This window comes from Vibrio sp. Vb1018, from assembly GCF_033338775.1.
Lineage (GTDB): Bacteria > Pseudomonadota > Gammaproteobacteria > Enterobacterales > Vibrionaceae > Vibrio > Vibrio alginolyticus.
Map to the genome: position 1 here is coordinate 422,834 of NZ_JAWOTI010000002.1, position 112,225 is coordinate 535,058.

Here is a 112,225-nt window from a genome sequence, read left to right on the forward strand (position 1 = left end):
TTAGTCAGCGTTGGCAGAGACTGCGCCAGTGTAAAGCTCTGGCTTTCACTCACTTCAATGCCCGCAGAGTTCGTCCCTGTCACAATCACGGTATAAGTGCCGTTGGTTTGGTGACTCATATCAATCGCGTCACTGGTCCAATTGCCACCGGCTTGTACCGTCGCACTGCTGCTTTTCAATACCGTCGCGCTGCCTTGGGCTTTTACTTCAAGACGCAGGGACTGACCGTCAAAACGTGTCGACGTGCCTTCGAATTGTAGCGTGGCGGCATGCGCTTCATCCACACTGCCCACTGGCGCAATAGCTAAGGTTGGCGTGATCGGTAATTCGTGAGCGGTGTTATCCTCACCTATGTTGCCAGTCAAATCTTTAAATTGACTAACAACCAAGTCGACACTTAACAGCGCGGTGCTCGGAACTTGTACATCACCAACCCAGACCTTTTTATCTGCCGTTGCTGACAGAGAACTAATGCGATTTCCGCCAAGCGTAGCGGTCGCCTCTTGGAGCTCTTTATCAAACTGAAGCGAGACACTCACGCTTTGCCCCACGCTCTGATGCTCAGGGTTAAATGTCACATTGGTCAGTTTTGGTAAGGTTCCTTCAACCGCGATATTTAAACTGCTTCCTTTTCCAGGAATGGTGTTGGTACTTTGGTAGCTATCATCCTCTACCTGTATTGTTATGTTTTTATCTTGCTTTTCTGGACTGATGTAATTAACCGTCCACGTAACGTTGTCTGACGTGGACCACGTATCTTGCTTTAACGTTCCTGTTGCGCCGTTATCACTAGCGACAAGGTGGACATCTGAGATATCAAAGTTAGTAACTTCTTCTGTAAAGTTAAACGTAAGTGTAATCTCTTCACCTCCAAAAAGAGGGGCGCTTGAAGCAGTAGATATACTTAGCCCGGGAACGGTTGCCGCTTCCACATGCGCGTCAATAGAACTTTCACTCTTGTTATCCACCTTGTCTGTTGCTGCCACCGTGATCGTATGATCGCCTTTAGGTAACAAATAGCTTATGACATAAGGTCCCGCTTCGGTTGTCGGCTCAGTAATCGCTTGAGGAGCCACAGTGCTGCCACCACTCACCGCTTTTGACGTGACGAGATTTAAATTTTTATCTGTAATGTATGCGCTAATTTCTAGCTGATACTTATCGTTTGTCGGTACCTTAGAAATTTGATTAGCACTTAAGCCCGAAATACTTGGAGCGTCATAATCAACAATAGATTCGATAACCTTTCCATCATAACTTTTGCCCAGTAATTCAAAGCTTGTATTCTCTCTTCCAACTGAGTCCGTCACCGTCACCTTAAGGGTGTATGACCCTTGGTTATCGACGGCAAAGTTCATCATTCCATTACCACTAGATGAGATAACATCACCTGAGTAACGCAAGGAATCACCGAGGCTTGGAATAAGCTCCACAGAATATTGTGAAGCTTTCACTCTTTCTCCTTCCACAGTAGATACCGTAAACGGCTGGCTCGCCTTGGTAAAAAACAGTTTGCCCCCCTGCAAACTCGTAATTCCATCGAAATCAACCGTGACTTTAGGAACACTAATATCAATGACTTTTCTGATGTCTGAATATAGCCCAACACTATCTGTCGCTTTGATATCAACCGTGATTGAACCACGCCCCTCTAACTGAGATTTCGGTAGTTCAAAGTACGTAGATGAACCGTTCCCATCCTCTACTCTTTCTTCTTGATAGCTTGGGTTTAAAATTGAATAGTTTACTTTTGCCAGGCTGCTACCAGTGTCTGTTATGTCGAAACGAAAACGAACATTATCTGGATTTGTTGGCGATTCAGTTACGATAATCTCATCGCCAACACTTGGAGATGTATTGTCAACTTTAATATCAACGGTCGCTTCACCGACTCTCGACCAAACATCCGTTGCTGTAATCGTCGTCCTGATCGTTTTTCCATCCGCATCGCTAGGAAGTTCACTTGTAAATGTTGAACACTTGTAGGTTGGATCATCTGCACACACCTCTAATTGTGCAAACTTCTCCGGATTATCTTTATAGTTGTAGGATTCCGTTCCAAACCTGGCCATCACATTGTCTAGCCTAGAGTTTTCATACAGCTTAATTCTGAACTTGGCGACAAGCTGCTGACCATTAATGGTTGTGTTTCCAACCGGATCAGTAATTTCAACGACTACCGAACCTTTAGGTAATTCAAGCAATAGATCGTGCTCTGGCGTCAAGTTTCCTGCTAAATCAGATAAGTTCTTGATTTTGTATTCTTGAGTTGTACTCAGGCCATCAATAATATCGGCATAGGATTCAGAATACGTACACTTGATATTTCCAACACCTTTGGCACAAGTCGTTGGTGTATAAGCTTTGTTGCCAAGATTACGAACCAACTTTGGATATTCATCTGAACTTTCGGTATTCACGCCTGATAAAGCATCATTAAAAGAGAGCTCAAATGTGAGCATCTTCTTCTTCAAAGCTTCATCAAACCAAACATCACTTCCTTTAAAACTGTATGAGTTACCATCTACGACTGTCGGTGCATCAATATCCACCATCGAGAAATTGAACTTGTTGATCGTTTCACGCCCATTTGTACCCAAGGTTTTAGTGATCAAAGTAACAGGTGCTTTGGTCATGTTTTGCCCAACATTGACACTACAACTGTAAGGTTCTTGCGATACGTTGATAACACCAGAAGTTGGTTGCTCATTAGTTGGTGGCGCATCTAGAGAGTTGTATTCTTCACGAACCCAACACTCTAACGTTTTGGCTTTGACCGCACTCAATGTAGTAAAGGTGACATCAAGAACACCATCAGATAAGTAATTTTGGAAGTCCAGCGGGCTTTCAACCGTTAGAACCACGCCTTCACGCTGTACGCTAAAGGTTTGGTTTACTTTTCCAACCTTTCGGTCTTTTTCATCAAGGTAACGAACTTTGTTATAAACTTTGATATCAAGTTCATAATTACCATCTTTGGCAATTTGTGTAGAAAGCAACGTTGCAGTCCAAGTGCCATCTGCGGTTTCTGAGAACGTAAAGTTAGTCCCGTTTTGCTCTCCAGAGAATCTATACGTTGAGTCAATTCGATCAACGCCACTATCATCAACAATATCAAGCGTAAGTACGATATTCCCATCTTGATAGATGGTGTTGTTTGTAATTGGCGTTCCATCCGTGTAACTCATCGCCAGCGTCACCTGCGGGATTGAGTTGTACACTTTGACGGTAAAATCTTGCTCATCACTGGTTAAGGTTGTGTTGCCACGAACATCAGACCCTTTTAAACGAATCTTGTGTGTACCCGTACCTAAATCACCAAGGCTCACTTTGAGATCCTCATTGATTTTTGTACCAGGAGAGCCAGGTAATGGTTCCAGATCGCTAAACGTCCAATACTCTAGGCTTTCTCTATTTACGCCATTAATTGAAACATCACCGTTAGCATTTAGGTCTAGCGCCGTTAGGTCAAAGACATAGTTACCTAAGTAGTAGTCATTCGCATTGAAACCACTTAATCCTAATGTTGGCCCATCACGATCAAGAATAACCTTGTGCGTGTTAGAACTAGACTCAAAACCATATATATCGGTTGCTTTTACATACAATGACGTTGTTTTTTCATCTTCAGAAATGTCTATTTTATCTGTGTCACTCTTGATAAGAGACATGACAAACTCTTTAGATGAATCCGTTGGCACAATTGTCTTAATTGGCGAATCTTTACCACTTTGATACAGCGAGACTTGCTCAAGGTCTGAATCGTCTATTACGGATTTAAATCGCACATTGAACTCACGCCCTATGACATAGTTCTCTTTAGACAATGTGTCTTCAACCCAAGGCGTATTTAGGATGATTTCAGGGCCTTTGTTATCGACTTGGAAGGTAAATTTCCCTGTTGTACTAACATTGGCAGGGTAAGCGTTGTCCGTCGCAGTGACGTAAAATTCATTCCATTCATCGTAATCAAATGCTTTTGAAACCAGTTGGACTTTGACGTCAGGCTGTTCACCAACTAGGTATGGTACGTCACACGCCTCTGTTAGAGGGTCACAGCTTTCTAATGTCAGAGCCTGACCAGATCCGCGGCGCAAATCTATTTTTACGTTATTGCCAGAGCTTAACGTCCCCCAATCAATGACAGGTGTCCATTGGTTATTACCACCTAAACGGCTTTGAACCTGCTCACTTTTTACAATAGGGGCTTCAGAGTCGATACGAATATTGAATCTCGGAGCGGTGCTAGTTAACTCTGAAACGGAGTTACCTAAGTTGTCCTCTGCTGCTGCAACAACTAACCAATCTCCATCACCAGGATAAATCGTAGAGCCTTGATTTGAACAAATCTCGCCCGTACATAGTTTGACTTTAAACGCGTCTTTCGAGTTACTTGCAAAGTTTTCTGGTGTATATGTTACTTTTTCACCGGTTTGCTGGTAGAAAACAAGGCCCCTCGAGGCAAGCTTATCACCAACAATATCCTCAACCTTGAAGGTTAATTCATGAGTATTGTTCGCATTTAAATAAATACCGTTTTCTACAGGTTTACCATCGACATCATTCGGTGGAAGGTAACTGGCCTTAGGGAAGTCGTTATCAATAAACACCGATTCTATAAACGGAGATTTACCATTGTAACCATACGCATTGCCATGTGGGTCCATAGCACTGGTCTCCACGGCAAACTCTATAATATCTTTTAGTTCACTAGACTGGGAGTTAAGGGTGAAGAAGTACTCTTTTCGATAAGCATTGCTGCTGTCTGAGTTTTCTACGATGTTGATGTCCAGTGGTATTTCGATATTTGGCTCATTAGCTTGATACCACATCGTGCTAAACTTCGGACCGTAAGCGTCGGTTCCTACAATACCAGAAGGATCGTCTAGGACAATTTTAGAAACAACCTCGCCAGCGATATAAAGCCTATTACCAACCATCGTCTCTCTACCGCTTTCAATGGTTAATTTTGGCTGCGGCGGCAAGGTATCGATACTGCTACCCTCTGTATCAAAAATGTTCTTACCATTTAAGTCAGGATTAGCCATCGAAATATCATCAGCATAGAGCTGCGCGATATTGGTCTCAATACCGTATTTGCTCGCCATGATTTCATAATAGGATTGCGCCAGATCTTTTCGGTAAGTTTCAGCGCCAAACGTGTAAGAATCGAGCGTAATTTGACTTCCTCCGGCCCCTATACCATTTGCTTTTCCATCGTAGCTAAAATCATCGTAAATAGCAGATGCAAAATCTAATGAGTTATTTCTTGGCATTCTCTCGGCAATACTATCAATTGCTTCAACAAGGAATCGGTGTAGATAGTCATTTGATGGCTTGTCTGGAATCGCTTTAGTCGTAAGCATTTCATTGGTTGCATAAGACACAACCGTTGGATCAAACCCAAAGAATGAGTTGTTATTCGTACCTGATAACGCGTAGCGCACCTCATCAAGAATTTGAATCGCACGTTCTGAAGTTTTCTCTCCCGCTGTCACTTGATCCCACTGGAAATCAAACAAACCAGTCTGATATGTCGATAGTTCAGTAATATAGTAAGTTTGAGAACCTTTGAGCTTAAAATACACACCAATATTGGCCTTGTTTAAGTCAACCGTTACTTTCTTGGTCCCTGGATCTCTTTTCCATTGGTAATAGTATGGCTCACTACCTTCGATACCAATTAAACGAACACGCATGAAATCATAATTCACTACGTCAGTTGTGGTTTCACAGCTCGCTACGTCAAGAGCCATAGACTGGTCACTTTCCAGTTGCTGGATAGTGGTACAACTTGCAAGTGAAGTGAATTCACCACTTGGGCTCAACCCTTCAAGTTGAGCTCGCGCACCAATAAATGGTGTCACCACTTTTATGGTTGGTAGGTCAAAGCTACTTCTAAAATATACTTCTCTTGGAGTGCTTTCGTTATCAGACTCATCGACGGTTTGAATGACTAACTTTTGACTACTGTTTTCTGATACCGATTTAAAGCTGTCACCCAAAATATCTCTTACAAAAGGAATGTAATAGATGACATCCTCTACTCGCCCATTGCTATCTAATAGCGTTTCGTGCGGAATTTTTGCGATGTAATCGTCATCGGATGCGGTTGTGTCAATAACTTGCTGAAGTGAGTAGTTGTTATCGTTGTTTTGGCTTACGAAGTACTTGACGACGAGCTTAAGCTTATTAGCGTTGGAGCCTAAAACCGTATCGGTGTTTACGTCTGAAACTTTCACACGAACATAAGGGATTTTATTCTCTTTCAATAAATTAGCGTTGAAGTTACTAAAATCTATCCCTTTTAATGAGTTCTGAATCCCTAAACTTGCGTACGCATAATCAATCTTCAGGAAATCGCGGCTTGCTTGAACATTGTCTGGGGTGTACGTATCTTGAGAGTAGATACCATCGTAAGTGGTTCGTTCACCATCTAAACCCACATTTACGTACGTCATTGACGTACCTTCAGGATAGGTTATCGTCTGTGCTGGCGCTTGATCGTCACGACTTACTGCATGCTGCGCAGAGCCCGTATTGCCTTTGCTATCCTTCGCTCGAACCTCAAAGACCGTCGTAGATAGGAATTCATCAGTTGGGTAAGCCTTACTAAACTCACAAGCATTTCCAGACTCTACAGTGACAGGAGAACATGTGACGCCCTCATGTAAGCCATCTTTAAATGAAATACTGACCGAACTAATCTCTTGCGAGCTTTCTTTTACAACCCCTTTCAGAACGTATTCTTTAAGTTGGTTATTAATTGCACTCGCCGATGTAATATCGATAACAGGCGCATCGTTATCCCATTCAAAGTTGATATGAAGACCCGAATGGCTGCCTGGAATTAACTCATTACCCAGTACATCCGCTGTATACAAGACTAACCGTGCTGCTGTTACGTTTGAGAGCCCTGTGGCAGGGTCCATATCTACACTATCGATCTCTTTGGTATTAATGTTAACTTTAACGTTGGTCTCTCGAAGGCCAACTTCAAAATCATCAAATTCAACCGAACAGAATGTGCTTCCAAAATCTTGTATGTCGTTACATTGAAATTCACCAGACCAAGAGCCATTAATCTGATATTGAATAAAAGCGGATACGTCTTCTACACCGATATCATCAACAATTTTTAGATCAACTTTATCGGTGCCAGCAAGTACATCACGGTCAATGCGTGTCACGATAGGCGCTGTGGTATCAATCTCCGTCCCATCTCGCGGTGGAATGACGCCATCTGTACTGCCATATGTACCTAAATCATTAAGCTTCTTACTAAAGTCGACATAGTCGGAAGCATCAGTACCTGAAATATTGATACTTGGGTCGTTTACCACGATCAAAACGTGCTGAGATAAGTCACGTGTGTAAACGTCGCTGTTTATCTTTTTCTGTCCAAAGCTGAGGGGAGTCACTGCTCCTGAAGTCTTGCTCACTTCAAGACCATCAAGAACACCATCTGCAATAACATCCCGATATTGGATGTCAGCGAAGTGCATCGAAGTGTAGACGTTATCGCTGTTGCCGTATTTTTTTATAAGATCGTAAGAGTAAGACGAGTATGCTGTTAATAAAGCGCCGTATTGATGCCCAGTACTAGCAAAACTGCTTTGCCCACCTTTGGTTATATCAATAGGTTTGGTCTCATTTACGTCAAACCCATACATGCTATTGATACTATCCAAAGCGGTTGAAAAGGCACTCTTATCTGTGGCCCCCTGAGAAATTTTGTACTTTGCCAAGCCTGCTGCCAAGTTCGACAGCGGAGTAAGCATTAACTTTTGCTCACTCCCCTCTTTAAAGTTCACAACACCTTCAAATTTAAGTGTCTTCGCATTACTCACAGATACCGTTTCATTTGTAAACGGATCGGTATAACTCCCCTCTTTTGCAACAACAAAAAGAGGCATTGACGAAGATTCAAACTCTAGCAGATAGTTTCCGAAGGCATCAGACGTTGTGTTAGCCAACTTCCGACCTAAGTTTCCATTTTTGAACTCGAAAACCTCAATCTTGGCGCCATTGACTGGGGCGTCAAACACCATACCGGAAATGCTTCCTTTGCTTCTAGCTGGCGGTGTGTTGTCTCCTCCATCACCACCACCACATGCACTCAATAAAAGAGATGTAAGCGTAAGACCTAATGTTAATTTCAGCGTATTTTTAGCGAACATAGTAATTTGGCAAAATATATTTTCCCGAGATTATATTATTGAAAAATATTTTCTCAACGTGACATTAACACCAACAAAATAGGCATAAACACCAAGCCAACCGTCACTTTGACTGAATTATTAAAATTATTTTTACACCCTATAATTATTAACTTAGTTAAAACAGAGGAGTTACTCATGCTTTAATGCTAGTTTTTATTTAAAATATTATACTCTACGCACAACTGTCAGTATTGATAAACCAACAAAACTAATGACTATTTTAATAATAAAAAGGAGTGTGCAAGCTCCTACCGTAGCCCTTATCACTACTGCGTTAATCATATTGATTAGCGTATCGCTTTCTCACTACTTCCTCACTCCTGTAGATAGGCTACCTACCATCAAGCCTTTAGAATTCGAAAGTGAGAATGTGCAGCCACCAATTAATAAGAATACTCGTAGGCAAAAAATCACTATCGGTGTTGTTGAATACTCTTTTGTCGCTTCATTATTAAAATCAGGAGTGAGTCAAAAAGAGATCAACTTGCTATTAGCACTTATCAAAAGCAAGTTTAATATTATTGACTCTATTAAAAGAGGTGATAACTTTATCTTAAGAACTAAATTAAATAGTAAAAATGAAACTTACATTAGTTCTTTTTACTATTTAGGCAGTAAAACTGATTTATTTATTATCAATGATGGTCACGGTAACGTATTTGATGAGCATGGTGTGTCGATAAATAATCAGTTCATGTTTTCTTCACCCTTTGATAAAAACTACAGAGTGAGCTCTGACTATGACTTAAAGCGAACACATCCAGTGACCAATATAACGACTCCGCACTTAGGCACTGATTATGCCACACCTGTAGGTACACCGATTCGTAGTATTGCTGATGGCATCGTTTTAAAGTCCCGCTACAACCGTTTTGCCGGCAACTACATTAATATCCGCCACACAAATGGCGCTGTATCACGCTACCTACACTTATCTCAGCGCAACGTCCATGTTGGTGAGAAGATTAGCCGAGGACAAGTGATAGGGAAAACGGGTAACACAGGAAGAACAACAGGGCCGCATTTACATCTTGAACTGCACATCAATGGTGTTCCGGTTGATTACGAGCGATACATTCAAAGGCACCCAAACACTGACGTAAATATAGAAATGCTGATTGCAGCGAGAAAAGAAAAAGCAGAGTTAACAGCGGAATGGCAACGGTATAAGTAGTCAAACAGGTAACAACAGCCACTTCGATTCGTGTATTCTTCCTACTGCCATTTATCCGCAACTACAGTAGGCCATAACTTTGCTCTAAATCACATAAAACCTTTTCAAATAAGCGACTTTTACTGAAATTACATGTGGTCAATAAAAAATGATAATTTATCGATTTTACTGAAATAACCCAAGCATGTTCATACGCATGATGTTTTCTTGGATTTCTGAATCGTGCAAGTTACAGGTTGAGCACTTCTCTTTGCCTTCAATTTTGTATTTCAGACAGCACGTTTCTCGTCTCACGTAGAGCTTTTGAAAACCATTAAAGGTCACCTTTTTTACCGTGTTTAACTCACCGCCTTTTGGTGTTACCGCGTTAAATAGGTTTTGCTGCCACTTTGATGCCGCTTGCACGTCTAGATCTAACCTGTCATTGGCTAATGGTTGATGCGCAAGTTTAGAAAACGCCAAATCACACGCGTACAAGGCATTCCCCCAAAACACTTTCGGGCTAACTTTCTGCTTTTTGTACAGCGGCACCAATGGCTCAGAGAGCGTCGTAATGACTTGCGCAAGTTTCTCATCTAAAGCCAGTTCTGACTCCACTTGCATCGCGTTTTCGTTACCAGCCTCAAGAGCAAAGAAAGGCGTTGCACTCAACACTTCAATGCTTGCGATACGATGGTCTTCACCAATGGTCAGATACAGATCATCGAGTGTTAACTGCAACACGCGATCAAACACCACACGGTGACCGACCAGCGACGTCAGCAAAATCGCGTTGAACACTTTCTGCCAGATAGGCACGGCAAAAGGCAGCTTTACCTCAATAGAGTTTGCGTAATCTTGCACAACAGCAGGAAACTCACGCTCAAACCATTCACTGGCTTTAATGCCTTTCGGCTGTTCAGCAAAACGTAAGCGGAAGAAAGGTTCGTGTCGATTCAAGATGGCTTGCTGCTCGCTGACACTCAGCGCTTTAACATTCTCAGGCAAAGACACTAAAGTACGAAACTGATTAAACAGGCTTTCCATTAACGCACTTCCTCACGAACATAAGCTTTTGGTAAACAGTAAACGTAGCCATCAATGACTTCCATTTTTCCTTCCACTTTAAACACCGATTCAAGGGTCGATTCAGTGAGCACATCCAAAGGCGCTCCCTGTTTTAAGATCTGACCTTTTTTCATTAGTACCAGTTCATCGGAGAACTGCGCAGCTTGGCTCAGTTCATGCAGAACATAAACGATGGTTAAGTTGCGTTCCTTGTTCAACTTATCGAGCACTTCGAGTAGCTCGAGTTGGTGACCTAAATCGAGATAACTGGTTGGTTCATCCAGCAATAACCACTGAGCTTCTTGCGCCAAACACATCGCCAGCCAAACGCGCTGACGCTCACCACCCGACAACGTACTCACTACACGCTTTTCGTAACCAGCCAACCCGACAGAAGCAAGCGATTCAGTAATCACTTCTTGGTCACGCTCACTGTTGCCCTGATACCACTTGCGATGAGCAACACGACCAAGCGCAACAAGCTGCTCAACCAAGACACCTTCTGGTGCCGTAGGATGTTGAGGCAGAATCGCAATGTGTTTAGCGAGATCTTTAAGCTTCCATTGGTTAAGCGCTTTACCTTTAAAAGTCACGTCGCCTTTTTTCGCTTTTATTGCACCGGTTAAGGTCTTCATCAGCGTACTTTTACCGCACCCATTTGGGCCAATGAACGCCGTCACCTTACCTTCTTGAAGACGGATGTTCACATCGTTCAAGATCATCGTATCGTTGTAGCCTGAGGTGAGCGATTGCCCTTCAAGCCCTTTTGAAGATAGGGTCATTATGAGTGTTTCCTTAACAAGAAGAGGAAAAATGGCACACCAAGCAGTGCGGTAATCACGCCCGCTGGGATTTCGGTTGGGAACAGTAAGTGTTTGGCTAAAACATCTGAAAGAGCGAGGAAGCCAGCGCCGAAAATCAAAGTCGTGAACATGGTTCGCAAAGGATCATTCGCACTGAGCAAACGTGCAATGTGCGGAATCACCAATCCCACAAAACCAATCGGCCCAACGGCTGAGACAGCAGGCGCAGTAATAAATACCGTGCCTAATAAAATCCCCAAACGCAGCAAAGCACCGTTAATACCAATACCACGCAAAATCGCATCATCGTAGCGTACCCATTTCAATGGCAAATACACCAAAACAATGAACGCTAAACAGGCCAAGAACCAAGGCAGAAGATAACTTACTTGCTCCCAACCTCGGCCATACATACCACCCGCCATCCATTGCAATGCGATGTCGGTTTTACCCTGACCAATAGTGAAGATCAGCGCCGAACTCAATGCGCCAAGAATCGCCGTGATCGCCACACCTGTGAGTAGAGTGAGACTTGTATTTCCGATTCGGCTAACGATCAAAACAGGAATCGCGCTGAGCAAACCACCCGCCATTGAAAACAGCAGCAACGCGCTTTCTGTGGTGATATTCCAATTAAACCAAGCGGGCAACAAAATCGCACAAACAGCACCAAGAGAAGCACCAGCGTTCACCCCTAAAATACCGCTGTCTGCCAACGGGTTTTTGAGGGTGGTTTGCAGCAATAAGCCTGATACTGCCAGCATCATACCCGCCATAATCGCCAGCAAAAATCTTGGTAACGTTAGCGACCAAAATGGGTGGTAAGTACCGCGAGTAATAAACAGTTCACCTGCTTGTCTAAGCTCTGGGTTAGAAGCGATAAACAGTGCAGGAGCGAACACCAACAAAGCCAAGCAAGGGAATAAGAAACGCGTTTTCATTATTTCCCTCTCAGCTTACGAACAATCAACATAAGAAACCAAGGCGCACCTAAAGTCGCGGTAATGACGCCAATCGGAATTTCCAACGGCATAAGCAGGGTTCGAGAAAGGAGATCTGCTGCGGTAACGAGTGCCGCGCCAATCAAAGCTGCGCCGCCAAGTCCCAACCCCATCATGCGAGCGAGATGAGGGGCAACAAGGCCAACAAAACCGACAGGACCAAATGCACCAACCGCAACCGCAGTAAGCACGACAGAGACAAAACCAAACGCCAATCTATAACGGTTGATCGCGATACCTAAACCACGAGCAACCGTGTCATCCAGCAGTAAGTAACCACGCTGTCGATGCGTCACCGCAAGCAATATAAACGCAGGAATGACGGTATAAACAAGCGGCGTAAACACCGACCAATTCGCGCCTGCGTTACTGCCCGTTAACCAGAAAAACAGTGACTCACTGTCTACGCGATCCGACAGAAGAATGTAGGTCACCGCTGCTTGGCAAAACGCACTCACGGAAATGCCAGCTAACGCCAAACGCGCTGGTGTGACGCCCTGTTTCCAACTAATGGATAAGGTAATGGCACCGCCAAGCAAACCACCTACAATCCCCCAAAACAAAGTTGGCAATGGCAGCAAGAACATGGTCGCCGTCAACACGCTAAGCGCTGCGCCAGACATCACACCGGTCAGATTTGGAGATGCCAATGGGTTGCGAACGATGTCTTGCATGAGTGAGCCGGATACCGCCAACGCCGCCCCACCAAAGAGTGCGATTAAGGTGCGAGGTAAACGTAGTTCCCAAAACACTAAAGATGCTTGGCTGCTTGAATCAGAAATCAAAAACGCCATGATCTGCTGGGCATCAAAATGGTAAATGCCACTCGACAAAGACACATAAACCACCGCTAGTAACAAAACCGTCGCCAAACTGCGAACCATCACCGCACTTGGTTTGGTTATCCTAAGAGCATGAGCCATTGATCACCTCATAAACTCGCTCAACAGAAGGCGCAGGGAAAAGATCGGGATACACTTTGTGGGCGATATCCATCGCGACCCAAATTCGTGAAAGTGGCCCTTCTGGCTCTCGCCATGTCATATCAACCAAGTAAACTCGATTGTTCTTCACCGCTTTTAAGCTCTGCCAAATTTTCGATTCGGTAAATTGTGGCTCGGCGTTCTGGTACATAAAAATCACATCGGGATCGAGTTTTACCAACCACTCAAGACCCACTTGCCCAGAAAAAGGCGTTTTCGTCGCGTACGGCGAGTCACCATTCGCACTTCGGATATTCAATTTTTCCATAAGAGCAACGGACATAAAATGTGAGTAGTATGCTCGAGGAGTGACGCCTGCGCTTGTCAGAAATAGACCAGAAAGCTGTCTTTTACCAAGCTTTGATTGCATTTCATCAAGAAAAGTCTGAAAACACATATTTAGTGCATTGCCCTGCTCTTCTCGCCCCATTGCCATGCTTGCACGCTCTACCGCAGAAAAACTGTCTTCTAAAGTAATCAAATCAAAACCGAGAGGCGGTGCGATTTCGACGAAGCGCTGATAGTAAGGCTCTAACATTCGCCCCAAACCAACAACCAAATCTGGCTTCGCATCGTACAAAGCTTCAAAGCTGGTTCTTGAACGATTACCAAGACTTGGCACGTCATTTAAAGCAGAAAGATAAGGAGGAAATCCACCAGGATAATCGGATACACCAACAGGCTTCTCACCCATTGCTATTACTAGCTCTGCACCAAAAGTAGACACGCTTGCAACACGCGGGAAATGGGTCACATTCGACGTCGAAATAGTATGGTCTAGATCATCGACAACTGATGCGTTTAATCCACTTGCATAAGCAAGCTGAATAGACAGCATTTGGCTAATTATTGAAATGATAACGACTGCTGTAAAATTGCCCATTAAATTACAAATGATAATTATTGATATTTACATTACTTCTTTGCGTGCTAGACTACCACGTAATTACAAAGTGCTCAATAATCGCTAGCTAAATCAATTTATTAACAAGTTTATAAAAGACAACTTTTAGTTGCAGGAAGTTATGAAACTCAAACTATCTAAGCTAAATATTGCAGTGGTAAGTGCAATTACTCTTTCACCTTTCGGCGTTTCAGCGGAAAGTAACGACCAAGTCCAAGCAATGGAAACAATGGTTGTTACCGCAAGCCGTTCTCAACAGCTGCTTAACGACGTTCCTCGCTCTGTGACCGTTATCGATCAAAAACAACTTCAATCTCAGTTAAACCAAAGCCGTAGCATCAACGATGTGCTTTCAACGTTGGTTCCGGGTATGGGCACTTCTGTTCACGGTAACCTGAGCAGCAAAGGTCAAAACCAAATCCGTGGCCGTCGTGTTCTGCTACTGATTGACGGCGTTGCACAAAACAACAGCTTCCTAGATTTTGGCCAAGAGTTGTCGGCCATTGATCCGCAAAACGTAGAGCGTATCGAAGTTATCCGTGGTGGTTCTGCGGTATACGGCCTTGGCGCACAGGGCGGTATCATCAACGTGATCACCAAAATGCCAGAAGAAGGCGCGGTAGAATACCGCACTAAAGTTGGCACAAGCTTCCAAGAGTTTGGTAGCGATGCGTTCACTTGGAACGTATACCAAGAAGCGACAGGCGGGGATGAGAAAGATCAATGGCGTTTAGGTTTGGGTTACGAGCAACGTGGCGGCAGCTACGATGCTAACGGTGACCGCCTACCTTCGGTAAACAACGAAGATGACATGGACAACCTAAACGTAAACGGCGTTTGGAACCGTAACATCGACGAGGATCGCTCACTGACTTTGACTGTTGGCGTTCGTAACATCACTGACAACGACGGCTGGTGTGCAGCGAATGGCGATGCAGCTAACGGCAAACCTGCAGAAGCGGTTCACTGTGGCCCAGGTTACAACAACGGCGTTGCAGGCAAAGATGGCGCGAAACCAAATGACGTGACACGTACGTTCGCTAACTACCAAGCACGTTACCAAGATCTGGGCTTTAGCCTAGGTATGCTCGACGTAACGGGTTACTGGATGGCTCAAGATACTGAGACGTTCACGCTTGCGATGAAAGATAAGAACCCAAATTCTCCAACCTTTGGTCAAACGCTATATGGCCACAACGAGACAGATTTTGATCGTTTCGGCGTGAAAGCCAACATCTCTAGCCAAATTGATTGGGCATTCGTTACTTGGGGTATGGACGTTGAACAACAGTCGTTCAAACAGCCAAACAGCGTCGGTTTCTACAATAACACACCGGATGTAGAGCAGTTTGCTATCGCACCATTCGCACAGTTCATCACTGACGTAAGCGACAACACGGTTCTTTCTTACGGTATCCGTTACGAGTACGTTCGTCTAAGCGTGGATGATTTCACGGTAGGTAACACGCACAACAATGCAGGTGATCAAGTTCAAGGCGGTGATCCGTACTTTGACGAGTTCCTATTCAACATTGGTGTGACACACGATCTGACCGACAACCACCAGCTGTTTGCATCTTTCGCGCAAGGTATGTCAACGAACGAAGCACTACGTGACATTCGTTCTGGTAATAGCTCAACCGTTGAAGGTGCTATCAAGCCAATTACCACTGACAACTACGAAGTTGGTGTGCGCGGTTTCCTTGGTGAAGCGGACTACTCTCTTGCAGCGTTCTACAGCGAATCTGACCTAGGTTCGACACTGAACGTAAACGAAGCAGGCGATGCGCTAGAAAGTACTCGTGCACCAGAAAAAGTTTGGGGTGCGGAAGCAACGCTTGGTTACAGCATTCTTGCTAACCTTCGTACAGACAGCACGATCTCTTGGCAAGAAGGTGAGCGTAAACTTAACGAAGACAGCGGCTGGGAACCACTAGACGGCACGCGTATCGCACCATTGAAAGTAACGTCTGTTATCAGTTACGACGCTTACGAATTCGGTCGCTACAACATGACGCTGGTTTACTCAGGCAACCGTGATAAAGAAGATGAAATCACTTCTGGCGCGAAATACGCAGTAGACAGCTACTTCGTTGCAAACGCTGGTTTGGGCTACGATCTTCCGTTCGGTACGTTAAGCTTCGCTGTTGAAAACCTATTCAACGAAGACTACATGACGGCGTACGCGCAATCAGAGCGTAACAACTCACGTTACTACAACGCACCGGGTCGTCGCTTCCACTTGAACTACGAAGTGAAATACTAAACTTAAAACACAGAAAATGCGCTTAATCAGATTAAGCGCATGTCTTTCACTTCTACTGTTATATTCGTGATTTATTACCTTAAAATTCAAATTAGTGCCGGGTACTAGCTTTGTTTCCTAAATCAGGCAACTAAATCTTCAACCCATGAGCTGAGCAGCTAAGTTCACTCATATACTTAGGCTAATAGCCAGCCTCGCTACAGAACAACCAATTGGAAACACAACAACCAAGCTTTAATCACCCGCTGTTAACGGACATTTTTAATTAAGAGACTGTTCAGCTATGGAAGCAAATCAAGCAAGGGAACCAACCTGGAAGACCTCACCTATTTAATGACTTAGCGATTACGATGGCTCCTATGGTTAAGCATGTATTTTCATTGCCGCTTAGTTAAGTTTGAGAAATTACAATGCTCAAGTTGGAAAAACCTACGCCATGATAGAAGTGTTAAGCAAACTCACTTAGCTAGGTATTTCATCCTAAAGCAGATATAAAATAGCCCCTTCAAAAATGTCATAAACTTAAAAAGCAATAGATTTATGAAGAGGCAATATCAAATTATGGTTGCACCAAATATCAATATATGGTTGCTTTTACACTTGTTACATTCAGTCGATTTACTCTTTACCGAACACGTTGTTCTCTTGTTCTTGAACGAGGATGAATGTAGTACGCTTGGTTAGCTCTTTAAGCTTTGCTGCACCTACGTATGTACAAGTTGAGCGAACGCCTCCAAGGATGTCTTGAATAGTACCGTGAACGCTACCACGGTATGGCAATAATACGGTTTTACCTTCGGCCGCACGGTAGCCAGCGACACCACCTGAGTGCTTATCCATCGCGCTCTTCGACGACATGCCATAGAATTTCATGAACTTCTCGCCGTCTTTCTCGATCACTTCGCCGCCTGACTCTTCGTGACCCGCTAGCATCCCGCCTAGCATTACGAAATCCGCGCCACCACCGAATGCTTTCGCTACGTCACCCGCACAAGAACAGCCACCGTCACCGACGATCATGCCACCAAGGCCGTGCGCTGCATCGCCACACTCGATGATTGCAGAAAGCTGCGGGTAACCAACACCCGTTTTTACACGAGTTGTACAAACTGAGCCTGGGCCGATACCCACTTTAACGATGTCTGCACCAGCTAGGATTAGCTCTTCACACATATCACCAGTAACCACGTTGCCTGCAGAAATGACCTTGTCTGGGAACTCTGCTCGCACGCGTTCAACATACTCGACCAAATGCTCTGAGTAACCATTTGCAATGTCGATACAAATGAAAATAAATTCATCTGAAAGTGCCATGATGTCTTTGGTTTTTTGGAAGTCTGCGTCAGATGTTCCCGTAGACACCATAACGTTATTCATGGTTACTTTATCTGCTGATTTAGCAAACTCAGCCCAATCTTCTACCGTGTAATGTTTGTGAACAGCGGTCATTACACCATGCTCAGCCAGCGCTTTAGCCATTGCAAAGCTACCAACCGAATCCATGTTTGCTGCGATTACTGGCACACCAGACCATTGACGACCACTATGCTTGAATGTAAAATCGCGGGTTAAATTTACTTGAGAACGGCTCTTAAGGGTAGAACGTTTCGGGCGAAACAGTACATCTTTAAAACCTAACTTAAGTTCTTGTTCGATACGCATTGTGTAATTCCTTGATTCATATGTATATGTGTCATTTCAGAGTGCGTAGTGATTTCGTTGGCAGACGAGTTCACTGTTCTTCGGACACAAAAAAACCGGAGCGTTGGCAGACGCTCCGGTTTTCAGCATTATAGGCTGTGATTTATTTCCTACAAGTCTGATATTTGAATTTTTTTTGTGATACCATCTTGATAATCGCATATCAAAAACACTCCTCAAGTCGTTATTTTTTCTCATTATTTATAATTATCAACAACTTAAGAAAACGTTTAAGTTAACCTCTTGCGCAAACCTTTGCGTCATCCCTTTAAAATGAAAACGCATCACCTCTCAAATCTGCCTAAAACTCAATAACCTAATACTAAGATGCCCTGCTAATTCGAAAAAAGTACTCAAAAAAATCGACGAATTTTCTCAGCAATGCATGAAATCTAATTAAACTCGATAGAGCTCTTGGGTGATAGCGGTACGAAGAGTGCTAACGACATCACTTGCCAAAAGACCAATTTGACCATTCTGACTCACGTTTATATCAGCAGCATGACTGTGAAGTACCACACCTAAACGTGCGGCAACAGAAATTGGTAAACCTTTGGCTAGTAATGCACCAATGACTCCAGATAACACATCTCCCATTCCCCCCGTCGCCATTCCGGCGTTACCCGCTAGACAGACGTACATTCTCGTTCCATCGTAAATAAGCGTCCCCGCGCCTTTTAAAACCACTACACCGCCATAACGCTCTTGCAGTTGTCTTGCAGCAGAATATCGGTCACTTTCTATTTGTTGAGTGGTCACATTTAATAGTCGAGCTGCCTCTCCAGGATGCGGCGTGATCACTCGCTGGTTGTCGCACACCAAAGTGCCATCACATCGTTGGCTTAGCATCGCTAGAATATTGAGCCCATCAGCATCAACAACTTTAGGTTTCTGTTCTTGAGCCAGATATTGATAGGCTTGATAAGCCCACTCATCATCACCAAAACCTGGACCAAACACCAATACTTCAGCCCAGCGAATGCGTTTGGTTAAGTCGTTCTCAGTATCCCTGAGTAAGTCAGCGGTGATGCTTTGGCTCATTACTTCTGGGCAGCCAATCTGTAGTGGAATAAGGCTACTCGGGTGAGTAATTGCGGCAGTTAAACCCGCTCCGGCTCTAACCGCAGCGGAGGAACATAAACGAATCGCTCCTGACATACCTTGGTTACCACCGACGCAAAGTAGTTTGCCATTGTCACCTTTGTGTGCTGTCGGGTTTGGCTTGAGCATTAACCTTGAAACAACCTGATGATCAATACCTAATGCACTTTCTACTTCGATAGTATCAAACTTAGTATTGACGCCTAAACCACAAAAGTAGAGCTCGCCAACGCGATCTCTCGCTTGTCCAGTGCATAAGCCTTGCTTAACCCCAATGAAGGTTACAGTATGCTCGGCACGAATAGCATCACCTAAAACTGCACCTGTATTAGCACACAGACCAGAAGGAACGTCGACTGCAATAACAGGGGTATGAATTTGATTAATTTGGTCAATATAGCGACGATACTCCGAACGAACCTCACCGCTTAAACCAGTACCTAACATGGCATCAATGATCACATCTGCTTCTAGCAATGCGGTATTCCATTCATCCCAATCATTGTTAACACCGTCGATTGACTGCCAATCTTGGTATGCGCGCAAAGCATCACCTTTTAGCGCAGATACATCACCAATTTGGAAAACATGTACATTGAGTTGAGCTTGTTTCGCAAGAGATGCAAATACGTAACCATCGCCACCGTTATTCCCTTTACCGCAAATCACTAGGATATTTTTTGATTTAGGATACAAATGTAAAAAGCGCTCATACACGGCCATACCAGCGCGTTGCATTAAGCTATACATAGAAACACCAGCCATTTGCGCAGCCAGCGTTTCACCGTTTTTTACTTGCTCTGCGGTGTAGAGTTTTAGGGCGAGATTAAAGTCCATATTCACGTTCTACGCATTGGGAAACACAATTATAAGTATACAAAAAAGCCAAGGCGGACCTTGGCTTTTGAGAAAGTTTTTTATCGCTATTGATTCTGAGACATCAGAGCTTCAGCCGTCGCGTCTTGTATAGACAAAAACAACGAGTTGATTTTTCCAGTCGGTGTGCGCATTGGGTTCAACGTAACATTCTGGTACATAAACTCCGCTTGCTGCGTGACTGGTCGAACATTGCGACAGCAAAATAAGTAAGGTCGTTGTCGCCATGTGATGAAGCTGCGGCAGCCTAGGTCATACACTGGTTTTGTTTTTAATTTAAACCACTCCTGTGGGATTTCAGGGAAGATATCAAATATAGAACGACCTATCGCATCATGAGACTGCAAACCACTGTGATGAGTCATAAAACCATTCCAGACCTGTACATTGTAATCTCGATCAATGACCACTAAGCCCATGTCGACGTTTTGTACCATATCCACCATCCAATGGAATTGTTCAAACTCTGCTGGCATATTCAACATTAGAACTCCTCCATTAGATAAGACAGTTTGTTATCAAGCAGCGGCAAGGATTCATCCACAAACATAAACAACAAGTCACAACGAATCGACGTCCCTTCAATGTTGTAGCTCACTTCGAATGTCATCGTGCGGCTGAATGCTCCAGTTGTAGATTCAATGATCGAGTCAATTGAGATATGCTGACCAAGGAGTACTGGTGGACTTTGGAAGAATCGGACTTCAGACTGCTCGCCTAAACCATTTAAGAACGACCCCACCAAAATATTAGAAATATCCATTAGCAGCTCAAGCTCTTCTAGCTCTTCGCTGTCTGCTGGTACTTTCATCAACTTTTTGAGATCAGATACGCTTGAATCACTCAAAATCACTAGCGCTTCGCCAGCAATACCTTCGCCACAAAATCCCTGACAAACGCCCGATACGTTGTCATGCGACGCCAAGTCGCGTAGCGCCATGTGAAGTTCGCTCACTTCAAAGATATTGACGTTCGGCAGAGGTAGTTGCACAAACACGTCAAAGTGACGCGCCAACGCATCGGCTGCTCGACCAATTGAAACGTTAGCCACTTCCATGTAAATATCGCGACGACGTAAAATCGGTAACTCAATAGAGACAGGCGTGATAATTTGAGGACGAGGTTCTGGCTCGACCAACTCTTTAAGCGCCTTCTTGAGTTCATCTTTGGCGATCGGTTTTTGAATAAACGCTTTTGCACCCAGTGCGAACACGCGCTCTTTCGCTTTAGGTTGGATATCCCCCGACACCACAACCACCGGAGTTTTATCCCCCAACCGTTGCATGTGCTCTAGTGTTTCAAAGCCATCCATTTCTGGCATGGTCAAATCAAGAAACATCAATTTAAACTCGTTTTTTTCGAGTTCTTCTAGCGCGTTTTTTCCGTGGATAGCAAACGTAATATCGGCATTCAATGTGGCTGGTAGTGATCTCGCCATCTGTTTGCGTGCTAACGCTGAATCATCACAGATGAGTACGGGAAAAGACATTCAATCACCTTTTTATATTCCACAATCTGCGCCGGAGTCTAACAGATTGTTACAGCATGTAATACGAGAAAACTGACGAGTTTTTTATTTCTTTATTATTCAATAAGCATACGCAATATGAATGAATGAGTGAACAAAATGACTAAAAAGCAAGCATCACATTCGCTGTTTAGTGACATAAAACAAACATGGGTAAAACTCCTCCACCAAAAGTAAGCAAAAAGTTGCAGCTAACATCCAAAGCCCATTTTTGCTCGAATTTCATTCTTTCCATTTCCATAATGGGTAAACAGTAACGCGCTAAAACTAAAAAGGCACCCTGCTAGAGGATGCCTTTAATAATAATTTCATCGATAAGATATCAATTCTATGGCACACCATGGCCTTTAGAAGCCACCCATACGCGATACCATTGCTCTCGAGTAAGTTCGATGTTCAATGCATTAACTGCAGTTTGCACACGCTCGATTTTACCAGAGCCAATGATTGGAATAGGGTTAGATGGCAAACGACGTACCCAGGCATAAATTACTTGATCAATACTCGCTGCGCCCACTTCTTCACGAATTGCTTCTAATTCGTTACGGACACGAACAGCTTGCTCACTGTCACCACTAAAAATTGAACCACCACCGAGGCAAGACCAAGCCATTGGTCGCGTGCGCAACATTTGCATTTGATCAAGCGTTCCATCGTGTGCAACCTCAAAGTTAAGTGGGTTGATTTCCACTTGGTTAGTAACCAACGGCTTACCTAAGCGAGATTGCAGCAGTTCAAACTGGCGTGGAGTGAAGTTAGACACGCCAAAGTGCTTCACTTTGCCGACTTTATGAAGCTCAGAAAATGCTTCTGCAACCTCGTCTGCATCCATTAACACGTCAGGACGATGAATTAAAAGTACATCGATTTCATCCACATTCAAACGTTCAAGCGAGTTATTCACCGATTGGTAGATGTGAGCGGAACTTGTATCGTAGTGATTGATCTTACGCTCTGGTGTTTTATCTCCGCACAGATTGATATCACACTTTGTGACGATCTGAATCTGCTCTCGCACACTCTTATCGAGAGCAAGTGCTTCACCAAACAACTTCTCACACTCGTAATTACCGTATATGTCTGCGTGATCGACCGTGGTAATGCCTAACTCAATATGTTGCTTGAGGAATGACAAACGCTCTTGAGCAGTCATGCCCCAATCAACTGCACGCCAATATCCTTGGACCAGCTCTGAGAACTCAGGGCCTTTTGGTGCAGTCACAACTTTTGCAACCATGGTTTTTCTCCTTCAATTGATCTGCATTCATCGTAGTCTTGTTTTCACATCGGCTCAACGGGTAAACTTTGGCAATTCGAACTGGAGTACGAAATATGTCTTTTGCCCAACGCTTAGCCACCTTGATCGGAGAAGAAAGCATCAGCGGATTTGCACGACGCGTTGATGTGTCTGAAGCTTTAATACGCAAATATTTAAAAGGCAGTGAACCGAGCCTAACGAAAGCAAATCAAATTGCGATGCGAGCCAACTGCTCTCTTGAATGGTTAGCGACCGGATGTGGTTATTTATATCGCCGCGCTGAAGTCGTAGATATGGATGCGTACAAACTTGCATTTCAACACGTTATGAATCAGCCGTTGCCAGATGAGGCAGAAGAACAGCACCGTAAGCTCATCGCTGGCTATCAATACCTGCGTGCGCACAAAAAATCGGATGGATTTTTAGACGAGTCTGCGATGGCGACCTTCCTATCTCTCCATAAAGAATCTAAAAACGAGTCACTTTAACATCGATAATTTCGCCATCGCTGTGCAATTCCACATTTAAAGACGGTGATGGCGACGAAAACTCGTCCGGTTTTACCCAAAATAAGCTTCGAATCGTTTCTTGCGGATAGCGGTTTATCAACAAGATAACTTCTTTATCGACAAGCTCAGAAGATTTGTTTTCCAGCGCTTCAACGACGTCATAGTGTTCTTGTCCGATAGTTATGTTGCGTAAAACTAATCCGTCTTTTCTTAAATTGAGGATTAAGTCATTGAGACTTTGCCATTGATATTCGGTCAAAAAAGAGAACTGAGCACTGTCCTTTCCCAAAACAACTTCACCATACAGATGCTGCTGATAGTACGAAAAATCGTCCAAACAAAATGTGCTGATATACGTTGAAACATCTTGCTGCTGCACGTCACAGCGATACCAGCTTCCCCTTGTCTCTATACGCTCTTTTAAATTGGAGTACGGCATTGCTGACAACGTGTCTTGCCACCAGCTCGGCGTTGAAAGTGCCGGAAACGTTACCGAACAACAACATAAAGAAAGTAAGAGTCGAAGATAAAAGCGCATGCACTGCTCTAGTTGGTTGACATCGAACCAAGACATTACTGACTGCAAAAAAATGTTCAAGAGAAAAATAGTGGCAGGTGGCGATGAAAGTTATGGTGATGAAAGTTATAACGCAGAAATTAAGAAGGCGCACATGTGCGTGCGCCTCTACCTCGTTACTCAATCGTGAGTGTGCGAATCGGCGATGTCTATTGATGCATCCCGAACATAAAACGAGGACTTACCGTAGGGTTTGAATCCATCCAAATTGTGTGTAAAACCTCACATCCCTCCTTCTGAAGCAGTCATGTTGCTTTACAATTAAAGCATGGTTCATTTTTCTCAAAAAACAAGTTTTTTATCCTAAATTATGAGAGCAATAGCACAATCTGAGTGAATGAATAATATCGCGACACTTCGAACACTCAATAGTGAAAAGCTAAATTGCATCTTTATTGATTAGGTCTAGACTCTGCGAAGCGTATACTTTCTTTCGTCCCTTCCCCCCAGCAACAGGAGAGCTTGTTAATGACCAAACGCGAGAGAATTGTGAAATCTGTGTTGGCGCACGTACCGAAAGATGCGATTAACCAGTTTGTCTCTCGAGGGTCAACACCATTTTCTGTTCTCATTATGGCCGCCATTGTGGGTACGTTGGCTGGTTTTGTCGGTACGTATTTCGAGCTTGCCGTTCATTTCGTTTCTGAAACACGAACAGAATGGTTAAGAAGCGAAATTGGTAATGTTCTACCGTTGTGGCTGGCAGCGGTTCTCATTAGCGCACTTTTAGCTTTTATTGGCTATTTTCTTGTGCACCGCTTTGCGCCAGAAGCGGCAGGTTCTGGTATTCCTGAAATCGAAGGGGCAATGGATAATATTCGTCCAGTGCGCTGGTGGCGAGTTCTACCAGTAAAATTCTTCGGCGGCATGGGCGCACTTGGCTCAGGTATGGTGCTGGGTCGTGAAGGCCCAACCGTTCAAATGGGGGGCGCTGTTGGTCGAATGGTGACCGATATATTCCGCGTAAAGGATGACGATACCCGCCACTCCCTGCTCGCTTCTGGTGCTGCTGGCGGTTTGGCTGCGGCTTTTAATGCCCCACTCGCAGGCATTATGTTCGTTGTGGAGGAAATGCGACCTCAGTTTCGCTACTCTTTGATCTCAATTCGCGCAGTGATCATTTCTGCCATTATGGCGAACATAGTGTTTCGCGCCATCAACGGGCAAGACGCCGTTATCACTATGCCGCAATACCAGTCGCCAGAGCTTCAAACCCTATGGCTGTTTTTATTGCTTGGCGCATTGTTTGGCGTGTTTGGCGTGATCTTCAATAAACTGATTACCGTGGCACAAGACAGTTTTGTCGCAATTCACAAAAACGATCGTAAGCGCTACTTGATTGTGGGTTCGCTACTGGGAGGCGTGTTTGGTTTGCTTCTTTTGTACGTACCCCAACTAACTGGTGGTGGTATCGGCCTTATTCCTGACATTACTAACGGTAACTACTCGGTATCTATTTTAGTTTTGCTTTTCTTTGGTCGCGTAATTACAACCCTGCTCTGTTTTGGTTCTGGTGCGCCGGGAGGCATCTTTGCACCTATGCTTGCTCTGGGAACCTTATTTGGCTATGCGTTCGGAGCAAGTGCTGATGTCTTGCTCCCTGCGCTTGATATCGAGCCTGGTGTTTTTGCGATTGCGGGCATGGGTGCCCTGTTTGCTGCAACGGTACGTGCACCGATTACTGGTATTCTGTTAGTGATTGAAATGACGAATAACTACTACTTAATCCTGCCATTGATCATTACTTGTTTGGGCGCTGTGATTATTGCTCAATTGTTGGGTGGACAACCTATTTACAGCCAGCTGCTGCATCGTACAATCAAAAACGAAAAGTTACGCCAGCAGGATCTACCGGAGAATCAATCAACATAACATTCTCTTTGTTATCACTTCGCTCCAGACTATCGAAGGGTTTGGAGCGATAAACTCTGCATTTTTACATCTTTTCCCAAATATTCGATACCAAACTCACAAAATTATCATTCTCTGATATTTGCTCACCACCTTTCATGAGAAACCCCTCTCCATACTTGTTAGTATTCGCTACTTAAATAGAGCATTTCATCCAAATCGTCATGTTTCGTTTCATTCAGGCAAAAATCAAATGGAGTAGATTTGAACTGGAGAAGACTTGTGCAGTTTTATAGTGTCCCGCCGTCTCAAGCCGCGTTGGCACTAGGTATGATAGGTTTAGGGCAAGCTTGGGCACTCTATGTTCCTGAGATTGGTGAACCGATACGCCCATTTTTGGCGTCACTCGGCGCACTTTTACTCGCCCCTGCACTCATAAAATATGCCGCGAATCCACGATTATTCATGGTCGACATTCGTCACCCACTGAGTGGTAGTTTAATGGCACCAATGAGTATGGCGTTACTGATCCTTGCAGATTATCTTGCCGCTGTAGCGCCTATCATCGCTTATCCACTTTGGTTTATGGCGCTTTTGCTGCATTTTACTATGATGGTGCTGTTTTTTAGCTTTCAGCTAATGAACTTCAAAATGTCCAATATCGTACCGAGTTGGTTTCTTTATCCGGTGGGGCTAATCAGTAGTTCACTAGCCGGTTCTCAACTAGGTCACAACTTATTCTCCGAAACATTAGCGATGATGTGCATCGGCATTTATTTCTTCATGCTGCCACTCGTGTTGTATCGCTTAGTGTTTTTCGGCTCTCTACCAAGGCGAGCAAGACCGACCCTCGCGATTATGGCCGCGCCGGTAAACTTGTCATTAGCAGCATACTTGGTGAACTTTCCCTTACCTGATCCGATACTAACAGGCGCATTGGCAGGGATCGCCATCACTATGACTTTATTGATCTACTTATGTTACTTCCGCTTACTTCGCTTGAAGTTTCAACCTTCTATCGCGGCAGTAACCTTTCCTTCCGTGATCAGCGCTATCGCAATGCATCGCTTAACCTCTTTTTTTGCCGAATCGCACCCTCACTGGCACTGGCTGCACGACTTTGGTTTTCTAGAGCTCAGTATCGCGACTGTATTGGTTGTTTGGGTATCGGCAGGTTACGTCAAAATGTATTGGCCAGAAATCATGAAGTCATTTTCTAAACAAGCATAAAAAAAGGATGGCGTTTGCCATCCTCTTAGAATAGTGCTTGGTTACCTAACGTAAACCGTGCAGAAACTCGGCACGCGTTGCTGGGTTGCTTTTGAAGATACCGCCCAATGCTGTTGTCGTGGTTTCGCTGGTTGCATCCATCACACCGCGAGATTTCACGCAGTAGTGTGTTGCGTCAATCGTCACTGCCACATCATCGGACTCAAGCAACGTTTGAAGTGCAACAAGAATTTGCTGAGTCATACGCTCTTGAACTTGTGGACGCTGGGCAAAGAAGCGAACGATACGGTTGATCTTTGACAGGCCAATGATCTTGCCACGTGGAATGTAAGCCACAGCAGCCTTGCCATCGATGGTCACAAGGTGGTGTTCACAAGTACTGGTCACTGTGATGTCCTTCACGCGAACCATCTCGCTCACGTTCATCTTGTTCTCAATCACCGTGATTTTAGGAAAGTTGGAGTAATCCAGACCAGAGAAGATTTCGTCAACGTACATCTTAGCAATGCGGTGAGGGGTTTCTTCTAGGCTATCGTCAGTGAGGTCAAGTTGAAGCAGACCTAAGATCTCACGCATGTGGTGTTCGATCTTCTCTTTCTTCTCTTCACGACTTACGTTGTTTGGACGCATTGGCGTTTCCAAACCGCGTTGCTCTAGCGCTTCTTTTACTAACTTCGCTGACTCGCTAAGACCTGACATTCCACTTCCTCTTTTGTTTTACTTCAGCCTTCGTACAAACCCAATCAAAATTGCATTCATACTTTTCGCTTTGAGTTGCTCAGTTCGTGTCTTTACACCAAGTCACATCAGATGAAGGTACTGAGCTGATTTTCTTGAGCTCCGCGGGCTTTTTACCCCTTTCGGATGGCTGACAAGGATACTCGGATTTTTGAATAATTACACCCATATTTTATAGGTGGACATTCTTACTCGGTCCCCTTTTTATGGTAAAGTTGCCACAAAACAAAAGAACACAGGATTTTCTCAATGGGCTGCTGCGACGCACCTGGCTTGATGCCAATTGAAGAAGCGATGGACAAAATGCTATCGCGAATCAAACCTATCCAAACAACGCTTTCTCTTCCACTTGCTGAAGCACTCGGTTTTGTACTGGCAGAAGATATCTTGTCTCCTATTCACGTACCGCCATTCGATAACTCAGCAATGGATGGCTACGCTATTCGCATTCAAGATCTTGAGTCATCTTCTGTATTGCCTCTGGCAGGTAAATCATTTGCAGGACAACCTTTTGAAGGTGAATGGCCTCAAGGTACCTGTGTTCGCATCATGACTGGCGCAAAAATCCCACAGGGTTGTGATGCCGTTATCATGCAAGAAAACACTGAAGTGACAGATGATGGCATTCAGTTCAACCAAACCGACGTGAAGCCACAAAACAACATCCGCCCAACAGGTGACGACATCAAGCAAGGCGACATCGTACTGGCAAAAGGTGCACGTTTGACACCTCGCGATATTCCGATGATTGCGTCTCTTGGTATAAGCCATGTGACAGTAGTGCGTAAACCCAAAGTTGCTTTCTTCTCTACTGGTGATGAACTTAAACCACTGGGCGAACCGCTAGACGAAGGTCAGATCTACGACAGCAACCGTTACGGTATTAAACCACTTATCGAGAACTTCGGTTGTGAAGCCGTTGATCTTGGCATCATTCCAGATTGCCCAGAGACTCTGAAAGCAACCTTTGAACAAGCGCAAACATTGGCAGATGTGGTTGTGACCTCCGGCGGTGTCAGTGTAGGCGAAGCGGATTACACCAAAGACATTCTTGAAGAGCTTGGTGAAATCGGTTTCTGGAAGCTAGCAATCAAGCCGGGTAAACCTTTCGCGTTTGGTAAGCTAAGCACTGCTTGGTTCTGTGGTCTGCCGGGTAACCCGGTTTCTGCCGTGCTCACTATGTACGTGCTTGTTCAACCAATGCTGGCAAAACTTGCAGGCCATACCGAATGGAAAGCACCCGAGTCTATTCCAGCAACAACCAAAACCGCCTTTAAGAAAGCACCAGGTCGTACCGATTACCAACGTGGTATCTACACATTGGAAGATGGCAAGTTTGTGGTTGAAACAACCGGTAACCAAAGCTCTGGCGCATTCCGCTCAATGAGCCTAGCGAACTGTTTTGTTGTCTTGGAACGTGAGCGCGGCCGAGTTGAAGTGGGCGAAACGGTTCAGGTTCAACTATTCAACTCAACCCTTTACTAGGAAGACGTTGTGGATATTCTTTCCGATCAGGAAATGCTGCGTTACAACCGCCAAATCATTCTTCGTCAGTTTGACTTTGAAGGACAAGAAGCACTCAAACAAGCATCGGTATTGATGCTTGGTGCTGGCGGTTTAGGCTGCGCATCAAGCCAATATTTGGCGACTGCTGGTGTCGGTAAAATCACGCTGATTGATGATGATATCGTCGAGTTGTCTAACCTTCAGCGCCAAGTACTGCATCACGATGCGGATATTGGTCGTAAGAAGGTAGAATCAGCGGCCGATGCACTACGCGAGCTTAACCCGCACATCATTGTAGATACCATCGCAAAGCGTCTTGATGATACAGAGCTAAAAAGCTTGATCGAACAGCACACAATTGTTGTTGATGCATCAGATAACGTCGATACGCGCAATCAACTTAACCGCCTATGTTTTGCGACTAAAACACCGCTAATTTCAGGCGCGGCTATTCGTATGGAAGGCCAAGTGAGCGTGTTTACTTATGATGACCCAGCGCAACCATGTTACCAGTGCTTAAGTGCCCTCTTCGGCAGCGGTGCGTTAAGTTGTGTCGAAGCCGGAGTCATGGCTCCTGTTGTGGGTATTGTTGGCGCAGTACAGGCGATGGAGGCGATTAAAGTGATTGCTGATTACGGCCAACCAAAGAAAGGCAAAATTCTGATTTTGGATGCGCTCAGCATGTCTTGGCGAGAAATGAATCTGATGAAAATGCCCACCTGTCCGGTTTGTAGTTAGCTCTAAACCTCTAATCATTCCCAAAAAGCCCAACTCGATGTTGGGCTTTTTTCTCATTTTGACAATCAGATTTAAAACCCTTCTCCTTACAAATATTAAATCCATAAAATTCAACCACTTAAAAGTTGGCACATTCCTTTCATTGCATATATCACGAACCAATGAGAGGGCGAATTATGAAAAGGACATCACTACTACTTGGGTCTCTAATAGCGAGCGCTTATGCACAAGCGGCGCCATTTGACACATGCCCAAGCAAAGCATACCTATTCCAATCAACCCCGGTTCAAATCTATGGCGTCAATTTGGTTACAGGTTCTACGACTCTTTTAGAGGACGACACAGGTTTGGCTTCGGGCATCAACGGTGTAGGCTTTAACTTCACTGACCGTTATATCTACGGCTACGACACCACAAACAAAAAGATTGTTCGTCTTGGTCAAGACTTCCAAGCAGAGACGCTTAATGTTTCGGGTCTTCCAACCGACCACACCTTTTACGTAGGTGACGTTTACAACCACGTCTACTACTTGTACCGCAAAGGCAAAGGACTTTTCTCCATTGACCTTTCTCCGCTCGATTCTGATCCAAATGCGACATTGAGCATCGTGAAAATTAGTTCAACAGCGACTGTGAACCTAACCGACTTTGCATTCCATCCAGGCGACGGTTCCCTTTACGGCATCGACAATAACTCTGGAGTGCTGTACCAGTTCAACCCATCGAATGGTAATACGACTGCGATAGGCGACACTGGCGAGTTAGGCACATTTGGTGCTGGCTACTTCGATGTAAACGGAAACTACTACGTGTCACGTAACCAAGATGGCAAAATCTATCGCGTTGACCTTTCGGAAGGTAACGCAGCCAATATCGCAGCAGGTATCGTTCCTGCGGTTGAGTTTGTGTCTAACGGTCCAAGCTCAAGCCAAAATGATGGCGCACGTTGTGCAAATGCTCCAGTGATTGACGAAGACGAGCCAATCGATTTTGGTGATGCTCCAGACAGCTACCACACAACACTTGCGTCAAATGGTCCTCGCCACGAGGTGGACGGTGTAACTTGGCTTGGTTCTGTCGCGCCAGATGGTGATGCCGACGGTCAAGCAAACGACAACTCTGTTGGCACCGCTGATGAAGATGGTGTTGGTTTTGTATCCGCACTTGACCCAGGCTTAAGTTCAATTGTGAATGTGACGGCTTCCACTTCTGGCTACCTATCAGCATGGTTTGACTGGAACCGCGATGGTGACTTTAATGATGAAGGCGAACAAGTCTTTACTGACCAACTACTGTCTGCGGGTAATAATCCCCTACCGTTTGTCGTTTCAACCGCTGCAACGGAAGGGTCTAGCTGGAGCCGATTCCGCTTTAGCCAACAAACCGGATTAAACTACGATGGTGGTTCGACATCTGGTGAGGTGGAAGATTACCCAATTACCATCACTGGTAATGGCTACTCAGTGGAATATTTCCCGAGTGCAGAAGATTACGCCACCGTCGCTTACGAAGATAACTGGCCATACACCGCAGACTACGATATGAACGATGTGGTCGTGAAATTCCGCATCACTGAAACCAGTCTTGCTGGTCATGTTGAGAATATTCAAATTACTGGTGACCTAGCGGCTTACGGCGCAAGTTACAAAAATGGCTTCGCAATCCGACTACCGGGTGTTTTAAGAAGCTCGATTGAAAACGGACTAACAACGCTCTCCTTCAATGGTGTAGAACAAGCATCTAATGGCTTGGAAAGTATTTCTGATGAAGCCATTTTCATCATCAGTGAAGACTTAAGCACACACGCGGCGAGCAGCTGTAGCTACTTCCGTACCGAGTCTGGCTGTGATGATAACGTTTCACTCACCTTTACCTTGAATGTGTACTTCACTGAAGGCTCTGACCGTTCAGCAATTCAAGCCATGCCATACGACCCGTTCATCTTTGCAACACCGGGCACTTACCATGGCGATGGTATTACTTTCCAACCAGGGCGTAAGTGGGAAGTTCACTTAGCAGACCAAGCACCAACAGAACAGTTTGATGACCAAAACCTCTTCGGTGTCGGCGTCGATGCAAGTGACCCTGCGCAAGGTGTGTACTTCAAAACAGCAAACAACTTACCTTGGGCACTGTTGATAGTAGAAGATTGGGATTGGCCGCTAGAGCGTGTAGACATGGTCGATGCATACCCTCAATTCCAAACTTGGGCTGAGTCTGGTGGCGAACGAAGCACAGATTGGCACACCGCTCCAACACCTAACAAATGCTACATTCCATAGGGAGATAACATTATGAAAGCACTTATCACAATCATCATGGGATTAGCACTAACGGCTTGTGGCGGTGGCGGCGGAGGTGGTAACAGTACACCACCTTCACCAACCCAAACCACCGTTGCAGAGGAAGACACAACCCAACAGGAAGAAACAACCGTAGAAGAGACTACCGTAACTGTAGAAAATGCAACCATGCAGGACCTAGTAGTACCGGATGGCTTTAGCTACAACCCAGTGACGGAGGGTACGCTCAATGTAAACATCAGTGGTTTCTCTTCACAACGTGCACACCTAAGCGTGTACAAAGAGTTTGTCGAGAACAGTTCAGGTAACTACGATGCAAAATATCCAAGCAAAGTCGCATCGGTTCCACTCAACAACGGTACAGCAAACGTCGACTTTAATGTTTCTGATAGCCAAGGTAGCCTACTTGTTGAAATTTGGTTCTATGACGGCAGTGACCCAATTCAGAAAGTGATTACTTCTGGAGACAACACTTGGACCATGTAACTAGATAGATTGAAGGCATGGCGAAAGCGACCTTTCATCATAAATCTTCAATCTCAAGCTTAAAAATCGCATCGTTCTTTTGAACATGCGATTTTTTTGTTGTAAAACAGTAAGATTATCCACCTAGCAAACTAAAGACAATGCAAGCACTGATTAGTACTGATGAACTCAATAGCTTTCTCGGCCAACCTAACGTCAAGCTCCTCGACGCTAGTATTGCGTTTCAAATCCCTTCTGAAGGCAAAAAGATTCAAGATAAGTGGATTCCAAATACTTTACGCTTCGATTACGACAATGACTTTTGTTTACCCGGTTCTTCCCTGCCGCATATGATGCCAACAGAAGAAGGCTTCAACCAAAGTGCGCAACAACTCGGTTTGAACAACGAAGATTTGATTGTGGTTTACGACAACTCTGGCACTTTAGCCGCGCCAAGAGCTTGGTGGATGTTCAAAGCTATGGGACATGATAATGTTCGAGTCTTAAACGGCGGCCTTCCCGCTTGGGTTGAAGCCGGATTCCCTGTTGAAAGTACCCTATCGCAACCAAGCGAAGAAGGTAACTTTGCAGGTAAGCTCAACCAAAATGCCTTTTTGAGTGCACAAGATGTTCTTGCTCATTCAACCAATAAAAGTGCCAACATCATCGATGCCAGAGCCAAAGCACGATTCCTTGGTGAAGTGCCTGAGCCACGAGAAGGTCTACGTAGTGGGCACATCCCAAATTCGGTTTGCTTACCGTTTCAAGAACTCTTGACCAACGGTCACATTAAACCAAACTCAGAGTTGCAACAGATATTTAGCGCACTAACGATAGATAGTGACAATTCGATTATTTTTAGTTGCGGTTCCGGTGTAACCGCATGCATTTTATTACTCGCGGCGTATCAAATTGGTCTAGACAACCTGTCGGTGTACGACGGTTCTTGGACCGAATGGGGTGCAGACCACTCTCTACCTATCGAGTGTTAAGACAAGTGTCTGTTTAACAAAGTATCTTACGTTTATCTAAAGATGATGTGTTCCAATAAACTAAACGCAGCTTCTAAACCAAACTTGTCATTTCGAAATAGAAACTGGCTATGAGTGATTTGTCACCCCTCATAGCCTGACTACATCAAAAGCCGACTATTTCCGTTAGCGTTCAGATGTCGCGTTGCCGTGCATTTGCTCATCTAAGTTGAGCACGGTTAATGCGTTGCTAACGCTCGTGGCGATCACGTCTATCGCTCCAGTTCTTAATGCTCCGAGTAGAGCGAGTGGCTTGCTGTTCTCAGCTGCGATCGCAATGACTTCCGAGATCGGCCGAAACTCTTCAATACCAAGTCCAATTACTCGGTCACTCATTACCGTGTTCGCTACATTACCGTGAATATCAAAGAAGTCATAACCTGCAAAATCCCCTACCACACCTTGTTGAAGTCTCGACTGAACCACTTCATCAGGCGTAAACCAACCTAAGTCGACCATGTAACTGTTTTCGCTCATGTCACCAATACCAACCAAAGCGACATCGGCTTTACGTGCTAGGTCGAGCGTTTGTTTCACGGTTGCATTTTGCATGAAGGCCAACTTCTGTTCTCTATTTTCTGCGTATGCCGGCGCATAAAGGGTTTCAGAGGTTCCCCCATATTTCTTCGCCAACTGACGACAAATATGGTCGGCGTTATACATACCGCCACGCGGATGAATACCACCAATGCCACACACAAATTTACAATCACGCGGCGTAATAACACCAATATGGTGAGCGACAGACGACACGTTGCGCCCTTGTCCGACCGTCACCACCATGCCGTTTTTGAGCGTGCTAGTGAGATAATTGGACACCAATCCCGATACCTGTAGTCGTTGCGCTTCTTCATTCGGTTGATCAAGAGCAACAAGCGCGCGCTTAACGCCGAATCGCTCGATCAAACGTTGTTCGATCTTGGCGCTGAACACCGGATGGTATTTAACGGTAATTTCAACAATGCCTTCATCACGCGCCTGCTTGAGCATTCGCCCGACCTTTGCGCGTGATATGGCAAATTTTCTCGATATCTCTTCCTGAGTCGCACCGTCTTGATAATACGCGACGGAAATCTCTGTCAACAAATCCGTGTTTTCAATGGAAATATCTTGATTAGAACTGCTCATGGTTTCTCTCGCCCTTTAAGAGGATCGATATTGTATGCAATAAGTGAACATATGCTCATTGACTTAGCATATGTTCTTTATCAATTTAAACGCTACATTTGCTCATCGCAATAACATTTTCTCACTACAATTTTTTACCCTCTTGGACAACGCTCAAGCTTTGAACAATAAGGGCAAACGTTTATTTGGGTTAACCACTAAACACACAGTAAAAAAACGTTGATGAAGTTCACTATAAGTCCATTTCAGCGATTGACTTTCAGCATAGATAGGATAAATATGGACACATCATTTACTCAGCTATCGATCAAATGTTCATAGCATTTGATCGGTAACGAAATTTTCCGTAGTTGGCTGAGCAGATGTCTCATTAAATGCGATGAGACGGTTAGCTAACTCGCTTGCAAATGCACAAGCCGTGATAACAAAAATCACGCTTAAGCCCATTTAAATAGGATGATCGATTATGAGCAACAAGTTAGAGCAACTTCGTAAACTAACGACTGTAGTAGCAGACACTGGCGAAATTGATGCAATTAAAAAGTATCAGCCAGAAGACGCAACAACTAACCCTTCTCTTATCCTTAAAGCCGCTCAAATCGCAGAGTACGCACCTCTAATCGATGCTTCAATCGAATACGCTAAAGCACAGAGCAACGACAAAGCTCAACAAGTTCAAGACACTTGTGACATGCTTGCAGTAAACATCGGTAAAGAAATCCTAAAAACTATCCCAGGTCGTATCTCTACAGAAGTAGACGCTCGTCTATCTTACGATATGGAAGGCAGCGTAGCGAAAGCTCGTCAACTAGTGAAAATGTACAACGATGCTGGCATCACTAACGACCGTATCCTTATCAAACTGGCTTCAACTTGGGAAGGCATTCGCGCAGCTGAGATCCTAGAAAAAGAAGGCATCAACTGTAACCTAACGCTTCTATTCTCGTTCGCTCAAGCACGTGCTTGTGCAGAAGCGGGAGTGTTCCTAATCTCGCCATTCGTTGGTCGTATCATGGACTGGTACAAAGCGAAAGAAGGCCGTGACTTCGAAGCTCAAGAAGATCCAGGCGTACTATCTGTAACTAAGATCTACAACTACTACAAAGAATACGGCTACAAAACTGTAGTTATGGGCGCAAGCTTCCGTAATATCGGTGAGATCTTAGAACTAGCTGGTTGTGACCGTCTAACTATCGCTCCTGCTCTACTTGCAGAACTAGAAGCAGCTGAAGGTGAAGTAGTTGAGAAACTAGTTGATTCTAAAGGCGCAGCTGAGCGTCCAGCACCAATGACTCATGCAGAGTTCCTATGGGAACATAACCAAGACCCAATGGCTGTTGAGAAGCTGGCTGAAGGTATCCGCAACTTCGCCGTTGACCAAGGCAAACTAGAAGCGATGATCGAAGCTAAGCTTTAATTGCTTACCAAAAGCGAGTAGCCCGTCTACTCGCTTTTACCATCAGCACTATTTTCAAAAAATTCTATTTGAACTTGTTTCGGCGAGTTCCCTCTATTTAAATCAAATATCGAGAAGTAATCACTATGGATCGTAAACATCTAGCAAATGCAATCCGTGCGCTAAGCATGGATGGTGTTCAACAAGCTAACTCTGGTCACCCAGGTGCACCTATGGGTATGGCTGACATCGCTGAAGTTCTTTGGCGCTCTCATCTAAACCACAACCCATCAAACCCTGAGTGGGCAGACCGCGACCGTTTCGTACTGTCTAACGGCCACGGCTCAATGCTGATTTACTCTCTACTGCACCTTGCAGGTTACGAGTTGTCTATCGACGATCTGAAAAACTTCCGTCAGCTTCACTCTAAAACTCCTGGTCACCCAGAGTACGGTTACGCGCCAGGAATCGAGACCACAACGGGCCCACTAGGTCAAGGCATCACTAACGCGGTTGGTATGGCTCTAGCTGAAAAAGCGCTAGCAGCGCAATTCAACAAAGAAGGCCACGACATCGTTGACCACTTCACTTACGTGTTCATGGGCGACGGCTGTCTGATGGAAGGTATTTCGCACGAGGCATGCTCTCTTGCAGGTACTCTAGGTCTAGGCAAGCTGATCGCGTTCTGGGATGACAACGGCATCTCTATCGACGGTCACGTTGAAGGTTGGTTCTCTGACGACACACCTAAGCGTTTCGAAGCTTACGGTTGGCACGTAATCCCTGCAGTCGATGGTCACGATGCTGACGCAATCAACGCAGCAATTGAAGCGGCGAAAGCGGATCCACGTCCTACACTTATCTGTACTAAGACTATCATCGGTTTTGGTTCACCAAACAAATCTGGTTCACACGATTGTCACGGTGCGCCACTAGGTGCAGAAGAAATCGCAGCAACACGCAAAGAACTAGGTTGGGAGCACGGTCCTTTTGAAATTCCGCAAGAAGTCTACGCAGAATGGTCAGCGAAAGAAACAGGCGCAGCTAAGGAAGCAGCGTGGAACGAGAAATTTGCAGCTTATGAAGCAGCGTACCCTGAGCTGGCAGCTGAATTTAAACGCCGCGTAAACGGTGAGCTTCCTGCACAGTGGGAAGAGAAAGCAAGCCAAATCATTGCTGATCTTCAAGCTAACCCAGCAAACATTGCATCACGTAAAGCGTCTCAAAATGCTCTAGAAGCATTTGGTGCTCTACTACCAGAGTTCATGGGTGGCTCTGCTGACCTAGCACCTTCTAACCTAACCATGTGGTCTGGTTCTAAGTCTCTAGAAGCAAGCGACTTCTCTGGTAACTACATCCACTACGGCGTACGTGAATTCGGTATGACAGCGATCATGAACGGTATCGCGCTACACGGTGGTTTCGTTCCTTACGGCGCAACATTCCTAATGTTCATGGAGTACGCACGTAACGCAATGCGTATGGCTGCGCTGATGAAAATTCAGAACATCCAAGTGTACACGCATGACTCTATCGGTCTTGGCGAAGATGGTCCAACTCACCAACCAGTTGAGCAAATGGCATCGCTACGCCTAACACCAAACATGAGCACATGGCGTCCATGTGACCAAGTTGAGTCCGCTGTAGCTTGGAAACTAGCGATTGAACGTAAAGATGCACCGACAGCACTTATCTTCTCTCGTCAAAACCTTGCGCAACAAGAGCGCACAGCAGAACAAGTAGCAGACATCGCGAAAGGTGCTTACATTCTGAAAGATTGCGAAGGCAAGCCTGAGCTAATCCTTATCGCAACAGGTTCTGAAGTTGAACTAGCAGTAGAAGCAGCAGCACAGCTAACTGCTGAAGGTAAGAAAGTACGCGTTGTTTCAATGCCATCAACAGATGCATTTGACAAACAAGACGCCGCTTACCGTGAAGCTGTACTGCCATCAGACGTAACAGCACGTATCGCAATTGAAGCAGGTATTGCTGACTTCTGGTACAAGTACGTAGGCTTCGACGGTCGCATCATCGGTATGACTTCATTCGGTGAATCTGCACCAGCTGGCGAACTATTCAAAATGTTTGGTTTCACGACTGAAAACGTAGTGAACACAGCAAAAGAGCTGCTCGCGTAATTGCAGTAAAAAGATAGTCAGTTTTCTCTATTGCGAATGTGAAAACTGAAAAGCCCCACCAGCAATGGCGGGGCTTTCTTTTATCTGGCTCCTATTCGTATAAACGCAGCCAGGACATAAACATCACAACTTACGTTACGACTATTTGTCTTCAAATCGAAGTGCGAGCTGATAGAAATCTTGTACTTGGTCTTTCAACTGTCGGCTGTTTTGTTCAACTGAATGTGTTGCTGCCAAGTTTTGTTCTGCGGTCGAAGCGATAGAATGAATGTGCTGGTTTACATCACTAGATAGCTTTAACTGGTTATTCGCCGCTTCTGCTACATCAACCATCAGCCCACTCATGGTTTGCATCATCTGTTCAACTTCAGACAAACGCAACGCACTTTGTTCTGCTACTTGAGAACAGGCATCGGTTTGCTCTTTGTTTGCCAGAATATCTTTCTGCCAACTTTGAATCGTTGCCAACATAGTGGAGATAGAGGCTTGGATTTGTTCAGTTGCATTGGATGTTCGCCCAGAAAGCGCGCGGACCTCATCAGCTACAACAGCAAAACCACGACCTTGCTCCCCTGCTCTTGCCGCTTCAATCGCCGCGTTGAGTGCCAGTAAATTGGTTTGCTCTGCGATCCCACCAATCTCTTCCATCAAATGGTTCACCTTCTGTGCCTGATCACTCAGTTGATACGTCGTTTCCGTCGCTTTTTCAGCTTGAAGGCTTAATTGCGCTAGATTGGTGTGCGTTTGATCGATGGTCTCCTTCGCCATCAAGCATGACTTCAATGTATCATCAATCAACATATGGGCATCATTGGTACTCGAAGAAACCGAATTTGCCGACAACTCCACCTCTTGGGTAGCATCTCGCACACGATGAATATCGGTATTTTGCTGATTTAATGCAGCCGAGACTTCTGCCGTTGTTTGACTAAGCTCTTCGGCACAATGCTGCAAAGGCAATGCGGAATCAGTCATTCTTCCTAACACGGTTCGAATTCTTGCGGATAGCATTTTGATATGGAAATCGGCAATCGAAAATGCCGTGTTACCGGAATAGATCAAGCGACTTACGCTGTCATATTGCTTTTGTAACTTTTTAAGTTGCTGAGGTGTATCAATTAACTCTTGGCGGAATAACAGAGCCAGAACACTTGCAGGTAACGCACTTGCAAGCCAAGCCAACGGCCCTTCAACAGACAACGCATATGCGGTTGCAGGTGCGGTTAGTGCACCAAGTAGAATCGCATAGCGAATGGTTTCATTGATTTTCAACGACCAAGTTCGACCAGACTTCTCTGCAGCACGCATGCTTTTGTAGGCTTTTGTCGCAATATCAACCCACTCTCGCTTTGGTTTCACGCGCACTGATTGATACCCAACAACATGGTTGTCTTCGTAGATAGGGGTGACATAAGCATCAACCCAATAGTAACCGCCAGACTTAGTGGCATTCTTAACCATTCCACGCCAGGCTTTACCTTGTTTAAGGCGTGCCCACATGTCACCGAAAGCGGCTTTAGGCATATCATTATGACGAACTATATTGTGGTTCTGACCGACAAGTTCTTCGTGAGTGTATTCAGCAACGCGGCAAAAGGCTTCATTACAATATGTAATAACACCTTGTAAGTTCGTTGTTGAGACGAGTTCCTCAGACTCCCTCACGAGAGTTTCTTGAGCTTTATGAGAAATATTGGCTGACATAGACGAAACTTCTTTAGTTTTTATTGATTTTCGGCAAGATATATACAGGATTTTTATTTTTATTACAAAAAGTTAGATAAAAAAGTCTTATCAAATCGACATTTTTATTGTGGGAATTCACATTATCGATAAAAACATAAAGAAGAGATTGTTGATTTGAGCTAATAAACAAACCCGACACGATCGGCCGGGTTATATATTAAGCCTTAATTAAGCGGTTTGTGATTCTGGCTTTTTATTCGTTTTTAACGCAAACATCGCGATAACGAGTAACACAAATGGAAGAACATACAAATTAAGATTCTGCCAACCTACGGTAGACTCAAGCCAACCAGATAGTAATGCGGTGATGGTGACACAACTGAACACGAAGAATTCATTAAACGCTTGAGCCTTGCTTCTGTTTTTCGCTTCATAACTTTGACTAAACAGCCCGGTTGCTGCGATAAACATAAAGTTCCAACCTATTCCTAACAGGATTAAAGCAAGACTAAAATGCCAGATAGACACTCCATGTATATTAATTCCAATACAAGCAACAAATAGCAATCCACCCGCCAAAATCATATTCTTAGCGCCAAACCGCTCTATCAGACGGCCCGTGACAAACGCAGGTGCAAACATACCCAACACGTGCCATTCGATCACTCCCGCCGCTTTATCAAAATCAAAGCCACAACCAATCATCGCTAAAGGAGTTGCTGTCATTAAAATGTTCATCACCGCGTACGCAACCATTGCCGCGATAACGGCCAGCATGAAATTAGGTCGACGAATAATCAGTCTCAGCTTATCCGCCTTAGCGCGTAGCGCCTGCGTGTGTGCAGGTGGAAAACGAATGGTTTGTAGCACAACCAACGCGGTTATATAAAGCACGACAAGCACAGCAAATGCACTAATGTATAAGCCATCATCTGACCACTGCTGCGAGTACACGGCCAGATTAGGCCCAAGGATCGCCGCTAACACCCCACCCGCCATAGATATCGAAATCGCCCTATGCCTTGCCGACTCTTCACACACTTCAATGGCAGCAAACCTGTATAGAGTACCGAAACCTATACCAACACCAAGCAAAAACGTAGACATGCAGAACAGATAGAAGTTTTGTTGACTTAATGCATACGTCGCTAGACTAGCACCCAAAATGCCAATGACATTACCAAGGCTAAAACCAAGGCGACGCCCTAACTTGCCCATAATTAGCGACGCAGGAATTGTCGCGGCCATCAGTCCCAAAAACTGCAGTGCAACTGGTAATGTGATAAAACTTGATGACGGCGCAAGTGTTTTGCCAATAAGGGCAATAACAGATATGAGTAAAATATTCCCTGTCATTAATAAGGCTTGGCAGAGGGATAGAAGCCATACATTACGATTCAATTCCAAATTCCTTTTGGTTACAACGTATACAGATAACATATAGGAAAGCAGAAACAATAGAAAGATATGAGAGTAATTCTCAACAAAAAGAGCCAGAGGCATAGTACCTCTGGCTCTTCACTATTCACTTTTCGCTTTTAAAAAGTTTTTCTGTTGAGCTTACTTGTTGCGGCGCGCTTTTACTGCATCAGAAAGCTGACGAAGTACCGTTTTCGTATCTTCCCAACCAATACATGCATCAGTAATCGACTGACCATAAGTGGCTGCTTTGCCATCCACTAAGTCTTGGCGACCTTCAACTAAATGAGACTCGATCATCACACCAAAAATGGCTTCTTCGCCAGCAGAGATTTGTTCGGATACATCATCAGACACCAGCATTTGACGCTTGAACTGCTTCGAGCTGTTAGCATGGCTAAAATCAATCATCACTTTTTTCGGCAGACCTGCGGTGTCCAGCTCATCTTTAATTTGAGCTACATGTGCTGCACTGTAGTTTGGTTCTTTACCGCCACGTAGAATAATATGGCAGTCTGGATTACCAGCGGTTTCTACGATCGCGGAATGACCGTATTTTGTTACTGAAAGGAAGTGATGGGAAGCGCTTGCAGAACGAATCGCGTCGCTCGCTATTTTAATATTCCCGTCTGTACCGTTTTTGAAACCTACAGGACAAGAAAGACCAGAAGCTAGCTCGCGGTGAACCTGAGATTCTGTCGTACGAGCACCGATAGCGCCCCAACTGATCAAATCCGCCACGTACTGAGGTGTGATCATATCTAAGAATTCACTTGCCGTTGGCAAGCCCATATCGGTTAGATCAAGAAGAAGTTTACGTCCGATACGTAGACCATCATTTAGCTTATAGGTGTCATTTAAGTAAGGGTCATTGATAAGGCCTTTCCAACCAACGGTCGTACGCGGCTTTTCAAAATAAACTCGCATAACAACCTCAAGCTGCTCGCCCAGTTCATCACGTAATACTTTTAGCTTTTTACCGTACTCAACCGCGGCAGCCGGATCGTGAATAGAACACGGGCCAACGATCACGAGTAATCGATCGTCTTTTCCTTCAAGAATATTGTGAATGGCGTTACGGCAATCAAAAGTGGTCGAAGAAGCGGTTTCAGTCGCTGGGAACTTCTCTAATACTGCAACAGGTGGCAATAACTCTTTTACTCTATTTATTCTTACATCATCAGTTTGAAACATTACTTCTACTTCCTGGTTTTATTTCCGACCCCATTTTTACCAACTGAACTCATTGCAACATTGTTCACAAAGCGAGCAGCATCAAGGGCTGTGGTCATTTTCTGTCTAGCGTTTAAGTAACTTATCGGCTTAGACGTAGACTTGCAATCAGTTTTTGCAAATAAATGCAAATAAAAACCACCTGTTAACCACCGCGCACAATGTAAAGTAAAGTTTACGAAAAAAAGTTCAAAATAATCATCAATTTTCTTATGCACCAAAAAATCTTTACTACAATGTAAGAAATATCAGAAGTTTGTGAGGTATTTTTGGGTAGTAAATGTTGATCAAGTTCAAATATATTGTTGCTTGATATGAAATGATTAGAATATTAAACTAATTTCTTATAAACGCTGGTTTTTTCTAATTTTTTGATAAAACGAAGTAGAAGTTAATATGCAATCAATACAAGGAAACATTATGAACAAAGTAGCAATTGCAGTAGCAGCAGTGGTAGCTGGTAGTAGCGCGCTTTTAAACTCTGCTCAAGCTGAAATGTACATCGGGGGCAAAGTGGGCATGACTACACTTGACGACGCTTGCTATCTAAATAGCCCTTGTGATGATGAAGCGTTCGGTGCAGGACTACATATCGGTTATGACTTTACCGATATCATTGGGCTAGAGTACGGCGTAGACTTCTTAGGCGACTACAAAGCTAACTCGATGTCAGGGGCTAACACGGTTAATACGATTGACGGCAATCTAACGGCTTTAACACTTGCACCTAAATTCAACTGGCACTTAAACGACTCTTGGAATCTGTTTGCTAAGATCGGTGGTGCTTACATGATGTCTGATGACGAAACAGACTTTGTCCCAACAGGTTCTTTGGGGGCTGAATACTCGATCGATAGAAACTGGAGTGTTCGCGCTGAATACCAACGCTACCAAGACATGTCTGACGACGTGTGGGACGACATGGATGCTAACTTCTTTGGTATCGGTGTTAACTACAAATTCGCAGCAGCTCCAGTTGTTGCAGCAGTTGTAACGGAAGAAGTGATCGAGCCAGATCCAGAGCCAGTGATGATGAGCAAGGTGCACAAAGAAGAGTACGGTACAGGTACGTTTGAATTCGATAGTGCTAAGTTAACAGATTCCGTTTCTGAACGTCTGGACAACTTTGTTTCATTCTTGAACGAATATCCTCAAGCTCAAGTAGAGATTACTGGTTACACGGATAGCTCAGGCCCTGCGGCATACAACCAAAAACTGTCTGAGCGTCGTGCTCAATCTGTTGCTGATTACCTAACCGCAGCTGGCATTGGTTCAGATCGTTTGACAGTTAAAGGTATGGGTGAAGAAAACCCAGTTGCTGACAACAGCACTCGCGAAGGTCGTGAGAAAAACCGTCGCGTAGAAGTTGTGGTACCTTCATTTGAATACCAAGAGCTAGTTCAGCCTGAATAAGCATCTATGATTCATGATCGATGATGTGGTAAAAATTAATGGGGTGCATTTGCACCCCGTTTTGATCTCATATTAAGGGATATTGCCACTATGGTTTTGGGAAAAAGATCAACTCATTATCTTGCACCATAACGCAATCCATACCAGCTGCATGCGCCGCTCGCTTCCCCAGCTCAGTATCCTCGAACACAAGACACTGTGACGCCTCCAAGTCGAGTTGTTCCGCGGCCACCAAAAAGGTATCTGGAAAGGGTTTATGGTTCTCTACATCACTCGCGGTTACTACAACATCCAACTTGTCTAATAAACCTGCATGACTTAATAAGCGCATGGCACTTTCTCGTTGGCTGCCAGTCCCGACTGCAATTTTCTTATGGCCTAAATATTCCTCTAACACGATGTTCGTGCAAGGAATAACGTCACCATGAAGCTCCATAGCAGCGAATGTTTCCATTTTAAATGTCGCGACAGTTTTAGGATCTAACGAAAGCTCATGCACACGATTTAGTTCCTCAACAATTTTAAAGCTCGGCATCCCTCCCAAACTGTGAAACCATTCCTGGCAAAACGGAAAATCAAAACGCTCAGCAGTTGCTTGCCAAGCTGCCAAGTGGGCTGGCATGGTATCGATTAGAGTACCATCCATATCAAATATGAATCCCTCATAGGGTCTAAAATCAATCGTGCTCATGTCTTTTCTTCTATTTGTGCATCTGTAATGTTAATTTATCAGCTCTTTCAATCGTCCTTACCGGCATTTACTTATCATGCTCAAAATTTCGAACTCCGTCACAATTCAAGAGTGGGAAATTCAATTATCCCCAATTAGAGCTCAAGGAAATGGTGGCCAGAACGTTAACAAGGTAGCGTCCGCTATACACCTGCGCTTTGATATCCGGCATTCAAGCTTACCTGACTTTTACAAAGAGCGATTACTTGCACTTTCTGATAGTCGTATAAGTAAAGATGGCGTGATCATCATCAAAGCGCAACAATTTCGGACACAAGAACAAAATAAGGAAGACGCCCTAAATCGGCTTCAAGCATTGATAAAAGCTGCCGCTTTACAGGAGAAGAAGCGTATTAAAACGAAACCAACCCGCGCTTCTCAACGCCGACGACTTGATACAAAAAACAAGCACGGAGCGAAAAAACAGCAACGTAAAAAAGTGCTGTATTAGTGCATGTCGTGTTCTCGACATGTTAGTTGAACAACGTTTGCTAGCCCTTGGAAATCTCATTGGATTTCTCTTTTTAGTTACTTATTCAGGAAACAACAATATGACTATTAGGCAAAAACTCTACTTCCTCGGAGTTATCGCCATTTTAGGCATCGTGGCCCTTTTGGGTACGTCATCCCATTTTGAAAATAAGAGCAATGACCTTAATCACGCCATCAAACTCGTTGGTGATCTAGAAATACGCTTACTAAACTTACGCAGAAATGAAAAAGATTTCCTACTACGTAGTAATGACAAATATCTAAATAAGTTTGACGCCAATGTTGACAAGTTTATAGACACAGAAAAAGAGCTTGCGAACATACTCAAGAGTAATGAATTACCTTCCAGTCAACAATTTAAGCAAGACTTGCTCGCATACCAAAGGGGCTTTCAGAATCTGGTCAGCGCTTACCAACGATACGGGCTTGATTCAAAGAGTGGGCTTCTCGCTGGTTACGAACAAGCACTATTAGAAGCAAAACAACGTTCAGACCACCAGCAGTTATTGGCATTAGTCCGTTTTGACTCTGCGGTAAAAGCAGGACTATTCAATAGTGACTTGCTTGAGGGGCAATATGCTCCGGAGCTTATCAAAACAGGTAAGCAATTGGCGGCCCAAAAGCAAGTTGTTGGGGTTGCTTATGACAAAGGCCTACTCGGTGAAACTCGCGCATTATCTCATGCCGTAGAAGAGCAATTTGAAACCTTTTCCACAGCCCTTAGCTCTGCTGCCGCACAACGTGATGAACAAATGTCGACCATCAAGCAGGTCATTACAGCTCTGATCTTAGTCGTTATTTTCGCATTGATTTGGCAAATTTCACGTTCAATCAATACGCGAGTGAATAGCTTACTTGGCACCATTCGAAGTATCAGCGAAACGAACAACATGGGACTTCGATCTGATTTGAAAGGTCAAGACGAGCTATTTGATATCAGTCATCACCTCAATGACCTATTGGATAAGCTTGAGCATCTAATTAGCAGTACCCAAGAAAAATCGGCGCAACTCACTGCAAGTACCGATAATATGCATCGTGAGTTAGAAGGCGTTATGGAGCAATTCCACACTCAAACTGACCACACTGCATCAATGGCGACGGCAGTTCAGCAAATGGTTGCCACAATAGGTGAAATCTCTGAAAGCACATCAGTTGCGGTAGAAGGCGTACATCAGGCAGCGAATAATGCCGAACAAGGTCGAGGAGTTGTTGAGGCGACGGTAACCAACATCGGTCAACTAACCACGATTTTATCAAACAGCCAGCAGTCGATTGGCTCGCTGAATCAGCATGTAGATAAAATTGGTGGTGCCGTGAACATCATCCAAGAAATAGCAGAGCAAACCAACCTACTAGCTCTCAACGCAGCAATTGAAGCCGCGCGAGCAGGCGAACAAGGCCGCGGGTTTGCAGTTGTCGCCGATGAAGTACGCGCCCTAGCTAGCCGAACTCATCAATCCACAGAGGAAATCACGCGGGTCGTTGCAGACATTCAAACTCAAATGTCTACAGTTGTTGCTGATATTGATCAATGTAACGATCAAGGGCAACAAACACTTAATGCTTCTGAAAAACTGGATTCTAGCCTGCAACAGATCATTACTGACATGCATTCAATTCAAGGTAATTCGGAGCGCATAGCTTCAGCAATTGAAGAACAAGGTATCGTGATGAACCAAGTTAGCGGTTCAATCACCGAGCTAAACGCAATATCTGAGAATAACATGCAATCCGCTCAGGAATGCTTGCATGAAGTGAACTCTGTCTCTGCTCAAGCTCATGATATGGATGAAGCCGTCGCACAATTCAAAACTGCGCTAAAATAACCCTTTTCAAAATAGAAAGCCCGAAGCAATCATTGCTTCGGGCTTTTTTTCAATTGTCACTTCGTGCTTACTGCGCACTTCGGATGTGATTATTCATCATCAAGAGGAACCAGCTTGGTGTTGCCGCCATGAACTTTCTCACGCTGTCTTTGCACCAGAGCGTAGAAGCCTGGGATCAAGAATGTACCTGCTAGAAGCACACACAATAGACCACCAATCAGCGACACGCCGAGTGAGTTTTGACTCACGTGCCCCGCGCCAGCGGCAAAGATAAGCGGGAAGATACCCAGGATAAATGACCAAGATGTCATATTCACAGCGCGGAAACGTAACGTGCCTCCTTTAACCGCTGCACTATCGATATCAGCATCTTTTTCTTCACGCTCTTGCTTGGCGAACTCCACAATCAAAATTGCGTTTTTCGCCGCCAAGGCTATGAGCAAGACAAGACCAATTTGGGCATACAAGTTAAGCGGCGTGCCAGTTAGATTTAACGCAAGGAAGGAACCTAACGTGGCTACTGGGACCACCAAAATAATAGCCAGTGGAATACTCCAACTTTCATACTGAGCCACCATAAACAAGTAAATGAAGATCAAAGCCAGCGCAAACGCATAAATGGCTTGGTTACCCGCGAGCACTTCCTGATAAGCCATACCTGTCCATTCATACGTGTACCCTTGCGGAAGAACTTCAGCAGCAACGCGTTCCATTGCGGCAATCGCATCACCACTAGAGTAACCCGGAGCTGGTTGGCCTTGAATGATAGCACTGCGGTACATGTTGTAACGCCACGCCACATCAGGCTCAAACACTTGCTCGTAGCTCACTAGCGTACTTAACGGAACCATATCACCGTTCGAAGAACGAACATGGAAACGCTCTAGATCTTCCATGCTGCTACGGTGCTGGCTATCAGCTTGCATGGTTACGCGGAAGTTCTTACCAAACATGGTGAAGTCATTCACATAAAGCGAACCTAAGTTGCCTTGCAAGGTTTGGAAAATAGACGACAGCGAAATACCTAATTGCTGCGCTTTCTCACGATCGATATCAACGTAGTAGTGCGGAACATTCGCGCGGAACGTGCTAAACGTGTAGGCAATTTCAGGCGCTTGGTTAGCCGCTTGGATCATTTCTCCCATGACCATCGACAAATCGGTACGACTTCGCCCTAGCGTGTCTTCAAGCACAAACTCAAAACCAGACGCAGCGCCCATACCAGGAACCGCCGGTGGTCCCATCGCAAAAACAACCGCTTGAGGTAGCTCTGTCGCCGCTCGACCGTTAATACGTGCCGCGATAGCATTAGCAGAGTGCTCTCCTTGCAGCGAGTTACGAGTATCCCAGTCATGCAATTTGATAAATACAGAAGCACCGTTTGATGCTGCTGCGCCTGTCATAAACGAGTAACCGTTCGCAACCGTCACACCATCCACACCAGGTTCTTCACCGATCATTTTCATTAAATCATTGGTGACTTCTTCAGTACGTGATAAAGAGGCTGAATCTGGTAGCTGTACGTTAACCAGCAAAATGCCTTTATCTTCTTGAGGAACAAACGCTGTAGAGGTGGTTTTCGCAAAGAAAGTGACCGCTGCGATAGCAACTATAAAGAACGTCACGAGCAGTAAAGACTTCTTCACCAAGAAACCAGCGATCTGGCCATAACGCGTAGTGATGCGCTCTAAGCCTCGGTTGAAAGCCTGGAACCAGTTAGCGGTATTGCCCCCACCCTGCTTCAATACCAGAGAACAAAGTGCTGGAGACAGCGTCAATGCATTGATGGATGAAATCACAACCGAAATACAGATGGTCAAAGCGAACTGGCGATACATGATACCGGTGATACCTGGCAGCATGGCGACGGGTATGAATACCGCAAGTAGAACCAAGGTCGACGTGATGATTGGTCCCGTTACTTCTTTCATCGCTAGCAACGTCGCTTTACGCGGTGAAATGCTTGGGTCTTTCGCCATGGTAGTATCGACGTTTTCGATAACCAGAATCGCATCGTCCACCACGATACCAATCGCAAGGATCAAGCCAAACAAAGTAACCGTATTAATGGTGAAGCCCGTTGCCTGCATGATGGCAAACGTACCAATCAGAGAAACGGGGATCGCGACAACAGGAATCAACGTTGCACGCGCACTACCCAAGAACAAGTAAGTTACAGCAATCACCAATAGAATCGCTTCAATCAGTGTTTTTACTACCCCTTTGATCGATTCAGATACGAACACGGTTGTATCGTAGCTGGTCTCGTATTCCATTCCCTCTGGGAAGTTTTTGCTCAAGCCTTCAAGGAGCTCCATGACGGCCTGACCACTTTCTAACGCATTCGCATCCGATTGAAGAGACAACGCAACGATTGACGCGTCCTGGCCACGGAACTTACCGTTACCATCGTAGAACTTTTTGCCTAGTTCAACGCGAGCAACATCTTTCAGATAAACCGTAGAGCCATTGGGATTAGCTCGAAGGACTACGTTCTCAAACTCACTCACGCTTTCCAAGCGACCTTTGGTCACAAGGTTAAACTGAACTTCTTGCGGATTGTTGTATGGTGCTGCACCTACACGCCCTGCCGCAACTTGAACGTTCTGTTCAGCCAAAGCGGCGTATACGTCTGACGTGGTTAGCTTAAGGTTGGCCATTTTTTCAGGATCTAACCAAACACGCATTGCGTATTCGCCACCACCAATCACGTTAACTTCACTGATACCTTTCGCACGAGCCAACTGATCTTTTACATTCAAGTTAATGTAGTTAATCAAGAACTGATCATCGTATTTGCCATCAGGTGAATAGAAGTTAAGTACCATCAGCAAGTCAGGTGAACGCTTTTTCACCGTCACACCAACCATGCGAACTTCTTGAGGCAGTTTTGACTCAATCTGTGACACGCGGTTTTGCACGTTAACTTGCGCCATATCTGGATCGGTGCCAACATCGAACGTGACGTTTAGGCTGTAAGAGCCATCGTTCGCGCTCTTTGAAGACATGTATATCATATCCTCAACGCCGTTGACTGAGGTCTCTATGGGGTCCGCAATGGCCTGCTCGACAACTTCCGCACTCGCGCCAGTGTAGTAAGCCGAAACGCTTACTGATGGCGGGCTTATCTGTGGGTACTCAGCCACTGGCAAAATCGCCAGTGAGATCGCGCCGGCTAGCGTTAATATGATCGAAATAACCAGCGCGAATTTAGGTCTCTGAATAAAGAAACGACTTAACATAGTGCCCCCTACTGCTTATCTTCAGCAGGTGCTTGAAGGCGCACTTCTACACCATTACGCACACGTTGTAGGCCTTGTGTAATAACCGTATCTTCCTGATCGAGCCCTTCTCGAATGATAATGCCTTGTTCAACCTGAGGGCCAAGCTCGACGTTACGACGCTCTGCCACACTTCCCTCAGCCATCACCATCACAAAGTCACCTTCTAAGTCAGTCTGTACGGCACGTCGTGGGATAACAATAACGTCTTTCGTGTTCTTATCTCTCAAGTTCACTTTGATGTGTTGACCCGGAAGTAACTTCTGCTCTGGGTTTGGCACTAGCGCGCGCATAGCAATCGTACCCGTTTTGGTGTCAATACGATTACCTAAGAAATCAAGCTTACCAAGATGCTCAAAAAACTGTCCATTTTCCAGTTCAAGCTGAACTTCAACGCGGTTTGATTCAGCCGAGCCATCACCTTTTACTTGATCCATACCCATAGCTAAACGCTCACGCTCACTCACACTAAATGAGGTATGAACTGGATCTAAACTCACCAGAGTTGTCAGCACGCCAGATGACGGAGAAACCAGATCACCCGTACTCACTTTGGTATCACTAATACGTCCGCTAAAAGGTGCTCGGATTTGAGTATAGGAAAGGTTAACTTCAGCAAGTTTAAGTTGAGCATTTGCCGCTTCTAGCTCTGCTCTCGCACCAAGAAGTGCCGCAGTTAAAGCATCAAACTCAGATTGAGAGATACTACCGCGAGGCAACAAGTTTTTACCTCGAGTATGATCTAATTCGGCTTTTTTTAGCGCCGCTTTAGCTTGTGCAAGTGCGGCTTTAGCACTCGCGACTTGGGCTTCAAAAGAAGATGGCTCGATAGAGTAAAGGAGCTGCCCTTTTTCTACCATTTGCCCCTCTTCAAAGTGACGAGCTTTTAAGTAGCCAGAAATCTGCGCGGTAATATTGGTATCTTCTACTGCTTCAATGCGACCGATATAAGACTTGCTCGGTTGGTAGTCGATAACCGTGACATCCTGAGTCACTACGAGAGGCGCTTGACCTTTCGTTTGGGCATTATTAGCTTCCCCGCATCCAGCGAGGATTGCTGTAGCCGCCATTAGTGCGACAAGTGGTTTCTTTTGCATGTATTTACCGTCTTTATAGAACAGGATATTGTTGAATTCCTATCAACCTTACTCCTTGCTGCCACTGAAAACTTCACTGAAAAGCGCCCAAGGTGTTTCTAAATGTAAACATGAGAAACAAAAGGAAAATAAAGTAATTTAGTTAACAGTGGTATTCAATGAGCAATATACATACAACTCAATCATAACTATTTAATATACGCCTTAGGAGATCGCGAATTTTAGCGTGTGCTTGGAAACACTAACGGGAGTATTGTATTCGGGCGTAAAGTGAGATTCAGTGCTCAAGATAAGAACGTTTTGTGGCTAAAAAGGTAAAAAGTGACGCCTTCATACTCAAGACCCCGATTTTGACTATTTTTTTAATATAAATGGGTTATCATTCAATTAATTCAACGCCTTCGACAGAGAGGATGACTATGATTTCTAAATGGGCGAAACGCTTTTACCAGATGGCAGAACTAGTGGCGTCTTGGAGTAAGGACCCATCAACACAAGTCGGTGCCGTTATTACTAAACAGAATCGCATTGTATCTGTTGGATTTAATGGCTATCCGCATGGTGTTTCTGACAGTGTCGACACCGATGAGCGCGAGTTGAAATACCTTAAAACACTGCACGCGGAAGAGAACGCAATTTTGTTCTCAAAACGTGACTTAGACGGATGTGATATTTGGGTAACGCATTTTCCTTGCCCTAACTGCGCGGCAAAGATCATTCAAACAGGGATCTCACACGTACACTGCCCTGAGCAGTCTGAAGACTTTTTATCTCGCTGGGGAGATAAAATCCAAGTCAGTCAAGATATGTTCGATCAAGCGGGTGTGAAAGTCGACTGGTTACCGCTAGAAGACATTGAAATTGAAGACAAAGACGTGCGCTAGTATCCCATCTTAATAGTTAAATAGCCCAGAGAGATCTGGGCTATTTTGTTATTAAATCTGCAAGAGGTCTCGACGTAGTCTTTTAACTGTGTTTTTTTGCTGTGAGCTCAGCAATTTTGACAATAACGAGTACTGATTTTTCCATCATTTCAACAGAAATAAACTCATGAATTCCGTGGAAGTTAAAACCACCGGTGAAGATATTCGGGCACGGCAAACCCATAAAAGATAAACGAGCACCATCTGTACCACCACGAATAGGTTTTATAATCGGTTCCACATCACACGCTTCCATCGCTTGCTTTGCCAGCTCAATGATATGAGGGTAAGGCTCAACCATTTCTCTCATATTGTAATAGCTGTCTTTTATTTTTAGCTCTACAGAACCATGGCGTAAACCCGTGTTCATTTCATCGACGAGTTTCTGCATAAAGGCTTTTCGATCCTCAAGTCTTTGACGGTCAAAGTCTCTAATAATGTAACCTAGCTCGCTTCGTGCAACGCCCATTTCTGCCGATTTTAGATGGAAGAACCCTTCGTAACCTTCGGTTGTTTCCGGAGTTTGATCTTGGGGCATTTGAACTTGAAATTTCGCAGCCAAGTTCATCGCATTGACCATTTTGCCTTTTGCAGTACCTGGATGAACGCTAACACCATGAAAAATTACATCAGCGTTTGCTGCATTAAAGTTTTCGTATTCCAATTCACCTTGCGGGCCACCATCTATAGTGTATGCCCATTTCGCGCCAAATTTTTTAACATCAAACAAATCTGCACCACGACCGATTTCTTCATCCGGAGTAAAGCCGATACAAATGTCGCCGTGTGGAATGTCTGGGTTTTCCAGTAGCAGAGCTACCGCGGAAAGAATCTCTGCGATACCAGCTTTGTTATCCGCGCCAAGTAATGTAGTGCCATCGGTAGTAATAAGATTGTGGCCATGTAGGTGATGTAAATCTGGGTATTGCACGGGAGATAACACTTCATCCCCCAACCCTAATGCAATATCGCCACCCTGGTAATCTTCGATGAATTGCGGCTTTACGTTTTTGCCAGATGCATCCGGCGCGGTATCCATATGGGCAATGAAGCCGATAGGAGGAACCTCATAATCAACATTGGCTGGCAGTTTAGCCATCAAGTAGCCATTTTTATCCAAAGTCACATCACTTAAGCCAAGTTCGATCATCTCTTTTTTAAGTAACTCAGCAAACACAAGCTGACCAGGTGAACTTGGGCAAAGCGTCACATGTGGATTGGATTGGGTATCAAACGTGACGTATCGAAGAAATCTTTCAACTAAATGTTTCATATTTATTCTCATTGTTTTGTACGATGAGGCTTTATCATGCATTGATAAGCTGACGTTGCCTCATCAAACCTCACGCTATGTTACGCTCTTAGTTCAATAAGAATTTGCTTTGAATCATTTTTTGATAAGAAAGGCTTTTGCGCTTTGCTTCCGCTCATTGAAGCATGAATTTAATCTAAAAGTTCCTCAGCCAGTACTCGCCACTCTTTAACCTTTTCACGAAAATGACGCCATTGCTTATCGGTCATCGAACGAGAAACATCTAATGTCAGTTGATCAACCAATGCAAAGTTAGAGTCTATATTCTGAGAAAGCTGCTCACTATAATAACTCTCTGGCTCGAACAAGAGTCGCATAAATATATCTTGATAAGTCACAACATTAGATTTGTTGTCGAACAAGTATTCGAGCTCTTGATATACCGTGGCTCGATAATCTCTCCATAAAGGGCTGTTTAAAATAACTTGCTGAGAAAATGTTTGAGCTAATTGACGCTGATTTCCTGATAGATTCCCCAGCCATTCTTCCATCCACTCTTCAGTGTTATCCAGAATAATTTCACGCACTTCGTCTTCTGTCTTATCGGCATATTTTGCGTTTCGCTCTTGATAATGTTCTTGTACATTACTCAAAAACTCGCGTTCTTGCTCTTTCGTTAATTGCAAACTTAACGCAAAAAGATCTGGTGCTGCTTTGCTGACCACTCTATCATAATGCGCTCGCATTCTATCTCGATTTTGTTGTAAGTAATTTAAGGTGATATCGCTCGCTTTTAATCTCTCAAGGTCTTTTAAATGTTCGATATATAATGGTAACTCCTCTTTCTTGTGCCAGTCTGCCAACAGTAATAAGCGCTCTTCCACTAGGACTTCTTGTTCCCCTTGCAACGAGACATAGTCCTCTAAGTAATCGAGCACGAACCAATCGATATTGCTGTATAAAAACTTTTTCGCACAACCGGCAAGCAGAAATACGAAACAAAATAGAAGGCCATAACGAAGCGCCTTATTAGATACACCCTTTAATTTAGTCACTTATTCGTATTCCCTTTTCTGTTGATTAAGTTCTATACTCAACCTGTATCACTTAGTATTGCGGCAAACTTACACCAGTGTGACAAATATTGATTGCCACCTTAATAATATATAGAGTTTGAAATTAACTTTTTGATCACAGCTATCCGCAAAAAAGTGAGTTAGAGCGCAATTATCGGCTAAAAAACGTACCGAACGACGCTCCCTATAACGGCATATAACTTGCATGGATGTTTTTTGGATGGTTTATGGAGGCGAAGTATGGCAGCCGCTGAGCAACTTGATACCAGTGTAGAATATGAGATTCGATATTTTGAACAGGGGAAAATGCACTGCATGAGAGTCATTGCTGAAAGCAAAAAAGTGGCTTATCAGTACTATTTGGAGTGTGGTAAGCACAACAGTGACTTGTACTCTATTCGCCCAGACAAGTAAAAAAACCGCCTAACAGGCGGTTTTTTTATTCGTCAGAATCAATATAACTGTTTGATTTTATTTATTATTACAGATTCAAATCCAACAATGTTATTTGATGTCGCCAAAGCGCTCAAGATAAAGGACGGTTGCTGCAGTACGAGAAGGAACTTGAAGCTTTTTAAGTAAACTCTTCATATGTACTTTAACCGTAGACTCAGAGATAAAAAGACGATCGGCAATTTGCTTGTTGCGGAAACCTCTTGCCACCTCTCTTAAGATCTGAGATTCACGATCGGTCAGTGTATCAAACACGTCCTCTTGCTCTGAGCGTTCACTCAAATACTTAGAAACTTCTTGGCTGTATGCCTTGTCCCCTTGATGCGCTTGTTTTAGCAACTCAACCAACTCATCAGGCTCAGTGTCTTTCAATAAATAGCCATCGGCACCACTTCGAACTATTGCTTCTATATCTGCTGGGCTATCTGAAACGGTTAGAATGACAATTCTGGCTTCACAGCCATCTGCACGCAGTGCTTGCAAAGTATCAAGGCCAGACATGCCTTTCATATTAAGATCAAGAAGTACAAGATCCAGTTCTAGCTCATGCGCTTTCGCTACTGCATCCGCGCCATTACTTGCTTCTGCAATGACCTCAAACTCAGGCTCAAAGCTTAAAAGCTGGTGGATACCTCTTCGCATGAGTGGATGATCATCCACCAGCATTACTTTACACACTGTCACTGTTTACTTCCTTACTATGTTGGAATTCTAATTTTACGGTACAACCTTTGTTTATCGATGCTTCGATGTGCAGATCGGCATGCAGTCTAGCGGCCCGCTCTTGCATGATACTCATACCGTAATGATTTAATTTTTCGTCTTGATGTTCAAAGCCTATTCCATCGTCGCTAACGGTTACTGTGACTTTTCCATCATTATCGAGACATTGAATGTGAATATTATCTGCTTGCGCATGTTTGATTGCATTAATTGCCGCTTCTCTTATCAACTGTAGTAAATGAACCTGCTGATGTGCATCCAGTTCAGTTGATGAAAGTCTATTTTTTAGCGTAATGTCCGCAGCAGTTTGTTCACTGAGCGTTTCAACCATGTCTTGCAATGCTTGGCCAAAACTGCCCTCTTTAATCGTAAGACGAAACGTCGTCAGTAACTCGCGTAACTGCGTATACGCGGCAGATAAGCCCGTATCTAGCTCAGCAATAACTTGATTAGCCTGCGCGATCGCCTTTTCGTCAGGCAAGTTCTTTACGCTTCTCTTTAACAAAGCGACCTGAATTTTTAAGTAAGAGAGTGCTTGAGCCAATGAATCATGCAACTCCCGAGCAATAGTGGCTCGCTCTTCCATCAGCAGAATTTGTTCTGCTTGGCGCTGCGCCCGATTGTAATACACGGCGCGTGATAAAATCTGCACGAAGTTGTCAATAAGAGCCTCGTTCGGACAAGGTAACCCTGCTTTCCAATATAAATAGCCCAAGTGCTCACCATCTAGCATCAGGGCTTTACCGTGGCAATCTTCATCACAATCTTGGCAGCATTCTTCTCCTTCCATCAATATCCAGCTCGGTTCTCCTAGCTGCTCGATTTCAAGTTTGACCGCTTTAATGCCCTCAAGACTGACGATATGCTGCAAAATCGCCTGGAAATTGTCTTGATTAATACGCGACGCCGTGAGTTCTTTTGACGAGTCGTAAAGCACTTCTAAAGACTGGTTGGCATGCTGCAATTTACGTGTTTTCTCATCAACCGCTTGTTCTAATCCTCGGTACAACTTACCAAGGTCTGTCGCCATCCGGTTAAAGGTTCGAGTCAGTATTCCCATTTCATTATCGCTGGATACATTGAGCGATATATTAAATGAGCGATTTTTAATTTGCTCGCTAGCAAAAACTAAGGCACGCAGAGGCCGAACAACTTCGAGGCGCACAAAATGAACGACAAACATACTGACACAAAGGATGCCACCCAACCCTAACCCGCCGATCCAGGCTAAGTTAATCAGTTTTTGCTCCGAAAAGCTTTGCAGCTTAAATACAAACTCATCGATTTGTTCAACAAAACCGGCCACTAGGAGTTGATATTCTGCCGGGTTGTCTCCTCTAAGCACCGCCTTGAGTTCATGCCATCTGATAATAAGGCGGTAGTAATCGTGAGTGATGTCTTCAGGCACAGACCAATGCTGAAGCGCTTTCATTGAAGGTGAATATATCGAATTTTCAAATGCGTCAATATGTGAAGAATAGTCAACAGATTTAACCTGAATATCATTCGCTAGACGGTAGCTTTGCATTCGCATCGAGCCAGCAACATTGACGGCTTCAGCATCGTTCAAACTGGACGCTAACGTAAAAATCGCAAAACCAGTCGTAGCAACTGAGAGCAGCAAAATAAGAAGCATTGCGGACGCAATCGTGCGCGTCACCGACTTTTTCACATTTTTAAACAATCTGAGTTCCTCGCCCATTAACAATCCTATTTGTACGTGCAATGAACCCATTACCTTTCAACTTTATCAATATGTGATCACCTGCGACGGAATTTATTGATCCAAAACAATATTGCATACCATTTACCCCCTAAGAGGTATTTATACAAATATGTCAAAAACTACAATTTCGTTAGTTTAAATGACAGTTTATTAATGAAAATTGTGGACTATGCTTAGTTTGGGTTCCAAGTTTCGAGGTGACTAAGTGGTAGACCTTTCCAGAAGAAGACTCTTTGCAAGAAAAGCGCACCCCGACAACGTCGTACGTTTGCCTTGGTTAACTAAACCGCAACAGTTTACGGACGATTGCACTCGCTGCGGTAAATGCATTGAGGCCTGTGAAACAAAGATTATAACCAAAAGTGATGGCGGATTCCCCTCGGTCGATTTTTCCATCGATGAATGCACATTTTGCTATCAATGTGCAAACGCCTGTCCTGAGCCCCTTTTCTTGCCAGAAACAGAACAACCTTGGCAAGCAAAAGCAAGTATCAACGATAACTGCTTAGCAAAACAAAATGTCGAATGCCGAAGCTGTGGGGATATGTGCGACCCGATGGCGATTCAGTTCAAATTAGAACTGGGGAAAGTAGCACAACCCAATTTAGACCTTGATGAGTGTAACGGCTGCGGCGCCTGTGTTTCAGTGTGCCCGACTTCATCCATCAATGTGAGCAATACAACAGCCTAAGCCGAATGTCGTCGGCCAAAGGCAATAAAAATAAATGAGAGAGCTATATGTCACTAAATGAAGTGCATATTTCAAGTTTGGTAGTACATGTGCTGCCGGAACATTTGGACGAAATCAAACAAAAGATAGAAGCACACGAAAATGCGGAAATCTATGGTGACAGTCCTGAAGGCAAGATTATCGTCGTACTTGAAACTGAGAACCAAGGTTTCATCACAGACACTATCGATGCCATTAACAATTTACCGAACGTCTTAAGCACGGTATTGGTTTATCACCAAATCGAAACTGGGCTTGAAGAAACGGATGAAGAAGACACTGGAACACAACATTCCCAAATCGAGGGTGAAGTATGAAAATGACAAGACGTGCGTTTGTGAAAGCAAACGCGGCTGCATCAGCTGCTGCTGTCGCAGGTGTGACACTACCAGCATCTGCAGCCAACCTGATTGCAAGCTCTGATCAAACCAAAATCACATGGGACAAAGCACCTTGTCGTTTCTGTGGTACAGGCTGTTCTGTTCTTGTTGGCACTCAAAACGGCAAAGTGGTAGCAACACAGGGTGACCCAGAAGCACCAGTAAACAAAGGTCTGAACTGCATCAAAGGTTACTTCCTTTCTAAGATCATGTACGGTCAAGACCGTCTAACTCAACCGATGCTACGAATGAAAGATGGCAAATTCCACAAAGATGGTGAATTTACACCTATCTCGTGGGATGACGCTTTCGACATCATGGCTGAGAAATGGAAAGCTTCCCTCGAGAAAAAAGGCCCAACAAGCGTAGGTATGTTTGGCTCAGGCCAATGGACAGTAATGGAAGGCTACGCTGCATCAAAGTTAATGAAAGCAGGCTTCCGATCAAACAACATTGATCCAAACGCTCGCCACTGTATGGCTTCTGCCGTTGTAGGTTTCATGCGCGCATTCGGTATCGATGAGCCAATGGGTTGTTACGATGACTTTGAGAACGCAGACGCTTTCGTTCTTTGGGGCTCAAACATGGCAGAGATGCACCCGGTTCTATGGACTCGCATTACTGACCGCCGCCTAAGCCACCCTCACGTTAAAGTGAACGTGCTTTCTACTTACTACCATCGTTCATTTGAGTTGGCAGACCACGGCTACATTTTCAATCCTCAGTCTGACCTTGCAATTGCTAACTTCATCGCAAACTACATCATCGAAAACGATGCAGTAAACTGGGACTTCGTGAACAAACACACGAACTTCACTCAAGCAGACACTGACATCGGCTACGGTCTACGTGACGATGATCCGCTACAAAAAGCAGCGAAGAACCCGAACTCTGGCAAACTCACTTCTATCTCATTCGAAGAGTACAAGAAATCAGTAGCGCCATACACAGTAGAAAAAGCATCTGAAATCTCTGGTGTTGAGAAAGAGAAGCTTATCGAGCTTGCGAAGCAATACGCGGATCCAAACACGAAAGTGATGTCTCTATGGACGATGGGTATGAACCAGCATACTCGTGGTGTATGGATGAATAACTTGGTTTACAACATCCACCTACTAACCGGTAAGATCTCGACTCCGGGGAACAGCCCATTCTCACTAACTGGCCAACCATCAGCATGTGGTACCGCTCGTGAGGTTGGTACGTTTGCTCACCGCCTACCAGCGGACATGGTGGTTGCTAACCCTAAACACCGTAAGATTGCAGAAGACATCTGGAAACTGCCAGAAGGTACGATTCCACCAAAACCTGGCTTCCACGCCGTATTGCAAGACCGTATGCTGAATGACGGCGTTCTGAACTGTTACTGGGTTCAATGTAACAACAACATGCAAGCCGGTCCAAACATCAACACAGAACGTCTTCCAGGTTACCGCAACCCAGAAAACTTCATCGTTGTGTCTGACCCATACCCGACAGCAACAGCACAAGCAGCAGACCTTATTCTTCCTACCGCAATGTGGATTGAAAAAGAAGGTGCTTACGGTAACGCAGAGCGTCGTACCCAAGCTTGGTACCAACAAGTGGGCACAGTCGGTCAAGCAAAATCGGACCTTTGGCAACTAATGGAGTTCTCGAAACGCTTCAAAATGGAAGAAGTATGGCCTGAAGAGCTTCTAGCGAAAGCGCCTCAATACCGTGGTAAAACAATGTACGACGTACTTTACCGCAATGGTAACGTCGACAAATTCCCTATCGAAGAAGCTCGTGAACTGAATGACGATGCTCACCACTTCGGTTTCTATGTTCAAAAAGGTCTGTTTGAGGAATACGCAACATTTGGCCGTGGTCACGGGCATGATTTGGCTCCATACGACCGCTACCACCAAGTACGTGGTCTACGTTGGCCTGTTGTTGATGGTAAGGAAACACAGTGGCGCTTTAAAGAAGGTTCAGACCCATACGCGAAAGAAGGCTCTGGTTGGGACTTCTACGGCAATGCTGATGGCAAAGCGAAGATCATTTCCGCGCCATACGAAGCGCCACCAGAAGTACCGAACGATGAATTTGATATGTGGTTATGTACTGGTCGTGTTCTTGAACATTGGCACACAGGCACCATGACTCGTCGTGTACCTGAATTATACAAAGCAGTACCAGACGCAGTGTGTTACATGCACCCAGAAGACGCAAAAGCACGCAATGTTCGTCGTGGTGAAGAAGTACTCATGGCAAACAAACGCGGTGAAGTACGCGTTCGTGTTGAAACTCGCGGTCGTAACCGTCCGCCAAAAGGTTTGGTATTCGTACCGTTCTTTGATGCACGTATTTTGATTAACAAGCTTATCCTAGATGCGACTGATCCACTGTCTAAACAGACAGACTTTAAGAAGTGCCCAGTCAAAATCACTAAGATTGCTTAACCTTCAGATACTGAATGCTACGGCCGTCATTATGGCGGCCTAATAAAGAATTTAAGCCATAAAGGCGGAGATGAAATGATGAAAAAATTACTTGTCGCAGTTTTATCTGTAGGTGCGTTAGTGACAGGCATTGCGCAAGCTGAGTTGGATAATCCAGGTGGTATTGGAGGTCTAGAATCTTTACGTGGAATGTCTCAATTGGAAGATACGCGTCCAGCAGACGAGTTCAAAGACTTCCCTAAAGATCAAATTGTTGAAGACAGCTATGTTTATCAACCACCGTTGATCCCACACAGCATTCGTCACTACGAAATTTCGTTAAATGCTAACAAGTGTCTTGCATGCCATAGCTGGAAAAATGCAAAAGAGTCAGGTGCGACTAAAATTAGCGTAACGCACTATGTAAACAGAGAAGATGCGGTACTGGCAGATATGTCTCCTCGTCGTTACTTCTGTTTGCAATGTCACGTTCCACAAACGGATGCAAAACCACTAGTGGAAAACGAGTTTAAGGCAGTCGATTCGCTTCAGTAATTGAAACGCGAGTACTAAGAGGTTACTTATGAAAATACTTAAAGCGTTTTGGAAGAGACTGTCGAGCCCGAGTAAAGCTGCCGCTGGTGTGGTTTTATTTCTAGGCTTCGCTGGTGGCCTTCTATTTTGGGGCGCATTCAACACAGGTATGGAAGCAACCAACACAGAAGAATTCTGTTCTGGCTGTCACGCGCCGATCGTTGCTGAAATTCAAGAAACAATTCACTACTCCAACCGTTCTGGTGTTCGTGCGATTTGTTCAGACTGTCACGTTCCTCATGAATGGACGGATAAGATCGTTCGTAAAGTACAGGCATCTAAAGAGCTATTTGCACACTTCGTAACGAAGACGATCGATACGCCAGAGAAGTTCCAAGAGCGTCGTGGACACCTCGCAGAACGAGAGTGGGCACGTATGAAAAAGAATGACTCTCTTGAATGTCGTAACTGTCATGAGTTTGATTTCATGGATTACTCTCAGCAAGGATCACGTGCGGCAGAACAACACTCCACCGCTCTAGCTTCAGGCGAGAAAACATGTGTAGACTGTCACAAAGGTATTGCGCACAAACTACCAGACATGAGCGGCGTTGAAGGCTGGCACTAAGGAGACTTACCATGAGTACATTAGAATCTGTAATTTGGCATATCCTTGGCTACAGTGCTATGCCAGTGATTATTCTTTCCGGCTTTGTGGCGGTAGCAGCAATCTCTCTCTGGCTGCTGTCATTTGGTAAGGATAAAGAGGTGTAACGTAACGCATCTCTACTCGTCAACTAGCCTATTTGTTGACACTGAGCGCCGAGCAAATGCTCGGCGCTTTTTATTTATTAATCAATGGTACTTGCCAACAATAAACAAGCAATCATACATAAAAAAAGCGACCATAAAGGCCGCTAAGATTTACTGCTATAGGGAGTCGTTTAAGATTCTTTTACTGGCAGAACCTGTTTGACGTATTGTCCTGGCGCCTCATCAATAACCGGATGGTTTTCTGAGCCAATAGGGAAAGGCTCAACTTGCTCTTTAGGGTTGAATTGGAGTAACCACTCGTTCCAGTGTGTCCACCACGATCCCTCTTTGTGTTCCGCGTTATTCAACCACTCATCAGCAGAGTCATCCAAATTATCGTTCAACCAATAACCATACTTATTTTTAGCTGGAGGGTTCACGATGCCCGCAATATGACCAGACTCACCGAGGACAAACGTTTTGTTACCACCCGTGTTCAGCGCACCACGGTAAGTTCCCTGCCATAACGCAATGTGGTCTTCTTTCGTTGACACAAAATAGCTAGGAATTTTGATCTTATTTAGATCAATCCATACTCCACCAATTTTGACGCCTTTATCTTGCACCAGCTTGTTCTCTAAATAGAGCTCGCGAAGCAAGAAATTGTGAGATGCAGCGCTGACGTTGGTGCTATCGCTATTCCAGTACAACAAGTCGAAATCAACCGGACTGTTACCCTTCAAGTAATTGTCGACGTAGTAGTTCCAGTACAAGCTGTTTTCACGCAGTAAACTAAACGTCACGCTTAAGGAACGGCCGTCCATATACCCTTTTGCGTTATTTTGCGCTTCAATTGCACTAACAATGGTGTCATTGATATACGCGCCGACTTCACCTGGTTGAGAGAAGTCGAGCAACGTGGTGAAGAAAGTGGCAGACTTAATGCGCTTCTTCATACGTTTTGCAGCGTAGTAGGCAACCGTGCTTGCTAAAACAGTACCACCGATACAATAACCAGCAGCATTGATTTGCTCTTGTCCTGTTATATCTTCAATTGCAGCGACGGCTTTCACTACGCCTTCTGTCACGTAGTCACCAAACTCTATGTGCGCTTGTGCCTTGCCTGGATTGCGCCAAGACATCATAAATACACTATGCCCCTGCTCTAACAACCATCGAACCATTGAGTTCTTTGCTGTTAAATCAAGGATGTAGTATTTATTGATGAAAGGTGGGACGATGAGCAGCGGCGTCGCATTCACTTTCTCTGTTAGAGGTCGATATTGAATCAACTCAAACAATTCGTTTTGAAAAACCACATTGCCCTGTGTCGTCGCAACGTCATCGCCCACGCGGAATGCATTGTTATTCGTCATACGAATTTTTAAAATGTCTGCGCTCGACTCAACGTCTTCTTTCAACTGCTCTAAGCCTGCCAGTAAGTTTTGACCGTTTTGCTCAAGTGTCAGCTTCAAAAGCTCTGGGTTAGTGGCGATGAAGTTGGAAGGAGAAAGGGCGTTAATGGCTTGGCGAGAGAAAAAAATAATACGTTCTTTCGTCTTTTCATCTAAGCCTTCCAAAGACTCGATGGTGTCCAGATAGGTCTTACTAAATAAAAGGTAGGATTGTTTGATGAAGCTATACATGGCTTCATTTTGCCACGCTGCGTTTGAGAAACGCTTATCCCCTTTTTCAGCTTCGACGATTTGTGCTTGGTTCCCTGCCAATGAAACATTCTGCCAAATTTGCAGCTGCTGTTCCCACCACTGTGCTTGCAGCTTTAAAATCGCAGCAGGCTGATTCGCAGCTTGTTCGAACAGTTTGGCAGTATCCTCAAAGTTCACTTCTTGCATGGCCTTGTTTAAAGGAGAGTTCACGACTGCCTTGTTCACTTCGAAATCATGCCACCACTGATGATTGGTTTCCTGAAGCTTCACAAGATAGTCCGAAAAGAAGTGTTGAAACATAGTCTTACTCCTATATTCGGAAAAAACAACGCCGCCCAAATCTAGGGGCGGCGAGAATCGGACAAATTACGCTGGAGTAACAGTCTTTAGATTTTCCGAAGTCATTTTCTCAACGTCTTCTTTGAACTCTTTTGCAATCGCTTGAAGCTTGTTGCTGTCATCCATCATTTGTTGAGAAAGTTTAGTAAGTACGCTTAGTTGCTGACTGTTGAAAGCAGTCAATGACGTTACGTCTTTGATTTCTGTCGCTGCTTTCATCTGGTTTAGACCCACTTCACTGTATGTGCGAATGGCGTTCAATTGAAGCTCGGTCAACACTTCTACGTTTTTTGTCACTAGCTTGTTGAACTTCAAGTAAGGTTCTAGATTTTTTTCAGTTTGATCGCTAAATGTTTTGAAGAAATCTGTGTACATGGTTTGTCTCCTAGAGAAAGAATTAAAAATGTCCGTTTAAATAATTACTTAACTGTCTTTACAACCACAGCCGTGCCCATGCCGCCGCCCACACAAAGTGAAGCAACGCCATATTGACCATTTTGTTTATGAAGCTCGTGAACCAGCGTGACTAAGATTCGGTTTCCAGATGCACCAAGCGGGTGTCCTAGCGCGATAGCACCACCGTTAAAGTTCGCTTTATCTTGAATCGCGTTAACTGGAACTTGGTTTGTTTCCGCCAACTGATGAATCACGCCAAGTGCTTGCGCTGCAAATGCTTCGTTTAACTCGTAAACGTCGATGTCATTTACTGTGAGTTCCGCTTTTTCGAGTGCTTTATTGACCGACTCAACAGGACCTAGGCCCATGATCTTCGGATCAAGACCCGATTGCGCATAGCTTACGATCTCAGCAAGCGGCGTTAATCCATGCGCTTTAACTGCGCTTTCAGACGCCACGATAATCGCACTCGCGCCATCGTTAATGCCTGATGCATTACCCGCAGTCACAGTGCCTTCGCGGTCAAAAGCAGGACGTAGCTTGCTTAAGGCTTCCATTGTCGCGTTCGCTTTTGGGTATTCATCCGTATCAAACATCACGGTTTCACGGCGTTGCTTTACTTCCACTGGCACAATTTCGTCTTGAAATTTGCCAGCTTCGATAGCGGCTACCGCTTTCTGTTGGCTAGACAGCGCGTATTCGTCTTGCTGCTGGCGAGTTAAGCCGATTTGTTTTGCTACGTTTTCTGCCGTCACACCCATGTGATATTGGTTGTAAACATCGGTTAAACCGTCCGCTACGAGCAGATCTTTCAGTTCCAGATTGCCCATTTTGTTGCCATCACGAATGCTGCTTGGTGCAGCAAATGGAATCTGAGACATGACTTCAACACCCGCTGCAACAACGATCTCAGCATCGCCACTACGGATATGGGACACGGCATCCATGACCGTTTTCATGCCACTACCGCAAACCATGTTTACGCCATATGCAGGAACAGATTCAGGAATCCCCGCAAACAGTGCCGCTTGGCGGCCAACACCCATTCCTTGACCTGCACCAACAACGTTGCCAACAATCACTTCGTCAACCTTGTCGCCAGGCAACTTTGCCGCTTCCAACGCGCCCTTAATCGCTACTGCTGCCAGATCGCCAGCAGAAGTATTTTTCAGGCTACCACCAAAAGCACCAATTGGAGTACGCTTCGCCGCTACGATAAATACTTTTTCCATCATCTTCTCTCCTTAGTGCATGTATAAGCCGCCGTTCACCGACAAAGTCTCTCCGGTGATGTAGGCGCCCGCATCGCTGACCAAGAAGCTCACTGATGCTGCAATTTCCTCTGGTGTCGCAAGACGTTTCATTGGAATTTGGTTCGTAATGGATTCCAGCACTTCTGGCTTCATTTGCTCAACCATTGGCGTACCCGTGTAACCCGGAGCGATAACATTAACTGTCACACCCGAGCGAGCACCTTCGTATGCTAAGGCTTTAGAGAAACCGATCATCCCAGCTTTCGCCGCCGAGTAGTTTGCTTGACCAAACTGCCCTTTAAGACCATTGACTGAAGAGATATTGATGACACGACCACCGCCTTTTTCGCACATTGCAGCAAAGAGGGGTTGCGTAACGTTGAATAAACTATTGAGGTTGGTATTGATGACATCATTCCAAGCTTGCGCAGTCATCTTTTTAAACACGCCATCACGTGTGATTCCTGCGTTGTTGACAACAACATCAATGGTTCCTTCCTCCCCAAGCAATTGCGCCAATTTCTCTGCACACTCTGTCGTGTTTGTTACATCCAACTCAAAAAGGCGAACCTGATCTTTGGTAAACCCTTTGCTGTTGAACCACTCCAGCGCACATTCGTAGTTACCTGTGAAATAAGTAGCGATTACACGGTAACCGTCATTGACTAATTGAGAGGAAATAGCAGAACCAATTCCGCCTTTTGATCCAGTGATCAAAGCGACTTTCTTCATTGAAGACTCCATTCTTAACGGCATTTAAAAAGCAAACTTAATACACTGATGAAATAGTTCACCAACTGACGTGTTTATTTATTCTTTTGACAACCAATCCCGTGCTGCCTTTATTTTAAGTTAACCTAGAAATATTACATTTCAAATAAAAAACTCACCCAATTGCATAAGATTGATTTAGATCTCATTACCCGTGAAATGTTATAAAATGGTTAATTTTACATAAGTCATTGTTTTAAATCACACTTCCACAAAAGCCACACCAACAGAAATAGAAACATAATTATTAAATATCATGTACTTACATACAGAATGGTAGACGTTACATTATGTCATGATTTAAGATCTGAATTTTAAGCCTATATGATTACAACAAACTTGAGATTAGAATAATAATTCAATTATCAGTAAAGATAATTATCAAACATATCATTTAATTACTGTATTTAATGATAATTTAGTTATCAATTCGATTATTTTAATACAGTGATGATTAATACCGATAAAATATAATAAATTAAATATATTTAATCTAAAAATGATATAAGAGCTTGTCTCATACTGGTGCAATACGCACTATTATGACGCATAGATTAAAATATAATTTCATTTTAAATTTATATATTCGAAGAACATCAACTAGCTACTAGTGAAAGTAATCGCTCGCTTTGTAGTAGCATCCTTTTCCACTTTGCACTATCTTTGTGGCTTCTCTTTAATCACTAAATCATCAACAGATATGAATCTTGCATTGCTCAGTATGTTCATCCCTACTTTCTTTTTTGTCTCAATCACGCCTGGTATGTGCATGACTCTCGCCCTAACGTTAGGTATGAGTATCGGTTATCGTCGCACGTTATGGATGATGATAGGAGAGCTTCTCGGTGTTGCGCTGGTGTCAGTCTCTGCGGTGTTAGGTATCGCTGCGATTATGCTCAATTATCCTTGGATGTTTATCGCGTTAAAGTTCATTGGTGGCGGTTATTTACTCTATCTTGGAGTTGAAATGTGGCGATCGCGAGGGAAACTTGCGATTAATGTCGACAACTTAGAAACACCAAAGAGTGACAATATCGCACTTATCATGCAAGGCTTCGTTACCGCAATCGCAAACCCAAAAGGCTGGGCATTTATGATTTCTCTTTTACCGCCTTTTATAGACCAAAACGCAGCGCTTGCACCGCAACTGATCATACTTGTCTCCATTATTTTACTGTTTGAGTTCATTTGCATGTCTCTGTACGCTACTGGTGGTAAAGGATTGAAACACGTATTAGGTCAGTCTAAGAATGTACGTCTAATGAACCGTATCGCAGGCACTTTAATGATGGGAGTTGGTGTCTGGTTGCTACTAAGCTAAGGCAAACTGGAAACAATGAAAAATATTCTGAATAAAATCGCTAAAGTCATGGGTGAAGTATTGGACTTTCAAGCCCGAGTTTGGGTTGTGAACGTCTATACCGGTGAGCATAAAGGCGAGTCTTATGTCGTTAATGAAGATGCTTTCTCTGTACCTCTTCAGTGGATGAAGAAGAAAGGCTACCAAGAGTCAATGTTGAATAAAGTCGAAGCAATGAAGCGCTCACAAGTCTTAGAGTTCGATTTGGGACTTGTGAAACATCGCTTGATGCGTGTGAAATAAGCACAAAAAAGCGCCACTCAAGATGAGTGGCGCAAGCACTTTTACCTTAAAAATAATGCTACGGCGCAGCGTCGATCTCAACTGGAAGATAATGTTTCGGCTCCAGTTTCAACCACTCAGGCAGCACAGTACCAATAGAAATCGAAGACCATGTACCCGACAGAACGCCAATAAACATGGCGGTTGAGAAACCAGCCAAAGGCGCTCCTCCCATAATCCATAATGCACCAACAGTGATCAATGTCGTACCAGATGTCACCATAGTGCGTGAAAACGTCGCGATAACAGCTTGATCATTGATGTCTTCTGTTTTCCAACTCTGTTTCGCAATCAACAGCTCACGGATTCGGTCTGCAATGATGATCGAGTCATTCAATGAGTAACCTAAAATCGCCAGCACAGCAGCAAAAACGGTTAAGTTGAACTCCATTTGAGTAATTGCAAAGAAACCAAGCACTAAGATCACATCATGAGCCAAAGCAAACAGTGAACCGCTTGCCAAACGCCACTCAAAACGGAAACACAAGTAACCGAGAATACTCAACACACAAATCAACAATGCTAAGCCACCTTGTTCAAACAAGTCTTGGCCAACTTGAGCGCCAACTATACTGTTGCTGACAACATCAACTTGGTGAGAGATTGGCTTCAACACCTCTTCTACACTTGGCAACGTTTGTCCATCTTCCGGCGCAGAGTAACGAATCACCCAACGGCCATCTTCACCAGAGCGTGTCACTGACGCAGATTCACCAAGCTTTGGTTGCAGAACGTCAAGCAGATCATGGTTAGTTAGCTGCTTATCTACCTTTACTTCTGTCACCATACCGCCAGTGAAGTCCAAACCTAGGTTCAACCCTTTAAAGCCTAGAGCGACGATCGCGATCACCGTTAAAATGATGGAAACTAGCGTAGTAAAGTAGCGAATTTTACGAATATTTTGTTTTAGCATTTCGACCATGATTAAACCCTCACATCACGACGGGCATCGCGGCCCCAAATTAAATTGATCATTGCTCGAGAGGCAAATACGCCTGTAAACATACTGGTTAACAAACCTAATCCGAGTGTTAAGGCAAAGCCTTGGATTGGGCCATTACCGATGGCGTACAAAATCACGGCGGTGATCATGGTAGTAATGTTGGCATCAAGGATGGTCGAGAATGCGCTGTCAAAGCCAAGATCAATCGCTTGAGCGAAGCTGCGGCCTTCACGCATTTTGTCCTTAATACGTTCAAAGATAATAACGTTGGTGTCTACTGCCATACCGACGGTTAACACTAAACCGGCAATACCCGGAAGCGTTAGAACCGCTCCTGGTAACAAGGCGATTAAGCCAAGCAAACAAAGCATGTTGGCGCAAAGCGCCACGTTCGCTACCCAACCTAAGCGGCGGTACCAAAGTGCCATAAAGGTCAGTGTTAGTCCCATACCTAAAGCCAGTGCTGCAAAACCGTTTTCAATGTTTTCTGCACCCAGAGAAGCACCGATTGTTCGCTCTTCCACAATAGTAACCGGCGCGGTCAGTGACCCCGCGCGAAGCAATAGCGCCAACTGCTGCGCATCGTCCATGCTACCTGCCCCAGTAATACGGAACTGGCTACCAAGCTGAGATTGAATAGTCGCGACGCTGATAACGCGCTCACTACGCTCAGTTACACCGCGATCGTTTGTTTTGTATTCACGGTAAACGGTCGCCATTGGCTTGCCGATGTGAGTTGCTGAGAAGTCACTCATTTTCTTACCACCAGCGTGGTCAAGAGAAATATTGACTTCTGACATGCCCATTTTGTCGACACCAGCACGAGCGTTCACGATGTGCTCGCCCGTTAGAACTGGTCGTTTTGCCAAAATCACAGTACGACCATCATTATCTTGAAGAACAAGATCTTGGCTGCTGTGTGCTTGGCTCGCATCTTTCACTTCATAAAACGCCAAGCTTGCTGTTGCACCAATAACGTTTTTCGCTTGAGCAGGATCTTGTACACCAGGGAGTTCAATTCGAATACTCTCTTTACCTTGGCGTTGCACTAGTGCTTCTGTGATACCAAGTTCTTCAATACGACCACGCATGATCTTCAGGTTTTGTTGAAGAGTCGACGATTGAAATTCTTGGATATTTTGTTCACTCGGTTCAAGCACAAAGCCACGAGATGAACTTTTTGAAATCCAGCCCGGGTAATTTTGACGCAAGAACTTGTTCACTTCCGACAATGCTTGCTCGCTGTCACTGTTTACCGTAATTCGGTTGCCGCTTTCTGCTCGAACTTGCACACCACGAACACGTTGATCACGTAGGTTCGCTTTGATTTCATCAATCAATGCATCACGTTGTTCTTCAAACGCTTTATTCACATCAACATTCAACAAGAACTGAACGCCACCACGGAGGTCAAGACCGAGCTTAATTGGGCTAAAGCCCATCTCATTCAACCATTCTGGCGCAACCGATACGTATGAGAAAGTGATGCTGTCGTCTTTATTTAGCTCTTTGTTTAACAACACACGAGCTTTACTTTGCGCATCTTCACCATCGAATACAATGGTTGTTTTGCCGTCTTTTTCGATGATTTTGTCGGCTGAAATATGGTTGGTTTTTAGCAGTTGATTCAGATGAACAACCGACATTTCACTGTTGTTTTGCTCCGAAAACGTCAACTGGATAGAAGGCTGTTCGCCAAACCAAGTTGGTATAGCACTTAGGGTTAAAATAATGACCGTCGTGATTAATACTACATATTTCCAAGCTGAGTAGTGATTCATCAGCTTTCTGTTCTTTTGCTGCTTTGGTGTTTTTTTCATGTAAACATCATCCCTTCACGATGAAGTGAAGCTTTTAATAACAAGGCTTAACACACGACAGATGCTCCCAGAATAAATTCAGGGTATGAAATGCTCAGAACGCTCACGTCCTGTCGAATACAATCGTCGTGTTAAGAGTGCACAATGGTGCAAATAAATGGTGTTTAGGCAGAAAACTGACTATTGAGTGCGACGTACATGGCATTGGTCTCTTTCCAACCAGAGATGCGATGATCGCTTGTGAAATGATAAAATGTGGACTGGTTGTGACGCCAGTTAATGTCCATCAAGCTGTATGCGTAACCCGCATCAGCGTAAAACGGAGTAGTGAGATCGCCGACAAAATCTACGTGCTCGTCATCAAGCCCTTCCCGTAAGTAAGACGTCCAGCGCTGAGAGTTAAACAAAGCAACGGAATCGAGACTTGCATGGCCTTCAGATACTGGAGATTGAGAGCTTTCTTCTGAAACTTCAGAAAAATCGACGGAAGAGTTTGGCGATACACTTACGGCTACAAAAGGTTGTAGCTTAGAAAAGTGCGGTACGTGAGCCTTGTGGTCGATTTGCGCAGCAGATACATGCACTGGTAGCAATACCATTGCAAATAGCAGCAAAATCAACTTTCTAAGGTAAATCCAAGGCATAGGAACTCACTAAAAACACAAAGAGCCAAGTTAGGTCACTTGACTCGTTGATAGTATTCCTATTGATTATGGTTCACAACTAAAAAGTTATAAATCTCTGATTTCAGGTTTGCATCGTTATTGCATTTATCAAAACGTCTTTAGAAAACTAGTGTAATTGGTGGTGAGTTATCGATAAAAAATATCGCCCTTATCAACATCTAAGTAGATCTTGTTCTCTTGCTCCAAACCGCCACAATAGATGAAGTAAACGTTGCGCTTTTTGAACGTCACAGAACGAACCCAGCCTCCGAGCTCCTCAAAATCACTCGGATCACAGGTTTCATCGTCTAACAATTGCTGTGTTTTCTTACGGAAAATATCCAAGTGAACTTTTAAGTCATCCGACTTCTGTAGGTATTCATCCAATATCTCTAAGCGCTCTTGCTCTTTAATAACTGGCTCTGCATCCGATAACCCTTCAGCATTCAACCATTCGGCTTTTTCTTCTCCACCCTCTTCATAGACAAGATAGCCGGAGATTCGGTACCACCCATCTACTTTTTCTAACACCGATACTTTTTCTCCCTTATAGAGCGTATCGACAACTAAAGCATTAGGGTTAGGCTTGTTGTAAACATTGACACGACGCTCAATAACGTAGTACTCGGTAACTTCCGGGGGAACGGCTTCTAAATCCAGAATCGGTTTGGATGTTTCTTTTTGCAGTGACGATTGCTCGACTTGTGTAGCCTTTGGTGCTTCAGGTTCATCTTTCTGCATAAAGAAGAAATAGTATCCAGCCCCCGCTCCGCCGAGCAACAGCATGACAATCAATGCGACGAGAATTTTCTTCATGCCCTTTTCCTTTTCATTCTTTATTCTTATCCCACCAGCAGCACGCATGTCGTAGAAATTTGGGTATATACTCAAAAGAGCAGGTCAACTAACGCGAGCAATAATGATCAACAGACTCAATTGGATACTACTATTTCTTCTGTTCCCGATAACGGGGCACGCCAATATTCAATGTAACCCATCGTCGTGGAATGACAATCTTACCCAATTCAATCGTTTAGAGTCCAATTACAATCAGCATGTTGAGGTATTCAATACACTTTTGACCGAACATAAACAGCGTCAGTTATTGTCCGAAACCTTTTCACTGCATGAGCTCGTGCTACTTTGGCGTGCCAAGTCGAACCAAAATGTGTTCAAAGCGCAATTAAAAGCATCGATTCAATACAAAGAAGAGCTCACAACTAAAGCGAATCAGCTGCTTAAATTGAGCACACAATCCCAATGGTCAGCAAATGGGTGGGAGATACTGGCCCAGAAGTGCCGCGAGTCAAACAAAACAGCCAATCAAATAACTGCGGAATGGTATAACACCAACGCTTTGGAACTTGCTGAAGATTACAAGCGCCTCTCTTCACAATATCAAACTCTGTCACAAGTCTATGATAAAGAAGCTCGAGCGCTTCAATACGCTCAAGATGTTTCGAAGTAAAAACAGAGCCAGTTTTGAATAGACGATGTTGGTTTTTCACTCCAATATTGGACGTTATTCGTGCTTTTTATCTTTCCTTAGTCGTGAATGATATCAAATGTAAATAATGGGATTGTTCCCTTTGACAAACTTGACTAAACCATGACCAAGACAATCAATTTATAGAGACATACGTCACATTAATGCTTTACTTATGGACATTTTTTGGTTAGTTTAGCCATTAATAAAATTTAATAAAAAGTCACATTTGGCTGGAGATGATGCTACAAACATGGTTATCAATCGATTAAGTAACAGGGAATGTCCTAATGCTACCAAAGCCAAGTTTTTGTCAGTAGTTAGGCACGTAAAAGAGTTCGGTTCAATCAGTGATTTGGATCTTTGTAAAATCTTCGGAGAAACAATATGGAGTGATGGGAGGGAATACCATTCAGCCGCGTTCTCATTCAAGGTTGATAGATACACAGGTAACTGTGAAATCTCACAATACAAAAACCAATAAGGCTTAAGAATTTATAAAGCGGAGTCAGGAAACGGACCCCGCTTTTTTGATCATGGCAATCGTAAAGTCGTGCTCGGAGTACCCCTCAATCAATCGTGTATTCGGACACAGCAACCGACAATAGCGAAAGACACCTTCTTTATTGTGCGACGCTAACATTTTCATGCTGGGTAGTTTGGATTCATCCAACAAGTTAAACACACAACCTTTCTCTGTCGCTCGGTACATTTTATCAATCATTTCAATGGTATGATTTGGGTTGGTGGGTTGGTGGATTGATAGTTCAATGATCCGGAAGCAAAAACAAAGTCGCAACGAGGCAATACCAACGTTGAAAAGTCGCCACATATAAACTTACTTTGCGTACGAAAATCTCGTTTTCTGGCTTCAGAGATAAACTGTTTTTGCTGATCAATGCCAATATAGCTTTGAGGAAGCCCCCCCGTAAGTTCGATAAACGCTAACAAGTCTCCGTAGCCGCACCCAATATCTAAAATACTTGAACCGTCTAACGTTAACCCTCGGCACAACGCCTCAAAACGGCTGATCTGACTATACTTATCTGCCCATCCCAGAGTTCGGGCTCTGTCTTTACCAAACTGTCTATATCGCTTTCGATGATAGTGGGCAATCTTAAGTCTATCGAAAAATTTCATCTTTCTTATGCATAAATCGGCAAACTGCCATTTCCTTTCACTTGTCTAATCGCCAGGTGGGTATGAATATCTTTCACATTTTCTAATCGCTGTAACTTTCTAGTAAATGTTTCATAACCAGCGAGATCTTTACTGACCACCTCTAACAGGTAATCATAGGCCCCTGATACGACATGGCATGAGATCACTTCATCCATCTCAACAACGGCATGTTCAAACTCATCAATCGAAGAAGCTTGGTGGTTATTTAAACTCACTTCAACAAATACAGTCATCGCGATGCCTACAGTGTCTCTGGACACAATAGCTCGATAACCACTTATTACACCTTCCTGCTCCAAACGCTTAATGCGTCTTGCACAAGGTGATGCCGATAGCCCTACTTGGTCAGCAAGTTCTGCCGTTGTCAGAGTGGCATCCTTCTGCATTAGGTTGATAAGTTGCCTGTCAATTTTATCCATTTATTCTTCCGTGCCTTTAATCACCAACAATTAACACTTATACGCAATTTATCACCAACATCAAGCCTAATTACGTCAAACTTTGCCTCCCTTTGGCAAGAGTTTTATTCAACAATTAACACATCATTTACAAATGGACATGTCGATAATGATCTTGGGATACGCAGCTATATTAACGACCTTACTGCTTTGGTCTGGTTTCTTTATTTCTTTAAAAGGGGGCGCAATTTCTGCCTTGCAGCCAGCCGATATCGCGTTAGTTCGCTTTCTAATCCCAAGTATAATTTTATTACCATTTGTGATTAAGCATAAACAGTCGCTGCGCGTGGTGCCTAAACGCTACCTGGTTGGTGTTGTGGTTGGAAGCGGCCTTCCCTATCTTCTGGTCGTCGGAACGGCTATGCATTTCGCTCCCGTGGCGCACGGCAGTGCATTAGTACCTGGCACTTTGCCATTGTTTGTTTCTGCTATCGCGGTACTTTGTTATCAACAGTCGCTGAGTGCTCACCGCTTAATCGGGCTTTCTACGGTGTTGTTAGGGATTTTCGTATTCCTTCTTTCTAATAGCGGCGCAGAGTACAACTGGTCTCAGTTGCAAGGGCATATCCTGTTTCTAACTGGCAGCATCATGTGGGCTGCTTTCACCATCAGCGCTCGTGTCGCTAATCTTAATGCACACGTCTGTGCAGGATTCGTTGCAATCGCGTCTTTGGCTCTACTCATCATCGCCGTTGGTTTCGGGTGGGTAGACAGTTATTTGGTGGTAACACCGTTCAGCCAGTGGCCATGGGAGGAGTTATTTGGCCACGCGATGCTACAAGGTGTTGGCGCAGGTTTAATCGCTTCTTTCACTTTCATTTATGCAATTAGGATCATCGGTGCCGAAGCCAGCGCTGCTTTTGGTTCATTAACTCCAGTCGTCGCGACACTTCTTGCCGTTCCAATTTTTGGTGAACAACCAGATTCTCTCACTTGGTTAGCGCTGATGTTGGTCACATGCGGCAGTATTGTGGCAAGCCAAATCTTTATGAAAGGTGGAATGAGCCAAACTTATCGCCCACCACTTCACAGATAGCGATGATTTTACAAAAACTTATGCCTTACTATCTTGAATAACAAAATGGCGTTTTGATAGCCTCAGCTTAACTAAAAAATTAAAACGCCAATGTGATGCCAGCCACTCATACTAAAGATGAACTGCATAGGTTTCTCAAACCGGGAATGAAACTTTCTACTAATTTCGAATTTGGGCCTAAGGATCAATATACGTATTCCACCACCTATCTTGGGATGAAAGAAAATGCTTATTTGATTCTTGATATACCAATGCGTTTGCTTGAAGAGCAAGTGATGAGAAAACTCCCCAACGCCGATGTCATCGTGCGTGGTGTATCAGATACGGAGTTAGGCCATGTCATTGCGTTTAAGTCCAGCGTGCTGACGACGACCGTTCGACCATCCCCCCTTTTGTTTATCCGCATTCCAGGAACATTTGCAACCAAACCAGTTCGGGAACATGAGCGTTACAAGTTGCAAATGGACTGTAACGTTATTCATGCAGGGAATGTCTACGACGGCAGCCTTATCGATTTCTCTCTAGCAGGTGTTGGTATATCAACCTTGATTGAGCCCGAATTCAACGTGGGTGAGAGTGTTACCATCGAATGCCCGTTAAGCCACTATATCGGAGAAGAAAATCGATGTGTCATTGCCAACATTAAGAAATTGGTGAAGGGATGGGTAGTTGGAATTAAGTTTGCCAGTCCCATTGCGATGACTCACGAACTAAAAACAGAGTTACTGGAGCAATCCTTTCTAACCAGTAACGTCTGAACTTACTGCTCGCTAAAGCGCGTCGCCTCAAAGCTGTTGAGTATTCTGTGAACCGTATAGGTCACAAGCAGCGTCGCAACAATAGCAAACAAAATACTGCTCACGCGATACAGCGCACTGAACATTAAGTCACCATCCGGAGTAAGATATTGGCCGAACAAAATGCCTAATGTGGTTAAACCGCCAAATCCGGCTCCCGAACCGCTAGACTCTTTCACGTGCATATAACTGAACATCATCGCACCAATCCAAAGCAATGGGACGATAAACAATAAGGTATCCGACCAATCGTATAATACAAGTTGTCCGACAACACCAAAGGTCACCCCCATCAAGGTCCCCATTGCTCTTTTTCGCGCATACCCTAAAGCACCGTTCCAATGCATAGGAAACAATAAAAGTAAGGTTGTCGCCTGAGCAGACATAGAGTCACTGAGGTCAAATAGCTGGAATACAAGGAAAGACATTGTAGCGATACTCGCCCCCATAAGGGCTTCATGACGCATGCGATGACTCTGTTTAGGCTGCGACGGTTTCGCTGGTGGCTGACGAGGTTCCGCATCGGGAATCAAAAATGTCACCACATAAGCAACGATCACTGAAATAACATTCGCTTGCAGATTGCTAAAGATTAGGTCATTTAAGTCAGTGGTTGGATAACTCGCAAAGTGCAGCATGATGCTTAAGCTCAGTACGCTGTTCGCTCCAAATAAGAATAAGCTCCCTTTTGACATACAGGCGAATTTATACAGGAACAACCCGAATGCAATGATTGTCATCATGCCTGGGTGCCCACCAAATAACCCACCAAGCACACCAACTTCTAATCCACACACAACCGCTGAAAAAATCAGTTGTCGTGCGGCATGTAGACTCATGACTGGCACCATTCCAAGTAACAGCATCGGGGTTACAGTAAAGAATACGCCATAGTTCCAACCAAATACTTTACATAAAGTGAAACCAATGGTCGCACCAGTTGCAATGCGCAAACACTGACGGAAGTCGTTTTCCGACATGGGGTGGTCCCATAACTTCATATCGCCTCCTCGTTAATAAATATAATGAAGAAGACTCAAGAATTGGATCTGGCATCTCGCTAACCAGCCAGATAATGCGTTTTCTGGCAGCAACTGCACGGTTGCTCGTGCCCCTGCTGGAAATGCACGCTGCTGAGGCTCATCGATAGCTAAATGTAAACGTAAGCGCTGCGCGTCTCTCACCCAACGGTTTGAGTCAGTTGGTGTTGCTAAGCGGCCATCCGCATCGAATTGACCCGAGCTGACCCCGGCATCCACACTCGTAATACGAGCTTCAAATACATCACCAGGTAAGCTATCAAAAGCCACTAACGCACGGCTGTTCTGATTAAAGTGTCGTAAACTCTTTTCACGAAAGTCGGCAATGATATCCACGTCATCGGAGACTAAAGCGACAAGAGGTGTACCAGCTGCCGCATAGGCCCCCGTCTCCAGCTGCAAGTTAGCGACAACGCCATCATGTTCCGCCGAGACTTGAGTGTAAGACAGATTAAGTTCCGCTTGTTTTAGCTGGTTTTGCGCCACGCGGATATTCACATTCGTCGCGCCTAAATCACCGCGGTTTACTTCCAACTCTTTTAAACGAGCACGTGCGGCCAGTAAGTTCGCTTTAGCTGCCGTTGCACTACTCTGTGCTTCATCGCGCTGCTGTTGCGAAGTACCATTACGGTGAAACAGGGTATTAAGACGTTTTGCTTCGCGAACTTTTTGTTCCGCCACGATTTTGCTCGCTTCAACTTCTGCTTTTGCCGCAGCAATAGAAGCATCAAGTTGTTCGTTGTTTTGAATCACACGCTCAAGGTTAAGTTGAGCCTTTTCTACGGCGAGCTGATAAGGCTGGGGATCAATCTGAAATAGTAGATCGCCTTGGCTTATTTCTTGGTTGTTGGCAACATAAAGATGCGTAATCTGCCCACTCACACGGGGGGCCACTTTAGTTACCACACGCGTTGCCATTGCCTGAGGCGTCAACGGCATGGCGAGATCTGCAACTAGAAAATAGGCAAAGACAAGGACAAACGCGACGCAAGAATATTTGATCCAACGTGCGAATTTTTGATCTGGAGTCATAGGCGTTTACTTCTCTTTTAATTCGGTTTTCTGACTTATTCGCTAAGTGAATCAAGCGCATTGTGAGCAATCTGATCAAGAATCAATGAAAGCTGCTGAAGTTCCTGGTCGTTGATGTCCGTTAGGAGCTTGCTTCGAACTTGAAGAATTCGAGCCTCCATTTGCTTTAGTAGGGTTTTCCCCTCTTCTGTGAGGCTAACAATACGTGCTCGCTTATCGTGTTCACAGCAATGGCGAACGATCAGAGATTGCTCTTCTAATAATTTTAATGTTCGCATCAACGACGCTAACTCGATCTCAAGCGCTTCAGCCAAATGCTTCTGACTGATGTTGTCACCCATTCGATAAAGCTTCCATAACGCAGTCCAACGCGGATACGTTAGGTTTAAAGGCTCTAACTCGCGATCTGCAACCATTTTCCACAAACGAGCAACACGAGATAATTTTTCAGCCAGAGAAAGGTCTCGCAAACTGTTGATGTCTTGAATCATAAGATCTACTCAATTACTTAGCGTGCTAAGTAATATAAAATAGTTAGCACGCTAAGTAAATATCTTTTTGTGATTGAAATCACGTTGGGTGTGTCAGTGAAGGGGCAGAAATCTAAGTAACACAACACTATGTTTGAATTTGAAATGCAGCGATGTACACAACAAACGTCGAGACCAATAAAGTCTGATTTGTATAAGAGTAAAAGGGTCAGATACAAAAAAGCACAACCCACAGTCATGGTGTTGTGCTTTTCAGATAATGAATAATTGGGTTATCTCGTAGTGAGCCAATTATTCATGTTCGCTCGACTAAGAACCGCTGCTTAAAATCCACAAATGCTTCATGGAGCGCATTTTCTTTAATCGGCTTGAGAAGCACGTAATTCGCACCCGATTCCATAAAGGCGTCACTGGTTTCTTTCGCGGTGTCAGCAGTACACGCATAAATTGGCGTGCCTAGTTTTAGCTTTTGTCGGATCTCTTTGGTCGTTTCAATTCCACCAAGATGCGGAAGTTGGTTGTCCATCAGTATCAAATCGTAAGTATGATCTTTTAAGAATTCCATTGCTTCTAACCCATCTTTCGCCCAATCAACCTGCATTTTGTACTTGTTACAAAACGCTTTTAGAATGAATGCGTTAGTATGGTTATCCTCTACCAACAACACTTTGAGACTCTCTGCAAATAGTTCACCTGGCTTAACACGCAAACTCGAATCAAGAGGGGTGAGTACTCGCTCACGATCTTTCACTGGCATTGTAATGACAAAAGTCGTTCCTAAACCTTTCTGACTGCGGACTTGAACATCACCTTCCAGCATGTCGACAAGGCTCTTCACAATGGTCAGCCCTAAGCCACTGCCACCGTATTCTCGAGTCGTTGTTGCTTCTTCTTGAACAAAAGGTTCGAACATTTGGTCGAGTTTGTCAGACTCGATGCCGATACCTGTATCCGTAATTTCCACGACCAGCACGCTATTGTCAGCACCATAGAACTGCTCCAGTTCAGCATGCAAGCGCACGCTACCCGAGGGCGTAAACTTTACTGAGTTACTGACTAGGTTGAATAAAATTTGGTTCAGACGAACTTGGTCAGTAAAGATTTCAACATTGGGATCTATTTTGTTTTCAATGACAAGGTTGACGCCTTTACTTTCACAAATAGGACGATAAATGTTTTCTAACGTTCGAATTGTATCAGTGAAAGAAAACGGGTGCTTTTGGATATTAAACTTACCCTGCTCAATCTTCGAAAAGTCCAAAATATCATTCAAAACAGCAAGTAAGTGCTCACCACTATGTCGAAGTACGTCAATTTGGTTATTCTGCTCTTCTGTTTCCACAGAGTCTTTTAGCAATTGAGCAACCCCTAAAATTCCATTGATTGGCGTTCGGATCTCATGGCTCATTTTAGCCAGAAAGTCGGCACGGGCTTGAGCAGATTTCTCTGCTTCTTTGCGCGCCAAGTTACTCTGTTTTTCCGCCTCAATTAGCGTGGTTATATCCTGACCTTGAACAATAATACCGCTAATATCTCCATCAACTCGAATCGGCGATAAGTTCCAGCGATATACTTTGTCTCCAATTGGCACATTAACGCCTGTCAACGTAGCTCCCTGAGCCGCCATGCGAAGGTGTGGCATCAACTTTTCTTTGAAACCTTTGAACACTGGGTGCATGGTTTCAACATCGTTTTCCATGACTAACTCTTTGCGTGCTGCCGGATTGATTTGGACAAGCACACCCGATTCAGACCACACCATGATAGGAGATAACGCAAAGTTAAACAGGTCGCGGAAAGAGCGCTTTTGTGCTTCAAGCTCTTCAAAAGTGTTTTCTAGTGTCGAACCAATATGATCGAATTCCTCAATATCTGACCCCTCAAAACGCTCAAATCCTTTTTCTTCACGAGCCGAGCGAGTATATGCCATCAGGGATCCTAACTCTTCAACTACTCGATTCTCGATCCATTCTTTAGTCATCAGCGCAATCATAACCATACCGATAACTGAGGCTAGCATTGCTAGCAGGTGTTGGATTTGCAATGTCACCACGCTCTGATTGTCTTGCACAGTAAGCAAGCACAAGTCAGTCTCGGCGGCATTTACCTCAATAGGGGTTTTGATGATCAATAATTGGTCAAGCTTGTGCTGGGACTCTCGTCGTTTGAGTACGTCAAATATTTGATAAGCCTCATCTCCTACTAATGAGCTTGCCAATGGTGTGTTGTTAGCGACCAACACAACATTGTCGACGTTGCCTTCATTTTTTAACCTTTCCATCAACCCAAAGTTATTATCTAAAACAACAACATTGTAAGAGTACCCCATCACTTCACCGGTTTTAGGTTGTAAAACGGGTACACGACGAAGTAAAAGATGGCGAGTTCCCATCGGGGTCTGTGAGGGTAGATAATACCAGTTGTTGCTAAAGGTCACTTGACTGGCAAGTCGGCTAAGTATCAGGTTGTTGATGCCATAGAAATGCGCGTTGCCATCGTCCCAAATAATACCTTGATGATCGGTTAGGAAACGAAACTCCGGTGTATGGGAAGGATCACTCTGGTCAATACTCATGAAAAAGTAATTGAGTGCCTCTTCATCACGTTCTGTATAAAAATCCAATACAACATCACTTTTCGAATTGCTGTTGTGATGAATCTGAATCGCTGCAAAATGGCTATCAAAAATGTTCAGGATCAGGGCAGAGGTCTGCTGCTTGGTTCGGTCGACTTCCTGCCAAATAATCTGCTTCGAGAAGTAATAACTCTGAACAAAGATGCCTAGAATGATCGGAGCAAGTACGAGAATAATTATTTTGGTAATAAGCGTCGACAGTGAGCGACGCTTTCTTGTTTTTGATGTAGTTGTCATCAATTATCTGAGTATCTAAATGCACGTTTTCTTAATGCTTCAATTCTTTCTGGAGAGTCCGATTTGGTAACGACTTCAAAATCACCAGAGTAAACGGTGGGAACTGGCTTTCCTTCTAAATCCCACTTAATGGCCTCAGCCATTGCAATACCTGTATCATCGTTCATACGCATAACGGTAACGTCTAACTCCCCTTTAGAAAGCGCCTCTAACTCTGCTGAACCGCCGCCCCAACCATTGATCATGACATCATCACGACCTAACTCTTTAAGAGCGTCAACAGCACCTAATGCTACATCGGTAGAACACGCGTAAATGAAGTCAACGTCCGGATACTTCTCCAAACTGGCTTTTGCAGCTTCATACCCAGATTGCTTTGTTGCTTTGGTGTAGTAAGCAGATTGTAGTTCAAATTGATTATCGCGGTTCACTTGGTTGATAAAAGTGTTGCCTCTGATGTCACTAATGTAGCCCTCCGAGAAATAGAGAACACTATAGTGGCTATGTTTAGGGAAACGCTTGCCAAACTCAACGGCCAATTCACGACTTCCTTCTGCGTGGTCGAAACCAACATAAAGAAACGGCTGATGATGTTCCCAATCCCTAACAGGTGTGGTGATATTTTGTAAAATTAACTTGGTTTTCTTTGAATCTAAGACATGCTCAACAAACTTACGATGTCTTGTGGTATCTAGAGTAAAGATCAAGTAATCGGAGTTGCTTTTCAGCGCCTCCATTAAAGACAAACTTTGCTGCTTTATATCTGCATTAGGACGAGTAAACACTTGATTTAGTTGATAGTCGATATCAAGCTTATCTAGGCGTTTTTCAAACGCATCGATGTTTCGAATCCAATAATCAGAGATCTGCTGCCCTGGATAAACAACAGAAATTTTCAGTGGACGCTTTTTGTCTTTTGCTACGGGTACAGGGGTTTCTCTTACCACTTCAGCCAACGCACTAGTTAACTGCTTCTGTTGTGGAAACTGGTCTAAAAACTCTTGATATGCCCAATACCCATTAAGAACTTGGGTGGCCTGCACATTCGGCGCAAAAGCGGCCATTGAAATCAGGGAGAATACTAACGCTTTTTTCATCTACTGCTCTTTTAGCTTTTTTATGAGCCTAATTCAGCTCTATTCATTACCTAGCCGAGTCATCCTATACTCTTGTAATCTACCTTCCTCTTAGTGCCTGTTTCAATAGTAAATTGGTTCTTGGTCTGAGTGGATACAAATAAAGTACATTGAGTCGCTTCCTTTGTCTCGATAACGTAGAGACATTTCGCGCTTTTCATATTCAGGACCTTTAAACAGAACACCAGCCCATTATGCGTCAGTTTATTCCTACATGGTACTCCAAAAACAAAAAGAAACCGCCAATGTGACATAGGCGGTTTCCGTGTATCGTTGCGTAGCAAGGGCTTATCAGAGTGCCACTATCTCTAACATCATTTGTTGATGTTCGTCGACGACAATATTTGCTTTTGACATAACGAGCAGCTCTTTTTTCGCTTTAGTTAGTTGCTTAATATAGTACTCTGCTCGCATGGCAAGCGTCTTTGAGTCAAAATCCGATGACCATTCCAATACCAAAGGGCCTTTTCCCTTCAAAGCTTTCGCTCCTTTTCCGGTTTGGTGCTGATTGAATCTTCGTTCAACATCATTGGTAACACCACAATACAACGCGTTGCGGTTATTTCGTATCAGGTAGACACTCCAACGCTGCGTTGTATTTTCCATCATGAAAGCAGTGACTCAACCTTAGCTTTTAATTCATCCAGCTCTTCTTTCAGCTGAGCGACTTCGAGCTCTAGCTGACTTACTCGATCGGAGCTCGAGCTTGCAGCAGACACAGGCGCTGCAAGTTCGGACGCATCAACATCACCACAGAACAAATGCATATAACGCGACTCCCGCTTACCAGCCTCACGTGGTAATTTGACCACTAATGGTCCTTTCTCTTCACTTGCTAAATGCTCAAGGACCATTTCCACTTCTTTTACATCATGAAATGTCGCGAGACGATTAGTACGAGTACGAATTTCCCCAGGTGTTTGAGCACCGCGCAAAAGCATACAGCATACAATGCCCTTCTCCTGCTCTGTCAGCTTTAAATCACCAAATTCCGTATTACAGAAACGGTGTTGATACTTGCTGACGCGGCTGTTGAACGCACTTTCATCACTGACGAGCCTGCGCTCAATAAGAGCATCAACGGCATCGAGTACGTCTGACTCTGAGAGTGACATCACGGGATCACGGTTGCTTTTTTGATTACACGCGTTGGTTAATGCGTTTAGGCTGAGGGGGTAAAGATCTGGGGTAGTGACTTCTTTTTCGATCAAGCAACCAATAACTCGTGCTTCAATTGCCGTTAGCTCAACTTTCATAATGCATTTCCTTATTATTTTTGCATTTGACTTTGTACCTAAATCGCTTCGAAATCATACGCCATAAATTCACACAGCAGTGCAAGAAGCGTTAGCGGTTCAGGTGTTGGTGTCAGGCTAAAGCATAGCGTAAGACCTGACACCCCTTACGAATAGGGTCAGGTATCAATGCTCCGAGAGAATCGGCACTCTCGTCAAATTGCCATCTTGGTCGACCATCATTATTTTTGAACGATTAAGCTCAACTTCGATGATTTCGAGTTGCTCGCGTGCGTTGATATACGCCGTTTTTAACTTTTCAGCCACAGAGCGAGTGACTTGCTCATTATCTTGACTATTTACTTGCTCCGCAGTGTTACCAGAGTCCATATCAAGTTCATCATTTTGCATTCAATGGTGTTGATAATATAGTGAAGGCCACGTTATGACAATGAATCGATGGATTCTACGATGTTGGCCAAAACTCGAAGAAAGCAGCACGATTATATGGACACAGCGCAATTGGTTGAGAAATGTTCAACTCTGCATTGCTATTGATCTAAAGACTGTTATGCCACTGGATGTTGTGCTTTAATCGAGGAAGATATTCATAAAATTAGGAAAGAGAACTATGAGTAGCGTATTTGAAATCGTTAACCAAGCTCGTCGTAAAAACAAACTAAAACGTGAGCTTCTTGATAACGAGAAGAAAGTTCGTGATAACCGTAAACGTGTTGATCTTCTAGAAAACCTTCTAGACTACATCAAACCAGAAATGACTCACGATGAAATCGTCGCAATCATCAAAAATATGAAAGCAGACTATGAAGATCGTGTTGATGACCACATCATTAAAAGCGCTGAGATCTCTAAAGCACGTCGTGACATCAGCCGTCGCATTCGTGAGCTGACTGAAGAAGACAAGCAAACTAGCGGCAAAAAATAAACGCGTAAGCTAGATTTTCGAACCCCGAGCAAGAATATCTTCCTCGGGGTTTATTTTTGTCTCTAAACTAACCGCCGTGTACAATCAATCTAACTCTTATTCCTAACGCATTCAGCTTTCTATGTCTTCAACTACGACAAGTACACAACCAACGCTTGCAAAACAATTATTTACGATGACCTGGCCAATGCTATTTGGCGTTCTGTCTTTAATGAGCTTTCAGCTTGTGGATAGTGCGTTTATCGGTCAGCTCGGCGTTTTACCGTTAGCCGCTCAAGGTTTCACTCTGCCTTTGCAAATGGTCATTATCGGTATTCAAGTCGGTCTAGGGATCGCAACGACAGCGGTCATTTCTAAAGCTCTTGGGGCGAATGAAAGTCGGTATGCCAAACAACTTGGCGGATTGGTATTGATGATCGGCTCAATTGGTGTCGCTATTTTTGGCGGGCTAATTTGGCTTTTGCGCTACCCCATTTTAGCTCTATTAAGCGCTCCAGAATCTGTTATGCCGATAATCGACAGTTACTGGCCTTGGTGGTTATTAAGCTCATGGACTGGTGCAGTTTTGTATTTTTACTACAGTATCTGCCGAGCTAATGGCAATACAATGTTACCTGGCACAATGATGATGATAACCAGCGGCGTGAACCTTGTGCTCGATCCGCTATTTATTTTCACGTTTGACTTGGGTATTAACGGAGCGGCAATAGCAACCATCGTCGCTTTTGGGTTTGGTATTTTAGTCGTCGCTCCTCGCGTGAAAAAGAATCACTGGGCAACGACACAATGGCAAGATCTTAACGTAGCCAAAAGTGTTGCATCTATCGGTAACATTATGGGCCCTGCGATGATTAGCCAACTGCTGCCACCGTTGTCTTCCATGCTAGCAACAAAATTATTGGCAAGCTTTGGAACCGCAGCAGTCGCCGCTTGGGCGCTTGGTTCACGCTATGAGTTCTTTGCTATCGTTTCGGTCTTGGCGCTGACAATGTCTATGCCTCCAATGGTTGGACGCTTACTTGGGGCAAAGAACTATGAAGATATCCAAAGGCTCGTCAGTATTGCCGTAAAATTCATTCTAGGTTTCCAACTTTTGATTGCTGCCATTACATTTGCCGTCGCAAACCCACTCGCATTATTGATGACAAGTGATGTGCAAGTGGAGCAAGTCTTGGAAATGCATTTACTGATAGTGCCGATCAGTTTGGGGTCATTAGGGGTTTGTATGCTAATGGTTTCTCTTTGTAATGCATTAGGCAAATCTTACACCGCGCTCACTATTTCAGCGCTGCGCTTGTTTGTCTTTTTCCTACCGTGCTTGTGGGTTGGCGCTCAAATGGATGGAATCCGAGGTTTACTCTTAGGCGCTTGTATCGGCAACCTGTTAGCTGGTGTTTCCGCATACCTAACCTATCGCCAAACCATACGCAAACTCGCAGGCGCTCAAGCCAACGCACAACAATGAATAATCAGAACTAAGCCCCTGAAGTGGGGCTTTATCGTTTTGACGCCTTGTCTAAGTTGAAATGTTAGCTAGGCGAGTTTTAATTCACTAAAGAGCTCAAATAACTGGTTCGATTTATACGGCTTAGGTAAATAAGCATCCATGCCTGCCGTAAAACAGTTGTGGATGTCTTCTTCCAAAACACTCGCAGTGAGTGCGATAATCATTGTTTTTTCACGTCCTGCTTTCTTTTCCCAACGACGAATTTCTTTCGTCGCGGTCAGTCCATCCATCACGGGCATCATGCAGTCCATTAAAATTGCATCGAATTCTTCTCCCTTTGTGATGGCTTCTAACGCTTCTTGACCGTTGCTTGTTATCAAATAGTCATAACCTGCTTTATCCAGAAAAAAACTCGCTATTTTCTGGTTCATCAAATTATCCTCCGCAATTAAGATCCTCCGATGAGAGCGCGACGCTCGATATTCAGAGCTGACAACATTATTGGTGACATTGTCACTTGATATAGTCTTTTCAACCTTAGCTAAATCATCAATGACATGCTTAAATCGATTGCCAAGGAAAGGTAATGTGAGTACGGCATGTACTTTTTCTGCATTTTCGTAGGGAGTGGATAAATGATGCTGGCAAATAATCACACGGCGAAGATCGTAATTAAATGATAGATTATCCAAGATTTCATCGGTATTAGCGTCGTTACTGTGGCACAGAAATATGACATCAAAGTCATCATTTATCGCTTGCACTTCATTCACATTATTAACACCAAAGAGATTGATTTTCGCTAAGCGACACTCTTTTAATACTTGGTCAGCGTAGTCGTAATTTGAGCAGATCAAAAGCCCTTTATTAATCACCTCCGAACGCCAGCCAAACACCGGAATTGCTTCAACCTCAATCGAGAATTCAAAGCATGTGCCCACTCCTTTTGTAGATGTTGCTACGAGCTTGCCCCCCATCATCGACACAAGCTGACAACAAATTGCCAAACCCAACCCTGTACCGCCAAATTGCCTCGACACTCCTTCATCTTCCTGAGTAAAGGGTTCAAAAATCGTGGTTAACTTATCTTGATCAATGCCTATTCCGGTATCTTCTACTTTAAACGTCAGCACTCCACGTTCTTTCTCAAGTAATTCCTCATAACTAACATCAACGCATACATGCCCACTTTCGGTAAACTTAACCGCATTCGATACCAGATTCGTAACTACCTGTTTGACACGATGATCATCGACCATCACGCGAATGGGGATATTTTCAGCTAAATTAATACCTAACTTTAGCTGTTTAGATGTTGCTTTGGATTGGAATAAAATCACCGACTGATACACGACTTCTCGGATATCCGCTTCTACTAGTGACAGCTCCAATCGTCCAGACTCGATTTTAGAGAGATCCAATATATCGTTAAGTAAAGTAAGCAGTGTTTGAGATGAGGAGTCAATGTCATCAACAACTTCTTGTTGATGCGAAGACAACTCACTTTGAGAGAGTATTTCTGTCATGCCCATGATCCCGTTAAGGGGCGTGCGTATTTCATGTGACATGTTGGCAAGAAACACAGATTTTGCACGATTAGCCGATACTGCTGACTCTTTTGCATGCAGTATTTCTTCAGTTTGTCTCTGCATTTCTTCAACCACTCGATTCACTTGCTGAGCAAAAATGGTCAGTTCATCACTTCCATCAACTTTGACTTTTGTTTGCTTCTCTTCGGAGTTGATCAACGCGTTTAAAGTATGAATGATCGCATCGAGTTTGCTGTTAACTCGGAACCAAGTACTAAATCCGAGCCAACAAAGCAGGATAACCACTAAGGCGACGCCAAAACTGATCATCGCTATATTGGCCTTTTGTTCATGAACCTGCGTGAGAAGCGACTGCTCAGTTTGTTTGGTGAACCCATCAATGAGCACTTGTAAGCGCTGCACACGAAAATCGAGTTCTTTTAAATACGCGGCGTAGTCACTTTGTGACATGTCTCCTGACATTAATTGTCCGCGAGACGCTAAGTTTCTCTGATATCTCGGCGAAGTAAACAAGCCAAGCAATTTATCCACTTGCTCGTATGACCCACCTAAGTTTAAAAACGCATCCAAATTTTGCTGCTGTCGGTCAATCGCCTGATAAAACATACTTTGACTTAGCCGACTCTCAGGGTCTTGGACTAAACGGTTCGTCAGCCAAGCTTCTTTCTGTGTCCAAAAAGAGAGCTGAGCAAGGTAGGCAATAAAATTTTGCATGCGAATGCCATCGTCACTGCCATACCATTGATGATTTTGCAACAAAGAGCGCGACATATTTTGGAGCTGTTGAAATGCCCAATCACCCAGGTCGTCCATCTCACTCAATCTACCTGACAATACCCCCAGCATGGCTTCTTTCAGTTCATCAGCATACTCAGCAGTATTAGGGTTACTCACAAACTTTTGATGCAAAGAAGAAATAACTTCACCTTGTTCTTCAATATTAATGGCTGCAGAGACTTGAAGATCAGGCTGTCGGCGTACTTTCTCTATGGAGTAAATAAAGTGGGAGGCCTTGGATATCAATTGGAAACCTTGAATATTGCTAACCGTTTGATTGAGACGGCTCACGCGCAACGCATTATCAGAAAACTGCTGAACTGCAAACACCACTATTACCACAGCGGGTAATAGTGCGAGGAGTGCTAAGCGTGTTTTTATTGATAATCTCAACATCCATCAGCCTAATGGTTGATTTCATCCGTTTATTTAATATTAGACTAGTTTCTTGCATTGAAAGGCATATACGACATTGTTACTTTCAAACAACATTCACCTACCTAGATTATGGTTATTGTGAGTGTTTTATCATCGGCTAATGAAGTGGCAATTGTGATTCAAGTCATATTTTTTGATCTTAAAGTTGGATGCAAACAATAAAGTTTCACTCACAACTAAGAGTCGCATCACTTTTCAGGAAATCATCTATTGTATGTTTACCTATTGAGTTGCCTTATCGAGTCAAATCACACAAAAATGCAAAATATCCATTTTTGTCAACAAAACTAATTTGAAAGCAAACGTTATCATCGCAAAAAAAGTAAGTTACTTTCTAAATGTCAATACGTGAAAACCACTGCTTTAGTCACATTAATCCACCACTAACGTCCCCTTAAGTAGTGTTTTACACTGGATTTAATTTTCCTAGCAGAATAAGGACTCCGACCTTAGAATCCGCACACACAACTATTACAACCCGATTACATAACCCACCACACTCTTGCACGCTGCCGAAGAGGCAACAGCAGAGAGTATGGTTAGCCCCCAAAACGTGAAAGGTCTAATACAACAATGAGTCCAGAGAAATATCTCCAAGACTGGCAAACTAGCCAAACGATTGCTGAATCTATTTCCCCTCTAATTGGTAAGCTATATCGTCAAAAAGGAATCGAAGTGGTTCTGTTTGGTAAAACGCTTATTAATGCTACTACTATAGACATTCTCAAAACTCATCGCGTTGCAAGACGTTATACCGGTAACCCACTTTCGCTTGAGCACACGATGCCTATTATTCAAGCGCTTTGTGAAATGAGCATTTCTTCATGCCGTGTCGATGTTGGCCAATTGGCAACTATGTACTGGAATGAACATGACGATACAAGCTCTCTAAACGATTTCCTTATCACTGCACTTGATGGTGCTCGCGACGCAGATTCTTCATTGAAAGCGCGTGATGTGGTTCTTTACGGGTTCGGTCGCATTGGTCGACTACTTACTCGCCTTCTCATTGAGAAAAGTGGTCCAGGTTACCCACTAAGACTACGTGCGATTGTGGTTCGTGGCGGTAAAAAAGGCGATTTGGAGAAGCGTGCTAGCTTGCTGCGTCGTGACTCAGTTCACGGTCAGTTCAACGGTAGTATCGTTATCGATGAAGAGCGTAAAGCACTGATCGTTAACGGCAACTACATCCAAATCATCTACGCAAATAACCCAAGCGAAGTGGATTACTCAGCTTTCGGTATCAATAACGCGCTAGTTGTTGATAACACAGGTGTTTGGCGTGATTCTGAGGGTCTGAGCCAGCACTTAGCGTGTCAAGGCGCAGAGAAAGTACTGCTAACAGCACCAGGTAAAGGTGACATCAAAAACGTTGTATTCGGTGTAAATGAGTCAGTAATTCAAGAAGATGACACCATCATCTCTGCGGCAAGCTGTACAACAAATGCAATCACGCCAGTCCTTAAGGCTCTGAACGATAAATATGGTGTTCTTTCTGGCCATATTGAAACCGTGCACTCATACACAAACGACCAAAATTTGATCGACAACTTCCACTCTGGTGACCGTCGCGGACGTAGTGCTTCACTAAACATGGTTCTGACTTCAACAGGCGCGGCAAAAGCAGTTGCTAAAGCATTGCCAGAGCTTGCAGGCAAGCTAACAGGCAACGCGATTCGCGTACCGACACCAAACGTATCTATGGCAGTCGCTAATCTAAACTTAGGTGAAGACGTAGACCGTGATTCACTGAACGATTACTTGCGTGAAATGGCGTTGAACTCTGAGCTTTCGGCACAGATTGACTACACCGATTCAACAGAAATTGTATCAACTGACTTAGTTGGTTCTCGTCATGCAGGCGTCGTAGATGGTCAAGCGACTATCGCACAAGACAAGCGTTGTGTACTTTACATCTGGTACGACAACGAATTCGGTTACAGCTGCCAAGTTGTGCACTGTATGGAACAAATGATGGGTGTTCGTTACCAAACATTCCCTCGATAGGTGAACTTTGCTCCACAACGTTAACCACATAGCGTAGCGGACAATATCTCATATTTGTTCTAAATAATAAGCGCCATGCGCATTACTAATATTTTTCCCCGTTTATACGCCTGATCACTCTCAGGCGTTTTTTCGTTTCATTCATTTGACACTCTCCGGACAAAGTAAACGTCAGCATTCATGTTTTGTTCATGTTCACAGCATTAATCTGAGCACATAAATTACAGAGAGGTCATGATTATGAATCGGATTATTGTAACTGCACTAGCACTGATTACCGGCTTTTTTACGTTAGTATTTAGCTTGATCATTGCGATTCCGTTGACCATCGCAGCATTAATTACCGGCAAGCGTATTGAAAATCGCGTCAAGAAAATGCAGAGAGAAATGCACGAAGAATATGAATTTAATACAGGTAAAGCAGATGCGATTGAAGGTGAATTTGAAGAGGTTCGCCGGTAAGTAAATAAGATTTAGATGAGTTTCTCTCCCCAGACCGCTCCTGAGAAACTTCTTGCTTTCACCCTGTCCTTAAAATGGCAGGGTGCTTTTTTGAAAAGCAGCCACACGGGCTGCTTTTAGTATTTCTGTCTTGCGAGCTTGTCTATACCGTTACGACCACTCTAAGAGCCAGCAGCATGAGTACTACCCCTGACAAACGATCAATCAACACTGCCTTAGAGCGAATTCTGTCAACGACTTTAGAGCTCGATAGCACTAGGGTAATAAAGGTGTACCAAAGCCCATCCACAACAAACGGCGTGGCAACAATGATCATCTGATTACTCAAATCATTACCGAGCGCGACAAACTGACTGAATAATGCGATAAAAAACAAAGCAATTTTGGGACTTAAAATCGAGATAAAAAAGCCTTCTCGCGCAGACTGGATTACCGTTGTTTCCTCACCTGACTCCAACTTCGCAGCCACACCACCTTTTGAACGCAAAGCATTAAACCCTAAATACGCAAGATATGCCGCACCCACAAGGCTAATCGTCTTGAACAGCATCGGGCTTTGCTGCAAAACAACAGCGAGCCCAATCAAGGTAATAAACGCATATATACCAATGCCAAACGCATGAGCCCAAGCCGTAGCTAATCCATTGATACGTCCACCAGCCAACGAGTGCTTAGCGACAATAGCTAAACTGGGACCTGGTGACATAGCCCCTAATAAACACACGGTAAAAAGTGATAACCAAACTGTTAGTGTCATAAGAATCTCCCCTCTTTGACGCTCACTCTATCAACGGAAGAGGTATAATTAGAAATCAAAGTTATTCATACTAATCATGACTTCAAGTCATAGCTAAACGGTGTACGTATTAGCGAATGGAATATTCAGAAATTTGCATTACTGAGCGAATCTCTTCTCGCACCCATTTATGCGCAGGATCCGTGTCGTATTTGGGGTGCCACATTAACCAATATTGATGAATAGGTGTTTCGAGTGGTAATGCTTTATGGGTTAAGTCCCAATGCTTAGCGAGGTTAACGGCAATATGTTCAGGAGCCACCATCAGGTGCTCACTTGCAACTAAGCGATTGATCGCAGCAGAGAAGAATGGAACCTTAAAGGTAACGTGGCGGGTGTGCCCTAGCTCTTTCAATGCTAAATCAGTGTAGGAATCTTTGTCTCCGCCGCCAGTCACTTTGATGTGTGAATATGAAATCAAGTCTTCAATACTGATCTGGTCCTGCTTTGCTAACGGATGAGAAGATTTCATCAAACAAACTGATGAATCCTCACCAATTTTAACGCTCGACACACTCTGTGGTTTTTCTGGATACATAGAAGACGCGATATGGATGCCCGTCTCATGAAGTTTATCAAGAAAGTTGGGTTGCCACAGTCGGTACGCCATATCTAACTGTGGCGCTTGTTCACCCAAGTGAGAGGCAATATCGGGCAATACGTATTGCGCCACGTAGTCACTAGAAGCAATAACAAGCTCACCTTGCCACTGCCGCGGCTCAAAAGGTTGGTCATCGAGTAAATGGTCAAACTCAGCCAGTAATGCATCAAGCTTTGATTTTAACGCTATTGCTCGTGGCGTTGGTATCAGTTGATTACCTTGACGAATAAGCAGTGGGTCACCACACAGATCGCGCAATTGTGCAAGCTGTCGACTGACGGCAGACTGCGTAATGTGCAAACGGTCTGCGGTCCGGCTGACATGACACTCCTCTAAAAGTACATGCAAGGATCTAAGTAGATTCAAATTAATGTTGTTTAACATATTCGCTCTGAAGGGTTTTCAACATGGCATCCATTCATGGTCACTTCACAAACAGGTTCCCAGTCGTGTTAAAGAATTCAGCTAAGACGGTATGAGTCATCAGGTTTCGAAGCTCTGGATATCGTTGAATTTGATCTCTGATTTCGTTCAAGCGAGCCATCGTAGGCACTTCGACAAAAACCATCATGTCCGTCTCACCGCTGATCGCATGACACCATTTTACGCCATCAATTTTGTATAACTCGTCCGCGTATGATTCGCAATAATACGTAGAGGTTGATTTATCGAACTTTAAGGCAAAATAGGCGCAAATCGAATCCCCACCCGAAGGCGCAATTTCAGCGTGATACCCTAGAATCACTTTGTCATGCTCTAGCTTACGAATACGGGCCGTTACCGCAGAACGAGAAAGGTTTACTTTATCCGCAATTTCAGTCACCGACAGCCGAGCGTTGTGCCTGAGCAGATCCACAATCTTATGATCAAACTTGTCCATACCGTTACCAAGCTTTCCTTATTTTTCTCATTCTATACCGATTCTAACTGCATAAGAAACCAACATTTTGTTGGAATTATTTAAAACAACCGTCATATTGACGGTTTAGTAAATCATTTTGTTATTAACATTTTGGATATGCTATTTGGCGGGCATGAGATGAGTGCTGTTATCCATTTCAACAGAAAATAGATAACACATTGAAATCAAATTCCCAACTTAAGTACTCAGCACATAAATAGCATCGCTTAAACACATAAAACGAAATAACCAGAAGCCACAAGCTTTTTCGTAATAAGCCTCATAACATTGGATGAATCAATTCGCATGGAAGAGCTCAAAAAAGACATTTCACTCACATCAGGTATCGCACAGTTATCCACCACATTAATGGGAACTGGGCTGTTTATGATCCCGGCTATCGCAGCAGGTATAGCTGGCCATTTTTCACTATGGGCTTGGATTTTATTGTTCATCGCGATTTGTCCTATTGCGCTGACTTTTGCTCAACTGGGTAAACGATACCCCAACGCGGGCGGAACAGCCTTTTTTGTACGCAAAGCCTTTAACGCCAAGCTGGAAAGTAGTGTCGCTTGGCTATTTGTTAGTGTCATTCCGGTAGGGGTTCCGGCCGCGATTGCACTCGCCGCAGGCTTTCTACAACAAATATTGCCAGAGCCTATTAGCAACAATCTGTTTGCACAAGTTCTCACGGTAGTACTTCTTGTGTTCGTCAACTTGATGGGCACAAAATCATCAGGTCATTTACAAACTCTTATTGCTTTGAGTGTCTTCGCACTTGTTGGCGCATTTTTATGGAAAGGCGACGTTAACAGCGCCGATCTTGTGATGCCCGCCATCACACAAGAGTCAATTTGGCCTATTACCGCAGCGTTAGGCGTGATGTTCTGGTGTTTTGTTGGCATAGAGGCTTTTGCCCATATGGGGGAAGAGTTCAAAAACCCTCAAAGAGATTTCCCTATTGCCATTGTGGTCGGTTGTTTTGTAGCAGGGGCTACCTATTGGGCATGCTCTGTCGTTATTTTAAAATTTGGCGCGTATGGTAACGCTCAATTTGATAACGCATCCATCCCCTGGCTTAGTGCCCAACTACTAGGCGATGGAGCCAAATGGATAATCAGCTTGATAGGTTTCTCCGCTTGTTTCGCGAGCGTAAACTTATACACACAGAGCCTAGCGCGAATGGTCTGGGCTCAAGCTCGTGAACATCGTCCTTCTAGTCCACTAGCCAAGATTTCGCGTCGTGGTGTCCCTTTCTCAGCCACCATATTAGTTGGCGGTATATTATTGATATCTTGTGTGATAGGAACCCTATCACAGCTCGATCTGGAGTTTTTCCTAAAACTCGCAAACAGTGTATTCGTTCTAGTTTACATGTTAGCGATGTTAGCCGCTTTTAAATTGCTTCGAGGATTTGGTAAAACACTTGCGGGACTGTCCCTACTGCTTTGTACCGGTGTTTTTATATGTTTAGGCTGGTCAATGTTTTATGCACTTGGCATTTTTACTCTACTTTTACTGCCTTGGAAACAGTGGCGACATAAGCGACAAACACGTGTAGTTGAATAGTCATCGCTTCCCATTTCGAAATATGTGAGCTAAACGTTGGATACCAGTGTCTATGTTCTCTAACGCGATATTGCCGTAACCAAGCACGGCACCATGCCAGTGACGTGCTTGAAAATCTGGGTGTTCATAATAGCTCAAAGGTCGCAAGATGATCCCTTCATGCTCTGCTAGTTTTATAAAACGCTGCTCATCCATACCGTCTTGCCATTTCAACGTAACATGAAGCCCCGCCGCTTGGCTAACGACGCAAACACGGTCGCCAAAATGCTGTTGAATGGATACATGCATCTGTTCATGCTTAGTTTTGTACAGTCGACGCATTTTTCGAATATGACGTAATAACCCACCTTCAGTAATAAAGTCTGCCAATGCTTCTTGTGTATGCGTCGGCGAATCACCACTTAACGCATCCTTAACCACTAAACATTGCTCTACTAAACGTTCAGGAACTACAAGGTAGCCAAGCCGCAATCCGTTAAACATCACTTTACTGAAGGAACCCACATACAACACACGATCATCTCGACCCATTTGAGCTGCTAGCCCCTGTAAGCTGGTATAGGGACGATGAGCAAACTGAAATTCGCTGTCATAATCATCCTCGATGATCCAACTTGATTGTTCGACCGCCCAGTTGATGATCTTTCCTCTTTGCTCGGTATTGAGTGTGGTGCCCATCGGATATTGATTACTTGGTGTAATATACAGCGCATCGGCATCGCTTGAGGTCACCGCTTCCACATCAAAACCTAATTTCTCTCTTACGAACAAAGGCTCAAATTGATAGTTTTGGAACTGAATCAACTTCCGCATTTGCGCGTAACCTGGTTGCTCCATCAGAACCTTATCACCTTGTTTGAGCACTACCATCGTCGCAATTGACAACGCTTGCTGCGCCCCAGAGGTAATAATAATGCGCTCTGGAGAACAATTCACTGAACGGCTAGATGCAAGGTAGTCAGCTAAAGCACAGCGTAATGTCCAACTGCCCTGAATATCTTGATTCCCCAACAAGCAAGTCCGAGACATATGGCGAGTGAGTAACTTTTGCCATTGCGCCATCGGAAATGCGTCCAAATCCGGCACACCCGGTGCAAATGCGCGGTTGATATCAAAGTGAGCTTTCGGTGATGAGTCTCTCTGAACTGAACTAGGTTCAGGCAAGTACTGCTCTGGCAGTTCTACGGCAACATAAAAACCAGAACCTTTTTGGCTGTTCAAGTACCCTTCCGCCACTAACTGTTCGTAGGCAGAAATCACGGTATTCCTACTTAGATTAAGCTCTTGTGAAAGCTTCCGCGTAGAAGGCAGCTTCCCATTCTTCATCCACAGTCCTTGAACAATTTTCTTGCGAATAGCAAAAAACAACGCTTGCTGACGCGTTCCATCACTGTCTTTTAAATGCAGGTCACCGATATCAATCAAAGACAAACTGGATCCATCCATTAGTTAAAAGTGGCTCTCTTTAAGCTACCAGTTAAACGCTACATTGCAATCAAAGAATGAGGATCAATCGCTCGTAATCGTGAGCAAGCAAGGAGAGAAAATGCTATCCAACACCAATAGAACGGAAATTAAGAAAGGCGCACATAAAGCCGTCTCTGATGTTAGCAAACTGCACGCCATCATAGATGAAAGCCTAATCGCTCATATTGCGATAACCAACGAGTCAGGCCCTGTGGTCATTCCTATGCTGGCATGGCGTGTCGATGATTACGTGTATATCCATGGTGCCAACAACAGTCGACTGTTACGCTCACTCAAACAAGGAGTGCAAACGTGCTTAACCTTTACTTTGTTTGATGGTTGGGTATTGGCTCGAAGTGCGTTTCACCACAGTGCGCATTATCGCAGTGCTGTGGTCTTTGGCCAGTTTGAGGTGGTGGAAGATAACCAAGAGAAAGACAGGTTGCTGAATCACTTTATTGCACAGATCGCTCCGGGGAGAACAGAACAAGTCCGTTTGAGTAATGAAAAAGAACTCAAAGCCACCATGCTACTGCGTATCCCGCTCACGGAGGCATCAGTGAAAATCAGCAATTTTGGCGTCAACGACGATGCGGAAGACATGGACATCTCTGTTTGGGCAGGTGTCCTACCCTACCGAACCGTCGTAGGTCCACTGCAAGCTTGTGACGATTTGTATGAAGGTATCGCAGAGCCAGACTACCGCAGTGCCTACTCTAACCGTTGGCAGGAATAAGCACCGTAAAACGTGCGCCGCCTAAGTGACTCTCGCCGACAGAAAGCTCCCACCCCAGTTGCCGCGCTGCACTGGTAGCGATGGCAAGCCCTAAACCAAAGCCTTTCATGTCGGCGTTGCGGCTTTTGTCTAAGCGCGAAAATGGCATAAATACTTCTTCTCGCATCGCCTCAGGGATGCCCGGACCATCGTCCTCAATATCGATGCTCCAGCAATCCGCTACCGTTCGAATCGTCACCTCAACGCAGGACTCACCATAACGCTTGGCGTTTTGCAGTAAATTATCGAGGACAAGGTTACCCAAAGTAGGCTGAAAGTGAATCAATTGGTTCGCGAGTTTATTTTCTGCTCTCAACATGGCGGACTCTAAGCCTAGGTAATTCATGCGGCTTTTACACCAAAGTGGCAGTTCCATGGTTTCAACAGAATCGATCCATGAGTGGTTTTTCACACTCAAGCGAGACAGCATGACAATGTCGGACGTTAAATCCGTCACGACATCAACGTATCGTTCAATATCGTCATGTAACTCTGCCTGCATTTCACCACTCGTGCGTCGAGCTAAATCCGTCGCTAGCTGAATACGACTCAGCGGAGTGCGCACTTCATGAGGAATAGCTTGAGTAAAGATGTGTGTTTGGCGCACTCGTCTCTCAATCTCTTCAGACATGCAGTTGAAGCCTTGGGCGAGCTCTTTCACGGGGTGCGAAAATTGCTTTAGATCGACTCGCGTATTCAACTCACCAGAACCAAATTGTTGTTGCGCAGCCGTTAGTTGCCGAATTTGGCGGTCAAGACGTCGTACAGGTATGTAAACCATAATGCCTAAACTGCATACAACAACCAAAAGCAGAGTAAGTATAAATACAATCTCAGAATCTTCATTCCAATCAACGTGTGGGCTAAAGAAATCCGTTTTTTCTTTGAAAACTAAACTCTTCGAAGTGTTAGGCAAAGGGAATACAGCAGCATAGGTACTGCCATCAATAAGATAAACAGGTATCCCTTGCATACGGTACAGCAGATTACAATCTCGACAAGGCGGTGATCCGTCCCAGTTTTCAACCAATGTTAAATCAAAGATAAAGAAATCTTGCTTGCCGTTTTCGGTTAACTTCTTGTAGAGAGAATCCGGAGTGCCTCGTTGCTCAATGTATTGATCGACAAAATAAGCACCGTCACTCAAAAAAACACCGACTTCTGTTTTGCGCATGTACTCTTCCCCCATAAAGAGAAACAAAGCAACAGTCAGCGCAAGGCCAGTTACTAACCCCACATATAGACGAGTAAACAGGGAAAACATGCGTCATTTACCTGTCAGCATGTAGCCGTGGTGACGTATGGTTTTAATGGTAGCCGTATGGATATGAGCCTTAGAGAATTTCTTCCTTAGTGAGGATATACGCATATCAATCGAACGATCAGTAATACAGTATTCAATGCCTCGGGCAAGACGGCAACATGACTCACGAGATACTGGCTTATCGATATTCAGCATCAGGAGCTCTAAAATTTCAAACTCAGAACTCGTTAAACCAATATCTTTTTGCAAATAAAATGCCTGGGAGCGACGAAGACAAAGACTAATGCCATATCGGCTCAGCTTTTCTTCTTCAACGATATCAACTTGACGACAATAGCGACGCAACGCTGCTTCAATACGGGCGAGCAAAATATTACCTTTTATCGGTTTGGTAAGGTAATCATCAGCACCGAACTTAAATAAGCTCACCTCGCTCATTTCATCATCGGTCGCAGTCAAAACAATGATAATACCATGATAAAACTTACGCGCCTCTTGGCATATTTCTGCGCCATTTTTTCCTGGTAACATCAAATCTAACAGCACTAGGTCCGGCTTGAGCCCCTTAATCGTTTCTAATGCATTTTGACCGTTATCGATGACAGTTACCGTATATCCTTCGGCTTCGAGGTACATTTTGGTTAATCGAGCAATCTCTGAGTCGTCTTCTACCAGTAAGATTGTATTACCCACCATGAATCATTTACTCCACCAATATGATGGAGGGAGTATATCGCTCGTCCTATACTGCGCAACCTACTTAAATGATAATTTTAATAAAACGCAGGCTTACATACGCTTACAAACCATACATATACGATAATCCTAATCATTCTATACCCCTAAAACCATGCAATAACCTGAGGTTTTATTCATTATCAGAATATGGCTTCACATAGAAAATAAAATTCGGAATAAAAATCCACTATATTTTTAAATATATCGAATAATAGGTCTTACCAAAAAACAATATCAACATATATGACTTAGTTTGCTTATATAGACAGGACTTTATGTTGCTTCTAAGTTTCCTGCTCTAATAAAGTCTACGAGTAACATGAAATGAGATATTCCAAATTAACACCTTTAGCCATATTTTGCGCGATAAGTCTAACTGCTTGTGGCGGCAGTGAATCTAATTCGAAACCATCGACAACGACACCTCCAACACCACCAATGCCAACATTGAGCACTGTCACAATCCCAACTGTCGTTTCTACAGAGTTTCCGGCCAAGTTAAAAGTGGCTGCTGATTCGGGCTTCACCCACTATGTGAAAATCTCCCTTTCCGAAGCAAACAACAACGATACATTTCACATTGTGGCTGTTGATGACGGTGCGAATAATGAAAAAATCTTTCGTGCAGCCAAAATCATCCAACACCTTCTCACAAACCAACCAGACTCTAAGTACGGTGCTGACAAGTCTCGTATCGCTAAGACATTAGCCGAGCGTGATGCCACACTAATGCTGACCGAAAACGACGAACAGAATGATGAGATGTTAACCAAAATCTTTATCAACGAACTGATTCGCCAAGGCAAATTGAACGATGCAGTTACAAGCTCGGGCTTAGCACACTCTTTTGATACTAGTTCTCTAGAAAAGTTTGTTGTAAGCATGATGGTACTTAACGAAGATGATATGGATACACTTGTCACATCTATCGCGTCAACATTAGTAACTAGTAAAGAAACACCAAACTGGCTAAGGAATAGCCAATCTTTAATGTATCGAGAACTGACAGTTGAAGGCGATTGCCATTACATGAGTAATTTTGCCGATTACTGCGCCAATCTTGGTAAAAAAGCCGAACGAGACGCCGCTTTTGAAGAAATTTTACACTTGGTCCAAGCGCAAGGTATTGCACCTAACACGGCGACTGCGGCACTGCAAAATGACATTCAAGCTCATGCGTTAAGCATCTATAACGATATTCAATCGGGCAAACCGACGGTGTGGCGCCCTACTCAGTATGACTGGGACGATTGGAAATCGGACGACTTCGATCCTGAAAGTGTGAAACAAACGGGCCCTTCATATTCTCACGAATATTTTGCTGCCGCTTTTGAAGCTTACATGGGTGTAGCAAAAGCAAACGGACATGGTTTAGATGGCTACCAAGCGTTAACGCGTGAAGAAATGCAAACCCAAGATCCACAAGCCGTTGATTGGATCAGTGGCTTATTCCACGGATACTTGCAATATACCGCGAATATCGACTCTGCGGGCGTCAAGCTCTACACAGAAAAGACAAGTCCAGGCACAGTACCTACCTTCCGTATGGCTCCCAACAAAGACGGTTTGATAGAAGCGTACACCTACAAATCTCAGTGGCTAACAAAAGTGAAGATCATTGGCGGCGACGCGATGAATGTGATCGGTAATGATCAAAACAATACTTTTGAAGGCAACAGCAAAGACAACAGCATTTATGGTGAAGGCGGTATCAACACCTATATAGTGCCACACAAACTGGCGGAATGTACTGTTATCAAAGCAAAGAGCGTTTCTGTTGAGTGCCCGAGTACAGGCACTGACGAGTTGTACGACATTCAGAACATCCAATTCACCGACCAAACCCTAGATGTAACCAAGCTATAAAAAATGAAAAACATGAAGAAACTTATTCTATTCGCTCCCTTGCTCCTTGCTGGTTGTGGTGGCCTAGCCGTCATGGATCGTACTGATGCCGTAAAAGCACAACCAGAAATGCTGATCAAAACCGACGGTGATTTTTGGGGATTCGGTGCGGATGGCCATTTTGATTTTGCTGGTAAGTACAAAGGCAAGTATTCACGCAGTGCTTCTAACTCAAGTTGGTTTAACCGTATCTCTTTCAAAGAAGGTTCAATGGGCGCAGAAGTGACTCGTATCGACAGCGGGGAAACTTGGCTTTTGAACTGCACTGGAGGCGGTATGTCGGTTAACTACATGGGCGTCGATTTTGGTGGGAATGATCCTTACACCTGTGACATTACTCAAGATGGTAAAAAAGTCGGTGAGTTTGCGATGGAGCCAAAATCCGCTATCATCGACATCAGCTTTGAGAAAAAAGAGACAGGCGTAGTGCGTATTGGTAGCACCCACTTTAATGTAGAAACTGTACATACTAGTCCTGACGCCATGATGTCGGTAGACATTCCATTGGGGTATAGCTTTAAGGAAGGCACACAAGAAATTGCCGCTGTGCAGACGAACGGTACCATTGCGGTACAGATGCTCCCTGAACTTAGCGAACAAAAAAAGGATGTAATTGCCATCGGCGCTGTTGCAAGTGCACTAAGTTGGCGCCCTAAAAAATAGCCATTACATAAAACAACAACACACAAAAAAACAAAGCCCTCTACTTTTTTGAGGGCTTTTATTGCTTGTACTCATAGAGATAAGTGGAGCACTACTTCTCTAATCTTCCCGTATACTGCTTGGGCGTTAATCCACGATGTTTCTTAAACATACGATTGAAGCTCGCCACATTGGTGTAACCAAGGCGCGTGGCAATGTCATCAATACTCACGCGCTTACTCAACAAACCAGCTGCAATATTACTCAATACATAGCCAGAAACTGTCGAAAAATTGAGCCCTAATTTATGCAAACGACGTTGAAACTGCTGTTCAGATAAATCAAGCAGAGAAGAAACGCGCTCTAACGTTGGCAATCCATAATGGCTGCTGTAATTCACCACTTCATAAATCACTTTCAACTCATCTTCTGGGTCGGGCATATTAAGCAAATCATCCAAATCGGAAAAACTCATCGCTAGACGGTTGTCTTCTCGATGGCTCACTTGGCGAGAAGCTAGTCGGTCATCTCCTGGGATCCATATCTCTGTTTTTGGCTGACTCCATTCCACCTCGCAGCCGAAATATTCCCGGTATCGCTCAGTATTTTTTCTCGAGCCTGAAACCTTGACACGTAAAGGCTGGTAATCTTTGCCAAGAAATTCGCGTAACACCTTAATCATAAATACCGCACAGCGGATACTATCGTGCACCTTTACTGACGTTTCTATAAACGGGTTGTGGTAAGTCCATTTGATGATTTTACCCGACTGTTCGCCAGCAAAAAACGCCCCTGATTGTAGGTTGCTCACACCATAATTCACTCGCCGAATGGTACTGGCTAAATCATTGCCGGAGAATAACCAGCGTCCCACTGGCCCTAGCTTTTGCAGTTCAATACCTCGGCTGAGACTCAACACCACATCCGGGTCACCACTGGCTTGTTCAACACAACGGTACCATTCCGCAACGGCTTTTAGCGGGATCAGTGTCATTGGGTTACGAAACACCGATGCTGGGATCCCTAACTCATCCGAGTCCAAATTGTATTTAGATAACGCGAGGTTATGCATGTTTAGAATGCCCATCGCGCGAATAAACCGAACCGTTTTCATAACCAATCACATCAAATTTAATCCCGTAGTGATTGAATCTGTCACAAAGAAAGCCGCAAATCAAATTCAGATCACAATACGCCAACAGTTTGATAGAGGAGTGTTTAATGAGTTTACTGAGTGTCCCGTTTGTCGGTACAGGCGCAGATACGGCGTTACATGTTGTCGCTGCTGTCGTTTTAATTGCGAGTGTCGCGGGCGCGTGTTACGGCTTTTGGAAAATCCATGAATTACCTATCAATAAAGCACATAGCAAAGACCATCATCAGATAGGGCTCATCACTGCGCTGACCTGGATAGGGTTTGTCTGGCACTGGGTTTGGGTGCTAGCCGTGATCTTTGCATTCGTTGATATGGAAAAAGCCATCATCAATCTGCGTGATACATGGAAAAGTAAACCGCAAACAGAAACACAGCCAAAAGAGGAAGCATAATGTTAGAAGGTTTAGCGGTATGGGCACTCTTCATCTATCTGTTGCGTTTGGTTGGCATGCCTTGGAACAAAGCAACCAAATCGTTCGCTTATCTTGGCGGCTTGGGTTGGCTAATGTTCGTCTGGGTAGGTTTGATTAACTTCACCCCGATGGATTTATCCGGCGGTTCTGTCGTGCAGTCACCACACATCCAATTGCGTCCAGATTCAACCAATGTAAAAGGTAAAGTTGACCACATTTACATTGAGCCGAATCAGCAAGTTAAAGAAGGTCAGCTCATTTATGAACTTGACCCAACGCAATACAAAATCGCATTAAATCAAGCGAACGTATCCGCTGATTCTGCTCGCGTTGCATTAGCTACAGCAAAAGGCGACATCGAGATTGAAGAAGCTAACCACGAAGCGCTAGTGCAAGATCTAGAAACATCAAAGAGCCAGTTGGAAGCGGCGAAAGTTGACTACAAATTGCAGAAAAAAATGCTAGATCGTTATGTTGAGCAAAACCGAGTGGTGCACAACACCATCACGGAAAGCGATATCGACAAACAATCGAGTGCGGTTGATATGGCACGTCACAACGTGTTGACCCTTGAGTCTCAAATCAAGAAGAAACAAGTCGATATTTCCCGTGCAAAACTGGTGATTCATAAAGCGGAACTTGCAGTTGAAACCAAACAAGCCGAACTGCGCCAAGCGAAAGAGCAAATTGCAAAAGCGCAATGGGATTTGAATAGCACAAAAGTTCATGCCCCAACAGATGGCTTTGTCACCAACTTTATCCTGCGTGAAGGTCAGCGTGTATCAATGATGCCGCGTATCAACATGTACACCAACGAAAAGTACGTACTAATGCGAGTGAACCACCAGGCGATTCGTAACATCAAACCGGGTCAGCCAGCGGAATTCTCTTCGTCCGTTTACCCAGGTAAGATCTTCTCAGCGACCGTCGAAGGCATTGTTGAAGCAACAGGTGAGTCACAAGGTAATCTACTGGGTTTCGATGATTCCGTACGTGTCACCACTGGAAAGAACTTACAGAACAAACACCACTTTGTTCGTCTTAAGATTGATGAGCCAGAAGGCTACGACATCCCTGTTGGCTCTGTTGGCCTCGCATGGGTCAGCGGTGAAAAACCGATAGGCTTTATGGCCTTCTTAGATGTGATTCGCGGGATCATCATCCGAATGAAGTCTCAACTGTACTTCTTCTACTCTATCTAAACTCGCAAACCGCCAGTTACGCTGGCGGTTTTCTTTTCATTTGTATCCAAACATATCCTTTTCCCGTATAACAATTAGTTAGTAAATAGCGGAGAAGATTCATGTCGGCAAAGGAAAGAAGCCTACCTACCCATCGCATCTCAAGATTCAGCAAGTTCGCTTCACTTGCTACCCGTGTCGCAGGCAATGTGATTGCAGAAGGCACGAAGCAGATAGCCAAAGGCAACAAACCAAAAGCGAAAGACCTCTTGCTGACGCCACAGAACATCGCGCGCTTAACTGACCAACTTGCTCACCTGCGTGGCGCTGCAATGAAGCTTGGTCAAATGCTATCAATGGATGCTGGTGATGTTTTAGAACCTGAACTTGCCGATATTCTTTCCCGTCTTCGTTCCAACGCAGACCCAATGCCTGCAAAACAACTCAACGCAGTAATGGAAAGTTCGCTGGGAACGAATTGGAAAGCTGAGTTTCTGTCATTTAACTTCAAACCAATCGCCAGTGCATCAATAGGACAAGTGCACCAAGCCTACAGCGATGCGGGCGATAACCTAGCCGTCAAAGTGCAATATCCGGGCATACGGAAAAGTATCGATAGCGACGTCGATAATGTCGGTACAATGCTCAAGGTCGTTGGGTTGATTCCCGAGTCTGTCGACTACAAAGGATTACTCGAAGAAGCGAAAAAGCAGCTACATGACGAGGCCGATTACGCACGAGAGGCACAATTTGCCATTCGTTATCATGACGCTTTGAAGGAGCACCCTCATTTTGTCGTACCGAAGATTCATACTGAAAGTTGCTCAGACTCCGTTCTCGCGATGGAATTCATTGATGGTAGCCCGATTGAGCAAATCGAACATTATGATCAGAGTACACGGGATTTTGTCATGCACAGCCTACTCGAATTACTGTTTCGAGAGCTGTTCGAATTTAAGATGGTACAAACCGACCCAAACTTCGCCAACTACTTATATATCGAAAACACTCGTCAAATCGGCTTGCTAGATTTCGGGGCGACCCGCGAATACAGCGAACGGTTCAGTACCGGCTATCGCCAAGCTTTTGCGTCTGTCGTGAATAATGACGAACAAGGCTTAAATGATGCGCTTGAACAAATAGGCTTCTTCAGCCAAACCATCCTTCCAGACCAGCGCCAAGCGATTCTCGATCTAGTGAAAATGGCATGTGAACCGATGTTAGTTGATGAGCCTTATGACTTTAAAGCCAGTGGCTTAGCACAAAAGCTTCGCGAAGCTGGCACTATTTTAAGCATGGAACAAGAATACTGGCATACTCCACCAGCAGATGCCCTATTTTTACACAGAAAAATCGGCGGAATGTACTTGCTAGCAGCCCGTATTGGCGCAAAAGTGAACATTCGCCAATTGGTACAGCCATATCTCACCATCAACAGCGAATAGCCTATTGTTTTTCTGTTACTTTCAAGTACCTTGAGCAAGGTTAAGATGCATAGTTGTGCATCTCAATAACATGCCATACTTCCATAAAACGAATTAACTATCGGGGTACTCGGTGAGCAAGTTTCAAGATCTCTCCACTCTAATCCAGCAAATTGGCCAAGCCGAAGAAGCGGATCAAGTCGCAACGCTCAATGAATCTATTGAAGCGGGCCTCGAGCCCGGCGCGGTTGCCCTGATTCTAGAAGCATTTCCAATCGACGATCGTGTTCGCTTATGGCGAGCTTTACCACTAGAGCTACATATCGACGTGTTAACGGAAATGCGTGCGGACGTACGTTTCTCTATCATCAATGCGTTATCTGAAGTCGAGCTAAAGCTCACTCTCGCTAAACTCGACAACTTGTCGCTCATCGAATGGGCCGATTCGTTGCCAGAGTCGATCATCAACGAAGCGCTCTCGTTGATAGAAAAAGATGAGTTGGAACTTTACGATCAAGCAAACGAGTATGCTGATGAAGAACTCGGCCACTGGGCTGAACGTAAGATCATCACCCTGCCCTTCAATATTACGATTGGGACAGCTAAGCAGTTAATGGAGCGCTATAGCTACGACACGCCTCAACAGGTGTATCTGATTAATCGTAATAAACAGTATCGTGGAACGGTCAACTACTTCGATATCTTACGTGGTGACCCCGATACTCGCTTAAAAACACTCGTTATTGAGGCTGTGACGGTTCTAGACAGTAAAATGATGCTTCCTGAAGCGGTAGAGGCATTAGAACACAGCACACTGCCCGCTCTCCCTGTAACTGATGCAGACCAAACACTGATCGGTGAAGTCGATTGGCAGTTTGCATTGAGTACACAGCGTGAAATCTACGAAGCACGTTTGATGGCCGGTACAGGTATGGATGAAGGCGATGACTTGTTTGCGCCAGTATTAAAAAGCTCGCAAAAGCGCGGGGTTTGGTTAGGCATCAATTTGCTTACTGCGATTTTGGCGTCTGTCACTATCGGACTGTTTGAAGATGTAATTGCTCAGGTAGTGGCTTTGGCGGTGCTCATGCCAATTGTTGCATCCATGGGGGGCATTGCTGGCAGCCAAACGCTCACTCTAATGATTCGTGCGATGGCGCTTAATCAGATCACCCCAGGTAACCGCTTCAAGCTTTTGAAAAATGAGTTGGGTATTGGCTCTCTGAACGGCATTGCTTGGGCGTTAATCATCGGCGGGCTCGCCGGATTGTGGTTTCAATCTCCGGTTCTAGGGGGAACCATCGCGCTGGCCATTATCGTCAATATTATTACCGCAGCTTTATTTGGTGTGCTGATTCCCATTATTCTGGATAAGTTTAAATTGGACCCCGCTTTGGCTGGCTCGGTGATTCTAACAACAGTGACAGATGTAGTTGGTTTTTTCGCCTTTTTAGGAACGGCGAGTTTAGTCATGCTTTAAAAGGTTCATTGTTTATTAATCAATCATTAGCATAATAGAGTCAAATTGCATAACGCAGTTGCAAATTGCAAACAAACTCAGACTTTAAGCAACGCATGTCACAGAAACTACGTATTTTAGGGCATATTAAAGTTGGCACAGTAACTGCATTATATAAATCGACCCTTCTTAAGCCGAGGGTCACCTAGCCAACTGACGTTGTTAGTGAACTTGATTTTGTTCACATGTATATAAGCCAATCGCACTCTTTGCGGTTGGCTATTTTTTTATGTGGCTATTGCCCTCTTATCCTCTGACCGAGCTCGGTTGTACTTTTCTTACCCACAACAGATTGTTTACTGTTTATAAAATTCAAATATTCGCCCACTAAGCCATTAGAAATGCGAGCTTCAACAAAAATAAATCACCTACATAAAATAAAACCAAGAAAACACACCCAAGAAAAGAACAAATAACGTCCAAACCAAAAACCTCATCATGAAATCGTTTTCTTTTCATAGAAATCGACTGAACAATCCAGAGTTATAGATAAATTTAATCCATAAAAACAAATAGCAATTCAAAACATTAATTTCACATAGAAAACCTGTCTATAAATCATAGAAAATACGTAAAAACAAACTTTCCACCTTTAGAATTTAAAAACCAAGCCATTGTTATTAAAAGAAAAAATACACATAAAAAACCAAGCAAACGTTTAAATTTCAATTTTATCATTGACTATTAAATTTACATCACGATAATACGCGCCGTTTGCCTGAAAATCAGGTGCTATAATTTAATATTTCAATGTGCGGAGGCAATAATGGCTGGAGACAATAACTACAGTCTTGGACCAGTTCCCAACACGGCCAGAAAAGGCGTGGCGTCACTAACCATGGTGATGTTAGGACTCACTTTTTTCTCCGCAAGTATGTGGACAGGGGGTTCTCTCGGTACTGGGCTCTCCTTTAATGATTTTTTCCTCGCTGTTCTCATCGGTAACCTAATCCTCGGTATTTACACTTCTTTCCTCGGTTACATCGGCGCTTCTACTGGTCTCTCTACCCACCTTCTTGCTCGTTTCTCTTTTGGTTCTAAAGGCTCTTGGCTTCCTTCCGCTCTTCTTGGCGGTACTCAAGTTGGGTGGTTTGGAGTTGGTGTCGCGATGTTTGCGATTCCGGTGCATAAAGCAACGGGCATCGATACCAACACGTTGATCCTTGTATCCGGTTTGCTCATGACCGCGACCGTTTACTTTGGAATCTCAGCACTGATGGTGCTGTCAGCAATCGCCGTTCCTGCCATTGCACTACTTGGCGGCTACTCTGTCATCGAGGCAGTAAATAGCGTTGGTGGTATTGGCGAACTACAACAAGTTCAACCAACCGAGCCACTCGATTTTTCAATAGCTCTCGCGATGGTTGTCGGCTCTTTTGTCAGTGCTGGTACATTAACGGCGGATTTCGTACGCTTTGGTAAAAAGCCGCGCAGCGCCGTGATGATCACCATGGTGGCATTTTTCATCGGTAACTCGCTAATGTTTATCTTTGGCGCGGCAGGTGCGTCGGTGACGGGTCAATCAGACATCTCTGAAGTGATGATTGCACAAGGTTTATTGATTCCTGCCATTATCGTACTTGGGTTAAATATTTGGACGACCAACGACAACGCGCTCTACGCATCGGGTCTTGGATTTTCCAACATCACGGGCTTACCAAGTAAATACATCTCAATGGCGAACGGTCTTGTTGGCACACTTTGCGCTCTCTGGCTCTACAATAACTTTGTTGGCTGGCTGACCTTCTTATCGTTGGCAATTCCACCGATTGGCGGTGTGATCATCGCTGACTTCTTCACGAACCGTAAACGCTACGCAAACTTTGAAGCCGCCCAATTCCAAAACGTTAACTGGGCTGGCATTATCGCTGTCGTGATTGGCGTTGGTGCGGGACACTTCCTGCCTGGCGTAGTGCCGATTAACGCTGTACTTGGCGGCGCAATTAGCTTCCTGATTCTTAATCCTATTCTTAACAAAAAAGCACTGGCTACACAGCCAGCGTAAGGAACCATCATGACAACACTACTGATCAAAAACGTAACGCTAAAAGGACAAGAAGGTCTGCAGCAAATTTTGATTGAAGATGGTCAATTCAAGCGCATTGAAAGCAACGAGGTGGAGCTTAGTCATAACGGTGACATCATCGATGCTGAAGGCGGTATGGCGGTTGCGCCTTTCTGCGAGCCACACATTCACTTAGATACAACTCAAACCGCAGGCGAGCCTAGCTGGAACATCTCTGGCACATTGTTTGAGGGTATTGAACGTTGGGCTGAGCGCAAAGAAATGCTGTCGATTGAAGACGTGAAAGCGCGCGCAAAACAAACCTTAAAATGGCAGATAGCAAACGGCGTACAACACGTTCGTACCCACGTCGATGTTTCAGACCCTACCCTAATTGCCCTAAAAGCGATGGTAGAAGTGCGTGAAGAGATGAAAGAGTGGGTAGATATCCAAATCGTCGCCTTCCCGCAGGAAGGAATTCTCTCTTACCCAAATGGCAAAGAGCTGCTAGAAGAAGCCGTCAAATTAGGTGCGGACGTGATTGGCGCGATTCCACACTTTGAATTCACACGCGAATATGGCATTGAATCGCTGCACTACGTGTTCGAATTAGCGCAAAAATACGACCGTCTGATCGACGTGCATTGTGATGAAATCGATGACGAACAATCTCGCTTCGTTGAAACACTGGCAGCATTAGCGCACAAGTTTGATATGGGGAATAAAGTCACGGCCAGTCACACCACAGCGATGGGTTCCTACAACGGTGCATACGCATCTCGCCTGTTCCGTTTATTACGCATGTCCGGTATCAACTTCGTGGCAAATCCATTGGTGAACATTCACTTACAAGGCCGTTTTGATGATTACCCAAAACGTCGCGGCGTAACACGAGTGAAAGAGATGCTGAATGCCAACATCAACGTCTGCTTTGGACACGATGATGTATTTGACCCTTGGTACCCACTAGGCACTGCAAACATGCTGCAAGTGCTGCATATGGGTCTGCACGTGTGCCAGGTGATGGGTTACGACCAAATCAACAACTCACTGGATCTGATCAGCACCAATTCAGCACGTACACTGAACATTCAAGATAAGCACGGCATTGAAGAAGGCAAACCTGGTAGTTTACTGATTCTTCCCGCAGAAAATGGTTTTGACGCAGTACGTCGCCAAGTGCCGGTTCGTTACTCTGTCCGTCACGGTAAAGTGATTGCAGAAACACAGCCTGCGACAACTCATATTCATCTTGAACAAGCAGAGCAAGTAACGTTCAAACGCTAAAAAGATCGGCGTGACCCGTCCTGATATGGGTTGACACTTTTTAACTAAAACGCTCGATGTACTTCATCGGGCGTTTTGTATTTTAAAG

Annotated in this window: 92 protein-coding genes and 2 pseudogenes; 44 read left to right on the top strand and 50 right to left on the bottom strand. The window is 44.3% G+C overall.

Features of this window, described 5'->3' with window-relative positions:
• Positions 1-8,180, bottom strand: an 8,180-nt coding sequence (locus R7Z10_RS04200) for a hypothetical protein (RefSeq protein WP_318104064.1), incomplete at its 3' end; no start/stop codon positions are given.
• Between the two features lie 253 nt (positions 8,181-8,433).
• Here R7Z10_RS04200 and R7Z10_RS04205 point away from each other — a divergent pair.
• Positions 8,434-9,396, top strand: a complete 963-nt coding sequence (locus tag R7Z10_RS04205; RefSeq protein ID WP_130546352.1) for a peptidoglycan DD-metalloendopeptidase family protein — start codon at positions 8,434-8,436, stop codon at positions 9,394-9,396.
• A gap of 165 nt (positions 9,397-9,561) precedes the next feature.
• Here the strand turns inward: R7Z10_RS04205 and R7Z10_RS04210 are convergent, their stop codons facing one another.
• The 5 genes from R7Z10_RS04210 to R7Z10_RS04230 are packed head-to-tail and all read right to left on the bottom strand — an operon-like array spanning position 9,562 to position 14,113.
• Complete coding sequence (locus R7Z10_RS04210) at positions 9,562-10,422, bottom strand: (2Fe-2S)-binding protein (protein WP_318104067.1); 861 nt, start codon at positions 10,420-10,422, stop codon at positions 9,562-9,564.
• The gene (locus R7Z10_RS04215; protein ID WP_130546354.1) at positions 10,422-11,225 is read right to left on the bottom strand and encodes an ABC transporter ATP-binding protein; all 804 of its coding nucleotides are present in this window, start codon (positions 11,223-11,225) and stop codon (positions 10,422-10,424) included. Before R7Z10_RS04215 ends, R7Z10_RS04210 begins: the two co-directional genes overlap by 1 nt.
• On the bottom strand, positions 11,225-12,187 hold the full coding sequence (locus R7Z10_RS04220) for an iron ABC transporter permease (protein WP_012127577.1): 963 nt from the start codon (positions 12,185-12,187) through the stop codon (positions 11,225-11,227). Before R7Z10_RS04220 ends, R7Z10_RS04215 begins: the two co-directional genes overlap by 1 nt.
• Positions 12,187-13,170: an iron ABC transporter permease gene (locus R7Z10_RS04225; RefSeq protein WP_237305897.1), complete on the bottom strand. Its 984-nt coding sequence runs from the start codon at positions 13,168-13,170 to the stop codon at positions 12,187-12,189. Before R7Z10_RS04225 ends, R7Z10_RS04220 begins: the two co-directional genes overlap by 1 nt.
• Positions 13,154-14,113 (bottom strand): ABC transporter substrate-binding protein, encoded by a 960-nt coding sequence (locus R7Z10_RS04230; RefSeq protein ID WP_318104073.1) that lies wholly within the window; start codon positions 14,111-14,113, stop codon positions 13,154-13,156. The genes R7Z10_RS04225 and R7Z10_RS04230 overlap by 17 nt, the downstream gene beginning before the upstream one ends.
• A gap of 142 nt (positions 14,114-14,255) precedes the next feature.
• On the opposite strand from R7Z10_RS04230, the gene R7Z10_RS04235 reads away from it, so the two are divergent.
• The gene (locus R7Z10_RS04235) at positions 14,256-16,400 is read left to right on the top strand and encodes a TonB-dependent receptor (RefSeq protein ID WP_318104075.1); all 2,145 of its coding nucleotides are present in this window, start codon (positions 14,256-14,258) and stop codon (positions 16,398-16,400) included.
• 237 nt (positions 16,401-16,637) lie between these two features.
• Positions 16,638-16,789 (top strand): annotated as a pseudogene (locus R7Z10_RS23775) (transposase); the annotation flags it as partial.
• Between the two features lie 229 nt (positions 16,790-17,018).
• Here R7Z10_RS23775 and R7Z10_RS04240 read toward each other — a convergent pair.
• The 5 genes from R7Z10_RS04240 to R7Z10_RS04260 all read right to left on the bottom strand — a co-directional run bounded on the left by R7Z10_RS04240 (position 17,019) and on the right by R7Z10_RS04260 (position 22,843).
• Positions 17,019-18,062, bottom strand: a complete 1,044-nt coding sequence (locus R7Z10_RS04240) for a GMP reductase (protein ID WP_318104077.1) — start codon at positions 18,060-18,062, stop codon at positions 17,019-17,021.
• Positions 18,063-18,497: 435 nt separating this feature from the next.
• Positions 18,498-20,039: an NAD(P)H-hydrate dehydratase gene (locus R7Z10_RS04245; protein WP_318104079.1), complete on the bottom strand. Its 1,542-nt coding sequence runs from the start codon at positions 20,037-20,039 to the stop codon at positions 18,498-18,500.
• Positions 20,040-20,125: 86 nt separating this feature from the next.
• The gene (locus tag R7Z10_RS04250; RefSeq protein ID WP_005373463.1) at positions 20,126-20,563 is read right to left on the bottom strand and encodes a PAS domain-containing protein; all 438 of its coding nucleotides are present in this window, start codon (positions 20,561-20,563) and stop codon (positions 20,126-20,128) included.
• Positions 20,563-21,567: a response regulator gene (locus R7Z10_RS04255; protein ID WP_005373466.1), complete on the bottom strand. Its 1,005-nt coding sequence runs from the start codon at positions 21,565-21,567 to the stop codon at positions 20,563-20,565. The genes R7Z10_RS04250 and R7Z10_RS04255 overlap by 1 nt, the downstream gene beginning before the upstream one ends.
• A gap of 367 nt (positions 21,568-21,934) precedes the next feature.
• A complete protein-coding gene (locus R7Z10_RS04260) occupies positions 21,935-22,843 on the bottom strand; it encodes an aldo/keto reductase family oxidoreductase (RefSeq protein WP_203343429.1) in 909 nt (302 codons plus the stop codon).
• 95 nt (positions 22,844-22,938) lie between these two features.
• Here R7Z10_RS04260 and R7Z10_RS04265 point away from each other — a divergent pair, with 95 nt between their 5' ends.
• The gene (locus R7Z10_RS04265) at positions 22,939-23,352 is read left to right on the top strand and encodes a helix-turn-helix transcriptional regulator (protein ID WP_005396084.1); all 414 of its coding nucleotides are present in this window, start codon (positions 22,939-22,941) and stop codon (positions 23,350-23,352) included.
• Here R7Z10_RS04265 and R7Z10_RS04270 read toward each other — a convergent pair.
• Positions 23,333-23,947: a hypothetical protein gene (locus R7Z10_RS04270; protein WP_237305894.1), complete on the bottom strand. Its 615-nt coding sequence runs from the start codon at positions 23,945-23,947 to the stop codon at positions 23,333-23,335. The two genes, R7Z10_RS04265 and R7Z10_RS04270, sit on opposite strands and share 20 nt — an antisense overlap.
• A gap of 471 nt (positions 23,948-24,418) precedes the next feature.
• Between R7Z10_RS04270 and clcA the strand changes: the two genes are divergently transcribed.
• On the top strand, positions 24,419-25,822 hold the full coding sequence (clcA, locus tag R7Z10_RS04275; RefSeq protein ID WP_005373473.1) for a H(+)/Cl(-) exchange transporter ClcA: 1,404 nt from the start codon (positions 24,419-24,421) through the stop codon (positions 25,820-25,822).
• A gap of 261 nt (positions 25,823-26,083) precedes the next feature.
• The gene (locus R7Z10_RS04280) at positions 26,084-27,031 is read left to right on the top strand and encodes a TDT family transporter (protein ID WP_237305893.1); all 948 of its coding nucleotides are present in this window, start codon (positions 26,084-26,086) and stop codon (positions 27,029-27,031) included.
• Between the two features lie 45 nt (positions 27,032-27,076).
• Here R7Z10_RS04280 and folE read toward each other — a convergent pair whose 3' ends face one another.
• Complete coding sequence (gene folE / locus R7Z10_RS04285; RefSeq protein WP_005373478.1) at positions 27,077-27,730, bottom strand: GTP cyclohydrolase I FolE; 654 nt, start codon at positions 27,728-27,730, stop codon at positions 27,077-27,079.
• 288 nt (positions 27,731-28,018) lie between these two features.
• On the opposite strand from folE, the gene moeA reads away from it, so the two are divergent.
• The 5 genes from moeA (at position 28,019) to R7Z10_RS04310 (ending at position 33,773) form a co-directional block, all read left to right on the top strand.
• Entirely contained in the window at positions 28,019-29,254 is a 1,236-nt protein-coding gene (gene moeA, locus R7Z10_RS04290) for a molybdopterin molybdotransferase MoeA (RefSeq protein ID WP_237305892.1), read from the top strand.
• A 9-nt stretch (positions 29,255-29,263) separates the two neighbouring features.
• Entirely contained in the window at positions 29,264-30,013 is a 750-nt protein-coding gene (moeB, locus tag R7Z10_RS04295) for a molybdopterin-synthase adenylyltransferase MoeB (RefSeq protein ID WP_010647133.1), read from the top strand.
• A gap of 176 nt (positions 30,014-30,189) precedes the next feature.
• Entirely contained in the window at positions 30,190-32,295 is a 2,106-nt protein-coding gene (locus R7Z10_RS04300; RefSeq protein ID WP_213906156.1) for an LruC domain-containing protein, read from the top strand.
• A 12-nt stretch (positions 32,296-32,307) separates the two neighbouring features.
• Complete coding sequence (locus tag R7Z10_RS04305) at positions 32,308-32,802, top strand: hypothetical protein (RefSeq protein ID WP_213906157.1); 495 nt, start codon at positions 32,308-32,310, stop codon at positions 32,800-32,802.
• A 140-nt stretch (positions 32,803-32,942) separates the two neighbouring features.
• Positions 32,943-33,773: a sulfurtransferase gene (locus R7Z10_RS04310; RefSeq protein WP_258634291.1), complete on the top strand. Its 831-nt coding sequence runs from the start codon at positions 32,943-32,945 to the stop codon at positions 33,771-33,773.
• Positions 33,774-33,938: 165 nt separating this feature from the next.
• Here the strand turns inward: R7Z10_RS04310 and R7Z10_RS04315 are convergent, their stop codons facing one another.
• On the bottom strand, positions 33,939-34,940 hold the full coding sequence (locus R7Z10_RS04315; RefSeq protein WP_005387670.1) for a sugar-binding transcriptional regulator: 1,002 nt from the start codon (positions 34,938-34,940) through the stop codon (positions 33,939-33,941).
• Between the two features lie 466 nt (positions 34,941-35,406).
• Here R7Z10_RS04315 and tal point away from each other — a divergent pair, with 466 nt between their 5' ends.
• Both tal and tkt read left to right on the top strand, forming a co-directional pair.
• Positions 35,407-36,357, top strand: coding sequence for a transaldolase (tal, locus tag R7Z10_RS04320; RefSeq protein ID WP_005373488.1), 951 nt, complete (start codon positions 35,407-35,409; stop codon positions 36,355-36,357).
• A 125-nt stretch (positions 36,358-36,482) separates the two neighbouring features.
• The gene (tkt, locus tag R7Z10_RS04325) at positions 36,483-38,474 is read left to right on the top strand and encodes a transketolase (RefSeq protein WP_042522667.1); all 1,992 of its coding nucleotides are present in this window, start codon (positions 36,483-36,485) and stop codon (positions 38,472-38,474) included.
• Positions 38,475-38,615: 141 nt separating this feature from the next.
• Here tkt and R7Z10_RS04330 read toward each other — a convergent pair whose 3' ends face one another.
• The 3 genes from R7Z10_RS04330 to aroG form a co-directional block, all read right to left on the bottom strand.
• Complete coding sequence (locus R7Z10_RS04330) at positions 38,616-40,178, bottom strand: methyl-accepting chemotaxis protein (protein ID WP_065275191.1); 1,563 nt, start codon at positions 40,176-40,178, stop codon at positions 38,616-38,618.
• Positions 40,179-40,388: 210 nt separating this feature from the next.
• Positions 40,389-41,561, bottom strand: coding sequence for an MFS transporter (locus tag R7Z10_RS04335; protein ID WP_318104090.1), 1,173 nt, complete (start codon positions 41,559-41,561; stop codon positions 40,389-40,391).
• 159 nt (positions 41,562-41,720) lie between these two features.
• On the bottom strand, positions 41,721-42,773 hold the full coding sequence (aroG, locus tag R7Z10_RS04340; protein WP_318104091.1) for a 3-deoxy-7-phosphoheptulonate synthase AroG: 1,053 nt from the start codon (positions 42,771-42,773) through the stop codon (positions 41,721-41,723).
• A gap of 459 nt (positions 42,774-43,232) precedes the next feature.
• Between aroG and R7Z10_RS04345 the strand changes: the two genes are divergently transcribed.
• Positions 43,233-44,225, top strand: a complete 993-nt coding sequence (locus R7Z10_RS04345; RefSeq protein WP_017635198.1) for an OmpA family protein — start codon at positions 43,233-43,235, stop codon at positions 44,223-44,225.
• A gap of 88 nt (positions 44,226-44,313) precedes the next feature.
• Here R7Z10_RS04345 and R7Z10_RS04350 read toward each other — a convergent pair whose 3' ends face one another.
• Positions 44,314-44,916: a beta-phosphoglucomutase family hydrolase gene (locus tag R7Z10_RS04350; protein WP_017819896.1), complete on the bottom strand. Its 603-nt coding sequence runs from the start codon at positions 44,914-44,916 to the stop codon at positions 44,314-44,316.
• Between the two features lie 76 nt (positions 44,917-44,992).
• On the opposite strand from R7Z10_RS04350, the gene arfB reads away from it, so the two are divergent.
• Entirely contained in the window at positions 44,993-45,406 is a 414-nt protein-coding gene (gene arfB / locus R7Z10_RS04355) for an alternative ribosome rescue aminoacyl-tRNA hydrolase ArfB (RefSeq protein ID WP_017635196.1), read from the top strand.
• A gap of 100 nt (positions 45,407-45,506) precedes the next feature.
• On the top strand, positions 45,507-47,276 hold the full coding sequence (locus tag R7Z10_RS04360) for a methyl-accepting chemotaxis protein (RefSeq protein WP_025767924.1): 1,770 nt from the start codon (positions 45,507-45,509) through the stop codon (positions 47,274-47,276).
• A gap of 89 nt (positions 47,277-47,365) precedes the next feature.
• Here R7Z10_RS04360 and vmeZ read toward each other — a convergent pair whose 3' ends face one another.
• Positions 47,366-50,518 carry a multidrug efflux RND transporter permease subunit VmeZ gene (gene vmeZ, locus R7Z10_RS04365; RefSeq protein ID WP_005373507.1) on the bottom strand — a complete coding sequence of 1,051 codons (3,153 nt, stop codon included), beginning with the start codon at positions 50,516-50,518 and terminating at the stop codon, positions 47,366-47,368.
• Positions 50,519-50,526: 8 nt separating this feature from the next.
• Positions 50,527-51,654, bottom strand: a complete 1,128-nt coding sequence (gene vmeY, locus R7Z10_RS04370) for a multidrug efflux RND transporter periplasmic adaptor subunit VmeY (protein ID WP_017635193.1) — start codon at positions 51,652-51,654, stop codon at positions 50,527-50,529.
• Between the two features lie 419 nt (positions 51,655-52,073).
• Here vmeY and R7Z10_RS04375 point away from each other — a divergent pair, with 419 nt between their 5' ends.
• Positions 52,074-52,538 (top strand): dCMP deaminase family protein, encoded by a 465-nt coding sequence (locus R7Z10_RS04375; protein WP_005373515.1) that lies wholly within the window; start codon positions 52,074-52,076, stop codon positions 52,536-52,538.
• Positions 52,539-52,620: 82 nt separating this feature from the next.
• Here R7Z10_RS04375 and pepT read toward each other — a convergent pair whose 3' ends face one another.
• Both pepT and R7Z10_RS04385 read right to left on the bottom strand, forming a co-directional pair.
• Positions 52,621-53,850, bottom strand: coding sequence for a peptidase T (pepT, locus tag R7Z10_RS04380; RefSeq protein WP_031781280.1), 1,230 nt, complete (start codon positions 53,848-53,850; stop codon positions 52,621-52,623).
• A gap of 170 nt (positions 53,851-54,020) precedes the next feature.
• Positions 54,021-54,884, bottom strand: coding sequence for a DUF6279 family lipoprotein (locus R7Z10_RS04385; RefSeq protein ID WP_318104093.1), 864 nt, complete (start codon positions 54,882-54,884; stop codon positions 54,021-54,023).
• Between the two features lie 261 nt (positions 54,885-55,145).
• Between R7Z10_RS04385 and R7Z10_RS04390 the strand changes: the two genes are divergently transcribed.
• Positions 55,146-55,319 carry a hypothetical protein gene (locus R7Z10_RS04390; RefSeq protein ID WP_005373524.1) on the top strand — a complete coding sequence of 58 codons (174 nt, stop codon included), beginning with the start codon at positions 55,146-55,148 and terminating at the stop codon, positions 55,317-55,319.
• 90 nt (positions 55,320-55,409) lie between these two features.
• Here R7Z10_RS04390 and R7Z10_RS04395 read toward each other — a convergent pair whose 3' ends face one another.
• Together R7Z10_RS04395 and narQ are read right to left on the bottom strand one after the other, a co-directional pair.
• The gene (locus tag R7Z10_RS04395; RefSeq protein WP_031777156.1) at positions 55,410-56,024 is read right to left on the bottom strand and encodes a response regulator; all 615 of its coding nucleotides are present in this window, start codon (positions 56,022-56,024) and stop codon (positions 55,410-55,412) included.
• 4 nt (positions 56,025-56,028) lie between these two features.
• Positions 56,029-57,765 carry a nitrate/nitrite two-component system sensor histidine kinase NarQ gene (gene narQ / locus R7Z10_RS04400; RefSeq protein ID WP_025998659.1) on the bottom strand — a complete coding sequence of 579 codons (1,737 nt, stop codon included), beginning with the start codon at positions 57,763-57,765 and terminating at the stop codon, positions 56,029-56,031.
• Positions 57,766-58,012: 247 nt separating this feature from the next.
• Between narQ and napF the strand changes: the two genes are divergently transcribed.
• The 6 genes from napF to R7Z10_RS04430 all read left to right on the top strand — a co-directional run bounded on the left by napF (position 58,013) and on the right by R7Z10_RS04430 (position 62,627).
• Positions 58,013-58,498: a ferredoxin-type protein NapF gene (napF, locus tag R7Z10_RS04405; protein WP_081107471.1), complete on the top strand. Its 486-nt coding sequence runs from the start codon at positions 58,013-58,015 to the stop codon at positions 58,496-58,498.
• Between the two features lie 47 nt (positions 58,499-58,545).
• Positions 58,546-58,854: a chaperone NapD gene (locus R7Z10_RS04410; RefSeq protein WP_005373535.1), complete on the top strand. Its 309-nt coding sequence runs from the start codon at positions 58,546-58,548 to the stop codon at positions 58,852-58,854.
• The gene (napA, locus tag R7Z10_RS04415; protein ID WP_005389060.1) at positions 58,851-61,340 is read left to right on the top strand and encodes a periplasmic nitrate reductase subunit alpha; all 2,490 of its coding nucleotides are present in this window, start codon (positions 58,851-58,853) and stop codon (positions 61,338-61,340) included. The genes R7Z10_RS04410 and napA overlap by 4 nt, the downstream gene beginning before the upstream one ends.
• 78 nt (positions 61,341-61,418) lie before the next feature.
• Positions 61,419-61,874: a nitrate reductase cytochrome c-type subunit gene (locus tag R7Z10_RS04420; RefSeq protein WP_005389061.1), complete on the top strand. Its 456-nt coding sequence runs from the start codon at positions 61,419-61,421 to the stop codon at positions 61,872-61,874.
• A gap of 28 nt (positions 61,875-61,902) precedes the next feature.
• Positions 61,903-62,481, top strand: coding sequence for a NapC/NirT family cytochrome c (locus tag R7Z10_RS04425; RefSeq protein WP_005373542.1), 579 nt, complete (start codon positions 61,903-61,905; stop codon positions 62,479-62,481).
• 11 nt (positions 62,482-62,492) lie between these two features.
• Positions 62,493-62,627 (top strand): TIGR02808 family protein, encoded by a 135-nt coding sequence (locus R7Z10_RS04430; RefSeq protein ID WP_005373546.1) that lies wholly within the window; start codon positions 62,493-62,495, stop codon positions 62,625-62,627.
• Between the two features lie 170 nt (positions 62,628-62,797).
• Here the strand turns inward: R7Z10_RS04430 and phaC are convergent, their stop codons facing one another.
• The 4 genes from phaC to R7Z10_RS04450 form a co-directional block, all read right to left on the bottom strand.
• Entirely contained in the window at positions 62,798-64,573 is a 1,776-nt protein-coding gene (phaC, locus tag R7Z10_RS04435) for a class I poly(R)-hydroxyalkanoic acid synthase (protein WP_318104095.1), read from the bottom strand.
• A 66-nt stretch (positions 64,574-64,639) separates the two neighbouring features.
• Positions 64,640-64,987, bottom strand: a complete 348-nt coding sequence (locus tag R7Z10_RS04440; protein ID WP_005373550.1) for a phasin family protein — start codon at positions 64,985-64,987, stop codon at positions 64,640-64,642.
• Between the two features lie 44 nt (positions 64,988-65,031).
• Positions 65,032-66,240, bottom strand: a complete 1,209-nt coding sequence (locus R7Z10_RS04445) for an acetyl-CoA C-acetyltransferase (protein ID WP_031777157.1) — start codon at positions 66,238-66,240, stop codon at positions 65,032-65,034.
• Positions 66,241-66,252: 12 nt separating this feature from the next.
• Positions 66,253-66,993, bottom strand: coding sequence for an SDR family oxidoreductase (locus tag R7Z10_RS04450; protein ID WP_005373555.1), 741 nt, complete (start codon positions 66,991-66,993; stop codon positions 66,253-66,255).
• Positions 66,994-67,732: 739 nt separating this feature from the next.
• Between R7Z10_RS04450 and R7Z10_RS04455 the strand changes: the two genes are divergently transcribed.
• On the top strand, positions 67,733-68,353 hold the full coding sequence (locus R7Z10_RS04455; RefSeq protein WP_021035942.1) for a LysE family translocator: 621 nt from the start codon (positions 67,733-67,735) through the stop codon (positions 68,351-68,353).
• A 15-nt stretch (positions 68,354-68,368) separates the two neighbouring features.
• Positions 68,369-68,635 (top strand): hypothetical protein, encoded by a 267-nt coding sequence (locus tag R7Z10_RS04460; RefSeq protein ID WP_005389279.1) that lies wholly within the window; start codon positions 68,369-68,371, stop codon positions 68,633-68,635.
• A gap of 58 nt (positions 68,636-68,693) precedes the next feature.
• On the opposite strand, the gene secF is transcribed toward R7Z10_RS04460, so the two are convergent.
• From secF to R7Z10_RS04480, 4 genes are all read right to left on the bottom strand, one after another.
• Positions 68,694-69,596 (bottom strand): protein translocase subunit SecF, encoded by a 903-nt coding sequence (gene secF, locus R7Z10_RS04465; RefSeq protein ID WP_005373567.1) that lies wholly within the window; start codon positions 69,594-69,596, stop codon positions 68,694-68,696.
• A 2-nt stretch (positions 69,597-69,598) separates the two neighbouring features.
• Positions 69,599-71,437 carry a protein translocase subunit SecD gene (gene secD, locus R7Z10_RS04470; RefSeq protein ID WP_017635185.1) on the bottom strand — a complete coding sequence of 613 codons (1,839 nt, stop codon included), beginning with the start codon at positions 71,435-71,437 and terminating at the stop codon, positions 69,599-69,601.
• A gap of 164 nt (positions 71,438-71,601) precedes the next feature.
• Positions 71,602-72,081 (bottom strand): hypothetical protein, encoded by a 480-nt coding sequence (locus R7Z10_RS04475; protein ID WP_005373572.1) that lies wholly within the window; start codon positions 72,079-72,081, stop codon positions 71,602-71,604.
• A gap of 168 nt (positions 72,082-72,249) precedes the next feature.
• A complete protein-coding gene (locus R7Z10_RS04480) occupies positions 72,250-72,918 on the bottom strand; it encodes an SH3 domain-containing protein (protein WP_005385650.1) in 669 nt (222 codons plus the stop codon).
• Positions 72,919-73,021: 103 nt separating this feature from the next.
• Between R7Z10_RS04480 and R7Z10_RS04485 the strand changes: the two genes are divergently transcribed.
• Complete coding sequence (locus tag R7Z10_RS04485) at positions 73,022-73,570, top strand: hypothetical protein (RefSeq protein ID WP_017635183.1); 549 nt, start codon at positions 73,022-73,024, stop codon at positions 73,568-73,570.
• Between the two features lie 271 nt (positions 73,571-73,841).
• Positions 73,842-74,072, top strand: coding sequence for a hypothetical protein (locus R7Z10_RS04490; protein WP_080276950.1), 231 nt, complete (start codon positions 73,842-73,844; stop codon positions 74,070-74,072).
• A 24-nt stretch (positions 74,073-74,096) separates the two neighbouring features.
• Here R7Z10_RS04490 and R7Z10_RS04495 read toward each other — a convergent pair.
• A pseudogene (locus R7Z10_RS04495) lies at positions 74,097-74,728 on the bottom strand (class I SAM-dependent methyltransferase).
• A gap of 5 nt (positions 74,729-74,733) precedes the next feature.
• Positions 74,734-75,189, bottom strand: a complete 456-nt coding sequence (locus R7Z10_RS04500) for an Lrp/AsnC family transcriptional regulator (RefSeq protein ID WP_005373581.1) — start codon at positions 75,187-75,189, stop codon at positions 74,734-74,736.
• 148 nt (positions 75,190-75,337) lie between these two features.
• Between R7Z10_RS04500 and R7Z10_RS04505 the strand changes: the two genes are divergently transcribed.
• Complete coding sequence (locus tag R7Z10_RS04505) at positions 75,338-76,264, top strand: DMT family transporter (protein ID WP_017635181.1); 927 nt, start codon at positions 75,338-75,340, stop codon at positions 76,262-76,264.
• A gap of 95 nt (positions 76,265-76,359) precedes the next feature.
• Entirely contained in the window at positions 76,360-77,022 is a 663-nt protein-coding gene (locus R7Z10_RS04510; protein WP_064369362.1) for a flagellar brake protein, read from the top strand.
• Between the two features lie 2 nt (positions 77,023-77,024).
• Here the strand turns inward: R7Z10_RS04510 and R7Z10_RS04515 are convergent, their stop codons facing one another.
• The 8 genes from R7Z10_RS04515 to R7Z10_RS04550 all read right to left on the bottom strand — a co-directional run bounded on the left by R7Z10_RS04515 (position 77,025) and on the right by R7Z10_RS04550 (position 85,278).
• Positions 77,025-78,062 (bottom strand): DUF2955 domain-containing protein, encoded by a 1,038-nt coding sequence (locus tag R7Z10_RS04515; protein ID WP_065275183.1) that lies wholly within the window; start codon positions 78,060-78,062, stop codon positions 77,025-77,027.
• Positions 78,063-78,074: 12 nt separating this feature from the next.
• A complete protein-coding gene (locus R7Z10_RS04520; RefSeq protein WP_213899201.1) occupies positions 78,075-79,133 on the bottom strand; it encodes an HlyD family secretion protein in 1,059 nt (352 codons plus the stop codon).
• Positions 79,134-79,168: 35 nt separating this feature from the next.
• Positions 79,169-79,624 (bottom strand): transcriptional regulator SlyA, encoded by a 456-nt coding sequence (gene slyA / locus R7Z10_RS04525; RefSeq protein ID WP_017635177.1) that lies wholly within the window; start codon positions 79,622-79,624, stop codon positions 79,169-79,171.
• A gap of 295 nt (positions 79,625-79,919) precedes the next feature.
• Complete coding sequence (luxQ, locus tag R7Z10_RS04530; RefSeq protein WP_017635176.1) at positions 79,920-82,496, bottom strand: quorum-sensing autoinducer 2 sensor kinase/phosphatase LuxQ; 2,577 nt, start codon at positions 82,494-82,496, stop codon at positions 79,920-79,922.
• Complete coding sequence (locus tag R7Z10_RS04535; protein ID WP_005385634.1) at positions 82,496-83,593, bottom strand: autoinducer 2-binding periplasmic protein LuxP; 1,098 nt, start codon at positions 83,591-83,593, stop codon at positions 82,496-82,498. Before R7Z10_RS04535 ends, luxQ begins: the two co-directional genes overlap by 1 nt.
• Positions 83,594-83,923: 330 nt before the next feature.
• Positions 83,924-84,241 carry a GIY-YIG nuclease family protein gene (locus R7Z10_RS04540; RefSeq protein WP_005373593.1) on the bottom strand — a complete coding sequence of 106 codons (318 nt, stop codon included), beginning with the start codon at positions 84,239-84,241 and terminating at the stop codon, positions 83,924-83,926.
• Positions 84,238-84,888 carry a YceH family protein gene (locus R7Z10_RS04545; protein WP_138940087.1) on the bottom strand — a complete coding sequence of 217 codons (651 nt, stop codon included), beginning with the start codon at positions 84,886-84,888 and terminating at the stop codon, positions 84,238-84,240. The genes R7Z10_RS04540 and R7Z10_RS04545 overlap by 4 nt, the downstream gene beginning before the upstream one ends.
• Before the next feature lie 165 nt (positions 84,889-85,053).
• Positions 85,054-85,278, bottom strand: coding sequence for a hypothetical protein (locus tag R7Z10_RS04550; protein WP_005385630.1), 225 nt, complete (start codon positions 85,276-85,278; stop codon positions 85,054-85,056).
• Positions 85,279-85,498: 220 nt separating this feature from the next.
• Here R7Z10_RS04550 and R7Z10_RS04555 point away from each other — a divergent pair, with 220 nt between their 5' ends.
• Together R7Z10_RS04555 and R7Z10_RS04560 are read left to right on the top strand one after the other, a co-directional pair.
• A complete protein-coding gene (locus R7Z10_RS04555) occupies positions 85,499-85,813 on the top strand; it encodes a DUF496 family protein (RefSeq protein WP_005373603.1) in 315 nt (104 codons plus the stop codon).
• Between the two features lie 121 nt (positions 85,814-85,934).
• Complete coding sequence (locus R7Z10_RS04560) at positions 85,935-87,278, top strand: MATE family efflux transporter (RefSeq protein ID WP_025767935.1); 1,344 nt, start codon at positions 85,935-85,937, stop codon at positions 87,276-87,278.
• Positions 87,279-87,346: 68 nt separating this feature from the next.
• Here R7Z10_RS04560 and R7Z10_RS04565 read toward each other — a convergent pair whose 3' ends face one another.
• The gene (locus tag R7Z10_RS04565) at positions 87,347-89,983 is read right to left on the bottom strand and encodes an ATP-binding protein (protein ID WP_318104097.1); all 2,637 of its coding nucleotides are present in this window, start codon (positions 89,981-89,983) and stop codon (positions 87,347-87,349) included.
• A 615-nt stretch (positions 89,984-90,598) separates the two neighbouring features.
• Here R7Z10_RS04565 and R7Z10_RS04570 point away from each other — a divergent pair.
• Complete coding sequence (locus tag R7Z10_RS04570; RefSeq protein ID WP_017635170.1) at positions 90,599-92,032, top strand: glyceraldehyde-3-phosphate dehydrogenase; 1,434 nt, start codon at positions 90,599-90,601, stop codon at positions 92,030-92,032.
• Positions 92,033-92,272: 240 nt separating this feature from the next.
• Positions 92,273-92,494: a hypothetical protein gene (locus R7Z10_RS04575; protein WP_021035939.1), complete on the top strand. Its 222-nt coding sequence runs from the start codon at positions 92,273-92,275 to the stop codon at positions 92,492-92,494.
• A 142-nt stretch (positions 92,495-92,636) separates the two neighbouring features.
• Here the strand turns inward: R7Z10_RS04575 and R7Z10_RS04580 are convergent, their stop codons facing one another.
• The 3 genes from R7Z10_RS04580 to R7Z10_RS04590 form a co-directional block, all read right to left on the bottom strand.
• Positions 92,637-93,251 carry a LysE family translocator gene (locus R7Z10_RS04580; RefSeq protein WP_005373611.1) on the bottom strand — a complete coding sequence of 205 codons (615 nt, stop codon included), beginning with the start codon at positions 93,249-93,251 and terminating at the stop codon, positions 92,637-92,639.
• Between the two features lie 109 nt (positions 93,252-93,360).
• Positions 93,361-94,275 (bottom strand): LysR family transcriptional regulator, encoded by a 915-nt coding sequence (locus tag R7Z10_RS04585; RefSeq protein ID WP_017819875.1) that lies wholly within the window; start codon positions 94,273-94,275, stop codon positions 93,361-93,363.
• Between the two features lie 40 nt (positions 94,276-94,315).
• Complete coding sequence (locus tag R7Z10_RS04590) at positions 94,316-94,771, bottom strand: Lrp/AsnC family transcriptional regulator (RefSeq protein ID WP_005373615.1); 456 nt, start codon at positions 94,769-94,771, stop codon at positions 94,316-94,318.
• Between the two features lie 327 nt (positions 94,772-95,098).
• Here R7Z10_RS04590 and yjeH point away from each other — a divergent pair, with 327 nt between their 5' ends.
• Positions 95,099-96,361 carry an L-methionine/branched-chain amino acid transporter gene (yjeH, locus tag R7Z10_RS04595; RefSeq protein WP_017635168.1) on the top strand — a complete coding sequence of 421 codons (1,263 nt, stop codon included), beginning with the start codon at positions 95,099-95,101 and terminating at the stop codon, positions 96,359-96,361.
• On the opposite strand, the gene R7Z10_RS04600 is transcribed toward yjeH, so the two are convergent.
• Positions 96,362-97,807: a PLP-dependent aminotransferase family protein gene (locus tag R7Z10_RS04600; RefSeq protein ID WP_318104100.1), complete on the bottom strand. Its 1,446-nt coding sequence runs from the start codon at positions 97,805-97,807 to the stop codon at positions 96,362-96,364.
• Between the two features lie 100 nt (positions 97,808-97,907).
• On the opposite strand from R7Z10_RS04600, the gene R7Z10_RS04605 reads away from it, so the two are divergent.
• Positions 97,908-98,564, top strand: coding sequence for a pyridoxamine 5'-phosphate oxidase family protein (locus tag R7Z10_RS04605; protein ID WP_318104102.1), 657 nt, complete (start codon positions 97,908-97,910; stop codon positions 98,562-98,564).
• Here R7Z10_RS04605 and R7Z10_RS04610 read toward each other — a convergent pair.
• Both R7Z10_RS04610 and R7Z10_RS04615 read right to left on the bottom strand, forming a co-directional pair.
• Positions 98,545-99,867 (bottom strand): ATP-binding protein, encoded by a 1,323-nt coding sequence (locus R7Z10_RS04610; protein ID WP_318104104.1) that lies wholly within the window; start codon positions 99,865-99,867, stop codon positions 98,545-98,547. The two genes, R7Z10_RS04605 and R7Z10_RS04610, sit on opposite strands and share 20 nt — an antisense overlap.
• A gap of 3 nt (positions 99,868-99,870) precedes the next feature.
• Positions 99,871-100,563: a response regulator transcription factor gene (locus tag R7Z10_RS04615; protein WP_054577758.1), complete on the bottom strand. Its 693-nt coding sequence runs from the start codon at positions 100,561-100,563 to the stop codon at positions 99,871-99,873.
• Positions 100,564-100,929: 366 nt separating this feature from the next.
• Between R7Z10_RS04615 and R7Z10_RS04620 the strand changes: the two genes are divergently transcribed.
• Together R7Z10_RS04620 and R7Z10_RS04625 are read left to right on the top strand one after the other, a co-directional pair.
• The gene (locus tag R7Z10_RS04620; protein ID WP_031777160.1) at positions 100,930-102,471 is read left to right on the top strand and encodes a hypothetical protein; all 1,542 of its coding nucleotides are present in this window, start codon (positions 100,930-100,932) and stop codon (positions 102,469-102,471) included.
• Positions 102,472-102,483: 12 nt separating this feature from the next.
• A complete protein-coding gene (locus tag R7Z10_RS04625) occupies positions 102,484-103,173 on the top strand; it encodes a hypothetical protein (protein WP_213870044.1) in 690 nt (229 codons plus the stop codon).
• A 91-nt stretch (positions 103,174-103,264) separates the two neighbouring features.
• Here the strand turns inward: R7Z10_RS04625 and R7Z10_RS04630 are convergent, their stop codons facing one another.
• Positions 103,265-104,266 carry an AraC family transcriptional regulator gene (locus R7Z10_RS04630; protein ID WP_054574582.1) on the bottom strand — a complete coding sequence of 334 codons (1,002 nt, stop codon included), beginning with the start codon at positions 104,264-104,266 and terminating at the stop codon, positions 103,265-103,267.
• A 107-nt stretch (positions 104,267-104,373) separates the two neighbouring features.
• Here R7Z10_RS04630 and R7Z10_RS04635 point away from each other — a divergent pair, with 107 nt between their 5' ends.
• The 6 genes from R7Z10_RS04635 (at position 104,374) to R7Z10_RS04660 (ending at position 112,137) form a co-directional block, all read left to right on the top strand.
• Complete coding sequence (locus R7Z10_RS04635) at positions 104,374-104,700, top strand: MFS transporter (protein ID WP_017635162.1); 327 nt, start codon at positions 104,374-104,376, stop codon at positions 104,698-104,700.
• Entirely contained in the window at positions 104,700-105,923 is a 1,224-nt protein-coding gene (locus R7Z10_RS04640) for a biotin/lipoyl-binding protein (RefSeq protein WP_318104110.1), read from the top strand. The genes R7Z10_RS04635 and R7Z10_RS04640 overlap by 1 nt, the downstream gene beginning before the upstream one ends.
• A 101-nt stretch (positions 105,924-106,024) precedes the next feature.
• A complete protein-coding gene (locus tag R7Z10_RS04645) occupies positions 106,025-107,347 on the top strand; it encodes an AarF/ABC1/UbiB kinase family protein (protein WP_170893123.1) in 1,323 nt (440 codons plus the stop codon).
• A gap of 112 nt (positions 107,348-107,459) precedes the next feature.
• Positions 107,460-108,806, top strand: coding sequence for a magnesium transporter (locus R7Z10_RS04650; RefSeq protein WP_005373641.1), 1,347 nt, complete (start codon positions 107,460-107,462; stop codon positions 108,804-108,806).
• Between the two features lie 805 nt (positions 108,807-109,611).
• The gene (codB, locus tag R7Z10_RS04655; protein WP_047101164.1) at positions 109,612-110,850 is read left to right on the top strand and encodes a cytosine permease; all 1,239 of its coding nucleotides are present in this window, start codon (positions 109,612-109,614) and stop codon (positions 110,848-110,850) included.
• A 9-nt stretch (positions 110,851-110,859) separates the two neighbouring features.
• Positions 110,860-112,137 carry a cytosine deaminase gene (locus R7Z10_RS04660; RefSeq protein ID WP_213914937.1) on the top strand — a complete coding sequence of 426 codons (1,278 nt, stop codon included), beginning with the start codon at positions 110,860-110,862 and terminating at the stop codon, positions 112,135-112,137.
• The last annotated feature ends 88 nt before the right edge of the window (positions 112,138-112,225 follow it).

What these genes read in the sequence shown, in the direction of transcription:
- R7Z10_RS04205 (WP_130546352.1), top strand. Translation starts at nt 8,434, where the DNA reads ATGACTATTTTAATAATAAAAAGGAGTGTGCAAGCTCCTACCGTAGCC.
- R7Z10_RS04210 (WP_318104067.1), bottom strand. Translation starts at nt 10,422, where the DNA reads ATGGAAAGCCTGTTTAATCAGTTTCGTACTTTAGTGTCTTTGCCTGAG.
- R7Z10_RS04215 (WP_130546354.1), bottom strand. Translation starts at nt 11,225, where the DNA reads ATGACCCTATCTTCAAAAGGGCTTGAAGGGCAATCGCTCACCTCAGGC.
- R7Z10_RS04220 (WP_012127577.1), bottom strand. Translation starts at nt 12,187, where the DNA reads ATGAAAACGCGTTTCTTATTCCCTTGCTTGGCTTTGTTGGTGTTCGCT.
- R7Z10_RS04225 (WP_237305897.1), bottom strand. Translation starts at nt 13,170, where the DNA reads ATGGCTCATGCTCTTAGGATAACCAAACCAAGTGCGGTGATGGTTCGC.
- R7Z10_RS04230 (WP_318104073.1), bottom strand. Translation starts at nt 14,113, where the DNA reads ATGGGCAATTTTACAGCAGTCGTTATCATTTCAATAATTAGCCAAATG.
- R7Z10_RS04235 (WP_318104075.1), top strand. Translation starts at nt 14,256, where the DNA reads ATGAAACTCAAACTATCTAAGCTAAATATTGCAGTGGTAAGTGCAATT.
- R7Z10_RS04240 (WP_318104077.1), bottom strand. Translation starts at nt 18,062, where the DNA reads ATGCGTATCGAACAAGAACTTAAGTTAGGTTTTAAAGATGTACTGTTT.
- R7Z10_RS04245 (WP_318104079.1), bottom strand. Translation starts at nt 20,039, where the DNA reads ATGGACTTTAATCTCGCCCTAAAACTCTACACCGCAGAGCAAGTAAAA.
- R7Z10_RS04250 (WP_005373463.1), bottom strand. Translation starts at nt 20,563, where the DNA reads ATGTTGAATATGCCAGCAGAGTTTGAACAATTCCATTGGATGGTGGAT.
- R7Z10_RS04255 (WP_005373466.1), bottom strand. Translation starts at nt 21,567, where the DNA reads ATGTCTTTTCCCGTACTCATCTGTGATGATTCAGCGTTAGCACGCAAA.
- R7Z10_RS04260 (WP_203343429.1), bottom strand. Translation starts at nt 22,843, where the DNA reads ATGGTTGCAAAAGTTGTGACTGCACCAAAAGGCCCTGAGTTCTCAGAG.
- R7Z10_RS04265 (WP_005396084.1), top strand. Translation starts at nt 22,939, where the DNA reads ATGTCTTTTGCCCAACGCTTAGCCACCTTGATCGGAGAAGAAAGCATC.
- R7Z10_RS04270 (WP_237305894.1), bottom strand. Translation starts at nt 23,947, where the DNA reads ATGTCTTGGTTCGATGTCAACCAACTAGAGCAGTGCATGCGCTTTTAT.
- clcA (WP_005373473.1), top strand. Translation starts at nt 24,419, where the DNA reads ATGACCAAACGCGAGAGAATTGTGAAATCTGTGTTGGCGCACGTACCG.
- folE (WP_005373478.1), bottom strand. Translation starts at nt 27,730, where the DNA reads ATGTCAGGTCTTAGCGAGTCAGCGAAGTTAGTAAAAGAAGCGCTAGAG.
- moeA (WP_237305892.1), top strand. Translation starts at nt 28,019, where the DNA reads ATGGGCTGCTGCGACGCACCTGGCTTGATGCCAATTGAAGAAGCGATG.
- R7Z10_RS04300 (WP_213906156.1), top strand. Translation starts at nt 30,190, where the DNA reads ATGAAAAGGACATCACTACTACTTGGGTCTCTAATAGCGAGCGCTTAT.
- R7Z10_RS04305 (WP_213906157.1), top strand. Translation starts at nt 32,308, where the DNA reads ATGAAAGCACTTATCACAATCATCATGGGATTAGCACTAACGGCTTGT.
- R7Z10_RS04310 (WP_258634291.1), top strand. Translation starts at nt 32,943, where the DNA reads ATGCAAGCACTGATTAGTACTGATGAACTCAATAGCTTTCTCGGCCAA.
- R7Z10_RS04315 (WP_005387670.1), bottom strand. Translation starts at nt 34,940, where the DNA reads ATGAGCAGTTCTAATCAAGATATTTCCATTGAAAACACGGATTTGTTG.
- tal (WP_005373488.1), top strand. Translation starts at nt 35,407, where the DNA reads ATGAGCAACAAGTTAGAGCAACTTCGTAAACTAACGACTGTAGTAGCA.
- tkt (WP_042522667.1), top strand. Translation starts at nt 36,483, where the DNA reads ATGGATCGTAAACATCTAGCAAATGCAATCCGTGCGCTAAGCATGGAT.
- R7Z10_RS04330 (WP_065275191.1), bottom strand. Translation starts at nt 40,178, where the DNA reads ATGTCAGCCAATATTTCTCATAAAGCTCAAGAAACTCTCGTGAGGGAG.
- aroG (WP_318104091.1), bottom strand. Translation starts at nt 42,773, where the DNA reads ATGTTTCAAACTGATGATGTAAGAATAAATAGAGTAAAAGAGTTATTG.
- R7Z10_RS04345 (WP_017635198.1), top strand. Translation starts at nt 43,233, where the DNA reads ATGAACAAAGTAGCAATTGCAGTAGCAGCAGTGGTAGCTGGTAGTAGC.
- R7Z10_RS04350 (WP_017819896.1), bottom strand. Translation starts at nt 44,916, where the DNA reads ATGAGCACGATTGATTTTAGACCCTATGAGGGATTCATATTTGATATG.
- arfB (WP_017635196.1), top strand. Translation starts at nt 44,993, where the DNA reads ATGCTCAAAATTTCGAACTCCGTCACAATTCAAGAGTGGGAAATTCAA.
- R7Z10_RS04360 (WP_025767924.1), top strand. Translation starts at nt 45,507, where the DNA reads ATGACTATTAGGCAAAAACTCTACTTCCTCGGAGTTATCGCCATTTTA.
- vmeZ (WP_005373507.1), bottom strand. Translation starts at nt 50,518, where the DNA reads ATGTTAAGTCGTTTCTTTATTCAGAGACCTAAATTCGCGCTGGTTATT.
- vmeY (WP_017635193.1), bottom strand. Translation starts at nt 51,654, where the DNA reads ATGCAAAAGAAACCACTTGTCGCACTAATGGCGGCTACAGCAATCCTC.
- R7Z10_RS04375 (WP_005373515.1), top strand. Translation starts at nt 52,074, where the DNA reads ATGATTTCTAAATGGGCGAAACGCTTTTACCAGATGGCAGAACTAGTG.
- pepT (WP_031781280.1), bottom strand. Translation starts at nt 53,850, where the DNA reads ATGAAACATTTAGTTGAAAGATTTCTTCGATACGTCACGTTTGATACC.
- R7Z10_RS04390 (WP_005373524.1), top strand. Translation starts at nt 55,146, where the DNA reads ATGGCAGCCGCTGAGCAACTTGATACCAGTGTAGAATATGAGATTCGA.
- R7Z10_RS04395 (WP_031777156.1), bottom strand. Translation starts at nt 56,024, where the DNA reads ATGCTGGTGGATGATCATCCACTCATGCGAAGAGGTATCCACCAGCTT.
- R7Z10_RS04410 (WP_005373535.1), top strand. Translation starts at nt 58,546, where the DNA reads ATGTCACTAAATGAAGTGCATATTTCAAGTTTGGTAGTACATGTGCTG.
- napA (WP_005389060.1), top strand. Translation starts at nt 58,851, where the DNA reads ATGAAAATGACAAGACGTGCGTTTGTGAAAGCAAACGCGGCTGCATCA.
- R7Z10_RS04420 (WP_005389061.1), top strand. Translation starts at nt 61,419, where the DNA reads ATGAAAAAATTACTTGTCGCAGTTTTATCTGTAGGTGCGTTAGTGACA.
- R7Z10_RS04425 (WP_005373542.1), top strand. Translation starts at nt 61,903, where the DNA reads ATGAAAATACTTAAAGCGTTTTGGAAGAGACTGTCGAGCCCGAGTAAA.
- R7Z10_RS04430 (WP_005373546.1), top strand. Translation starts at nt 62,493, where the DNA reads ATGAGTACATTAGAATCTGTAATTTGGCATATCCTTGGCTACAGTGCT.
- phaC (WP_318104095.1), bottom strand. Translation starts at nt 64,573, where the DNA reads ATGTTTCAACACTTCTTTTCGGACTATCTTGTGAAGCTTCAGGAAACC.
- R7Z10_RS04440 (WP_005373550.1), bottom strand. Translation starts at nt 64,987, where the DNA reads ATGTACACAGATTTCTTCAAAACATTTAGCGATCAAACTGAAAAAAAT.
- R7Z10_RS04445 (WP_031777157.1), bottom strand. Translation starts at nt 66,240, where the DNA reads ATGGAAAAAGTATTTATCGTAGCGGCGAAGCGTACTCCAATTGGTGCT.
- R7Z10_RS04450 (WP_005373555.1), bottom strand. Translation starts at nt 66,993, where the DNA reads ATGAAGAAAGTCGCTTTGATCACTGGATCAAAAGGCGGAATTGGTTCT.
- R7Z10_RS04455 (WP_021035942.1), top strand. Translation starts at nt 67,733, where the DNA reads ATGAATCTTGCATTGCTCAGTATGTTCATCCCTACTTTCTTTTTTGTC.
- R7Z10_RS04460 (WP_005389279.1), top strand. Translation starts at nt 68,369, where the DNA reads ATGAAAAATATTCTGAATAAAATCGCTAAAGTCATGGGTGAAGTATTG.
- secF (WP_005373567.1), bottom strand. Translation starts at nt 69,596, where the DNA reads ATGGTCGAAATGCTAAAACAAAATATTCGTAAAATTCGCTACTTTACT.
- secD (WP_017635185.1), bottom strand. Translation starts at nt 71,437, where the DNA reads ATGAAAAAAACACCAAAGCAGCAAAAGAACAGAAAGCTGATGAATCAC.
- R7Z10_RS04475 (WP_005373572.1), bottom strand. Translation starts at nt 72,081, where the DNA reads ATGCCTTGGATTTACCTTAGAAAGTTGATTTTGCTGCTATTTGCAATG.
- R7Z10_RS04480 (WP_005385650.1), bottom strand. Translation starts at nt 72,918, where the DNA reads ATGAAGAAAATTCTCGTCGCATTGATTGTCATGCTGTTGCTCGGCGGA.
- R7Z10_RS04485 (WP_017635183.1), top strand. Translation starts at nt 73,022, where the DNA reads ATGATCAACAGACTCAATTGGATACTACTATTTCTTCTGTTCCCGATA.
- R7Z10_RS04490 (WP_080276950.1), top strand. Translation starts at nt 73,842, where the DNA reads ATGGTTATCAATCGATTAAGTAACAGGGAATGTCCTAATGCTACCAAA.
- R7Z10_RS04500 (WP_005373581.1), bottom strand. Translation starts at nt 75,189, where the DNA reads ATGGATAAAATTGACAGGCAACTTATCAACCTAATGCAGAAGGATGCC.
- R7Z10_RS04505 (WP_017635181.1), top strand. Translation starts at nt 75,338, where the DNA reads ATGATCTTGGGATACGCAGCTATATTAACGACCTTACTGCTTTGGTCT.
- R7Z10_RS04510 (WP_064369362.1), top strand. Translation starts at nt 76,360, where the DNA reads ATGCCAGCCACTCATACTAAAGATGAACTGCATAGGTTTCTCAAACCG.
- R7Z10_RS04515 (WP_065275183.1), bottom strand. Translation starts at nt 78,062, where the DNA reads ATGAAGTTATGGGACCACCCCATGTCGGAAAACGACTTCCGTCAGTGT.
- R7Z10_RS04520 (WP_213899201.1), bottom strand. Translation starts at nt 79,133, where the DNA reads ATGACTCCAGATCAAAAATTCGCACGTTGGATCAAATATTCTTGCGTC.
- slyA (WP_017635177.1), bottom strand. Translation starts at nt 79,624, where the DNA reads ATGATTCAAGACATCAACAGTTTGCGAGACCTTTCTCTGGCTGAAAAA.
- luxQ (WP_017635176.1), bottom strand. Translation starts at nt 82,496, where the DNA reads ATGACAACTACATCAAAAACAAGAAAGCGTCGCTCACTGTCGACGCTT.
- R7Z10_RS04535 (WP_005385634.1), bottom strand. Translation starts at nt 83,593, where the DNA reads ATGAAAAAAGCGTTAGTATTCTCCCTGATTTCAATGGCCGCTTTTGCG.
- R7Z10_RS04540 (WP_005373593.1), bottom strand. Translation starts at nt 84,241, where the DNA reads ATGATGGAAAATACAACGCAGCGTTGGAGTGTCTACCTGATACGAAAT.
- R7Z10_RS04545 (WP_138940087.1), bottom strand. Translation starts at nt 84,888, where the DNA reads ATGAAAGTTGAGCTAACGGCAATTGAAGCACGAGTTATTGGTTGCTTG.
- R7Z10_RS04550 (WP_005385630.1), bottom strand. Translation starts at nt 85,278, where the DNA reads ATGCAAAATGATGAACTTGATATGGACTCTGGTAACACTGCGGAGCAA.
- R7Z10_RS04555 (WP_005373603.1), top strand. Translation starts at nt 85,499, where the DNA reads ATGAGTAGCGTATTTGAAATCGTTAACCAAGCTCGTCGTAAAAACAAA.
- R7Z10_RS04560 (WP_025767935.1), top strand. Translation starts at nt 85,935, where the DNA reads ATGTCTTCAACTACGACAAGTACACAACCAACGCTTGCAAAACAATTA.
- R7Z10_RS04565 (WP_318104097.1), bottom strand. Translation starts at nt 89,983, where the DNA reads ATGTTGAGATTATCAATAAAAACACGCTTAGCACTCCTCGCACTATTA.
- R7Z10_RS04570 (WP_017635170.1), top strand. Translation starts at nt 90,599, where the DNA reads ATGAGTCCAGAGAAATATCTCCAAGACTGGCAAACTAGCCAAACGATT.
- R7Z10_RS04575 (WP_021035939.1), top strand. Translation starts at nt 92,273, where the DNA reads ATGAATCGGATTATTGTAACTGCACTAGCACTGATTACCGGCTTTTTT.
- R7Z10_RS04580 (WP_005373611.1), bottom strand. Translation starts at nt 93,251, where the DNA reads ATGACACTAACAGTTTGGTTATCACTTTTTACCGTGTGTTTATTAGGG.
- R7Z10_RS04585 (WP_017819875.1), bottom strand. Translation starts at nt 94,275, where the DNA reads ATGTTAAACAACATTAATTTGAATCTACTTAGATCCTTGCATGTACTT.
- R7Z10_RS04590 (WP_005373615.1), bottom strand. Translation starts at nt 94,771, where the DNA reads ATGGACAAGTTTGATCATAAGATTGTGGATCTGCTCAGGCACAACGCT.
- yjeH (WP_017635168.1), top strand. Translation starts at nt 95,099, where the DNA reads ATGGAAGAGCTCAAAAAAGACATTTCACTCACATCAGGTATCGCACAG.
- R7Z10_RS04600 (WP_318104100.1), bottom strand. Translation starts at nt 97,807, where the DNA reads ATGGATGGATCCAGTTTGTCTTTGATTGATATCGGTGACCTGCATTTA.
- R7Z10_RS04605 (WP_318104102.1), top strand. Translation starts at nt 97,908, where the DNA reads ATGCTATCCAACACCAATAGAACGGAAATTAAGAAAGGCGCACATAAA.
- R7Z10_RS04610 (WP_318104104.1), bottom strand. Translation starts at nt 99,867, where the DNA reads ATGTTTTCCCTGTTTACTCGTCTATATGTGGGGTTAGTAACTGGCCTT.
- R7Z10_RS04615 (WP_054577758.1), bottom strand. Translation starts at nt 100,563, where the DNA reads ATGGTGGGTAATACAATCTTACTGGTAGAAGACGACTCAGAGATTGCT.
- R7Z10_RS04620 (WP_031777160.1), top strand. Translation starts at nt 100,930, where the DNA reads ATGAGATATTCCAAATTAACACCTTTAGCCATATTTTGCGCGATAAGT.
- R7Z10_RS04625 (WP_213870044.1), top strand. Translation starts at nt 102,484, where the DNA reads ATGAAGAAACTTATTCTATTCGCTCCCTTGCTCCTTGCTGGTTGTGGT.
- R7Z10_RS04630 (WP_054574582.1), bottom strand. Translation starts at nt 104,266, where the DNA reads ATGAAAACGGTTCGGTTTATTCGCGCGATGGGCATTCTAAACATGCAT.
- R7Z10_RS04635 (WP_017635162.1), top strand. Translation starts at nt 104,374, where the DNA reads ATGAGTTTACTGAGTGTCCCGTTTGTCGGTACAGGCGCAGATACGGCG.
- R7Z10_RS04640 (WP_318104110.1), top strand. Translation starts at nt 104,700, where the DNA reads ATGTTAGAAGGTTTAGCGGTATGGGCACTCTTCATCTATCTGTTGCGT.
- R7Z10_RS04645 (WP_170893123.1), top strand. Translation starts at nt 106,025, where the DNA reads ATGTCGGCAAAGGAAAGAAGCCTACCTACCCATCGCATCTCAAGATTC.
- codB (WP_047101164.1), top strand. Translation starts at nt 109,612, where the DNA reads ATGGCTGGAGACAATAACTACAGTCTTGGACCAGTTCCCAACACGGCC.
- R7Z10_RS04660 (WP_213914937.1), top strand. Translation starts at nt 110,860, where the DNA reads ATGACAACACTACTGATCAAAAACGTAACGCTAAAAGGACAAGAAGGT.